Genomic DNA, 115,343 nt, shown 5'->3' with positions numbered 1-115,343 from the left:
AATATATCTATTATGCCTTTCTTCTAAATCAAAAATATTTATATAGCCATCAGAATGTTGAATACGGACAAAACTCTCTTTTTTAGTAAAGATGTTTTTGTCACAATGTTTAAAGAAAATATCTTTTTCATCTGGATTTAGACTTTCATCAGTTGGAAATAATTGATAATAATAAACATTAGTGTATTTTATTTCACTCATATTTTCTATTTTTTGTTTAAACTTGTATATATTTTTGATTCTGCGGTAAAATTCCTCGTAACGTTGTAACGCTACACGAGATTCGGGATTAACGATGTGTGATTTTTATATTATTTACAATTTTACAAGTATAAAATCATTTTTAAATTTAGCAAAATGTCCAAATCTCGTGTAACGGCTGTTAGGCATAGTATTAACTGGTTCCCTTTTCTTTAATTTTATTTACTTCAGCATCAGATAAGTTTCCATTAGAATCATAAACCTTACGCAATTTTTCATCATAATGCTTAGCTTTAACTTCATTGGGATCAACACTAAATTTTTGTAAATTTTCCACCTCAAAATCAGCGTCAGAAAATATTTCCAATAAACGAAGATCTAAAGGTCCTTTATTTTCAGCCATAATAATCCATCTCATTCTATTAAGACAAAAAGCTACGAAATCAGCAAATTGCATGAGTGGATCTTTTTTCGAATCGATAAATTCTATTTCCGAATTTTGAGTTATACCATTAAGAATTGGAATTTTTTTTCTATCTAAATGCTCACCTTTTCCTGTATCAACTTTTATTTGTGTAGGTAATTCAAGTTTATTTTCTTTGACATAATCCTTCAATCTAAACAGTAAAAATAAAAGTGTTAAATCGGATAATTTTGATAAGTCAAAATTAGGTATCTTTATTTGAGATATTTTTTCCATTTTATTTCTGATAATATCGTCTGAAGTGAAAGATTGAATTAAAATTGGAGATTTGTACTGTTGGTAAAGTTTTCCAAAATCTTTAAAAATTTCTAATCGTTTTTCTAAATCAACTTTACGCCATCCATCTTTGCCAGAAAGTATTCGTATAAAATGAAATTCTTCAAAATCATTCAGATTTTTATATTTATTAAAAATTTCAGATATTTTATTGGTTATTTCTTCAATTTTATTTTGATTAATAAAAATAGCTACTTGAGAATGCCAATCTCCAGAATCATAAATGCTTTTAGATTGAAAAGATGGAGTGCCTGTATCGTCAATGTAAATAGTGTATTTCATAATATGATGGTGCTAAATCATGTATATAAGAAAGTTTGTTTCGTTTTCTTACTTCTCAAATATATGTTTTTTTTATTGCCAATTTTTACGGATTTCCGTACTTGATATTTTTTATATATTAATTCAAAATAATTAATGGTAATGCAATAAAAAAGCGAGTGTTTTTTTACTCGCTTTCATCATCTATATTAATTTAGTTGCCCCAAGAACTCCTTCAACTCCTCATAAGTCCCAATCTTCACACTAACTTTCTCCTCATTAATAACACTCTCAATTTGAGCAGGAATCGGAAGTGTAATTCCCAAAGCAGGTTCAACAACATCTAAAAACTTAATAGGATGTGCTGTTTCTAAGAAAATACCAATGGCATTGGAATGTTTTTCAAGTTCTTTTTTCAAACCTAAATAACCAACAGCGCCGTGCGGTTCTGCGATATAACCGTCTGTGTTATAAATATTTTTTAGTGCAACTAATGTTTCTTCATCCGTATAACTATAAGAAGAAAAGTCTTTTTCGAAAGCTTTTAAGTCATTGTTGTACAATTCCTGAATTCTAATAAAATTACTTGGGTTTCCAACGTCCATTGCGTTAGAGATTGTTGCTTTAGAAGGTTTTGGGTCGTATTTTCCGTTTTCTAAGAATCTTGGCACGGTGTCGTTTACGTTTGTAGACGCAACAAAATGCTCAATTGGCAAACCTAATTTCTTTGCCATAATTCCGGCACAGATATTCCCAAAGTTTCCGCTTGGGCAAGAGAAAACTAATGATTTGTTTTGGCTTTTCAATGCTTTGTAAGCAAAGAAAAAATAAAACATTTGTGGCAACCAGCGCGCAATATTAATTGAGTTCGCCGAAGTCAGGTTTTTATGCGCTAAAGTTTCATCTAAAAACGCTTTTTTCACCATATCCTGACAATCGTCAAAAACACCGTCAACTTCAAGCGCTTTAATGTTTTGCCCTAAAGTAGTCAATTGTTTTTCCTGAATATCGCTCACTTTTCCTGACGGATATAAAATGACAACATCAACGCCGTCAACGCCTAAAAATCCGCTTGCAACGGCTCCGCCTGTATCTCCAGAAGTGGCTACTAAAACGGTGTTTTTAGCGTCTTTTTTGTCTTTATTGAAATAACCCAAACAACGCGACATAAAACGTGCTCCAACGTCTTTAAAAGCCATTGTTGGGCCGTGAAATAACTCTAACGAATAGATTCCGTCTTCGACTTTTACAACAGGAAAATCAAAAACTAAAGTATCAGCAATGATTTCTTTTAATTTGTCTGCAGGTATTTCATCGCCAACGAATTGTTTGATTGCTTCAAAAGCGATTTCTTTGTGGCTTAAACTTTCTATTTTATCAAAAAATGCAGGATCTAAAGCAGTGATATTTTCTGGGAAATATAATCCCTTATCACTTGCTAATCCTTGTATAACAGCTTCTTTGAAAGAAACTTTTGGGGCATTATGGTTTAAACTATAGTATTTCATTGGTTGTTTTTTATTTAACCGCAAAGAGCGCAAAGAATTGGTTTCTTTTGAAAACGCAGAGATCGCAAAGCTTTGTGGTTTTTAAAATTCAATAATAATTATTATTCGGTTTTCTTGTCATTCCGAGGAACGAGGAATCACACTCGGAACTCGACAACAGTGCGTCATCACTTGTGTGATTTCTCGTTCCTCGAAATGACAAACTGGACTTGTTATACTTTGCGCGGACTTCGACTTCGCTCAGTCTGACAAACTTGGTTTTAACACCTAATTCTTCTTACTTAATACATCTCACATTTTACAAAATGCGTACGCCATCAGGATTAATCTTCGAAACGTGAATTTCATACGGTAAACTCATTTTTTCGTATACTTCGCTCATGGCTTTTGCGATTTGGTCAGCGGTATTTTTTCCTCTGCTTAAAGCAAAAATCGACGGGCCTGAACCTGAAATTCCAGAACCTAAAGCACCGTTCTCATAAGCCGTTTGTTTGATTTGATCAAATCCTGGAATTAAAACACTTCTTAAGGGCTCTACGATTTCGTCATGAAGCGATCTTCCAATCAAATCGTAATCTTTGGTGTAAAGACCCGCTACAAGTCCGCCTACATTTCCCCATTGCATAATGGCGCTTTTCAGTGAAACGTTTTGTTTTAAAACCGAACGAGCATCAGAAGTTTTCAACTCAATTTGCGGGTGAACCACCGTTGCGTATAATTCTTCTGGACTATCAATTCTAATAATATCAAGCGGAGCATAACTTCTTACCAAAGTAAATCCGCCTAAAAGGGCAGGAGCAACGTTATCTGCATGCGCGTTTCCGCTGGCTAATTTTTCGCCCTGCATCGCAAACTGAACCAAATCTTTACGAGAATATGGTTTTCCTAATAATTCATTGATTCCGAAAACCGCTCCTGCAGAACTTGCAGCACTGCTTCCAATTCCGCTTCCCGCTTTTATGTGTTTGTAAATTTCGATTTCAAACCCAAAATCCAAATCGCCTAAAGTTTCAAGCATTGCCAAAGCCGCAACTCCAGAAACATTTTTCTCGGTTTCCATAGGCAGATCGGCACCTACAATTTTAGTGATTCGAACTCCTTTTTGATCGACTTTTCGAACAATCATTTCATCGCCCGCATTGTCTAAGCAAAGTCCAAGTACATCAAATCCGCATGAGAGGTTTGCGATAGTTGCTGGGCAAAATAGTTTTATTTCCATTTCTAAGGTTCTGAGGTTCTAAGATGCTAAGATTCTAAGGTTTCTGTAGCAACTTTTTATTTTTTAGTTTCTAAGGTTTTGAGATTCTAAGAGGCTAAGATCAGTTTTGAAAAAAACTCAGAACCTTAGCATCTTAGAACCTTAGCACCTCTAAATATTCCCTATTCGAATAACGTCAGCAAAAATTCCTGATGCTGTAACAGCTGCTCCGGCACCCGCTCCTTTTATCAATAAAGGCTGATCTACGTAGCGATCTGTGTAAAACAATACAATATTGTCTTTTCCTTCTAAATTGTAAAAAGGATGATCTTTTGGAATGAATTGCAGACCTACGCTTGCTTTTCCATTTTCGAATTGTGCAACGTATTTCAATCTTGAATCTTTGGCTAAAGCTTCGTTGTAAATACCTTCAAAATGAGCAGCGTGTTTGATTAACGATGCAAAAAAGTCTTCGTTGTTTGTTGTCGATAAACAATCTGCAGGCAGGAACGATTCGTTTGCGATCGCGTCAATATCCATTTCATAACCGCTTTCACGAATTAAAATCAGAATTTTACGAGCAACGTCGATTCCGCTTAAGTCAATTTTTGGATCTGGTTCTGTAAATCCTTGAACTCCGGCTTCTTTAACCACATCATGGAAAGAATTGTTTTTGTCGAAATTATTGAAAATGAAGTTCAAACTTCCAGATAAAACCGCCTGAATTTTATGTACTTTATCGCCAGAAGCAATTAAGTTTTTTACCGTGTCTATAATTGGTAATCCCGCACCAACATTTGTTTCAAATAAAAACGGAGCGTTGTATTGGCGAGATAAGCTTTTTAGTTTTTTATAATTATCATAAGCAGATGAACACGCAATTTTGTTGCAAGTTACAACGGCAATACTTTGTTTTAAGAATTGCTCGTACAATTCAGAAACACTTGCATTTGCTGTAATGTCAACAAAAATACTATTACGTAAATTCATTTCTTTTGCACGGAGAATAAATTCTGCCGCATTAACTGGTTCACCTTTGTCTAATGCCGATTTCCAGTCTTTTAATGAAATTCCGTCTTCATCAAAAAGCATTTTTCTAGAGTTCGACAAAGCAATTACACGAACATTAATTTTTAAATTGTCCTTTAAAAATTTTCTTTGGTTGTGAATTTGTTCGATGAATTTTTCTCCCACATTTCCAACTCCCATTACAAATAAGTTGAGTTGTTTTGTGTTTTCTTCAAAGAAATTTTCGTGTAAAGTATTCAATGCTTTTTTAACGTCTCTTTCGTTAATTACAGTCGAGATATTTCTTTCAGAAGCACCTTGAGCAATGGCACGAATATTTACGTTGTTTTTACCTAAAGTACTGAACATTCTTCCGCTTAAACCTTGATGGTTTTTCATATTTTCGCCCACCAAAGCAATAATGCAAAGGTCTTTTTCAACGATGCATGGATCTATTTTGTTTTGAAGTATTTCAATTTCAAAAGCTCTATTAATCGCAGCTTCGGCATTATCAGCATCCGAATTTAAAATTCCAATACAGATTGAATGCTCAGAAGAAGCCTGAGTAATAAATATAACATTAATTTTTTCTTGTGACAAGACTTCAAACAAACGTTTTGATGAACCCGAAACGCCAATCATTCCCGGACCTTCAAGTGTTACAAGCGAAATATTATCGATATGACTGATTCCTTTTACAACAGTATCTTTTGAGGAAACATGGTTGGAAATTAAAGTTCCTTCGGCTTCTGGTTCAAAAGTATTTTTGATTAAAATGGGAATATTTTTTCTTAAAACGGGCTGAATTGTTGGCGGATATAAAACTTTGGCTCCAAAATGCGATAATTCCATCGCTTCCTGATACGAAATGTCGGCAATAGGTCTTGCTTGCTTTACAATTTTTGGATTTGCAGTAAACATTCCGTTTACATCAGTCCAAATTTCTAATTGTTCTGCTTCAAGAGCGCCTGCAACAATTGCAGCTGTATAATCAGAACCGCCGCGGCCTAAAGTAGTAGTAATTCCGTCAGGAGTTTGTGCTATAAAACCAGGTAAAATATTAATTTGCGCTTGATTTTGTGCAAAATATTCTTGAATCAAATTGTTTGATGCTTCAAAATTTACAACTGCTTTACCAAAATTATTATTTGTTTTGATCAATTCGCGGCTGTCTTTATAAACCGCATTTTTGTCAATTTGCTGATAAGCCTGCGCGATGATAAAAGACGAAAGTAATTCGCCAAAACTTAAAATAGTATCAGCAGTTCTAGGAGATAATTCTCCTAATAAAAAACAGCCGTCTAGTAAAGTTTCCAGATGATTTATGATTCTTTTTACATGGCTCAACAAGCTGCTTTGCTCACTTACAGGTATAAGTTCTTTTAGTGTGTCAAGATGTTTTTTCTCTATTTCGGCAACAATATCTCTAAAGCTTTCATCGCTCGCTGCCGCTTTTGCAGCTGCTGATTGCAATAAATCGGTCACTTTGCTAAGCGCAGAAACTACAACAACTAATTGATCTGTTTTTGATTTTTGATTAACAATTTCGAGAACGAGTTTTATATTTTGAGCATTGGCTACCGAAGTTCCGCCAAATTTTAATACTTTCATTTTGATATTTTTTTTCTTTTATGCAAATATTTTATCTATCCAATAACTCTCTTCTTTCAAGAAAAAAGTATAGGTAACCTAGGATTATATGTAAAAATGTATACCCCTAAGGGGTAGTAGTTGTTGTAGTAGAAGTAATGGTAGCAGCAATTGCAACTCTAGTTTGAGTTGTTATTGTAGAATGATATTTTGCGCTGTTACTTTTCATTTTGATTTTTCAAAAGTACTGTTTTTTAGATGTAATTAAAACTCCTTGAGCCTTTTTACGAATATTTTAATAATTCAAATCTCAAAATTTCAATATTGAGTATTTGTTAAAATTAGATAACCTAAATTGAGGTTTTGATATTATTAAGAACTCATTTTGCAATAAAAACCTATTGCAACGAGTTGATTTTTAATGAAAAAATAGGCAAAAAGCGGTAAAAGACTCGATTTTTAGCATTGAGAAAAAAATAAAAGTGAAGAATGACTTGCATTGAAATTTTAATTATTGTGATAAAATGTTGCATTTTAATATTGATTTGTTGAATTTTGACATCTTAAATTGAAAAACATCATGAGAGAAATCCATTATATAAGTACAGAAACATTAAGTTTAGAAGCTTTACAAGAAATCATCGTTCTAGATAAAAAACTTGAATTGTCTGAAGAGGCAAAAGTAAACGTGCAAAAATGCCGTGATTATCTAGATAAAAAGATGGCTTCACATTCAGAACCAATTTACGGAATCAATACCGGTTTTGGATCGCTTTGTAATGTGAAAATCTCTAATGAAAATTTATCACAGCTTCAAGAGAATCTTGTTAAGTCACATGCTTGCGGAACTGGCGAGGAAGTTCCTGCAGCAGTTGTAAAATTGATGCTTTTACTTAAGATTCAATCTTTAAGTTACGGACATTCTGGTGTACAGCTTGTTACATTAGAGCGTTTGGTTGATTTTTATAATAATGATATTCTGCCGGTTATTTATACGCAAGGTTCATTAGGAGCTTCTGGAGATTTAGCGCCGCTAGCACATTTATCTTTGCCATTATTAGGCGAAGGTGAAGTGTTTTTTGAAGGTAAAAGAATGGCTTCTGCCGAAGTTTTAAAACATTTTAACTGGGAGCCAATTGTGCTTCAGTCAAAAGAAGGTTTAGCTTTGTTAAACGGAACTCAGTTTATGAGCGCTTATGGAGCTCACATTTTATTAAAAGCTTATAAATATTCGTATTTGGCAGATTTAATTGGAACAATTTCATTGGAAGGTTTTGATGGAAGAATTGAGCCGTTTAATGAATTGATACATTATATACGTCCGCATAAAGGGCAGATTGTAACAGCACAACGTATTAATGAATTTTTGGAAGGAAGCGAAATTATTGCTCAAGAGAAAAAACACGTTCAAGATCCGTATTCTTTCCGTTGTATGCCTCAAGTTCACGGCGCATCAAAAGATGCCATTGATTATGTTAGAAAAGTATTCAAAACAGAGATTAACTCGGTTACAGATAATCCAAACATATTTATTGAAGCAGATCAGATTATTTCTGGTGGAAATTTCCACGGACAGCCTTTAGCTTTAGCTTTAGATTTTATGGCAATTGCTTTGGCTGAATTAGGAAGTATTTCTGAAAGAAGAACGTATCAATTGATTTCAGGATTGCGTAATCTTCCAGCTTTTTTAGTTGATAATCCAGGATTGAATTCTGGTTTTATGATTCCGCAATATACAGCAGCAAGTATTGCAAGTCAGAACAAACAACTAGCAACTCCGTCAAGTATAGATAGTATTGTTTCGAGTAATGGACAAGAAGATCACGTGAGTATGGGAGCAAACGGAGCTACTAAAGCTTTGCGTGTTATGGATAATTTAGAGCGAATTTTGGCAATCGAATTGTTAAATGCTTCGCAGGCAATTGCCTACAGAGAACCTTTGAAATCAAGCGATTTTATTGAAATGTTCTTGAATAGCTATAGAGAAGTCGTGCCTTTGGTAAAAGAGGATAGAATCTTACATTATGACATTGAAAAGACCATTTCGTTCCTTGATAGTTTCCAAATTGAAAACGATTTGTTAACAATGGCTTAACATTGTAAAATATTATTGAAGTAATTTTGCACTATCAAAAATATAAAAATGTCAATAAACAGTATTTTCCAATTTTTAGTGCCGAAAGACAAGAAATTCTTTCCACTTTTTGAAGAGGCTTCAAGCAATTTAATTGAATTAGCTTCTAATTTACACGAAGCTGTAAACCTTCCATTGAAAGAAAGAGAAGTTCTTTTTCAAAAAATTGATGAATTAGAGCAAAAAGGTGAAGATATTACGCGTCAAACCAATCTTGAATTGAGTAGAAATTTTATTACTCCATTTGATAGAGAGGATATTCATACCCTGATTACTTCTATTGATAACGTTGCTGATTACCTTCATGGAGCAGCAAGTCGTATGAAATTGTATCAAGTTGATAAGATTACAAAATCGATCAGAAAGATGACAGAAATCAACCTTGAAGCTTGTCAAAACATTGACAGTGCAGTAAAAGAGTTGAGAAACTTAAAGAATTTTAAAGTTATCAAAGATTCTTGTGCTAGAATTAACAAGCTGGAAAACAAGTCTGATAATGTATATAACAAAGCAGTTTTTGAAATTTTTGAAAACGAAACAGATGCTAAAAATATTATTAAATATAAAGAAGTGTTATCTGTTTTAGAATCAGCAACAGACAAGTGTAAGAGTGTTGCTAACATACTAGAATCTATTTCTGTAAAACATTCTTAATTCAATTTTTCATTCTGAAGTTATAATTTTATGACGCTACTTATATTAATTATAGTATTAGCTTTAATATTTGATTACATCAATGGTTTTCATGATGCGGCAAATGCTATAGCGACTGTTGTTGCTACAAAGGTTTTAACGCCTTTTCAGGCCGTTCTTTGGGCAGCATTTTTTAACTTTCTGGCTTATTGGGTTTTCGGATTTGGTGTTGCGGATACTGTTGCTAAAACAGCGCACACAATGGAAATTAACCTAGTGGTAATTCTTGCTGGTGTTATTGCGGCAATCTGTTGGAACTTACTAACTTGGTGGTTAGGAATTCCTTCAAGTTCTTCACATACTTTAATTGGAGGTTTTGCGGGAGCAGCTGTTGCGCATGCAATTGCAGTTCATGGTTTCTCTGGTTATATTGGTGAAGACGGAACAACACATTATTGGTATGAAATTGTAAGCTGGTACAAGGCAGGAAAAGATGGTGCAATGCCTTCGGGAGTTCTTATTATCATTGCATTTATTGTTTTAGCGCCTTTATTAGGAGCTTTGGCTTCGTACTTAATTTCGATCTGGCTTTTAAATGCTTCTCGTAAAAGTATTGGTCCTAAGATTTTTACAGGACTTTTGATGATTGCAACTGTATGGTTTGTATATACTCAAATGATTCCTTATTCTGAAATCGAAAAACCTAGATTTGACTCGCACTTTTGGAGTGTTGCTTTTGAAGGTCATAATATTAAATGGTTTTTAGTTGCCTTTATTATTTTAACGGTAAGTACTTTTTGTTTGATATTCAGTAGTTTGAATCTTCATCAGGCTGATGCTGCTTTGAAAAAAATGCAATTATTATCTTCTGCAGCTTTTAGTTTAGGTCACGGAGGAAATGATTCTCAAAAAGTAATGGGTATTATCGCTGCTGCGGTTGCGGTATATATCAATACAAATCCTGGTGTTCATATGGATGCTTGGTTAGATGTTGTTTTACCAAATGATGATTTAGGTATTAAAGGAGTAATGCCGGGATGGATTCCGTTAGCGTGTTATTCTGCAATTGCTGCGGGAACTTTAAGCGGTGGATGGAAAATTGTGAAAACAATGGGTTCTAAAATCACAAAAGTAAGTTCGTTTGAAGGTGTTGCTGCAGAAACGGCAGGTGCATTAACGCTTTATTTTACAGAGCATTTGAAAATTCCTGTAAGTACAACGCATACTATTACTGGATCTATCATTGGAGTTGGATTAACTAAACGTGTATCTGCAGTAAGATGGGGAGTTACGGTAAGTTTAATTTGGGCTTGGGTATTAACTATTCCAATTTCAGCTTTATTAGCAGGTTTGGTTTATTTTGTACTAAGTATATTTATTTCGTAAAGTGATTATTGTGAAATGTGAGTATAAATTGCATTTCATCTAAATATTTAAAAAGCCGATTTCAATTTGAAATCGGCTTTTTTTTGTTTTAAAACTTTTGAAGATTTTTACGATTGTGTTTTCGTTTATAATGTGTTTGTTTTAATTTCTTTTGGTCTTGCGAAATAATGCTGATTGTGCCGTCTATTTCTAACATAGCGAGCTTTATATCTGTTAAATGTTCTAAACCATGTTCACGTGCCGCTTCTTTTAATTCGTCGTGTGATATGTCTAATTTGCTTAAGGCTTTAAAATCAAGTTTTCCGTTATGAATAAGAATCTCGGGTTTATCTAAAAGTAAATTGTTTAATGTTTTATATCGATGAGTCAGCTTTTTTATCGTGAAGTTAATTACAAATAGAACCAAAGCAGCTACTAAACCGCCAACAAGACTGGTATCTGGACCAACCATTGCATTCTGAACCGAATTACTGATTAGGAGGATTAAAATTATATCGGCTGTATTTAATTGCGAAAGTTCTTTTTTGCCGAATATTCGTAAAGCAATTGTCATGAAAAAATAAACGGCAACGCTTCGTATGATAATATCCAAATAAGGGAAGTGCATCATTTTTTTATTCTTTAGTTTTATTAAAGTTAAATAAAAAAGCTTTGTCAAAGTTTGAAAACTTTGACAAAGCTCTTAAATAATTAATTGTTTTCTTAACCAGCGCATTTTACCCAGATATCTCTAGTGTCAATGATTTTCCAAATATTATCTTTTTTTTCTAAGTACACTGATCTTCCATATGGTAATTCTTTGGAATAGCAATCAATTTCCATGTAGGCTTTTTTGTTATCTTCAGAAAATATAGGAATTGATAATATTATATAATCGTTTGTTTTATCTATTTCTGATTCTGGAATTGTTTTTAGTTTTTTTGATATTTTTTCAGGTAATGTGTATTTTAAAAAGCAATTGTTTTGTTCTACAAAATTTATTGAATCTTTATCCTTGAATATTTTTTGTCCTTCTATATTGGCATTCAATAACATTTCAATATAGATTTCTGTGTTCTCTAGAATTCGTGGTAAACGCGGAGGGAGCTTTACAATTACGGGTTCTTTAGTTGATTTTGCATGTATACCCTCAGTGTTGATTTTAAGTTTTTTAAAACTGCTGCAAACACGGTAAGAATCTTTAGAATTCTCAATATTTTTTTGTTTGATTAAAGCTTCTAGTATTTTTTCGGTTTCAATCTTTCTAATTTTTTCATTATTGGTACAATCATTTTTATTGCAGCCAAATGTAATTAAGATTAGAAAGATTGTGAATTGCTTCATTAATAAATTACTTAAAGATTTCTTAATTATAGTTTGAAATTTTTCTCAATAGCTTTAATCATTTCTCCAGCGACATCTTTATTTGTTGCGCCTTCAATTCCTTCAAGACCTGGTGAAGAGTTTACTTCAAGTAATAACGGGCCTTTAGAGGAACGAATAATATCGACTCCAGCCACTTTTAAATCCATTGCTTTTGCGGCTTTAATGGCGATCTTTTTCTCTTCGGCAGTTACTTTTATTACAGATGCAGTTCCGCCAAGGTGAATATTGGCTCTAAACTCGCCCGGCATAGCTTCACGCTGAATGGCGGCAACTACTTTCCCGTCGATTACAAAGCAGCGAATATCTTTTCCGTTGGCTTCTTTAATGAATTCTTGAACTAGAATATTTGCATTTAAACTTTTAAAAGCATTGATAACACTTTCTGCTGCTTTTTTAGTTTCGGCTAAAACAACTCCTTTTCCTTGTGTTCCTTCCAGTAATTTTACAATTAAAGGCGAACCTCCAACCATTTTAATTAAGTTGTCTGTATCAAGCGGAGAATTAGCAAAACCAGTTGTTGGAATATCAATTCCGCTGTTTAAAAGTAATTGCAACGAATATAATTTATCGCGAGATTGTGTTATGGCTGTTGCTGAGTTTAAACAGAAAACTTTTAAAGCTTCAAACTGACGTGTTAATGCGCAACCATAGAATGTAATACTTGGTCGGATTCTTGGAATAATAGCGTCAAATTGATTTAAAATTTTTCCGCCTCTGTAATGAATTTCAGGAGTTTTGGCATCCAGTTTCATGTAGCATTCTTTAATATTTAAAAAATGCATTTCATGACCGCGCATTTCGCCCGCTTCCATGATTCTTTTATTGCTGTATAATTCAGGATTACTGGCTAATAGTCCAATTCGTAAACCTGAACTGGCTTTTTCTGAATTTTGATATAATTCTTTAAGAGATTCTGGAGTTGGCTGTCCAAGAAGGTATTTTTCTTCTGGATCGACCAATACACGACCGCTCATGGCTTCACGTCCTAAAAGCATTCTAAAGCCCATAGAGTCACGATTGGTCAAAGTCATTTCGATTGGCCATTTTGAATCGCCAATTTTAATGCTGGTTTGAATTACGTAACGATGCTCTCTAAAACCGCTTGAGCTTTTTACAATTCTTTTGTCAACCAATGGTGCTTCACAATGAATGATGGTTTTAATGTTGTTTTGAATTGGATTAATGTCAAATTTCACCCAATTGGCATCATTTTTTATAAAAGGAGCTATGTTTATGGCGTGCATTGCTGATGTTTTGGCACCAGAATCAACCCGAGCCTTGATTGTCGGGATTCCTAGTTCTGGAAATGAGCACCATTCTTCGCTGCCTAAAATGACTTTGTGTTGAAGCATACGTTGTTTTTTATTATAGAATTTAATATCCAAAAATAGCTATTTGCTTTTACTAAAGATAGTAAATTATCCAAAAAAAATACCCGTTATGTTATGAAAACGTAACGGGTATATTATTTTTGTTATAAATTTAAATCATTTTATTGATTTGTAGGTTCTTCAGCTTTGTGAATTTCTACTGAAAGCTCTTGTGAGTCATCTTTTAAATCCATCATTATTTCATCACCTGAATGTATTTTTGAAGTGATGATTTCTTCGGCTAATAAATCCTCAACATATTTTTGGATTGCTCTTTTCAACGGTCTTGCACCAAATTGTCTGTCAAAGCCTTTTTCAGCAATAAATGCTTTTGCTTTGTCAGTTAAGCTTAGTTTGTAACCTAATTCAGCAATACGAGAATATAGTTTTTTAAGTTCAATTTCGATAATTAAATCAATATCAGCTTTTTCTAATGCGTTGAATACGATTACGTCGTCAATTCTGTTTAAGAATTCAGGAGCGAAAGTTTTCTTCAAAGCATTTTCGATAATGCTTTTAGAGTTTTCATCGGCTTGAGCTACTTTTGCAGCAGTTCCGAATCCTACACCTTGTCCAAAATCTTTTAACTGACGTGCTCCAACGTTAGATGTCATGATAATTATAGTGTTTTTGAAGTCAATTTTACGACCTAAACTATCTGTTAAATATCCATCATCTAAAACTTGAAGCATCATATTAAACACGTCTGGATGCGCTTTTTCGATCTCATCTAAAAGAACAACACAATATGGTTTTCTACGAACTTTTTCAGTCAATTGTCCGCCTTCTTCGTAACCTACGTATCCCGGAGGCGCTCCAACTAAACGAGAAATTGCAAATTTTTCCATGTATTCGCTCATGTCGATACGAACTAATGCATCTTCTGAATCAAATAATTCTTTTGCAAGAACTTTTGCTAATTGCGTTTTACCAACACCAGTCTGACCTAAGAAAATAAATGAACCAATTGGTTTGTTAGGATCTTTAAGTCCGGCTCTGTTACGTTGTATAGAACGTGCAATTTTAAGAACCGCTTCGTTTTGACCAATTACTTTATTCTGAATTAATTCAGGTAATTGAGCTAATTTGTTGCTTTCTGTTTGTGCAATTCTGTTTACAGGAATTCCTGTCATCATCGAAACAACATCGGCTACGTTATCTTCTGTAACTTCAATTCTGTTGTTTTTAGAATCTTCTTCCCATTGTTCTTGCGCAGCAGCTAGATCTTTTTCGATGCGTTTTTCATCGTCGCGAAGTTTGGCAGCTTCTTCATATTTTTGTTTTTTAACTACCATGTTTTTCATTTCACGAACTTCTTCTAACTGGCGTTCTAAATCCAAAATTTGTTTAGGAACGTCAATATTAGTGATGTGAACGCGAGATCCTGCTTCGTCAAGAGCATCGATAGCTTTGTCTGGTAAGAAACGCTCAGACATATATCTGTTTGTTAATTTAACGCAGGCTTCAATTGCTTCTTGGGTGTAAGTCACATTGTGGTGATCTTCGTATTTGTCTTTTACGTTATTTAAAATTGCAATTGTTTCTTCAACAGAAGTTGGTTCAACAATTACTTTTTGGAAACGTCTTTCTAAAGCTCCGTCTTTCTCAATATATTGTCTGTACTCGTCTAGAGTAGTAGCACCAATACATTGAATTTCTCCTCTTGCTAAAGCAGGTTTGAACATGTTTGAAGCATCAAGTGAACCTGTGGCTCCGCCGGCACCTACAATAGTGTGAATTTCGTCAATGAAAAGAATAATATCGTCGTTTTTTTCAAGCTCGTTCATCACGGCTTTCATTCTTTCTTCAAACTGTCCTCTGTATTTTGTTCCAGCAACTAAACTTGCTAAATCAAGTGTTACAACGCGTTTGTGGAAAAGAATACGAGATACTTTCTTCTGAATAATACGCAAAGCAAGTCCTTCTGCAATAGCAGATTTACCAACTCCGGGTTCTCCAATAAGAAGCGGATTGTTCTTTTTTCTACGGCTTAGAATTTGTGAAACGCGTTCAATTTCTTTTTCGCGTCCAACAACTGGATCTAGTTTTCCTTCTTCCGCCATTTCTGTTAAATCTCTCCCAAAATTATCCAAAACCGGAGTTTTAGATTTTTTGTTTGACTTATTGGCTGGATTATTGAAACTACTTTCTTTTAGACTGTCATCTTGTCCTGAATCGTCATTATACGATTCGTTTCTTGGCAAGTTTTCTAAGAATTCTTCTTCGTTTGGCGTCATGTTTAAATATTGTTCTTTAGCTATGTCATAATCTATTTTTAGTTTATTCAACAGCTTGGTTGTTGGATCGTTTTCGTTTCGTAAGATGCATAAAAGCAAGTGAGCTGTACTAATTGATGAGCTTTGGAATACTTTCGCTTCAAGAAAAGTGGTCTTCAGGGCTCTTTCGGCCTGTCGGGTAAGATGAAGATTTTTCTTTTCGGCATTTACTTCCACGCTGTGGTTAGCTGGACTCAGTATTTCTACTTTCCTGCGTAAATGATCTAAATCGACTGCTAGGTTATTAAGTATATGAATAGCTTTTCCGTTACCATCTCTTAAAATGCCCAGCATTAGATGTTCAGTACCAATAAAGTCGTGTCCTAAACGAAGGGCTTCTTCTTTACTGTATGTAATAACATCTTTTACTCTTGGTGAAAAATTATCATCCATAATATATAATTGGTATTGTAAATTTAGTGAATTACTGTTTGAAAAACAAAAACCGTACCCATCGAGAACTCCTGTCAGCTAATTGACAAAAAAAATAATAAAAAAACAGTTAAAAAACGCTTAATTTATTAACTAAAAGGCAAAATAAAGTTGTTAATAAATCATTGAAATAAGTGTAAGTAAATAGCTGAAAAAATTCCAAAAAAACGTATCTTGGCACGCTTTGAAACTAATATAATTATTTAAACATAACAACTTATGTCTGAAGGAGAAAAGTTAATTCCTATTAACATTGAAGATGAAATGAAATCAGCTTACATCGATTATTCGATGTCAGTAATTGTATCGAGAGCGCTTCCGGATGTTAGAGATGGCTTGAAACCAGTGCATCGAAGAGTTCTTTACGGAATGTATGATTTAGGTGTAACTTCAAGATCTGCCCATAAAAAATCTGCGAGAATTGTAGGAGAGGTTCTGGGTAAGTATCACCCGCACGGAGATACTTCGGTATATGATGCAATGGTGCGTATGGCTCAAGAATGGAGTATGCGTTATTTATTAGTGGATGGTCAAGGTAACTTTGGATCTGTAGATGGAGACAGCCCGGCAGCGATGCGTTATACAGAGGCCAGAATGCGCAAGATTTCTGAAGAAATTATGGCAGATATCGAAAAAGAAACCGTTGATTTTCAATTAAACTTTGACGATACATTATATGAGCCAAAAGTAATGCCTACAAGAGTTCCTACTTTATTAGTAAACGGAGCAACAGGTATTGCAGTTGGTATGGCGACAAATATGCCGCCGCACAATTTAACTGAAGTTATCAATGGTACACTAGCGTACTTAGATAATAATGATATTGAAGTAGATGAATTAATGACGCATATTAAAGCTCCAGATTTTCCAACTGGTGGTGTAATATATGGTTATGAAGGAGTTCGTGAAGCTTTTAAAACAGGTAGAGGACGTATTGTAATGCGCGCCAAAGTTGGTTTTGAAGAAGTTGATGGAAGAGAGTCTATTATTGTTACTGAGATACCTTATCAAGTTAACAAAGCCGAGATGATCAAACGTACGGCTGATTTAGTAAACGAGAAAAAGATTGAAGGTATTGCAAATATTCGTGACGAGTCTGATAGAAATGGTATGCGTATCGTTTATATTTTGAAACGTGATGCTACACCAAACGTAGTTTTAAATACCTTATATAAATATACTTCATTACAATCTTCTTTCAGTGTAAATAATATTGCATTGGTTAAAGGACGTCCTCAATTGTTGAATCTAAAAGATATGATTCACTACTTTATTGAGCATCGTCATGATGTAGTAGTTAGAAGAACGCAGTTTGAATTACGCAAAGCAGAAGAAAGAGCTCATATTTTAGAAGGTTTAATTATTGCTTCGGATAATATTGATGAAGTAATTGCAATTATTAGAGGTTCTAAAAATACTGAAGAAGCTCGTGAGAAATTAATCGAAAGATTTAGTTTGTCAGATATTCAAGCTCGTGCTATTGTAGAGATGCGTTTACGTCAGTTAACAGGTCTGGAGCAAGATAAATTAAGAGCTGAGTTTGAAGAGTTAATGAAATTAATCGAGCATTTGAAAGCTTTATTAGCAGATGTTAATTTAAGAACGAATTTGATTAAAGAAGAATTGGAGGAAATTCGCGATAAATATGGTGATGATCGTCGTTCTCAAATTGAATATTCAGGTGGAGACGTAAGTATTGAGGATTTAATTGCTGATGAAAATGTAGTCATTACAATTTCTCATGCTGGTTACATTAAACGTACAAATCTTACTGAATACAAAACTCAAAATAGAGGAGGAGTTGGACAAAAAAGCGCAGGAACAAGAGATCAGGATTTCCTTGAGCATATGTTCGTTGCGACAAACCACCAATATATGATGTTCTTTACGCAAAAAGGAAAATGTTTCTGGATGCGTGTTTACGAAATTCCAGAAGGAAGTAAAACAGCTAAAGGAAGAGCAATTCAGAATTTAGTGAATATTGAAAGCGATGATAAAGTAAAAGCTTTCATTTGTACGCAAGACTTAAAAGACAAAGATTATATCAATACTCATAATCTTGTAATGGTTACCAAACAAGGACAGGTTAAGAAAACTTCTTTAGAGAAATATTCTAAACCTCGTGCAAATGGTGTTGCCGCTATTACAATTAAAGAAGGAGATGAGTTACTTGAAGCGAAATTAACTGATGGAGAAAGCCAAATTATTTTAGCTGTTAAATCAGGTAAATTGGTTCGTTTTGAAGAAACAAAAACACGTCCGATGGGAAGAACAGCTTCAGGAGTTCGTGGAATTACTTTAAAAGATGAAACTGATGAAGTAATTGGTATGGTTACTGTTGCTAAAAATGATGTAAACGATTCGCAAATTCTTGTTGTAACTGAAAATGGATACGGAAAACGTACCAAATTAGTTGATGAAGATGGTGAAGATGTTTATAGAATTACAAACCGTGGAGGTAAAGGGGTTAAAACTCTTAATATCACTGAGAAAACAGGAAAACTTATCTCAATTAGTGCTGTAACAGATGCGGATGATTTGATGATTATTAATAAATCTGGATTAACAATTAGAATGGCTATTGAGGATTTACGCGTTATGGGACGTGCTACTCAAGGTGTGAGATTGATTAACCTTAAAGGAAAAGACTCTATCGCTGCTGTTACAAAAGTAATGAAAGATGATGCTGAAGAAGTTGTTGTAGATGAAGATGGCAACGTTATTGAAAATGCAATCGAAAGAGTTAAACCAGACTTGGAAGTTCTTGAAGATGACGGTGTTGTAGAAGATGACGATGATGATGACTCTGAAGAAGAAATTGAAGACGAAGACGATTCAGAGGAAGAAGAATCAGAAGAATAATTATAAACCACTAAAATAAAATTAAATATACAAATTGAACATTATGAAAAGTAAATATGTAATACTTGCATCAGCTCTACTGATTTCAGTAGCTACTTTTGCTCAAAAAGATCAAATTAAAAATGCTGAGAAGGCATTAAAAGGCGGTGATGCTCAAGGAGCGATCACGATATTAAAAGATGCTCAAAACTTGATCGCTAATGCTAAAGATGTTGAGCAGGCTCAGTACTATTTTGTACAAGGAAATGCTTTTTTAGAGTTAGCAAATAAAAAAGTTGAAGAAAGTAAAAACTTATCTGCAGCTGCTGACAGCTATAAAAAATTAATTGAAGTTGAAAAAGCATCAGGAAAACAAAAGTATTCAACTCAAGGAGCGGCATCAATTACTGAAATTAAAGGTAAATTGATTAATTCTGCAATTGCTGATACTCAATCTAACAAAAGTGCTGAAGGAGCTAAAAAATTATATGAAGCTTATTTGTTAGATAAAAACGATACTATCAATTTGTATTATGCAGCTTCGACAGCAGTAAATGCTCAAGATTTTGATAGTGCACTTCCAATGTATGAAGAGTTGAAAAAATTAAACTATTCAGGAAAAGGAACGATGTATACTGCAATAAATAAAGCAAACAGTAGTGAAGATGGTTTTAACAATGCAAAAGAAAGAGATTTAGCTGTAAAGTTAGGAACTCACGAAAAACCTAAAACAGAAACTATTCCTTCAAAAAGAGGTGAAATTTATAAAAACTTAGCGTTGATTTTAGTTCAAAAAGGGCGTACTGAAGATGCTAAGAAAGCGATTTCTGATGCTAGAAAAACAAATCCAGAAGATACTTCTTTGATTTTGACAGAAGCGAATTTATATTTAGAAACTAAAGATTTCGATATGTATAAAAAATTGGTTGGTGAAGCTTTAGAAAAAGAACCAAACAATGCTGATTTAGTTTTTAATTTAGGTGTATTAAGTGCAAATGCAAAGAATACTGCTGATGCTGAGAAATATTACTTAAAAGCTATCGAAATCAATCCTAGTTATACTAATGCATACCTTAACCTTGCTGCGTTAAAATTAGAAGCTGAAAGACCAATTATTGATGAGATGAATAAATTGGGAACTTCTGCAAAAGATATGAAACGTTACGATGTTTTAAAAGCACAAAGAGAGCAAGTTTTCAAAGGAGTAATTCCTTACCTTAAAAAAGCAAACGAGTTAGATCCTAAAAACGAAGATGTTTCTAAAACATTATTAGGAGTTTACAAAGCGTTAGAAATGACTGCTGAAGCAAAAGCTTTAAAAGCGACAATGAACTAATCTTTTACGCGTTATATAAAGAAAAAAACCATCAGCCGCGGCTGATGGTTTTTTTTATGCTTTGTTTTCAGCTTAATTTACTAGTGCTGCTGAAAGAGTAATTGTCGTGTTTAAGAGTTTAGAAATCGGACAGATTTCTTTTGCTTTTGCGGCTGTTTTTTCAAACTCTTCTGCAGAAATTTCAGGAACTTTTCCTTTTAAGTCCAAATGAATTAAAGTAATAGAACCGTCTTCAAAAGTTACTGTCGCTTCTGTAGATAGATCATCGGCAGTAAAACCTGCTTCGTTAAGTAAAAAACTTAATTGCATCGTAAAACAGCCTGAATGAGCTGCAGCGACTAATTCCTCAGGATTTGTACCAACACCATCTGCAAATCTAGTCTTAAAAGAGAGTTGTGCTTTGTCTAAAGTTGTGCTTTGCGTACTTATAGTTCCTTTTCCTTCCATACCTGTTCCTTGCCAATTGGCATTTGCTTTTCTTGTAAATTTCATTTTCTGTCGTTATTAGAATTAATACTAGTGTGGTTACTTTGTTGATTATCAAATATAAACAATATTTTTTAGAACGGTTTTACGAAGTTTGATGATAATGTTAAATTTCGGGTTGAAATGAGATTAAGGTTGGGGCGAATTTTACCGCAAAGCGCGCTAAGATTTTTGTTTTACATTGCGGTTAGAAAAACACAAAGTTTGCATATAAAACTTTGCGTGCTTTGCGGTGAAAAAAAACGTTTTAACATAAAAAAGGTGTAACGAATAAATCATTACACCTTTTTTTATTTTTTAAACTTAAAACCTTATTCTTGACCTAAGTTTCTTAATTGTTTCAATTTATCTTTCCAGACATCAAGACTTTCTTTGTGGATCGCTATATTTTTACGAACTTCAAGAACAATTGAATTCTCTTTTTTTGCATTTTTAGTATTCGCAAAAAACTGAATATTATTTTCTAATTGGAAAATTTCATTTTGAACTTCCTCAATTTTACGCATCAAGAAAATCTTTTCATTGTCTAATTTGCGCGTATCGTTACTGTCGCTCAATGAATCAATTCGATTAGAAAAACGAATCATTTCAGTTTCTTTCTTGCTTAAGCTTAATTTTTCAAAAAGAGCATCAAGGATTTTATTGAATTTTCCTTCAATATGACGTCTTGAAAATGGAACTTTTCCGTAACCTTTCCAGATTTCAATATGCTTTTTAATCGCATCTAAATCAGTTTTATGATCTCCCGTCAACTGATAAGTACGAAGAATATCTAAGTAAGCTTTTTTGTTGTCAAAAGCAGCAACTTCATCACCGTTTTCTTCTGATTTATGTTCTTTTAGTTTATCGAAATAATGGTTACAAGCGTCTTTGAATTCTTTCCAGATTTTGTCTGAATATTTTTTAGGAACGTGACCAATCTGTTTCCATTCTTCTTGAATTTGTTTCATGATTGGAGTAGTTGCATTAAAGTCAACACTTTCCTGTAATTCTTTAGCTTTGGCAACAAGAGCCATTTTCTTATTCAAATTGTCGTTTTGATCTTTTTTAATGTCTTTATAAAACGAATTTTTAAATGCATTAAAGTTTCTTACGGCAGTTTTGAATGCAGCCCAAGTCTCTTCATTTACTTCTGATGGTACTTTTCCTGCTGCGAAAAACTCATTTCGAAGCGTTTCAACTTTTTGAATTTGCACCAGCCATTGCGAATGTGAATTTACTTTCTCTGTTCCTAAAACTTCAATCTTAGCAATGATTTCTTTTTTTGCTTCAAGATTGTTGTGTTCGTTTGCACGCTGACTTTCAAACAAAAGTTCTCTTTTGTCATGAATCTTTTTTGTCAATTCACTAAACTTGTTCCAGATAGTATCACGGTGCTCTTTAGAAACAGGACCAATATCTTCTTTCCAAAGTCTATGTAAATCTTGTAATTCGCGGAAAGCCTTGCTTATGTCGATTTCGTTTACAAGTTCTTCAACTCTTGCAATAATTTTTTGCTTTTGCTCTAAATTGTGTTTAAAGTCTAAGTCTCTTGCTTCACGATCTAAATGCAGATAATCATAAAAATTTTCTACATGAAAATGGTAGTTGTTCCAAACGTGATTGTATTTGTCTTTAGGAATCGCTCCAGCATTTTTCCATCTTTCTCTTAAATCATTAAAATGTTTAAGAGTATCTTTTATGTTTTCCTGCGGATTTATCAGCTCTTTTAGTTCTTCTACAATCGCAAGACGATTGTCTAAGTTTGATTTTAAGTTGCTTTGCAAATGTTTAAAGTGAGCATTTCTTTTCTCTCTAAAAACATTATAATATTCATCAAATTTAGATTTCAAAGGAGAATGATATTCAAACTCTTCGTTTGGATCTTCTTTTGAAGCGTTAAACTCTTCTTTTTTCTCTTCTATAAGATGATTGTATTGTAGTAAAAATGATTTCTTTATTTCTTCAATATGGTCTTTTACAGACATTACTTTGTCTATACTTACAAGTTTCTTTAACTCGTCAACAAGGGCGTCTAATGTAAACGTGTGATAATCCTTCATAGGAATATCATGACGCTCTTTCAGCGTTTCGTCTTCACTTTCTTCAGCATTAGAATTTGTGATGGCATCCAACGCATTTTGATGATCTGTCTCCTCAGTTTCTACATTTTTTTCTTCTTCAATTTCAGTATTCGAAATTGAATTTTCAGATACTGTTTCAGAAACGGGAGTTTCTATAGTATCGTTTTGTGTAGAATCAGTAGTATCGATTTCTAATTTTCCGTCTGCTTCTTGCAGGTTATCATTCTTTTCTTCTAACATTTTAAATGTATAAGGTTTTTACTTTAACAGTGCGAAAGATAGTAAAGGTGTTTCTAAATACAAAATAAATCGTTTGTTTATACGCTATTTTACGATGAAATTCTTATTTAATGAAGATGTTTAGAAATATGATATCTGTTTTTTAGATTTTTTTTTGAAGTAAATTTAAATTGAGAATAGATATCCTTTTAAGAAAAAAGCTTGAAAATTTGCATTTCTATTGAGGAGTATTACTTTTATTATAAGAATGGAGAATAGGAGAGATCGTTAAATAATCTTTTATAGAAATTTTTTAAAACAGAATCAACATCCCGACTTCAATGCCAAAGTTGTAGGTTTTGTAACTACCAAAAGCAATACTTGGATGAACATATGCCATATCATTTTTGGTAATCTTTCTGCCAAACTCTACAAAAGCATTATTAGGAAAACCTTTGTTTATGGCATTGTATCTAAAAGCGGCGTCTGCAGCAATCCAGTTTTTACCAATAATGTACATAAAGTAGTTTTCGAATGCGGTGGTATTAATGTCATTTCTGTTACTGGATCCTGCAAAACTGCTTTGATTTTCTAATGAAGTAATCCATAGAAGTTTATTCGGAATTAGATATTTTCCGAAAAATACTGCAGGAGCAAATATCCATTTTCCAGATCCTAAAGCAGGATCGGCCGCTGAATTTGAAAGCACTCTTGCACGGAAAGCGATGCCTCCATTTTTTTGTTCTAAGTAGGGTATATAGCTTACGCCAACACCAATATCTCCAATTCCGGTTTTATTGATAGAAGAAGTATTTGAAGAAACTAACGGAAGATCGACTCTTAAATTCCATGCTTTGTTTGCAATTGGATGTAAGAATCGAAGTTCAGTTGTATTAAACGAGCCATTGTCTGTATCTAAATATTCATTAAAAAGTAAAATTGTTTTTAGATAGTAATGATAACGGGCTTCTGAATAAAGGTTTGATGAATTTATGTCGATATCACTAGAGTCCTGTGCCTTTGCAGAAAATGTAATCAAAAAGCATATAAAAAAAAATAGTGGCAATTTTTTCATAACTACTTATTAATGAGTAGTCTAATTTATGAAAAAATACTTTACTATTTTTATTTTATGCGCATATTACTTGTTCCATATTTTCCAAGCTTTTTCTGCCTGAAAAATAAGCATATCGTATCCATTTTTTATTACAGCTCCTCTTTCTTTCGCATTTTTTAAGAATTGAGTTTCTGCCGGATTGTAAATTAAGTCATATGCAATGTGCTTGTCTGTAAAAAACTCGTACGGAAGATCCGGACAAGCCTCTATATTTGGACTTGTGCCTACAGGTGTACAATTGATAATTATTTTGAAATTATCAAAAGTAGTGGCGTTGATTAAATTATAGTCAATGATATTTTCTTTTGCTTCTCTTGAAACAAAAATGTACGGAATATCAAGTTCGTCTAGAGCAAAGGCAACGCCTTTTGATGCGCCGCCTGTGCCTAGAATAAGTGCTTTTTTATGATGTGGCTCCAATAAAGGTTTTAATGATTTTTTAAAGCCATAATAATCAGTATTGTATCCTTTTAGTTTACCTTTTTTAGTGAATTTAATCGTGTTTACAGCACCAATTAGAGCTGCTTTTTTTGAAAGTTTATCTAAAAAGGGAATGACTTGTTCTTTGTAAGGAATTGTTACATTTAATCCTTTTAAATCAGGATTATTCTTGATTAATCCTTTGAAATGATCAATTTCAGAAATATCAAAATTTTCATAGGTGTTACCGGCAAAAACTTCATCGTTGAATTTCTCTGTGAAATAACCTTTTGAAAATGAGTAACTAATATTACGACCTAGTAAGCCAAAACGTCTTTTTAAAATACCAATCATTATTGTTTTCTGTGTTTTTCGATATAATTTCTAACTGTTTTTTTTGTCCAAACTACTGGAAATAAATCTTCGATTAAAATATAATTATCGAAGTTTAAGCGTAATCCATTACTTAAATGAAATTTTGCTTTTGTGTTATCCTGAATCATAAAGTACAATCCTGCCAAACGATACTCGATTTCATTTTCTTCTGGAAAATATTCAGAAGCTTGTAATAAAGTTTGTATTGCGCTGTCAAATTCTCCTAAAAACTGAAGAATATCAACCCAAAATAACCATGTATCTAAAGCATGATCTCCAAATTCGACTGCTTTTCTATAACCAAATTCAGCTTCTTCAAAAAAGTTCATTTGTTTATTTATGGTTGCATAACGCTTCCAGTATAAACGATTTTGATTGTCGATTGCTAAAGCTTTATTGACAAAAAACAACGCTTTTTGAAAGTTCTTTTGGCGAACATAAAAATCTGTAATGGCAATCCATCCTTTATCTAAAAGAGGATCTTCGTGTACAGTCTGATTGTAATATTGTAACGCTTTTATCGAATTTCCAAGCTTTTCGTAACATTTTCCAATACGCAATAAGGCATAAGAAGTTGCGTCGTCTAATTCGATTGTACGATTATAACTTTCTATTGCTTCGTTGTATTTTTTTAGACGTTCGTAAGCTTTGGCTTTTTCCATAAATGCCCCTAAAAACTCATCGTCTATTAAAGTCGCATAATCAAAAGCGCGAATTGCATTTTCGTATTCTTTTACTCCGTAATGCAAGCGCCCAAGCTGATGCCAAGCAATTTCGCTGTACGGATTTTTATTAATGTACTCGTTCAGATAGAGAATGGCTTCTTGGTTTTGATCTAAAAATTCAAAACAATAAACCACGTTGTATAAGGCAGATTGATCTTCTAAGTCTTCTTCAAGACATTTGATAAAACTGTCTTTTGCCATTTCAAGGTTATCCATAAAAAGATATTCCATTCCAATCAAGTTATACACGTCAGCGTAGTCATCTGTATATTGCAGTGCTATTTTAAGTAATTCTACCGCTTTTTCGTGTTGATCTCTTTTCGAACAAATATTAGCTTTCTGGATATAAATTTCCTCGTTGTTAGGTTCAATCGCATATAACTCGTTTAAAAGCTTTTCAGCGATTTCAAGTTTGTCGTCATAAACCAGCATTTCTACTTGTACTAATTTTAAGCCTGTAGATTTTGGATGTTGGTCTAATGCAAGTTTTAAGGCCTTTTTTGCTAAATTAGCCTTGCCTATGTCTAAATAATGAAGAATGATTTCTTCAAATTCTTCAGAATCAAAAAAGAGTACTTTGTTAGTTTTTAACATCGACTCAAATTTGGATAGGGATAGGTTATAATCTTCTTCTTCGTTGCTTAATTGCATACTTTGTTTTATTTGAAATTAGCCTGTTATAAAATTAGGCAACCATATTATTGATGTGGGAAAGGAAAATTAATTGTTGTGAACAATTTAATTAACAATATGGACAGAATTCCGTTTCTGTTTTTAGTCATAATCTTCTGATAATAAAAAGATTATTTGATTATTATTTTAGTAACTGAGATGTCAAACAGGTTCTAATTGCTTTTGAAATAAGACTTAATTTTTAGTTTGTTCCTTTTTCAATATTTCATCCATAACACTTAAAATTATGGCACAGCCTTCCTTTATTTCTTCTTCTGAAATCGTTAATGGCGGTGTTATTCTTATAGCGCATCCTTCAAAGAGCAGCCAGAATAAAATTAGTCCTTTGTCTTGACAATTTAAAATGACCTGATTGGTTATTTCGGCCGTTTCAGTCATAGTGGCAAGCATTAATCCCTTTCCTCTTACTTCTTTTATCAAAGGATGTACCAAAAGTGATCTAAAGAGTTTTTCTTTCTCTAAAGTTTGCGGCATTAAATTTGTTTCAGTTAATTCCTGCAAAGTAGCAAGACAGGCTGACGCAATGACAGGATGACCTCCAAAAGTAGTAATATGTCCAAGTTTAGGATTCTCGGTTAAAAGATCCATTTTTTCTGCAGAAGCAGTAAAAGCTCCAACAGGCATTCCGCCTCCCATACCTTTTCCCATTACTACAATATCGGGAATAACATCATAGTTTTGAAAGCCAAAAAGTTTTCCTGTTCTTCCAAATCCAGGCTGAATTTCATCTACAATAAACATTGCACCAACTTCATCACAACGCTTGCGCACCTTTTGCAGAAAATTATTCTCGGGCTGAATAAAACCAGCTCCGCCTTGAATAGTTTCTAATAAAATTGCCGCTGTTCTAGTTGTGATTTTTTCTAAATCAGCTTCGTTATTAAAAGTGATAAAATCTACGTCAGGAAGTAAAGGGCGAAAAGCTTGTTTACGCTCTTCAAATCCCATTACACTCATAGAGCCCATTGTGTTTCCGTGATATGCGTTGTGACAAGAAATAAGCTGGCTGCGTCCAGTTGCTCTTTTAGCTAGTTTTAAGGCACCTTCAATTGCTTCTGTACCTGAATTTACTAAATAGGTTTTATTTAAAGATTCTGGAAGCAGAGAAGCCATTAATTTGCAATATTGAACAGCAGGACTTTGCGAATATTCTCCATAAACCATTACGTGCGAATATTTGTCTAATTGGTCTTTTATGGCTTGATTGACTCTCGGATGTTGATGTCCTAGTGTACAAGCTGAAACCCCCGCAACAAAGTCTAAATATTTTTTATTACTAGTATCGTAAATATAGGAACCAATGGCATGCGAAACTTCCATTCCTAATGGGTATGGAGATGTTTGTGCTTGGTATTTTATAAAATCTGGATTCACTATTGTTTGTTTTAAAAGTTTCAGGTTTCATGTTTCAAGTTGACTGAAAACTGATACTGTGACTGAATTTAACCGCAAAGATCGCAAAGTTTGCTAAGTTTTAAATCAAGTTTGTATTATTAAAATGCAAAGTTCGCAAAGTTTCTAAAATGAAAACTGCGACTTACGCTAGGACTAATTTTATAGTAAAGAAATGAAACAGAAAACCGCAACCGCGACTGAGAACTATTTTTTAGTATTAGTGCTTGCTTTCGTAGTATTTGCTTTTGCAGCAGGTTTCTTTTTGTCGTAATCTCGTGTCTCTTTCCTGACTTTCATTGGGACATTCTCTTTAGCTTCCTCGTCCTTTCCTTGCTTTACAAGTTTGTCATTCATTTCATTATCCTCGGCAGTAAAAATATCATCTTTTGATTTTATCCTTTCGTCGCCGCGCCAGACGAAACCTCTCAATTTACGTGCATTTTCAGGTAAATCTTCTTCAGGATAAATATCGCCGTCGACTCTGTTAAAGAATGTAATAGTTTCTACTGCGTTATTTTCTAGAATCAAATTAATTTTACTGCTTACATTTTTATTAATTCCAATTAATTCATTGGCGTCATTCCGCATAAAATAAACAACTTCGGTGTTTTTAATAACATCTACATCGTGAAGTTTACCTTCCTTGAATTTTCCAAATAAATTGAGTCCTTTGACTTGATTGTAACCCGTTCCTAACGTGTCTTTTGAGATAAGGAAAGTATTATTGAGGACTTTTAAAGAATCTAGTTTTTTAGTGTTATTATCACCAATTAAATGCATAATATCACCAGTAATCTGACTGCCGCCATTCCATAAAATTGGATTTCCAATAAGTTTGGTTAAAGCCGTTTTAGAATTAGAATGTATCGAATCACATTTACCGCTCATGTCTGTTTTGAAAAAACGTACATTTTTAAAAGCCCTTAAAATGCGCTCACCTTCTTTTCCTGTAACCATTAGTTTTTGACCGTGAATATATACAGAGTCATTTTCTACAAAGTTAACTGCAACAGCTCTTTTGGTTACAAACATAGAATCTTTTAGTTTGTAAACTTCGGCATAATGACCTTTTACAATACCTCGATTTATAGAATCAGTTATTTTTACATTTCGAGTGGCCGATGCAAATTCGGTATTTCGATTATAATACAAACTATCACCTTCTATAAGTCGATCATCATATTTTATATACGATTTTCGCAAAAAATGAGCGAGGTTTTTCTTGGTGTCATAAAAACCTTTTTCCGTATAAATATAGTTGGCTTTACTTGTTATAGTTGATGGTCCAAGTAAATAGGTGTGTCCTGAATTACTGTAATAATCTAAGTGATTCGATTTTACAACATATTTTGGATTTGTAAGAGTGACTGCAGTTAAAAACTGAAATTTTTTCTCCGCAACAAAGTACTTTCCCGATTTACTAACTAATGTATTGTCTTTGTTGATGATAGTTCCTTTAGTATTATAAAAAACTTCTTGAACATTTCGATCAAAATTGATAGTGTCTGTTTGCAAAGTAGCATCTGGCGAAGTCATTACAGCATTTCCTGTTGCGAATGCTTTTTTGATATTTCCGCTGTATTCTGCATATTTACTGTTTAGAAACAAAGTGTCACCTTGAACCAACTGTACATTTCCGAAGGCTTTTAGATAATTTTCTTTTTGAAAAAAGTAGGCTTTGTTGCAAGTAAGAACAACACCATCATGATTTACCTTTACATTTCCAGTTAGTAAAATTCCGTCAGGTACCAAAACTTGATCAACATCTAAGAAATCAGAATGCTCTATGTTAATTTTTTTTGGCGTCTGAGCAGTTTTTGAAGCTTGTGCAGAAATGAATTGTATGCTTAATAAAAGCAGACAAGATATAAAAAAGAGTAATTTCTTCAAGTGATTAAATTTTTGTCAAATTTATGAAAAAGGTTACAACCTTATATTGTTATTAGCATTAATTTATAAATGTTTATTTTTAGGTTGAGAGGTTCAAAGTTGCAAAGGTTCAAAGTTTATATTTGAAACATATTTCAAGTTTTTCACCTATTTTAAATCTTTGCTTCTTTGAACCTTTGCAACTTTGAACCTTCTCCTGTAATTTATCAACAAAACATTTAACTCTCACGTTGTAGTGATGCATTTTTGAAGTTAAAAAGTGTAAATCAAAATTTGTGTTCTTTGGGTTGTAGAAAATAAACTAAATTTAGGAATTAGTTTTTGGATTAGAATTTAAGTTTCTGGTTCAAGAAAGTATGTCTTAGATTTAAAAATATGATAAAAAGTAAATTATTTGCTGTTGGAACAGCCGTAACAATTTTGTTTTCGGGCTGTAAAACAAAAGATTTAAAAATGAGTGAAGTAAAAGAAGAAAATTCAAAAGAACATAAAATTGTTGTGTATCAGGTTTTTACTCGATTGTTTGGGAATAAAAATAAAACCAATAAACCTTGGGGAACGATTGAAGAGAATGGAGTAGGGAAGTTTAATGATTTTACTGATCAAGCACTTAACGAAATTAAAGATTTAGGTGTTACCTACATTTGGTATACCGGCGTTCCGCATCATGCTTTGGTGGGTGATTATACAGCATACGGAATTTCAAATGATGATCCAGAGGTAGTAAAAGGTCGTGCAGGATCGCCTTATGCAGTTAAAGATTACTACAATGTAAATCCAGATTTGGCAGTAAATCCGGCAAATAGACTGCAGGAATTTGAAGATTTAATTGCTCGAACGCATAAAGCGGGTCTAAAATTAATTATTGATATTGTTCCCAATCATATCGCGAGAAAATATGAAGGAAAGAATAATCCCGAAGGTGTTAATGATTTTGGTGCCGATGATGATGTAAATGTTGAGTACAAGAGAGATAATAGCTTTTATTATATTCCAAAAACACACTTTGAAATTCCTGATGGAGATATTCCGTTAAACGGAGAAAAAAATCCTATGGTTGATGGTTATTTTGATGAAAATCCTGCAAAATGGACAGGAAATGGTTCTCGTAAAGTAAAACCAGATCAAAATGACTGGTATGAAACTGTAAAAGTGAATTATGGTGTTCGCCCTGACGGTTCGAAAGATTTTCCAGAGCTTCCAGCTGGATTTGATCAGAAATCATATCAAGAACATTTTGCATTTTGGCAAGATAAAGATGTTCCAGATTCTTGGAAAAAATTCAAATCAATCGCTTTGTATTGGACAGCAAAAGGTGTTGACGGTTTCCGTTATGATATGGCCGAAATGGTTCCGTATGAATTTTGGAGTTATATGAACTCGGCGATCAAAATGAAAAATCCAAAAGCTTTTTTATTGGCAGAAGTTTATAATCCAAATGAGTATCGAAATTATATTCGTTTAGGTAAAATGGATTATTTATATGACAAAGTTGAAACGTATGATAAGCTGAAAGATATTATTCGTGGGAAATCTACTCCAGATGGATTGTCGGATATCCAAAAAGGAATGTCAGATATTGAACATCATATGCTTCACTTTTTAGACAATCATGATGAGCAGCGTTTGGCTTCACCTGAGTTTGCGGGAACACCAGAAAGAGGAAAACCTTTAATGGTGGTTTCAACAACGTTAAGCACGTCACCTACCATGATTTATTTTGGACAGGAAGTAGGAGAGGCTGGAAACGAAAATGCGGGTTTTGGCACTCGTTCGAGAACTTCTATTTTTGATTATATTGGAGTTCCAAATCATCAAAAATGGATGAATGATGGTAAGTTTGACGGCGGACAGCTTTCGGAATCAGAGAAAAACTTGCGAGATTTTTACAAGCGCTTATTGAATTTCTCTATAAAGAGCCCGGCTTTAATGGGAAGTTTTCAGGAAATACAATCTGAAAATCGTCAAAATAATGTTGGATATGACGAATTGCTTTATTCGTACGTTCGCTGGTCAGAGAATCAAAAACTTGTTATAATTGCTAATTTTTCTTCAGAAAAAACTAGTGAATTCGAATTGAAAATTCCTGCTGATGTCATTGCAAAATGGAATTTAAAAGACGGAGAGTATAAACTTACTGATCAATTGTATCAGCAAAATGCTGTAGTGCTAAAAGTAGAAAATGGAGTAGGCAAGGCTAAAATTAAAATACTGCCTTCTGAATCATTTATTTTTGAGCTGCAATAATTAAAAAAGTTGTTTGAAGTGATTAACTGATTCTTCAAACAAGCTTTTTAGATGTCTTTTAAAAGCGAAAGGATTTCTGTAATCGAAAATTTCGCACCGCAGACAAACTCATCTGAAGCTCCGTAATAGATCGTCAGTGTTTCTCCATCGAGATCTAAAATATGGCCATTTGTAAATACAACATTTCCAAAAAAGCCGCTTAATTCATAATTTGTTTTGGGAAACATAATTGGGTCTTCTGTTCTAGCCAGAACTTTTGTTGGGTCTTCAAGATCCATTAAAAAAGCACCTAAGCAATATTGATGATTTTCATTAGCTCCATGATAAATTTCTAACCAGCCTTTTGCGGTTTTTATTGGCGCAGCGCCAGCACCAACTCTTTTACTGTCCCAATATTCTTTTCTGGTTTTGATAATGCAATGATGATTTCCCCAGTGAATGCCATCTGGTGATGAAGCTATCCAAATATAATTGCCTCCAATATCTACGCTGCTGGGACGGTGTAAAGCATAGAATAATCCGTTTATTTTTTCTTCAAAAATAGCACAGTCTTTATTGTGAGGAGGTAATATCATGCCGTGCTTTTCAAATTTTTGCCAATCTACAGTAGTTCGTAAGCCAACACCAACACCATTTTCTGATACAGAAGTAAAAGTCAGATAATAAACTTCATCAATCAAGACAACACGGCAATCTTCGATTCCAAACGTTTCCAGTATGCCTTCTCCAACTAGGGGTGGGTAATTTTCTGGTTCATAAAAAGTGCGTCCATCTTCACTGCACAATAAACGAAGATGCGAAAGTGTGGTTAAATAATCGGCACCTTTATAGTTTATTACTCTTGCGTCTGTTGCTATTAATTCGGGATCGTCTTTTTTAATCTCAATGATTTCAATAGTCCCTTTATTGGTCAATATTGGAAAAGAGATGCTGTTTTCGATTTGTTTTGGTTGTTCAGCAACTCTTACAAGGAGCCAAATTTTATTTTGAAATTGAAACACTCCAGGATTTAAGAGGCAAGTAATTTCCAGTCCTTCTTTGCTTGGAGTTAGATCGGAAGGCGAGAGCAGCGGATTTTCTGTAAAGCGAATGGCTATATCTTTCATGCATTGTATTTCTTTAGTAAATAAAAAAAGCTGATACATAATTTGTATCAGCTTTTTTTTTATGTTATACTTTTTTTACTTTTTTCAAAGCTTCAATGTAGTATTCGTTTACTTTTTCCCAGTTTATATGTTCGTAAAAAGCATCGATATAACTTCCTTTTCTATTTTGATAATCCAAATAATAAGCATGTTCCCATAAATCAATTCCCATAATCGGCGTTCCTGGAATTAACGCATTTTTCATTAATGGATTATCTTGATCTTCTGTTGTTGTAATTTGTAATTTTCCATATCTGTCAACAACAAGCCAAACCCATCCAGAGCCAAATTGTTTTTCAGCTTGTCCCTTAAACTGATTGGTTAAGTTGTTAAAAGATCCAAACTCTTTATTAATAGATCCTGCTAGAGTATCTTTTGGAGTTTGTTCTTTTTGAGTTAAAATGTTGAAATAAAGAGTATGATTGTAATATCCCCCAGCATTCTGACGAAGTTTTGCGTTGCTTAAGTCTATTTTTTTTAGAATGTCTGCAATTGGCATATTTTCATACTCAGTCGACACAATTTCTTTGTTAAAATTATTCGTGTACGTTAGATAGTGTTTAGAATAATGTGTTTCTAAAGTCAATGATCTTATTGCAGGAGATAATCCGTCATATCCAAAAGGAAGTTTCGTCATTTCAAATGAGCCTGGATCTGCCTTTACATCATTTGGCGACCCGATCATTATTTTTTCCTCTTTTGTAGGAAGAGGAACCTCGACAACTTCAGTTAGTTTATTATCGTTACAAGAAAATAATAGTAAAAATGAAGGCAAAATGCTGAAAAGGACAATGTTTTTCTTCATAATGTTAATTTATTTTGATGTTAATGAATTGATGATCTCGATATAGCACTCTTTAGCTTCATCAACAGAAATATGGCTAATCTGCATCCAGGCATTGGTTTTGAAAGCATCTCGTAAATCAAAATTCTCAGATTGATTGTACACGGCAGTTCCAAAAGTCGCTTGTTTGTAGTAGGCATAAAGTCTTAACTGCACATCTTGCGGCAGTGAGGCTTGAGTCATTTTTAGAGCAGTTTCAACAGCCTCTGAAAAACGAGTATCTAAATCTTTTTTTGTCATTTAAGCTTTTGTAGCGATAATAGTTTTTCCGCCAATTGCTTTTTGGTCCAGAACCACATTGATTGGCGTACCTAAAGGTAAAAATAAATCTACTCTCGAACCAAATTTTATAAACCCGGCATCAGTACCTTGAATAACCTGCATTCCTTCTTGAGCGTAATTTACAATTCTGCGTGCCAAAGCACCTGCAATTTGTCTGTATAGTACTTGACCAAAAGTATCATTTTCGATTACCACAGTTGTTCTTTCGTTTTCTTCACTAGCTTTTGGGTGCCATGCAACCAAAAATTTACCAGGGTGGTATTTGCTGAATTTAATGATTCCGTCCATTGCGTAACGTGTAACGTGAACGTTTATTGGCGACATAAAGATAGAAACTTGTAAACGTTTATCTTTGAAATATTCTCCTTCATAAACTTCTTCAATAACTACCACTTTTCCGTCAACAGGAGCAAGGATATGATCGCTGTTTCTAACCGCAATTCTTTTTGGGTTTCTGAAAAATTGTAAGATGATAATTAAAATCAATAATGCTGCTATTTGAACAAGCATTCTCAGCCAATTGATATCTATAAATCTATCAGCAATTACAAGTACGGCAACAGTAAAAACTGTTCCTAATAAAATAGATGGGGCTCCTTCTTTATGAAACATAATATAAAATTTGATAAAATAAAAATATAATTGGTGCTACAAATATAACACTATCTAATCGATCTAAGATACCGCCGTGTCCCGGCATGATAGAACCGCTGTCTTTTACGCCGGCAATTCTTTTAAATTTTGATTCAATCAAATCACCAATAGTACCAAAAACACTTACAATTAAAGCGATTATAGTCCATATTAAAATAGATTTTGCGCTAAAAGCTGGATTAGGCTGAATGTATAATTTTGAAATCAAAAAACCTGCAAAAGCGGCAAATACAGCTCCGCCAAGAAATCCTTCAATTGTTTTTTTAGGAGAAACACGCTCAAAAAGTTTGTGTTTTCCCATCGACTTTCCAACTAAATAAGCGAAAGTGTCATTAGTCCAGATTAAGATGAATAAACCAAGAATAATTTTTGGGTTATAATCGTTAGTTCCAAAGGAAATTTTGACAATAAAAACAAAAGGAAGTGTAATGTATCCTAATAAATACAAGTATTTAGATGAGATGCTTACTTTTTGAACGGAGTCGTAAAATAAGAATAGAATACATTTAATTGAAACCACAATTGTAACAGCAAGAAGTATTAGGTCTAACTGCTGTATATTGAGTTCTAAGTTTAAATTTGATTTGAATAAATTGTTTAAGTACGCGGCCGTTTGTTTACTGTAATGGCTCACAAGTACTATAGCGCTGTAAAGCAAGGTTCCAAATAAAATTGAAAAGACTTTATTAAGATTTACTAAGTTAGAAAACTCATAAATCGTAATAACTAGAAAAATGCCAAAAAGGAGGATAAAGCTTTCAGTCGAAAACAAGATTGAAGTTAATAACAGAGCAATATAAACAGCACCAGAAATGGTTCTCTTGAGTGTTTCATTCATCTTAAAGATCTTCTAAGAGCAGTAAATACAAATTCTTGGCAACACTTCCGTATTGCGTAAAATCTTCTTCTTTTGCTTTTTCGAAATATTTTATTGTGGTAATATTAGTTGGAATATCTCTATCGTATTTACGTTTAATGGCTGTTAAACCATCACTTTTCATAGGTAGAATTTGACTTGTAGTGGCAATGATTACAATGTTTGCCGGTAACTCGTTTGGCTTGTTTTGTCTAATTTGTTTTGATGAAAATAAAATTGAACCTTCATCGGCTATAAGATTTTCACAGACCGCTAAAAGAAATTTTGGTTTAGTAGGTGCAGTATAAAATAATTTATTTTCATCTAATAAATTAAATAGAGCTGGTTCGTAGCATAATACTTCACTTTCAAACCAATCATTCTCTTCAAGGATATTTTCAAACTGTTCAGCAAGTTCTTGGTTGTTTTCGCAATACAAGAATTTTCCGCCATTTTTTTTGAAATTGAAAATGAATTGTTCGTCAAGAGACAAATGACTATTTTGGACTGGATTTCCTCCATATTCACTTTCATGTTCCTCGTCAGAAGCGGATTCACTGGACCCAAATATTTTTTTGAAAAAATTCATTTTTATATGAAATGCTTTACATGTTAATTGAAAACGTTCAAAGATAAAAAAATCTTAATTCAAAAGGCTATTTTGAATTAAGATTTTAAAAAATATTACATATTTCCTGATTAATTTACGAAACCACTTCTTCTAAATTTTTATCAAAAGTACGTTTTCCGAAAATTGCTTCTAAGTCGTCTTTAAAGATAACTTCTTTTTCTATTAAGATATCAGCAAGCTGATTTAACTTGTCTTTGTTTTCTTCAAGAATCTCAATTGCTCTTTGGTATTGACCTTCAATTAATTCTGAAATTTCTTTGTCAATAATTTTAGCAGTTTCGTCAGAATATGGTTTTGAGAAATTGTATTCGCTTTGTCCGCTTGAATCGTAATAAGTAACATTTCCGATTTTATCATTCAAACCATAAATCGTTACCATAGCACGAGCTTGACGTGTTACTTTTTCTAAATCGCTTAAAGCACCAGTAGAAATTCTGTCGAAAGTTACTTTTTCAGCAGCTCTTCCTCCCATAGTAGCACACATTTCGTCTAACATTTGATCTGTTCTAACGATTTGTCTTTCTTCTGGTAAGTACCATGCAGCTCCTAAACTTTGCCCGCGAGGTACAATAGTTACCTTAATAAGTGGTGCTGCGTGTTCCAGCATCCAGCTTACAGTAGCGTGACCAGCTTCGTGAATAGCAATTGCTCTCTTTTCGTCTGGAGTAATAATTTTGTTTTTCTTTTCTAAACCGCCAATAATTCTATCTACAGCATCAAGGAAATCTTGTCTGTCAACTGCGGTTTTGTTGTTACGAGCTGCAATTAAAGCGGCTTCGTTACAAACGTTTGCAATATCAGCACCTGAGAATCCTGGAGTTTGTTTTGCTAAGAAATCTAAATCAAGACCTTCAACTTTTTTGATTGGTGCTAAATGCACTGCAAAAATTTCTGCTCTTTCGCGAATGTCTGGTAAGTCTACAAAAATTTGTCTGTCAAAACGACCTGCACGCATTAAAGCTTTGTCAAGAACATCAGCTCTATTGGTTGCTGCAAGAACAATTACGTTAGAGTTTGTACCAAAACCATCCATTTCAGTCAATAGTTGGTTCAAAGTATTTTCTCTTTCGTCATTTCCGCCTGACATATTGCTTTTTCCTCTTGCTCTACCGACGGCATCAATCTCATCAATAAAGATAATAGCAGGAGATTTTTCTTTAGCTTGTTTGAACAAGTCACGTACACGTGATGCACCAACTCCAACAAACATTTCTACGAAATCAGAACCTGATAATGAGAAAAATGGAACTTGCGCTTCGCCTGCAACAGCTTTAGCTAATAATGTTTTACCAGTTCCTGGAGGTCCTACAAGTAAAGCTCCTTTTGGAATTTTACCTCCAAGATTAGTATATTTTTCAGGGTTTTTAAGGAATTCTACAATTTCTTGAATTTCTTCTTTTGCACCTTCTAAACCAGCAACATCTTTAAATGTAGTTTTGATATCTGTTTTCTCATCAAAAAGTTTTGCTTTCGATTTTCCAATGTTAAAAATTTGTCCGCCGCCGCCTCCAGCACCGCCTGACATTTTACGCATAATAAAAATCCATACACCAATAATGATGATGATTGGAAGCAGACTGATTAAAATGTCGCTCCAGTTGTTTTTTTGCAAGAAATTGAAATCTTTCAGTTTGCCTTCGCCAACTGCTTTTTCAAGTTTTGTTTGAAAGATTTGATCGTTACCAATTTCCAAAGTATAGTGTGGACCTTTGTTTGGTCTTTCAAAAATATCTTTAGAAACTTTTTTATTTGCAGCATCTTTAAGAGCTGCTTGAGTTAAGTAAACTTCGGCCTCAGCTTTGTTATAAACGATAACTTTTTCAATTTGACCTTTCTCTAATAAAGTATTGAATTTAGATGAAGTTAATTGAGCAGGTTCGCTCATACTTGATCCACCAGTTGCAAAACTTATAAATAAAAAAACTAGAAGTATTGCGGTGTATATTAACCAAGGACTTATTTTAAATTTACTCGGATTTGGATTATTATCTTTAGCCATTAGAAAAAATTTTCTTTAGTATTTGTTTTCGATTGTAGTTATTTTGGCATCACCCCAAAGACTCTCGATATTGTAGTATTCACGAATGTGCTTCTGGAAAACATGTACCACGATGTGCACATAATCCATCAGAACCCATTCTGCATTATCGGTTCCTTCTACGTGCCAAGGTTTGTCTTTTAAATCTTTAGAAACTGTTTTTTGAATTGAGTTGACAATGGCGTTAACTTGGGTATTTGAGGTTCCGTTGCAAATTACAAAATAGTCGCAAACCGCCGTATCTATATCTCTTAAGTCAAGAATATCGATGTCATTTCCTTTTACTTCTTCAATCCCTTTGATTATGTTCGCCAATAGAACATCATTATTAATAGTCTTTTTCGCCATGAATTATTTTATATGAATTTGTAAAGTTACCAAATTTTGTGATTATTTTTGATGCTTAACAAAATATTAAATTAAGTTATTTAAATTATTTAGATGAAACTAATCAAACTCGATGCCATAGATTCTACAAATGATTTCTTAAAATCATTGTCAAGTCAAGATGAACTGGAGAATTTTATGGTCGTAACTGCTGAAAATCAAACAAAAGGCAAAGGACAAATGGGAGCGAAGTGGGAGTCTGAGTTAGGTAAGAACTTAATTATGAGTGTCTTGGTAAAAGATTTTGTATTTGATTATGAAAGGGTTTTTAATTTAAGCATTGTTGTTTCTTTAAGTGTTTTAGAAGTCTTAAAAGAATTAAATATTCCTGAATTATCTATAAAATGGCCAAACGACATTATGTCATATAATAAAAAAGTAGGTGGCATACTTATCGAAAATACCTTAAAAAGTGATGGCAGAATTGTGTCAGTTGTCGGATTAGGGTTAAATGTCAATCAAACTAATTATGATGAATTGCCAAATGCTTCTTCGCTTGCCGTTATTTCTGGCAATACTTTCGATAAAGAATCTTTAGTAGTTTTGATCGTTGAAAAAATGAAGCAGAAAATAGATTTATGGCAGTCATCAGCTTCATTTTTCTGGGACGATTATTTTAATTTCTTATTTCGAAAAGGAGTTCCAATGCCTTTTAAAAACCTTAATCCAAAAACATCGGGACATAATTTCATGGGAATTATTCAAGGAGTATCTTCAGTTGGTAAATTGCAAGTTTTGTTAGAAGATGATTCAGTTTCCGAATTTGATATTAAGGAAATACAGATGCTTTATTAGTGAAAAGGTTCTCAGGCTCTAAGATACTAAGTTTCTGAGTTTTTTTTAACGTAGAGACGCACTGTAGTGCGTCTGATTTATGTTGATTTTTTTTGCCACTTCTGATAGTTATTGGGATACACGGATTTAAAGGATTCATTAAAATTTAAAAGAAAAGTATAAATGGGCTTAATCTGCAAATTCTTTATGGAGTGAAATCTTAAAGCCTCAATGCTTTTGCTGGTTTTGGAGCTATTTTTCTGTTCCAATACATAATGTAGATTGTTCCTAAAATAGAGGGAGCCATCCATGTAATGATATTTCCTAATCCAATTCCAGCCACTATAAAAGCTGTTATAGAGGCAATCAATGCACCAATCATTTTGCCAATATGTTTAGACAGCCATTTTTTCTTTATTTCCGAGACGTTTTTGAAGAAAATAAAATCCTTTAGAGTCATATAAAATCCAAAAGCGCCAAAGAAAGTAAATAAAATACCATTTTCAACAGAATTCAATTGGCAATACAATCCAATAGAAATCATTAGCACAGAAAAGAATAACATACTTCCTGAAATTAGTTTGTCTGTAAAATCAGCTTTTTGTTTGTGTTTAAAAGTTAAAGCTCTATTTCCAGAAATAACCAGGTAAATAGTAAATAAACCAATTAAGAACAAAAAGATATTTTGATGCTTTGGCATCCAGCAAATCGGAATAGAGATAAGTGAACTAGTAATCATTCCGATAGAGAAAAGTTTCCCCATTCTTTTGTGTAATACACCGCCTTCTTTAACGATGATGCTTCCAATTCCAGTAATTAGCCCAATTCCGCCAAAAAAAGCGTGAATGTAAATTAAGATCTTAATAGTTGATTCCATTTTGTGGTTTGTTAGTTTTGATGGATCAAACTTCGGGCAATAATTTATTTTGTAATAATTTATAGTACTGAACTGTATTTTTTTGAGGATGAAATGTTTTTTTGGAAGGTTCTGAGGCTCTGAGTAACTAAGGTTTTAAGGTTTTAAATTGACATGACAAAAAAAAAGTCCAATCATTCGATTGGACTTTTTTTTTTATAATTCACAATTAATAATTCACAATTAATAATTCACCATTATTAAAGTTTCGTCATATTAGTTGCTAGAGTTTCAATAAACTTACTGATAGGTCCTTTGATCATCATTCCCATCATAGCGTTAAATTCACCATCAAATACTAATTGAACAGCACTTTCTGAATCAGAAACACTGTCAATATTTGAAACTAAAGTAAATGGAAGTTTATCGCTTGCAGCACCCAAAACAATTTTGTTTGGAGCTGTTTTTTCTTTCATTTTAAGTTTTATTTCCGGCATACCTTTCAATCCAAAAATAAAAGCGTCTTCGCCAATTACTTCAAATTTAGCAATATTATCCGGCATTAATTTTTCGAAATTCTTAACATCAGTCAATAAATCAAATAGATCCTGAGCTGATTTCTGAACTGTAACTTTTGGACTTTCTAAGTTCATATTTTTTTGTTTTGTTATTTGTTTTTTACTGCAAATGTTTTTTTACCGCAAAGAATACAAGGTTTTTTATATTACTTTGACTTTATTTAAGTTCGCAAAGCTGGAATTAAAAAAGAGCGAAGCGATTTTTAGAAAATCTAAAATCTAAAATCTAAAATCTAAAATCTAAAATCTAAAATCTAAAATCTAAAATCTAAAATCTAAAATCTAAAATCTAAAATCTAAAATCTAAAATCTAAAATCTAAAATCTAAAATCTAAAATCTACTCTGGTTGTCCCCAAGTCGATGGACTTTCGTTCCATTCAAGCAAAGTCGATTGTTGATCTTCGGTAATGTATTGTTTTTGAACGGCTAAATCAAGCAGATTTTCGTAGTTGCTTAATGTATACAAATCGATATTAGCGTTTTTGAAGTTTTCTTCGGCAACATTAAAGCCATAAGTAAAAATTGCTGCCATACCTTTAATGTTCGCACCTTCATTGCGTAAAGCTTCAACAGCCATCAAACTGCTGTTTCCAGTACTAATTAAATCTTCAACAACAACAACATTTTGTCCTTTTTGTAAAAAACCTTCAACTTGATTTTGTCTTCCGTGCTTTTTTGCTTCTGGACGCACGTATACAAACGGCAGTCCAAGACTTTCAGCTACCAGAATACCAACTCCAATCGCTCCAGTAGCAACACCGGCAATTACGTCAGGTTTTCCAAATTGTTTTTCAATGTTTTTCGCAAACTCATCACGAACGTAATTTCGGATGCTTGGAAATGAAAGAATTAACCTATTATCGCAGTAAATAGGAGATTTCCAACCAGAAGCCCATGTAAAAGGATTTTCGGGATTCAATTTAATTGCATTTATTTGCAAAAGCAATTCGGCTGTTTTTTCGGCAGTATCTTTATTAAAAATCATAGTACAAATGTATAAAGTTTTTGTGAACGACAAACCACTTTTTTTGACAAATGAAATCTCAAGAGAGACTGATTTTCAATTATTCTTGTTAGAGAGTATTGATATTGAGCAGCTTATTGTCAAAATGTTTCAAAATAAAATTCAAAAGGCTTATTTGTATCATCCTGACGAAAAGGAGATTATGAAGACTCTTAAAGCCAAAATTCCTGTAAATAAAGCTGGAGGCGGTTTTGTCTACAATAAAAAAGGAGAGGTTTTATTTATCTTTAGAAATGGAAAATGGGATTTGCCAAAAGGCGGTATCGAGAAAGGCGAAGAAATCGAAGCAACTGCAATGCGCGAAGTTGAAGAAGAAACGAGCGTAAACCAACTTCGAATAACAAATAAACTGCAAAAGACGTATCATATCTTTAAACGCAACGGAAAATATAAACTCAAAATCACGCATTGGTTCGAAATGCATTCTGATTTTGAAGGAACTCCACAAGGTCAGCTTGAAGAAGGAATCGAAAAAGTGGCGTGGCTGAATCCTGAACAAATCAAAGAAGCTTTAAAAAATTCTTACGAGAATATTAAATTATTATTTGAAGAAGAAAAAAAGGTTAAAACAGATTAAAGTTTATTTTCTAGATATAGATTTTTTTTGTAGTAATAAGCTGAATATTAGAGTGTAGAAATTAAATTTAATTTGTATTTTCGTTTACATGTAAATTAACTCATTAAATGTAAATTCTATGTCATTTCAAGCGTATTTAAAGACAATTAAAGAAAAAACGGGCAATGGTCCAGCTGAATTTAGAGTTTTGGTAGAACAAAAAAGCTTTACATTAGACGGGAAACTTAAACCCGAAGTAAAAGCCGGCGAAATTGTAAACTGGCTTAAAGAAGATTTTGATTTAGGGCAAGGACATTCAATGGCAATTTACGCTTTGCTAAAAGGTATTAAAAACGAAAACAGCAAATAACGATTATTAAAATCGAGACGTGCCACCAAGTAAAAAAGACCCAATGAACATTGTGTTCATTGGGTCTTTTTTTAATTGGAAGTTAACTTTGATTATGATTTAGATTAGACTAAAGAGTGGACGCTCTTGCTATTACAACTTTTTGATTAAAAAAAGCTCTACAAAACACGATAAACAGGATATTGCAAATGCGCCTTTTCATAATAAACAGAATGTTTGTAAATCCAGTTTAATTGCGCGTCAGGATTTTTTGCAAATTCTTTATCAGTTTGTTTTTTAGCTTCTAATTCTGCTTTTAGAGTTGGACTCTCTTTTAGAAGTTTTGCAGCCGTATCTTCAAAAATATATTCTGAATAATGTTCTTTTTGCTGTAAAATAGGATCAAAAAAATTCCAGTTAAAGAACGAATCAACGCCTTCTGGTTCAAAAGCTTCTACAAGATATTTTACACCTTTTTGGTTTGTTGGAACCAAGTAATCTCCTTTGGCGAAAGCCATTTTTATAACTTTAGAAGTTACTGCGGTATTGTAGTGTAAATAATGTCCTTCGTACGCGTTTGGAACCGTTTTAAAATCAGCAATTTTGTAGCTTTCAATTTCTATAATCGTATCGTTTTTAAGCTGAGAATAGGAGATATTGTTATTCTTTAAAAGATCAATAATATTCCAATATCCACGCGGAATAATATAAGCAGTTGGAATCACAACTTCTTTCACAGACTTGAATTCTTTGATATAGGGAACGTCTTTTTTATACGGTTTGTTTCGGTCATAATACAAACGGTCTCCTGTTGTGGCTTCACTTTTTTTGTAACCTGCTTCATATCCTAAAAATGAAAAAGTAGTGGCTTTTGTGCTATCCAATTCCCATTTTAATGTATAGGATTTTTTAGGTTGATATTGCTCTAAATTTTTTACTCTTAAATCTTTTATTTTTTGATAATTCGCATCGGTAAAATCCAAAGTCGATTTTGTGTATTCGTAGGTCATTTTTACACGTTCGGCATATTTTTTCAGCATATGTGTTTCAACGACAAAACCAATTGTATTAAATAGCGATGTATAGCCTGTTGTATATCTTGGGTTATCTACAAATTGTCCAAAACCTTTGTCTGGTGTATCTTTAAAAGAATCTACATACGGCGTTGTTTCAATTTTCTTTTTCTGTAAATCTTTCACCAAAGCGGGCATCATTTCGACATTCATAAAATCACCCAAAACGGTTCCTAACTTATTATGCTGTGTCATAATATAGGTTAATTTGTATTGATAATCAGATCCGTTGCTTACGTGATTATCGATAAAAACATCAGGATTTATTTTTTGGAAAATTTCGACAAAGCTTTTTGTATTTCGAGTGTCGGATTTCATCAAATCGCGATTTAAATCATAGTTTCTGGCGTTTCCTCTAAAACCATAAATTTCAGGACCATCTTGATTGGCTCTTGTAGTCGAGTTTCGGTTTAAAGCGCCGCCAATATTGTAAACAGGAATGGTAACTAAAACGATGTTTTTTGGTGCTTTTATTTTTCCAATTGCCAAATCTCTGTAAAATTGCATTGTGGCGTCGATTCCGTCAGGTTCACCGGCATGAATACCATTATTGATAAAAAGAACGGCTTTGTTTTTCTGAATTTTATCAAAATCAAATTCTTTGTCAGGATTGTAAACAATCATGTGCAAAGGTTCTCCAGAATCTGTCAAACCCATTTCTTTCATTTGAATCGTTGGAAAGTCAGTCGCTAATAGTTTGTAATAGGCAATAGTTTCTGGGTAAGAAGCCGCTTGATTTCCGTTTCCTTTTTCGAAAAATGTATCATATTTTTTATTGTTTTGAGCGCAAATGGTTATTGTAAAAAGTGAAAAGAGAATGGTAAAAAATTTCATGGTTAGGTTTTTAATAGGAATCAAATATATGATTTAGTTTTATTTGTTTCAAGTTTCAAGTCCTAGGTTTGATCTACTTTGTATGTAGTTTTACCGCAAAGAGCGCAAAGTTTTATATAGTTTAGTTTTTATAAAAAAGCGCAAAGAGTTCGCAAAGCTTTATGTTTAAACTTTGCGAACCTTGCGTATAATCATTGCGTGCTTTGCGGTTAAACAACTTGAAACAATGGAAACATGAAACCTGAAACAAAACTTTTTTCCCTACTTTTGCAAAATGAATAAAAAACACCATTCCAACAATATACTTTCGAATTTAGGTATTGAAAGTTTAAACGAAATGCAGGAAATGGCGCAAGATGCCATTTTGAACGAAAACAATGTTTTATTACTTTCTCCAACAGGATCAGGAAAAACGTTGGCTTTTTTGCTTCCTATTTTAGAATTATTACAGCCTGAGATACTTTCAGTTCAATGTTTAATTTTAGTGCCTTCGCGCGAATTAGGGCTGCAGATTGAACAGGTTTGGAAAAAAATGGGAACACAGTACAAAGTAAATATTTGTTACGGAGGTCACTCAATTGATACTGAAATTAAAAATTTGAGTAATCCGCCGGCCGTTTTAATTGGAACTCCAGGAAGAATTGCAGATCATATTGACAGAGACACTTTTAGAACAGATAAGGTTCAGACTTTAATTTTGGACGAGTTTGACAAATCGCTTCAATTAGGGTTTCATGAGCAGATGTCTTATATAATTGGCAGATTGCCAAAAGTGAATAAAAGAGTTTTGGTTTCGGCAACGTCTGATATTGAGATTCCAAAATATACGAGAGTGGTTAATCCAACTGTTTTGGATTTTATTCCTGAAGAAGAGGAAAAGACTAATCTTTCTATGAAAATGATTTTGTCTCCTTCAAAAGACAAGTTAGAAAGTTTGTTTAATCTGATTTGTTCTTTAAAATCGCAATCGGCTATTATATTTTGTAATCACCGTGATGCTGCAGAACGTATCAGCGACACTTTGAACGAAAAAGGAATTTATGCTACGTATTATCATGGCGGAATGGATCAGGATGAACGTGAACGTGCTTTGATTCAGTTTAGAAACGGAAGTGTGAGTTATCTTGTTACAACAGATCTTGCTGCACGCGGATTGGATATTCCCGAAATGAAACATGTTATTCATTATCATTTGCCTTTAAAAGAAGACGAATTTACACATCGTAACGGACGTACTGCACGTATGCAGGCAACGGGAACGGCGTATGTTATCGTTCATGAAAGTGAAAAACAATTGGATTATATCGATTATGATATGGAAATCCTTGATGTGAAGAATACGACAAGTCTGCCAAAACCACCCGAATTTCAGACTATTTATATCAGCGGTGGTAAAAAAACAAAACTGAATAAGTTTGATATTGTTGGTTTCTTTTCTCAAAAAGGAAAATTGGAAAAAGGCGATTTGGGACTTATCGAGGTAAAAGATTTCGTTTCGTTTGCGGCAGTAAAATTTGGAAAAGTAAAAGAGCTGCTTAAGAACATTAAAGATGAAAAAATGAAAGGGAAAAAGTTTAAAATCGAGGTGGCTCGTAATGTGGTAAAGAAAGAGGAGGAGAAGAACAATAAATATTAAATGGTATAAATTGAGGGTAATTTACCAGTTTTAATTTTATGTGATTGTATATCAGGTTTTTAGTTAGTTTATGCTTGAGGTTTGTGATTTTATGTTAAAAAAATAATGATTTGATAGGTGTTTTTTCATTATTTCTGTGTTTTTTTGTTGCAGTAAAAATTATAAATCCCAAATTTATTATGAAAAGAACTATTACCATTGCCGTTTTGTTCTTTAGTCTTGTGTCGTTTGCGCAGATTAAGGTTCTTGAAACAGTTCCTGTTGAAAAATTAGGAAAAGTAAATAACAATTACATTCAGAAAATTGGCGATGAATACACAGTGTACTACACTAGTATTCAAAACGATGACGAAGACGCATCAAGTTTAAGAAAATTTACCTTCAAAAATGTTGACAACGATTATGTAAATCTTTACAATATTATTGTAAATGGTTTTACAGCAACTCCGTTGTATGATATAAAATTAGAATTACCAAACAATTATATTTGGTTACACTATACAGGAAACGTTGTTCCAGATAAAGCAACAGTTCAGTTTATGGTTTCAAGCAAAGATAAAGATGCTGCGACAAACAATGTTTCTGAGCCGTTGATCAAAGAGCAAATCAATAAATTATTTCAAAGATAACTTTTAGTTTCAGGTTTCAGGTTTAATTTGTTTCAAGTTACTTCCAGAACCATAAAATAAAAAAGGCTGTTCAAAATTTTGAACAGCCTTTTTTTGTTTCAAGTTTCAGGTTTTAAAAGTCAAACAAAAGCCTTTGCAACTTTGCCCCTTTGTAACTATGAACCTAAAAAAAAACTATATTTTCTTCACATATTGTGTAATAATAACAATCTGCTGACCATCTACTTTTCCTTCAATATATTCGGCATTTTCATGGTCAAGACGAATGTTTCTTACTGCGGTTCCTTGTTTGGCAACCATACTTGATCCTTTTACTTTAAGATCTTTGATTAAAACAACTGAATCTCCGTGTTGTAAAACTACGCCATTGCTGTCACGGTGAACCAATTTGTTTTCGTCGTCTTCGCCTTCGCCTGTAGCTTGTGCCCACGCCAGTGTATCTTCGTCTAAATACATCATGTCAAGTAATTCCTGCGGCCATCCTGCAGCGCGCATACGGCTTAGCATTCTCCAAGCTACTACTTGTACAGCGACATTTTCGTTCCACATACTGTCGTTCAGACATCTCCAGTGATTTAAATCGACGTTGTCAGGATTTTCAATTTGGTCAATACAGGTAGTACAAGCTAAAATACTTTCGTCAAGACCGCCTTTTTGAGTTGGTAATACTTGATATACTTTTAGGTTTTCTTCAGCGCCGCAAAGTTCGCATTTAGATCCGCTTCGTTTGTTTAATTCTCTTTCGATACTCATTACTTATTATTTATTTTAAAAATGCGAAATTACTTATAATATAGTTTCATTGCAAGTTTATATTTTGGACAGTTTTTTTTGGGGTAGACTAATTACAATTTTCAATACATAATAAGTCGCAATTGTATGTTTTGGTTTTAAAATCTTTTTGGGTTACTTCTGTTTTTTCAGAATACCCAACAATGTTTGGATATTCGAATGGCATTAATACTTTATTTCCTAATGATAAGATGCCATATTTATTATTTAATTGCGCAATCACTTTGTTACAAGATATGTATAATTGCTCATAAAGAATGGGAATTATTACCTTATTATTTTTGTCAACAAGCCCATATTTAGAATTTAGTTTGACAACAAATAGATTCTCGTTTTGAGAAACGTCTTCATACATAAATGGAAATAATAGATTGGAAAAATCGTCATTCAAAACTAATGTCTCTTTATCACCTTTTTTTATTCGTGTGAATTGTCTGCTGTACATATCAAATTTTTCAAAACCGAAATTGGTATTTAATTTTTTAGTTCTGAAATTATAAAAATGCTTTAAATTATTGATTGTTAAAACTGCAAAATCTGCAGTTATTATCTCGATATTTTGATATTTAATTGGAATTACTTCTTTTTCACTTAAATCAATCATACCGTAAAGATCTCCTTCTTTAACTATTAAAAAATTTTCTTTTTTAGGGTTTTCAATCAAGCGCTTGTATTCGATATTGTCATATTTTGCTTGAATAAGAACATTGTTTTCACTGTCTATTATGCCTTGTTTTTTGTTTTTATAGAAAACATAGAAAGTTTTTTTATCTGAAATATAGTCCCCGTAGATTTCAAAACTTTTATCTAAAACTAAAGAATCTGAAATGATTTTATTATTTAAAAAATAATTTGTTTTGTTGTTTTTAGAAAGAACGAGAACGCCATTTTTCTTTTTTATCTCATCATAATCAATTGGAATTATTTCCTTTCCTAAATAATTGAATACACCTTTTTTACTGTCTTTTTTTACAATAAATTCTTGGTTATAGGACTGAGAGAATTCGATATTGTCAAATTCAACAGGAAGTATTTCTCCTTTGGGTATACTAAATACTCCTTTTTTTTGATTTTTGGTGACTGCCCAGAATTCATTGTAAATTCTTTCTGTTTTATTAAAATTAATAGGAATCAATATCTTACCATAATTAGAAACAACACCCCATAGTCCTTTTTTTTTAATAAAAATAAAATCTGATTTTTTCTTCTGATAAAGACTGTCTATATCTGAAATTACTATTTTCCCATCTTGATCTGTTAATTGAAATGTTTCTCTTTTTTTACTTATTAAAACTTGACTTTGTGATGCGGTTAATGAGATTTCTGAATTAACTTGAGAGTAAGAACTATTTATAAATAAAATTGTAAATAAAACCGAAATGTATAATTTCATTGTTTAAGTTTAATTTGATGATGACTTAGATATCTGGAGCTAAAATTATTTTTTAACTCTAACCGCTTCTGGAACGAGCATTTCATATTCGCCGCCATTACGCAGTACATCACGAACAATGCTTGAACTTATATACGATGTACTTGCAGCAGTTAATAAAAAGACAGTTTCAATTTTAGAAAGTTTTCTATTGGTGTGCGCAATGGCTTTTTCAAATTCGAAATCGGCAGGGTTACGCAAACCTCTTAATATGAAATCGGCTTTTTGTTTTTTAGCTAAATCTATGGTTAAACCTTCATAAGTGATAACTGAGACTTTTGGTTCGTCTTTGAAAGTTTCTTCGATAAAACGTTTTCTTTCTTCTAATGAAAACATGTATTTTTTTTCGGCGTTTACACCAATTGCAATTACGATTTCATCAAATAAAGAAATTCCTCTTTTGATAATATCTTCGTGACCTAAGGTAATTGGGTCAAATGATCCTGGGAATAGGGCTTTTCGCATTTTTTTTCTTTTAAGGTTTAAAGCTGCAAAGGCACAAAGGCGCAAAGGCTTTTATTTTGTTACAGGAATTTTATATTCTGATTCTTGTGGTTCAGTAGGATATTTATTCCGTTTTATTTTAATAATTTCATCATTATTATAAAGTCGTTTTAAATCTCGTTTTGAATATGATACTTTTCGATTAGAATAATTCTCAGCTTTATCTAGATCGTCAAGTTCATAAGGTAAATAGACATAAAAATCATTATGTGTTGTATAAATGCTGTCAACAGTTATTTTGTTTATTTTCAGAGTTGAATAATGACCGTTTGAATATTTTAAATTATAAACATCTCCGATAATCGGTTTTTTTATAAGTAATTTAGTTTCGTCATTATCTGATAAAAATGTACTTATTGTAAAAAAGAGAAATAAAATTATGATAAATGAACCTGAAAAAAGCCATAGAGAATTGCTTAATTTTTCATTTGCTAATTTTTGCTGGCAGTTTTCATTTAGATCTTCATAATCAAAATTTCCATCACAATGATTACAGTTAATGAAAACAGATTTTCCAACTGGAAATAAAGGAATTAAAGTGAGATGGACATATTTTTTGTAAATGCTGAAATGTAAAGAGTTTTCTGTTTTACATTTTGGACATTTTTCATTAGATATAATTCCGTTTTTTACATTCGAATCTCTAGTTCCAACTAAAATTATCATTTTTATTAAGGTTCTTTATTATTGATTTTTTTTCTTTTACTAGTTAAAAAGTTATAAGTATTAAATTATAAAAAAGAAAGTGCTAAGATCTTAGAACCTTAGCACCTTAGTATCTTAGCGTCTTTAAGAAAGAGCTAGTTCAATTGCATTTGTAAACAAATCTTCGAGAGAAATTCCGGCGGCTCTTGCTTGCTGCGGAATCAAACTTTCTGTTGTTAAACCCGGAATTGTATTCATTTCTAGCATATACGGTTCGTTGTCTACAATGATAAATTCACTTCTTGAGAATCCTTTCATTTTTAGCACTTCGTAAGCACGTTTGGCAACATCGCTTACTTTTTGTGTTAATTCATCAGAGATTCTGGCTGGTGTGATTTCTTGTGATTTTCCTTCGTATTTCGCTTCATAATCGAAGAAATCATTATCAGATACGATTTCGGTAATTGGTAATACTTTAATTTCGCCTTTGTAATTGATTACGCCGACAGAAACTTCGGTTCCGTCAAGGAAACTTTCAATAATGATTTCGTTATCTTCTTTATAAGCAACTTCAATAGCAATTGGAAGTTCAGCTTCTGTTTTTACTTTTGAAATTCCAAAACTAGATCCAGCTTTGTTTGGTTTAACGAAACATGGCAAGCCTACTTTTTTAACGATTTCCTCGGTATTGATAACATCACCTTTGTTTAAGTAATATGAAATTGCTGTTTTGATTCCGTACGGTTTTAAAACAGATAACAAATCTCTTTTATTGAATGTTAAAGCTGATTGATAGTAATCGCAAGAGGATTGCGGAATTCCCAATAGTTCAAAATAAGCCTGCATTAAACCATCTTCTCCTGGAGTTCCGTGTATAGCATTGAAAACACAGTCGAAAGTAATTTTCTGATCGTTTATAGTTACAGAAAAATCATTTTTGTCGATTGCGTATTCCGCTTCTTTTTCGTCTACATATACCCATTTTTCTTTAAAAATATGAATACGGAATCCGTTGTATTTTGTTTTGTCAAGATATTGATATACAACGTTTCCGCTGATAAGCGAGATTTTATATTCGCTTGAATATCCGCCCATGATGATGGCAATGTTTTTCATTCTATGATGTTTATTTGTTTAATCGTTTGTTTGTTTAACTGTTAATTCGTTTAACTGTTTGTTTGTCACGAAATTTCTCAAATTTTTACGAATTGTTTTTTATTCGTTTTATTTGTCAGGCTGAGCGGAGTCGAAGCACCGTTTGCTGAATCACTTTGCGGAGGCTTCGACTATGCTCAGCTTGACAATATTGTGGTTGCGTTATTAAAATAAAGAACAAAAATTTTCTTTTGAAAACTAGTGCCATAGCCCTGATGGAAGCGGCATCCTTTTGTGGCGGAGTTCGCCATAAAAGATACAGCGGACAGCAGGAAACAGCTCCTTATCATAAAGCATATTAAAAGCTTTCTTGTTTAAAACAAAATTATCATTTTTTTTGAAACGAAATAGCTTTATCTTTGCCTCTAATAAAAATAAATTTATGAGTTTACGTAAGTATTTAACAAGCCGAGTATTTTTTATTCAAGTATTAAGTGCGGCTGCTATTATTGCCGTTTTAGGTTATTTGTTTATGCATTGGCTGACTTTTACCACGGATCATGGTCATGAAATCGCGGTTCCAAATTTAGCAAAACTGACAGAGGAGCAGGTAGAGCAAAAACTGGATGAATTGGATTTAGATTATGTGCTTTTGGATAGTGTTGATTATCGTAGTGAATTTCCAAAATATAGTGTTGTTGAGCAAGATCCATTGCCGGGAACAAAAGTAAAAGTAGGAAGAAAAATATATATTAAAATTAATTCATCAGGATTCTCGTCTGTTAGAATTCCTGATTTAATTGAAAAAACGTATCGTGAAGCGGTTCCAACTTTAAAAGCTTTAGGGCTTGAACCGGGAACAATTACTTATATTCCTAATCTTGGAAAAGATATGGTTTTGGAGATGCGTTATAAAGGAAGAAATTTAAAAGTAGGAGATCGTGTGTTGAAGGCTTCAAAAATCGACTTGGTTTTAGGAGACGGAAAAGCAACTTATGAAGATGAAGGTCAGGCTGCAGACAGTACGGCTGCACCAACTACTGAAACCCCACAAGATGAACAATAATATTGAAAATTTAGATCTAGAAGACGAATTATTTGAACATTTTAGATTTGAAGTCCCTAAAGGTCAAGCGCTTTTGCGTATTGATAAATATTTAATGAATTTGATTCAGAATGCAACGCGAAATAAAATTCAGAACGCCGCAACTGAAGGGAATATCTTTGTAAATGATATTCCAGTAAAATCAAATTATAAGGTTAAACCTTTTGATGTTGTAACTGTTATGTTATCACATCCGCCGTTTGAAAACCATATTCTGCCAGAAGATATTCCGTTGAATATTGTGTATGAAGACGACGCTCTTTTATTGATTAATAAAGAGCCGGGTATGGTTGTGCATCCTGGTCACGGTAATTATACGGGAACGTTGGTTAATGCTTTAGCACATCATTTTGATAATCTGCCAATGAACAGCAGTGAACGTCCAGGGCTGGTGCATAGAATTGATAAGGATACATCAGGACTTTTGGTTGTGGCAAAAACGGAGGCAGCAATGACTCACTTGGCAAAACAATTTGAAGCTAAAACTTCTGAACGTGAATATATTGCTCTTGTTTGGGGAAATGTTACAGAAGAAGAGGGAACAATTGAAGGAAACTTAGCGAGACATTTAAAAGATCGTATGCAAATGGCGGTTTTTGCTGATCCAGAAATTGGAAAACCTGCAATTACGCATTATAAAGTTTTGGAACGTTTTGGATATGTTACTTTGATTTCTTGTAAATTAGAAACAGGAAGAACACATCAAATTCGTGCGCATATGAAACACATTGGACATCCGTTGTTTAATGATGAACGTTATGGCGGACATTTGATTTTGAAGGGAACTACTTTTACAAAGTACAAGCAGTTTATTGAAAATTGTTTTAAAGCATTGCCGCGTCAGGCTTTGCACGCAAAAACGCTTGGTTTTGTGCATCCAAATACGGGTGAAATGATGCGTTTTGATACAGAATTACCACAAGATTTTAAGGATTGTATTGAAAAATGGCGTAATTATGTCAAATCGCATAATACAGAAGACGAAGAGAATTAAATTAGATAATTTGTTATATTGAAAAAGCTCCTGATGGAGCTTTTTTTGTTGTATTATATTGAACTATAGCCCAAGGTTTCGTTGGCAATGTTTTAATTTTTTATTGAAGCGTTTTAATCGTTAAATCGGTTATTTTGACTTCTCCGTTGGTTATGAAACCTAGTTTTCCTTTTTGACTTAGATTGCTTTTTTCTAAGGAAAATTCTAAAGAGGTTTGATTGTTTACTGAAAAGAGTAATTGATTATTTTGAACTTTTATTTTTACTGTGTACCATTTGTTGTTCTCTAATTTCATTGGTTTAGTTAATAGACTTTTTCCGCCTCGTTTACCATATTCATCACTGTTTTTGTCGTAAACACCTCTTCCAATTACAATATTTTGATCAATTTGATACAGATAAGTTCTAATGTAGTTTTCTTTATCAAAGTTCAACATAATTTCAAATAAAGATTCTTTGGTCGTGTTTGCTTTAAAATTAATTTCGTAGTTTTTTGGAAGTTGTTTTTTGGATAGTATTACTCCCCAATGCATCGGGCCTCCAGTTCCTATCAAAGTATCTTTTTTTAGAAGCCATTCTTTTGAATCACTGTTCCAATCTGATTTTAGTTTTGAAACTTCAGCGAGCTTATATTCTTTTCTAACTGTAGAAATTGAATTGGAGCAGGAGGTAAGCAGAAGTATTGTAAGTAGAGCTGCATAATAGTTAAATCTCATTTTTTTGTTTAGTTTAATTCTGAATGGTATTTTATTTTACCAATAGAACCTGTTGGTGCTGGCAAAAGCTCGAAAACAGAAGTAGGAGCAAGTCCAGATTCAATTCGATGCGAAACGTATAATACAGTCACGTTAGTTTCCTGTTTTATTGTGTTGATAAGCTGAATTACCAAATCTACATTTTCGTCGTCTAAGCCTTCTACAGGTTCATCTAAAATTAATAACGGCGGATGTTTTAAAACGGCGCGAACAATTAATGCCACTCGCTGTTGTCCGATAGAAAGATCTATAAAACGTTTTTTTCTTAAATGCGTCATTTCGATAACTTCAAGCCATTGCGAAACAATTTGTTTTTGATGTGTTGTTGGCTCAATATAAAGTCCTATAGAATCAAAAAATCCAGAAAGAATCATTTCTTCAAGTGTATGACTTTTTTGAAATAAATCAGTCATTGAAGTTGCAAAGATTCCAATTTGCTTTTTGATGTCCCAAACGCTTTCGCCGCTTCCTTTTTTTCTTCCAAATAAAAAAAGATCCTGACCAAATCCTTTTGGGTTGTCGCCTGTGATTAAAGATAGAATAGTGCTTTTTCCTGATCCATTTGGGCCTATTAACTGCCAAAATTCACCTTGCTTTATTGTCCAAGAAATAGTATCGAGAATTTTTCTTTCGTCGTAGCTTACAGAAACATTTTCGAGTTTAATTAATACACTTTCGTGAAAAGTATGCGATTCAATCGCTTTAGGAATTGCGGCTGTATTTAGAGTTTTAAAATGATTTTCGGTTTTTGAAATGGGATGAAGTTCAAAGGTATTGTCGTTAATCTGCGCTTTATTCGGAACAAAATCAAGAACATCAACGGTACGATTCAGGAGTTGAATAATTGCAATTTCGTTTGTTAGGCTTTTTAAGGATTCTGCCAAAACTACACGAGAAGCCTGATCTAAATGATCAAAAGGATTATCGAAAATGATAAAATCAGGTTTTTGATTGATACAGTATTTTAAAAATTCTTTTTTGCGTTCGCCCGATGAAAATGTACGAAGCTGTCTGTGTGATTCTGGGGATGCTTCGACACTATCGTATTGATATTCTTTTTCAATGAATTTTTCAATTGCAATGTCTGAGAACAAAATCCCTTTTTGATTGTTAAAAACGGCTAATTCTCCTTTTGCTTCACTTGAAAGCAAGCCGTCTATAAAAGCTTTTTTATTTACTTGATTTGATAAAAGTATATCCCAATGCTGCATTTCTGTATTTTAAAAAATTGTTGATTGTGTTGTATTCTATTTATTCTGTTTTTTTTACTGCCATTTCACGATCATTTCTAGACCATTCGCTCCATGATCCGACATAAAGCTTCGGTATTTCTATTCCAGCATAATCCATTGCTAATAAGGTGTGACAAGCTGTAACACCTGATCCGCAATGTACAATTATATTTTCGGATGGTTTGTCTTTTAAAATTGCTGTATATTTTTCCGCTAAAGCATCTGAAGATTTAAAAAGCCCATTTTCATCTAGGTTTTCGCTAAACGGAACATTTATGGCACCTGGAATATGTCCCGCAATTAAATCCAACGGCTCAGTAAGTCCGTCAAAACGATTTTTATCTCTTACATCAATTACAATGCTTTCGCTGTTGTTTCGGGCTTTTTCTACTTCTTCAATATCGGCTGTTTTTAGTTTCCATTCAGAAATGGAATAATTATCTATTGCTTCAAAAGATCCAATTTCAGAACTCACAGGAAAACCTGCTTTTATGGCTCCTTGAAAACCGCCGTTTAAAACCTGAACGTGTTCATGACCAATTGCTTTTAACATCCACCAAAATCTAGAAGCGGCGTTTGAACCGTTTTTATCATCATAAATGACAATATGCGATGTTGGTGAAATTCCTAATTTAAAAAGTACTTCAGAAAATTTAGAGAGAGAAGGCAACGGATGCCTGCCGCCGTTTGCAGGATTCTCGACTGTTGCTAAATCTTTGTTTAAATCAACATAACGAGCACCTTGTAAATGTTCTATTTTAAAGTTTTCTTCGGCATTAATTCCTGCTCTGGCATCAATCAATATGATTTCAGATAAATTGCTCAGGTTTAATAATTCTTCAGCATTTACAATTGGAGAAAGTTTAGCAGCCATTTTGGATACATTTATTTTTTAGAGCTTCCTAACCAGAGTAAGCTGTTTGTAATTAATTTAGTTTGGGTTTCATTTTCAAAAGTATACGAAAGCGTTTTGTTAGTTCCGTTTTCATAATCTATATCATTATGTCCCATATTGATATAAATCATTTTGTAGTTTTTATTTGTCCAGACAACAGGATAATAACCGCTATGCCAAATTTCGCTTGCTTTTGGTCCTGTTCCTAACGGAAAACTGTTTTCATCAATTGCGACAAGAATTTTTATGTCTTTATTTTTTCTTAAATCGTTACTCCATCTGTACCATTCATTTGGTGCTGATTTGAATGTTTTAGGAATGTCTTTAGTTATGGGATGCTGATTCTCAATTTTTAAAACCGCCGATGTTGGTTTCCATGTATTACTTACATATTCGCCGGAACCTAAAAAAGTATTGTGATACCAATTCCAGTTTTGTGGATAATCTGAACCATTTAAAGCAAAAGCAGAAAAGTGAAAACCTATAAAACCGCCGCCATCTTTCATATATTTTTCAAAGGCTTTTCGCTGCTCTAAGGTTTCAGGTCTTGTATCTAAAAATAAAACGACTTGATAATTGGCTAAAAATTTCTCGTTCAAGTTGTTCCAATTGTCAGTCGAATCATAAACAAAATGATTTTCTTCTGCGATTTTAGGAAATCGTTTATTGGCTTCATGAACAAAACTAATATGAGCTTGATCATTTTTTGCCGTATAAAAAGCAATAACCTTAAATTTAGGTTTTTCTTTTTTTTGCTGTGAAAATCCTGTAAAGCAAACTAAAAAAAGCATCATAAGGATACTTTTTTTAGTTGTAAAATATTTTGTGTTATTGAAAATAAGCATTTCTAAGGCGGCTTAACTTGGAATTTTCTCAATTAGAATTTCGTTTTCTGCACTATCAAAATAGGTGCACGTCATTTCTATAATATCAACTCTCCATTTTGCTATTCCGCATTGACCAGAATGGTTGCAAAAAGTAATATAATCTGTTTCGCCGTGCTGATGTTTTACCAAGAATTCTATAAAAAGCTCTTTATTAACCGTTGGAGCAATTGCAATCGGGCTGTATTTTTCATCAGAAGTAACAGTATAATTGTTTACACCGTAATATTCGACATGACCATCGTGTACAAATGTGTCATAGCCTTTTACGCCCAGAATAATCAGATCTTGTATATAATTTGGAAAGTCGGCACCGCTTTGTACTTTGGCGTGAGCCTCTTTGATTTGCTCTATAGTAAACATATGTTTTGTTTTTAATTAATTACTTTTTCAAAAATACGATTATTGATTTTATTAATGAATCAAATTAAGGAATGTATCCTTAATAAGGTTGAAAAATTGTAAAGTATAAAATTACTGTTAAGCATTTTGAAATACAAAAAACAGTGTCATAAAGTTATCAGAAAACTGGTTTTCTAAGTTGTTTTGTGGTTTTTGAAGCTATTTATCGATTATTTATTGTGTTTTTATCGATTAAATGATCTTGATTATGAAAATAATGTATTTAAACGAGTAATGTGGTACTTGGAGGGACTTCTTTTATTAACAGGAAAATTGTCTTTAAATTAGTATAAGAATGTTGTCAGCTAAAATTAGTATTATGAAAAAAACAATACTTATACTCTTGCTTTCCGTCTCTGCATTTGCTCAGGAAATCAATACATTTGATTTTGCTGTTATAAACTCTACTTTAATATCTGCCAATATTGATCTTGATAAAGGAAGGAGCGTTGTTGCGGCTAATAAAGATCAATATTCGGCCTATTTTCAGTATGCTCTTGCGATGTGTCAGGAAGATATTATTTTTGGTGCCGGGATTGATAAATCTGAGATTGACAGGACTTACATTGGTTATATTGGTAAAATATGCGATAAATTTAGAGCTACAATCGGCATAGGTTATGTTGATTCTCGAAGCGGTTATCAAGGAACATTTACAGGATTTAGTATTTCGTATCATTTTGGAGAAAATACTTATGTGGGTGGAAACTTAGAAAATGTACATTCTGTAAGTATGGATTATGAAACGGATGAAAGTTTTGATTATTATCAAAAAATGGTTCCGAAGGTTTTTGCCAGTTATGAGTTTATGCCAAATTTTATTGTTTTTGGGCAATTAAGCAGCAGGGTTAATGATATTGCTGTAAAATATCAAGTTAACCGATTCTCTGCAGGTGGATTTTACTCAGGACATGGTGTTGAAGGAATTTTTGGAACTGTAAATATTGGCCGATTTGCTATTTCTTGCAGTACTACTTTTGACAGGGTAAATTTTGGATTGAAGTTTGAATAGCTTTGATTTGAAAGGAAATAAAAAATCCGAAAAGTGATCACTTTTCGGATTTTAATGTTTTATAGGCAGTTGGATTTAATTTTATAATCCAACAAAATCATCGCTTTTAGGAAAAATACTCAATGCTTGAATTGCAATTTCCGGTGTTGGAGAAGCTAACTTTCTTAGTTTAGTGTCCATCCATGCACCATCAACGGTAATAACGGCACAAAGTGTATCGTCTTCGCGTCTAAATTCATGAATGATAGACCAGCGCGAAGCATCGGCTTTCATTTTTGATGTCTTGGTATGAATAAATATTTTGTCTGAGAGTTTTAATTCTTTTCTAAAAACACATTCTTCTCTAAACAAAACAGGACCAAAACCTTGTGTCTGCATTACTCTTAAAGTTAGACCTAATTCTTCAAGAATTTCGATACGATGCTGCGCGCCAAAATCGTAATAAGCACTATGACGAACGTGAAAGTTTGGGTCTAGATCTGACCAGCGAAAAGATATTTCTTTTGTAAATGATGCCATTTTGTAATTGTAATTTTAATGAGAAATCGAAATTACGAATAAAAAAGGAAAAGTGTTATGAATATACAGATTATTATGCATGCATATTAAGTTGGTAAATTCTAAATTTTTATCATTACAGTTCCACTGATAATATCATGAACGGCTCTTTTTTTATTACTTGAAAAGATGGTGATAAAAGAAAGCCAGCCTAAGAGAAGTTTAAAAAAATAACGAATGATGGCTTGAAAAAGATTGATAGATTGAGTTTCATCTGAATTTTTACGAACACGAATTCTCTTAATATTGTTACCAATAGTTCCTCCAAAAGTGGTCATAATTGGTTCGTACAAAAAAATTAGGATCAATAAAACGGCTCTTAACCAATCAGGAACATTTTTGAAATTGGATAAAATATCAGAAATAAGAATCATGCAGGCAATAATTAAAACAGAGTCAATAAGAATCGATTGAATTCTTTCGAGCATAAAAGGGTATTTTTCTTCCATATTTTTTTATCGAATATAAAATTAATTTTCTTTCCCTGTTCTTGTTTTTTATTTAAACTAGCGATCCGTTTTCCTTTAGATACTTAAAGATGATTTTATCAACCTCAGATATTATATTTAAGTCAGTATAGTTTAGCCATTTGATTTCGGCTATTTCGTTGCTCTCTTTTGGTGTTCCAATATAATCCGCTTTGTAGCATGTCATCTTTACAATGATTCCTTTCGCATCTCCATCTGATTGTGCTTTGAAAGTTCCTATGTATTCAATAGATTCAGGGATTATGTCAACACTTAATTCTTCTTGAACTTCTCTAATTAGAGTTTGTTCGTCAGTTTCATTATTTTCTCTTTTTCCGCCTGGAATATAATATTTGTTTTTTCCTTTTGATTTTGTGCTTAAAATTTGACCGTTTTCAATTTTTATTAATGCAATTTTATCAATTTCAATCACCATTTTCTTTAAATTATAATTTTTCCGGTTTTATTTTTTGCTCTTTAAAAGAGTCTATTGTTTTTCAAATGTAGGGTGTTTTTTGTATTAATAATCTATTGTATTAATCATTTTTAATAAGTTTTAATTGTGCATGTAATAAATTGATTTTAGTACAGTTGAGTTTTGAAATTTTTTATGTAAATAGATTTGAGACAGGGTTTTATTTAAGAAACTTGGAATTAAAGTAATAATAAGTATGCTAAAATAATGACACGAATTATTGAAGTATGCCATGCATGTCAGGCTTAAAAAATGTCATGTTGTCAGCCGATTATTGTTGTGCCAATAATAAAACTGACAATTTTATTTAGTTTTTTATATTGGCACAAAGATTGACTTATGCCACCTGAGTTATAAAATTAAATCAAAAATTAAATATATAAAAAATGGGTAAAATAATCGGAATTGACTTAGGTACGACGAACTCTTGTGTTTCTGTAATGGAAGGTAACGAAGCAGTTGTTATTCCTAACGCAGAAGGAAAAAGAACAACTCCATCTATCATCGCTTTTGTTGAAGGTGGCGAAATTAAAGTAGGTGATCCTGCAAAAAGACAAGCAGTAACGAATCCTACAAAAACGATTGCTTCTATTAAACGTTTTATGGGACACACTTTTGCTGAAACTACAGAAGAGGCAAAAAGAGTTCCTTACAGTGTTGTAAAAGGTGACAACAATACTCCACGTGTGGATATTGACGGTCGTTTATACACTGCTCAAGAATTGTCAGCAATGACACTTCAAAAAATGAAAAAAACTGCTGAAGACTATTTAGGTCAAACTGTAACTGAAGCGGTTATTACTGTTCCTGCTTACTTTAACGATGCACAACGTCAAGCTACAAAAGAAGCTGGTGAAATTGCTGGTCTTAAAGTTATGCGTATCATCAATGAGCCAACTGCAGCTGCACTTGCTTACGGATTAGATAAAAAAGGAACTGATCAAAAAATTGCTGTTTACGATTTAGGTGGAGGTACTTTTGATATCTCTGTTCTTGAATTAGGAGACGGTGTATTTGAAGTATTATCTACAAATGGTGATACTCACTTAGGTGGTGATGATTTTGACCAAGTTATTATTGACTGGTTAGCTGACGAATTCAAAACTGAAGAAGGTATTGATTTACGTTTAGATCCAATGTCATTACAGCGTTTGAAAGAAGCTGCTGAGAAAGCTAAGATTGAATTATCATCTTCTGCTGAAACAGAAATCAACTTACCTTACGTAACTGCTACTGCTTCTGGACCAAAACACTTAGTGAAAAAATTATCTAGAGCTAAATTTGAGCAATTATCTGATACTTTAGTAAAACGTTCTATGGAGCCAGTTGCTAAAGCATTAAAAGATGCAGGTTTATCTACATCTGATATCGACGAAGTTATCCTTGTAGGAGGTTCTACTCGTATGCCAAGAATCGCTGACGAAGTTGAAAAATTCTTCGGTAAAAAAGCATCTAAAGGTGTTAACCCTGATGAGGTTGTTGCTATTGGAGCTGCTATTCAAGGTGGAGTTTTATCTGGAGATGTAAAAGATGTATTGTTACTTGACGTAACACCTCTTTCTTTAGGTATCGAAACTATGGGTGGTGTATTGACTAAATTAATTGAGTCTAACACAACTATCCCAACTAAAAAATCTCAAGTATTCTCTACTGCTGCTGATTCTCAACCATCTGTTGAAATCCACGTATTGCAAGGAGAAAGAGCTATGGCTGCTGATAACAAAACTATCGGTCGTTTCCACTTAGATGGTATTCCACCAGCACCAAGAGGAGTTCCTCAAATCGAAGTAACTTTCGATATCGATGCTAATGGTATCATCAAAGTTTCTGCAACTGACAAAGGAACTGGAAAATCTCACGATATCCGTATCGAAGCTTCTTCTGGATTAACAGCTGAAGAAATCGAAAAAATGAAAAAAGATGCTGAAGCTAATGCTGATGCTGACAGAATTGCAAAAGAAAGAGCTGAGAAATTGAACGAAGCTGATAGTACTATTTTCCAAACTGAAAGTCAATTGAAAGAATTGGGAGATAAAATTACAGATGAGCACAAAACAGCTATCGAATATGCTTTAACTGAATTGAGAATGGCTCACCAATCTCAAGATCTTGATGCAATCCAAAAAGGATTAGACAATGTTAATGCAGCTTGGAAAACAGCTACAGAGGCAATGTACGCTCAAGGTGATGCAGGACAACAAGCTGCTCCACAACAAGAGCAATCTCAAGGAGATAACGTTGAAGACGTTGAATTCGAAGAGGTAAAATAATTTACTCCGTAGAGACGCATTATGTGTGTCTTTACAATTGAATATGAAAACCGAGTCAGAAATGGCTCGGTTTTTTTTATGGATATAATTCATGTTTAAGTAATGGAAACAATAAAAAGAACACTTTTTAAAAGCAATATGATTTGTTAAATCTTTCTGAGCAAAATGATAATTGTCATTTCTCATTCGGATTCTTTTTCGTAATATTACTATTGTAAATTTTTTTGAATGAGAAAGATCAAATACAAGAAAGGGAGAAAGCTGCAACATATTACTTTAGAGTATACAGGCTCGCATAAAGAGCATGAAACCGAGATGCAGCTTTTTGTATATAACGACACAGATGTTGTTGAATATGATAAATTTACCGTTCTGGCTCTAAATTCTTGTTTTGATTACACTAAAAATAACTGGCTTAATATTCACGGTTTAAATGACATTGGTTTGCTTAAAACTATTGGAGCACATTTTAAATTGGATGATTATTTATTGGCAGATATTTTAAACACCACAAAAAGAACCAAATTAGAAGAACAGCCTAATATTTTATTTTTCAATATAAAATCACTTTTGCCTTCTGAATATTCAGATAATATAAGTGTTGAACAGCTGAGTTTTATATTGAAAGATGGAATTTTGATTTCTTTTCAAGAAAAACGAAGCGATTTTTTTACCCATATTCGAGAGCGTCTTCGAACACATTCGGGAATAGTAAGAACTAAAAAAGTAGATTATCTGCTTTATTTATTATTAGATGCTGTAATCGAAAATTTTTATATTACGATTGAAGATGAAGAAGATAAAATTGAAGAATTGATCAATTTGACTAAAAAAGGCGCGGACCGTATTATTTTAGAAAAGATTGAAAATCACCGTGATAATTTTAATTTTTTAAAGCGTTCAATAGTTCCTCTTCGAGATTCGCTTTATTATTTAAAAACCATTAAAGATGATGATGACAATGGTTTGATTCAAAAAGAAACTTTTAATTTTTTTATCAGACTGCATCAAAAAAGTTTAGAGCTTTTAGAGCAAATTGAATCAGATATGAGCTCACTCGAAAGTGCTTCTAATTTTTATTTTTCGGAACAAAGCCGAAAAATGAACGAGATTATGAAAACCCTTACTATAATTTCAGCCATATTTATACCCCTTACTTTTATTGTTGGAGTTTACGGTATGAACTTTGAAAACATGCCAGAACTTAAATATCGTTATGGTTATCATAGTGTAATGGTGGCAATGGTTTTACTAGTAATAGCTTTGATTGTTTATTTCAAGAAAAGGCGTTGGTTTTAACCTTTTAATATAAAATAGAATTCAAATAGATACGTTAAGTTTCAAAATATAAATTATGAGTAAAGCAATATATATAGCAACAAGCGATCACAATAGCGGAAAATCGATTATAACACTCGGTTTGATGAGTATTTTGATCGGGAAAACAGCCAAAGTAGGGTATTTTAGACCTATTGTAGAAGATTTTGTCGATGGCGAATTAGATAATCACATCGAAACCGTTTTATCGCATTTTAACCTCGATATTAAGTTTGAAGATGCCTATGCCATTACAAAGAGTAAATTGATTAAGAAAAAGAATAAAGGAAAAATAGGAGAGGTTTTAGATTTAATTATCGAAAAATATAAAAAACTTGAAGAACGTTTTGATTTTGTTTTGGTTGAAGGAACAAGCTTTACCGGCGAAGGAACTTCAATCGAATTAGATTTGAATGTTTTAATTGCTAAAAACTTAGGAATTCCAACAATAATTATTGGTTCAGGAGTAGGGAAAACATTGGAGGAATTGGTTGACAGCTTATATTTAGTTTACGATTCTTTCAAAGTAAAAGAGGTTGAGGTTTTATCTGTTTTTGCCAATAAAGTGCAACCCGAAAATATTGAATTAGTAACTAAAAGTCTTCAAAAAAGCTTACCAGAGAATGTTTTAGTCAATACAATTCCACTAATTTCAAGTTTGAACAATCCGACAATGCAGGAAATTGTTAATGAACTTGATGCTAAAGTTTTATTTGGAGGAAATTATTTAAATAATGAAATTGGTCACTTTAGCGTTGGAGCTATGCAATTACATAATTATTTGGTTCATTTACATGATAATGCGCTTGTAATTACACCAGGAGATCGCTCTGATATTATTTTAGGAGCTTTGCAAGCTAATGAATCAGCAAATTATCCAACAATATCGGGGATTATATTAACTGGAAATATCGTTCCAGAAGAAAGTATTTTAAAGCTTATTGAAGGACTTTCGGCTATTGTTCCAATTATTGCGGTTGACGGCGGAACATATCATATTACAAACAGAATTGGCGCTATTAAGTCTGAAATCTATGCCAATAACACGCATAAAATTGAAACGTCGATAACTACTTTTGAAAAATACGTTGATAACGAAGCTTTATCCGAAAGATTAATCACTTTTGAAGCAGAAGGTATGACGCCAAAAATGTTTCAATACAACATGGTTAAAAGAGCTAGACAGCATCGTAAACATATCGTTCTGCCTGAAGGAAATGACGAAAGAATTATTATTGCAGCTTCGAGACTTTTGGCGATGGATGTTGTTGATATTTCGATTATTGGAGAAAGAAAACAAATTGAAAATAAAATTGCTGAACTTGGAATAGCATTTGATTTTTCTAAAGTAAATATCATCAATCCAAAAGAATCAGAATTGTATGAAGATTATGCTAATACCTATTATGAGCTTAGAAAAGCAAAGAATGTAAGTATTACAATGGCTAGAGATTTAATGGAAGATGTTTCGTATTTTGGAACTATGATGGTGTATAAAGGCCACGCAGACGGAATGGTTTCTGGTGCGGCACATACTACACAGCATACTATTCTGCCAGCTTTACAATTCATAAAAACCAAACCTAATTCGTCTGTAGTTTCATCCGTATTTTTTATGTGTTTAGAAGATCGAGTTTCTGTTTTTGGAGATTGTGCTATTAATCCAAATCCAACTGCAGAACAATTGGCAGAAATCGCAATTTCATCGGCAGAATCAAGTTCAGCTTTTGGAATTGAACCAAAAATTGCCATGCTTTCTTATTCTTCTGGATCATCAGGAAAAGGGGATGAAGTCGATAAAGTAAGAGCAGCAACCGAAATTGTAAAACAAAAACGCCCTGATTTAAAAATTGAAGGTCCAATTCAGTATGATGCTGCAGTTGACCGCGCTGTTGGTAAAAGTAAAATGCCAGATTCTGAAGTAGCAGGACAGGCGAGCGTACTAATTTTTCCAGATTTGAACACAGGAAATAATACCTATAAAGCAGTACAAAGAGAAACAGGAGCTTTGGCAATTGGTCCAATGCTGCAAGGATTAAATAAACCTGTAAACGATTTAAGCCGTGGTTGTACAGTTGATGATATTATTAATACGGTCGTAATTACAGCGATTCAGGCGCAGGGAATGTAAATTCAATTAAAAATTAAAAAATAAACTAAGAGCCTTAGAGTCTTAGCTTCTTAGAATCTTAGCAACTTAAAAAGAATGAAAATACTAATAATAAACTCAGGAAGTTCATCAATAAAATATCAATTAATGGTTATGCCAACAAACGAAGTGATTTGCAGTGGTATGATTGATAGAATTGGTCTAGAAACATCAAACATTACTTTTAAAACAGCTTCAAATTCGCGTGAAGAAATATTGCCGATTCCAACTCATAAAGTAGGATTACAGAAAGTGGCAGATATGCTTTTGGATGCAGACAAAGGAGTAATTAAAACAACTTCAGAAATTGCAGCTGTAGGGCATAGAGTTGTACACGGAGGAAGTTATTTTTCTGATACAACTATTATTACAGAAGAAGTAAAAGAAAAAATTAAAGAACTTTCAGAATTAGCGCCTCTTCATAATCCAGCGCATTTGGTAGGAATAAATGTTGCAGAAGAAATATTTGCCGAAGCAAAACAAGTTGCTGTTTTTGATACTGCGTTTCATCAAACAATTCCAGTTCAAGCTTATAAATATGCAATACCAAATTATCTTTTAACTGAGAATAAAGTGCGCGTATATGGATTTCATGGAACAAGTCATAAATACGTATCTGAAAAGGCAATAGACTACTTAGAAAATAAATCTAAAATTATCACAATCCATTTAGGAAACGGATGCAGTATGACAGCTGTAAAAGACGGGAAAAGTATTGACACAACAATGGGATTTTCGCCTGCAAATGGTCTAATAATGGGCACAAGAGCAGGAGATATTGATCAATCTGTTATATTTTATATGGTCAAAAATTTGGGTTATACGGCAGATGAAGTAAACTCTATTTTGTTGAAACAAAGCGGAATGTTAGGGCTTACAGGTTACAGTGATTTGCGTGATATTGAATCGGAAGCTGAAAAAGGAAATAAAGACTGTCAGCTGGCTTTGTTAATGAATGCTTATAGAATTAGAAAAACCATTGGGTCGTACGCTGCTTCTTTAAACGGGTTGGACGCTATAATTTTTACAGCTGGAATTGGTGAAAATTCATCGTATATGCGAAAGTTAGTTTGTACCGATATGGAATATTTTGGAATTGAAATAGATGATGATAAAAATCAAATTCGTTCGAAAGAAATTAGAGAAATCAATAAGCCAAGTTCAAGAGCAAAAATACTTGTAGTACCAACTGACGAAGAATATGAAATTGCAAATCAGGTTTATCAATTGCTGAATAACTAAAGATTTTGAATTGAAGATTATAAGAAAGCTCCTTGATTAGGAGCTTTTTTTATGACTTCATATTAAATATTTGTGAGTATCTTTGAGGTATAAATCCGAATATTTTGAAATCGAAACTTTTTAAATTACTATTCTTCTTTTTCATTGCTTTTCAAATCCAAGCACAAGAATTACTTCCTTTCGTCGAAAATTACAATAAATCAGATTATCAGGGTGATAATCAAATCTGGAACGTTGCTCAAGGTAAAGATAAGGCAATGTATTTTGCAAATAATCATTATCTGCTGCGTTACGATGGTGTCATTTGGGAAAAGTATTCTTTGCCAAATAAAACGATAATTCGCTCGATTTTGATTGAAGGTGATCGAATTTACTCAGGATCGTATAAAGAATTTGGATATTGGTATAGAAAAAATGGTAAAATGCATTATGTTTCTATTACTAAAAATCTTCACTTATTTGATGAGAAAGACAATGAAGAAATCTGGAAAATATTCAGATTTAATGGGTCATTGTATTTTCAATCTTTCAACGATGTTTTTATTTATGATGGAAAGCATATTCAAAGAGTTAAATTCCCTTTTTTAGTTTCCTATTGCTTTGTAGTCGACAATAATCTTTATGTTGCTTCTGTAGAGAAAGGTCTTTTTAGAATGAATGGAACAAAAATCGCAATTCCAAAAGGCTGGGAAATTCTGAAAAATACCGTTGTGCATGCGATTGAAAAATATAATGGGAAAACTTATATTTTTACGCAAAAGCGAGGGATTTTTGTTGCTGAAAAAGAAGGACTCAGACCTTGGAATAATCCATTGAATGAAACATTAAAGTCTAACGGAATTAATGTTGCGAAGTTTATTAAAAATAATAAACTCATTGTCGGCACAGGCAATAAAGGGGTGTTTATCTACGATTTTAATACCAATACATTTAAAAATATTGACAGAAACAATGTTTTGATGAATAATTCAGTACTAAGCATTGGTTTTGACAAAGAGGAAGACTTATGGCTGGGTTTGGATAACGGAATTGCTCATGTTGAGGTAAATTCTCCAATTTCTTTTTTTTACGACAATTCTGGAATATTGGGCTCTGTTTACTCCGTTGCCACTATTGATAAAGGATATTTAATTGCTTCAAATCATGGTATTTTTGAGTTTGATTCTGGAAACTTCAAAATAATGCCTAATACACAGGGGCAGGGATGGAATATTACCAAAATTGGAAGTAAATATGTGATAGGTCATAATGATGGTACATTTTGTTACGAAAATGGTGCTTTAACAAAGATTAATAATGTAAATGGAGGTTGGAACTTATCAAAAAGTATTATTAATGATACTTATTTTCAATCGACTTACAGCGGAATTTTAGTGTATAATAATGCTTTCGATCTTAGCGAAAGCAAAAAAATTGATGGACTTTCTAAACCTATAAAGTATGTTGCACAGAATAAGAAAAATGAAATTTGGGCGGCAGATAATTATAGAGGATTATATAGAGTTTTTGTAGATGATAATTTCAAGACCAAGAAAGTTGAAAACATCACTCAGTTAAGTAAAATTAAAAATGATTTTGGAGTTAAGATTTTTGAATTTAGAGGAGAGATACTTTTTCTAATTAATAACATTTGGTATACATTTAATTCTATTACAAATAAATTAGAAGAGAATGAATTATTCAATACCAATTTTAAAAATATCTCTGATGTAGTTGCCATAGATAAGAATCATTTTATTGTTCTTCAAGAAGGTGTTCTTTATCATATTTATGCAAATGAAAATAAATTTGTTTGGAATATTATTCAAGAGAAATACTATAAAGGAAAGTTGATTAATGAAAATCTAAGAATTTTTAGAAGTAATAATCATTATTTACTAAATCTTGATGATGGATTTATTTCGCTTCAATTAGAATATGAAAATAAGCAGAACAAAGGTGTTAGAATTGAAGCTTATAATAATGGTGAACTTCTTCCGGACGAAAGTAAAATAAAACACAATACGGAACTTAGAATAAATGTGATTTCTGGAATTTATGGAGCCAGTAAGCCAAATTTATTTTATCAGATAAATAATGACAAGAAATACATACCAATTTCAAATGGTGCAGTTGTTTTAAATAACTTAAGCAGCGGATCACATTCTGTGGTGATTTTTAAACATGATGGAGCTAATTATGATAAAGTTTCAAGCTTTGAGTTTAAAGTTTCGCAGCCTTGGTATTTTTCATTTTGGATGGTGCTGCTTTATTTGCTGGTAATAGCCGCAGTCTTATTTTTCTATTATAAATGGAATAAACTTCGTTATACACAAAAATTAAAATTGCAGGCAGAAGAATTAAAACATCAGCGCGAAATTCTTGAAATGGAACTTAAGAAAGAGAATGAGCTGAATATTCAAGAATTTGAGAAACATATTCTAGAGCTTGAATTACAGACAAAATCATCTGAAGTTGCTGGTAAGTCTTTGTCGATTGCTAAACAAAGTGAAATGATCGAAAATATTCAGAGTATTCTTGATTCTGAAAAAGATTTCAATAAACTAAAAAGCGAAATCAAAAAAGCAATAAAAATAAATGAGGTTAATAAACACGAATGGGAGACTTTTGAGACAAATTTGAATCAAATTCACAATGAGTTTATTATCAACCTTTCTAAAAAGTATCCGCATCTAACTCCAAAAGATATAAAACTCTGTGTTTATCTTAAAATGAATCTCTCTTCAAAAGAAATTGCACCTCTGATGAACATTTCTTTTAGAGGCGTAGAATTACATAGATATCGTCTAAGAAAGAAGCTGAGTCTTACTCAAGATGAAAACCTGTCAAAGTTTTTATTAAGTCTGTAAGATTTGGTTTTAAAATTTATAGATCTTATATTTTTCCATCTCATTTTTTATATAATTCTAATACATCAATACTACATCATAACGTTATGTTAATGAATTTTATTTAACATTTATGTATTTGATAATCATTTGTATAACTTAAAATTTTAACACAATGATGTAGTTATGTTGTAGTGGTGTTTGATGTACTACAACGTTGTAATTGTTTAATTTGGCTCTACTAACTTAAACGATTACATACTGTATGAAAAATTTTATTTTTAGCTTTTTAGCGCTCTTATTGTTACCATCTTATATGATGGGACAAGCGCAAGCAATTAAAGGAAAAGTAGTAGACAGCAGCGGAATGGGAATTCCTGGAGCAATAATCGCTTCATCTGATGCTCGTGCTACTGCTGATGCAGATTTCGACGGAAACTTTACTATTAATGCAAAACCAGGAGATATATTAAAAGTCTCTATGTTGGGTTTTAATTCAGTTTCTGTACCGGCAACTGCCGCACCAATGACAATTACCTTAAAAGAAGCAGAGGATACTGCATTAAAAGAAGTAGTTGTAATAGGATACGGTACAAGAAAAAAGATTGATAATACATCTGCTGTAAGTTCAATCAAATCTGAGGAAATTACCAAAATGAAGGTAATAAATGCGTCTCAGGCTATTCAGGGTAAAGCAGCTGGTGTACAAGTATCTACTTCAGATGCGCCAGGAAGTACTCCTTCAGTATTGATCAGAGGGGCTGGTACCGCATTAGGAGGAAGAAATCCTCTGTATGTAGTAGATGGTATGCCTACTGAAAACATCAACAACATTAATACTAATGATATTACATCTTATGAGATCTTGAAAGATGCTTCTTCATTAGCTATTTATGGAACTAGAGGTGCAAATGGTGTAATTATGATTACAACCAAAGCAGGTAAAGGAAAAATGACTGTAGACGTAGAAAGCTTTGCAGGAGTTAGAACGCCGCTTAAAACGGTAAAAATGGCAAATGCTGACGAGTACGTTCGTTATAGTAATGCTGCTTATAGCAACGATTTTCCTCAAGGCAGATTTTCTGCAAATCAACCTTATAACACAGATTGGCTTGATGCGATTACAAGAACTGGGTCTTACACTCAAAATAATATCGCAATCTCAGGATCTTCAGAAAATGTGAAATACTTTTTTAGTGTTGGAAATTATGAAGAAAAAGGAATTTTAAACGGCTCTGATTACGGACGTACAACTATTAGAAATAATAATGAGTTTAAACTTTCTGATAAAGTTAAATTAACTCAAAACTTTAGTGTAAGTACTATTAAGAATACACCAATGCCTTTGAGCGCATTTACAAATGCTTACAGACAATCTCCACTTGTTCCTGTGCGTTACGCTGATGGGAAATATGGTGTACCATTTATTTCTAATGGAGTTGTAGCTGAAACAGGTGCTTCTTTCAATAATGTTGGAAATCCAGTAGCTCAATTAGATTATACAAACGAGCAGCAGCAAACTGTTATGCTGCAAGGTGGATTAAAATTAGATTATGACATTATTAAATCGTTAAAATTTACTTCACAATTCAACGGGGAATTTTATACATACAAACAGTATAATTATGTAGACAATCAAGCTCTTTGGTTATCTGCAGATCCTACTCGTGTAGCATCAAAGTATCCTGGTGATTTGAATGTGAACACTTTGACAAGAAATAGAGATCAGTATTTTAATTGGAACTTATCTAACTATTTAACGTATAATAAAGTTTTTGCAGAAATTCATGACGTTGAAGTTACAGCTGGTATTGAGGCGAATGTACAAGGTACTAGAGAAAAGTTAACTATTGACAGAAAGAATGTAAATGCAAACTCGAACTATTGGTCTTTAAAAGATGTTAATGTAGCAGGGACTGTTACAGGTTTGAAAGATGAAGCTTTAAATCAAAGAAGATTAGCCTCTTATTTTGCTCGTTTCCAATATAAATTGTTAGACAGATATTTACTTACAGGTACTGTAAGACGTGATGGATCTTCACAATTTGCTGAAGACAAACGTTGGGGAACATTCCCATCTGTTGGTTTAGGATGGATAGTTTCAAAAGAAAGCTTTTTAAGTAATGTAGAGCAAATTAATTTATTAAAAATTAGAGGTTCTTGGGGTAGATTAGGAAATCAAAATGTACCGCTTAATACACAATTATTAACTTCTGGATTAGATAATTCAGGTTTAGGTTCAGGTACAACAATTAATTCGCAAGTAGATCCAAATTTATCTTGGGAAATTGTTGAAGAACTTTCAGGAGGTTTTGATTTTGAAGTATTAAACAACAGATTAAAAGGATCATTTGACGTGTATGATAAAAACACAACAAATACAATTTTGAATGTTAAACCATATTCAACTTCTGGAATTACAGTTGCTACACCAGCGCATGTTGGGGAAGTATCTAACAAAGGTTATGAAATTTCTTTACGTTGGGATGATAGAATAAACGATAATTTAAGTTACTGGGTAGGAGGAAATTTTTCTCATAATAAAAATGAACTTACAAGTCTTAAAAATGTTCAGTTAAATCCAATTATTGGAGGAAGTTTAGGAAATGGCCAAAATACCAAAATTCTTGATAATACTTCGGTAGGACAACCATTAGGTAGTTTCTTTATGTATGAGTATGCAGGAGTTGATCAAGCAAATGGTCAAATGCTGTACTACAAAGCAGATGGTTCTAAAGTTGCGCAATCAGGCTTAGATGAGCTTAAAGACAAAAAATATGTAGGTTCTCTTTTACCAACTTCTAATTATGGAGTTACATTAGGTTTAAACTACAAAAACTTTGATTTTTCTGTTGATGGTTACGGAACAGGAGGAGCAAAAGTATATAACGGAAAGAAAGCACAAAGGTTTGGAGGAGAAAATGTAGAAGCTTCTATGGCTAATGGTTTTTGGACACCTACAAATACAACATCTTCAATTCCGGCACCTTCTAATTTAACTCCTTTTGCTTCAACTTATTATTTAGAGTCAGCAGATTTCTTTAGAATTAATAACATTACTTTCGGGTACAAACTTCCTCTTAAAGAAGATAAATTTATTAACTATTGCCGAATTTATGTAAATGCGATTAACCCATTTATTACACAAAAATTCTCTGGATTTTCACCAGATGTTGTGTCTGATGGTAAGTTAGTTGAAGGTACTCAAGGGGTTGAGCTAGATGCTTACCCATCATTGAGATCATTTGTTATGGGAGTTAATTTAAAATTTTAATATTATGAAAAGATTATATATATCAATGTTTGTTCTTTCTGGATTACTATTATCCGGATGTTCAAATGACTTTTTGGATGTAGATCCAACAGAAGCTATTCCTGCAGATCCTGCTTTGGTTAATAGTGATGAAGGAGCTAAAGGTTTTGTAACTGCAATTTATAATCAATTTTTAGGATGGGAAATGTCATCTTTTGGATGGAATGCAGTTTCAAGTATCATCACTGATGACGCAGATAAAGGTTCTGATCCAGGAGATGCAGGTGGAGACAAAGATATTGTTGACGCTTTAACTTATAACGCTTCAACGCCATCATTTCAATCTACTTGGAATGCTAACTATGCGGGAATTAACAGATGTAATCAAGCATTAGCCATGTTTCCTAAATTGGATAAAGCATCTCCTGATTTAAAAGCAAGATTAGTAGGGGAAACAAAATTCATGAGAGCATTTATGTATTTTACTTTAGTAAAAGGATATGGTGGAGTTCCAATTATTGATCATTTAGCTACAGTGCCAATATCTGAAGAAGATAGAAAAATGCAATTGACACGTAAGTCAGTAGCAGAAGTTTATGCTTTTATTGAGCAAGATTTAAATGACGCTATCGAAGCGTTGCCTTTAAAATCAGCTTACACAGGAGCTGATGTTGTTAGAGCTTCTAAAGGAGCTGCATACGCTTTACTGGCAAAAGTAAATCTGTATCAAAAGAAGTGGCAAAAAGTAATTGACAATTGTGATAAAGTAACAGGTTATTCTTTAGTTTCTGATTATGCTCTACAATATAAAAAAGAAGGAGAATTTGGTCAAGAATCTATTTTCGAAATCAATGGAGTAGGTTCTACTTCAAGCCCTGGATTTGGAATTGGAAATTATACTGTTTCTCAAGCGCCTCGTGGAGCTGGAGGCTGGGGTTGGGGATTCAATACGCCAACTAAAGGTTTAGCAGATGCTTATGAGCCGGGAGACGTTAGACGAGCTGCTACAATTATTTTCAAAGGATCAGTTTTGTATGACGGTAGAGAAGTGGCATCAACTGTTGCAAATGAAAGATATAATTATAAAGCATATTCATCATCTTTTTACAATCAAGAATTTACAGATACAAATCTTAGATATTTAAGATATGCTGAAGTTATATTAATGAAAGCCGAAGCATTAAACGAATTAGGACAAACTTCTGAAGCTATTCCTTTAGTGAATCAAATTCGTAAAAGAGCAGGTTTAGGAAACACTCCTTTTACTTCTCAATCAGATATCAGAAAAGCAATCTATAAAGAAAGAAGATTTGAATTTGCATTTGAGCACGACAGATGGTTTGATATTGTTAGAACAGGGCAAGCTGAAGCAGCTATGGCAGCAGATGGTAAGACTTTTATTGTTGGAAAACATGAGTTATGGCCTATACCAACTTCATTCTTAAGAGAAGCAAATGGACTTTCTCAACAAAATCCAGGTGGTTATTAATTAACATCTTAAAATCACTTCCTCTAAAAGTTTAGAGGAAGTGATTATTTATTCAATATTTTAAATTTTTATAATGATTAGAATTTCAGTTTTATTTTTAGCTTTTACTTTTTTTGGATGTGGATCCTCTGCTGTTAAATCTAAAGGGAATACAGAAGAAAAAACTTCTAGTGTTACACTGACAGATGAACAGCTTATAGAAATGGTTCAAAAACAAACCTTTAAGTATTTCTGGGATTATGCAGAACCAAATTCTGGATTAGCAAGAGAACGTTATCATCCTGACGGAAATTATCCAGAGAATGATTCAAATATTGTTACAACAGGCGGTTCTGGTTTTGGTTTAATGGCACTTGTATCAGGAATGTCTCAAGGCTATATTACAAAAGCACAAGGAGTAGAAAGACTGAACAAAATTGCTGATTTTTTAGGCAAAGCTGATCGTTTTCACGGAGCGTGGTCACACTGGATTGACGGAAATACAGGAAAAGTAAAACCTTTTGGAACCAAGGATAATGGCGGCGACTTAGTCGAAACTTCATTTTTGGTTGCAGGAATGATTACAGTTCGTGAATATCTTAAAACAGGTTCAGAAAAAGAGAAAGCTGTTGCAGCAAAATATGACGCACTTTGGAAAGGTGTTGACTGGCAATGGTATACAAACAACAAAAATGTGCTGTACTGGCACTGGTCGCCTAATTACGACTGGCAGATGAATTTTCCGCTTGAGGGATATAACGAATGTTTAATTACGTACGTTTTGGCAGCAGCATCGCCAACACATACTATCGATGCAAAAGCTTATCATGAAGGCTGGGCCAGAAGCGGCGGAATTGTTACTTCAAAAACAAAATACAATATTCCTTTAATTCTAAAACATAATGGAGCTGAAGAGTTTGGAGGGCCATTATTTTGGGCGCATTATTCTTATGTAGGTTTAGATCCGAATCAATTAACAGATAAATATGCAAACTACTGGGATTTAAATGTAAATCAGGTTAAAATAGATTATGAATATTGTGTTGAGAATCCTAAAAAATATGGCAGTTATGGTGCTGATTATTGGGGATTAACAGCTTCTTATTCTAGAAATCCTGACGGATCAATAGGATATAATGCACATTTTCCAACGAATGATGTTGGAGTTATATCACCAACAGCAGCAATAAGTTCAATTGTATATACACCAAAAGAATCTATTGCTTTAATGAGAAACCTTTATCAAAATCATAAAAAAGAAACTTGGGGAGAAGCTGGTTTTTATGATGCACTAAGTTTAGAAAACAATTGGGTGGCAAAACGATATCTAGCCATAGATCAAGGTCCAGAAGTAGTAATGCTTGAAAATTATCGTACAGGATTATTATGGAAGTTATTTATGAATGCTCCAGAAGTAAAACAAGGTTTAACAAAACTTGGATTTAAATCCGGAAAATACGGAATCTAATTTTTTATGAAATATAAAGCAGGCTTACTCTTAATGCTTTTTTCTCTAGTTGGTTTTGCACAAAGTGAGACAACAGGAAAAATAAAAACGGTTGTTATAACCAACTATGAATTGGGATATGTTTTGCATAAACCGATAAATACAAAAGAGAAAAAGCCATTAATAGTTTTTATTTCAGGAGATGGAGAAAAAGGTACAGACCTTGAAAAAGTCAAAATAAACGGGCCTTTAAAGTATTTAAAAACCCATCAGCTGGATGCTTATGTTTTGGCGCCGCAATGTAAAGAAGACGAAAATTGGGATATAGAATCAATTTATCAGCTGATTTTAAAAATTCAGAAAGAAAACAAAATTGATTCAGAAAGAATATATGTTACTGGTTTAAGCTCAGGAGGCTGGGCTTCATGGAATTTGGCTTTTGCACATGCTGATCTATTTGCCGCAAATGTACCTGTCGCTGGTTTTGTAGATTTAATTCAGTTAGAAAAAGCCTGTGAAATAGCCAATATTCCAACCAGAATTTACCACGGTTTATTAGATAATGTGGTCAATGTAAATTATGCGATTACGATTTACAAAGAGTTAAAAAAATGTAATGCGAAAGATGTTCAATTGACCATTTTTGATGATGCAGGTCACGACAGCTGGACAAGAGTTTACGACAATCCTGAAATTTATGACTGGATGTTTAAACAGAAAAGAACGAATACGAACAAATAAATATAATAGAATGAAAAACAAATTAGTCTTACTATTTTTAGGATGTGCTGTTTTGGGTTATGCCCAAAAAAAGAATACTAAAAATACAGTAAAAATTAAACCAAAGTCAGAGTTTGTAGCTGAGCTTTTGTCAAAAATGACATTAGACGAAAAATTAGGTCAGCTTAATTTACCAACTTCTGGAGATATTACAACAGGACAAGCAAATAGTTCTGATGTGGCTAAAAAAATTGCTGAAGGTAAAGTTGGAGGTTTATTCAATATTAAATCTGTTCAAAAAATTAAAGAAGTACAAAGAATTGCAGTTGAAGAAAGCCGATTAAAAATTCCGTTGATTTTTGGTATGGATGTTATTCACGGTTACGAAACAACATTTCCAATTCCGTTAGGATTATCTTGTACTTGGGATATGGGCTTAATCGAAAGAAGTGCACAAATTGCAGCGCAAGAAGCTAGTGCAGACGGTATCAACTGGACATTCTCGCCAATGGTTGATGTTTCTCGCGATCCGCGTTGGGGAAGAGTTTCAGAAGGTTCAGGTGAAGATCCATATTTAGGAAGTGAAATTGCAAAAGCAATGGTTAATGGATACCAACAACATGATCTTTCTAAAAACAATTCAATTATGGCATGCGTAAAGCACTTCGCTTTATATGGTGCGCCAGAAGGTGGTCGTGATTACAATACTGTAGATATGAGTCATATCAGAATGTTCAACGATTATTTCCCTCCTTACAAAGCTGCTATTGACGCAGGTGTAGGTTCAGTTATGGCTTCTTTCAACGAAGTTGACGGAATTCCTGCAACTGGAAATAAATGGTTAATGACAGATGTTTTAAGAAAACAATGGGGCTTTAAAGGTTTCGTAGTAACAGATTTTACAGGAATTCCTGAAATGATCGAGCATGGAATGGGAGATTTACAAGCAGTTTCTGCTCAGTCTCTAAATGCTGGTGTTGAAATGGATATGGTTGGAGAAGGTTTTTTAACAACTTTGAAAAAATCTTTAGACGAGAAAAAAGTTACAATGGCAACAATCGACAATGCTGTTAAACTTATTCTTGAAGCAAAATACGATTTAGGATTATTTAGTGATCCTTATAAATATTGTGATGAAAAAAGAGCAAAAACAGAGATCTTTACTTCAAGCAGCAGAAAAGAAGCAAGATCAATCTCTGCGCAATCTTTGGTTTTATTAAAAAATCAAAACCAAGTATTGCCACTTAAAAAATCGGGAACAATTGCTTTAATCGGGCCATTGGCTGATGCTAAAGAAAACATGCCGGGAACTTGGAGCGTAGCGACAAAAATGGAGAATGCTATCTCATTATTAGCAGGAATCAAAGAAGTAGCAGGGAAATCAACTAAAGTATTATACGCAAAAGGAAGCAACTTAGATTACGATGAAACTTTTGAAACTAATGCAACAATGTTTGGAAAAACATTGCACCGTGATTCTCGTTCAAAAGAAGAATTATTGGCAGAAGCTTTAAAAGTAGCAAATCAGTCAGATGTAATTGTTGCTGCTCTTGGAGAATCTGCAGAAATGAGTGGAGAATCTAGCAGTCGTACGAATTTAGAAATTCCACAAGCGCAGAAAGATTTGTTAAATGCATTATTAAAAACAGGAAAACCAGTTGTTTTAGTATTATTCGACGGTCGTCCGTTAGTTATTAAAGAAGAAAACGAAACGGTACCAGCTATTTTAAATGTTTGGTTCGCTGGTTCAGAAGCAGGTTATGCAATTGCTGACGTTTTATTTGGAGATGTAAATCCTTCAGGAAAATTGACTTCAACTTTCCCAAGAAGCGTTGGACAATTACCAATTTACTATGCACACAAAAATACAGGAAGACCACTTTCTAACACAGAAGGAAAATTTGAAAAATTCAGATCTAACTATATCGACGAAAGAAACGAACCATTATTCCCATTTGGTTTTGGTTTAAGCTATACCACTTTTGATTATTCAAACTTGAAAATTTCATCAGATAAAATGAATGCTTCTGGAAAATTAAAAGTAACCGTTGATGTAACTAATACTGGAAATTATGACGGAAAAGAAACAGTTCAATTATACATTAGAGATTTAGTTGGTTCGGTAACAAGACCGGTTAGAGAATTGAAAGGTTTCCAAAAAATTACACTTAAAAAAGGTGAAAAACAAACCGTGACTTTTGATATCACAGTTGAAGATTTAAAATTTTATAATTCTGATTTACAATTTGTAGCAGAACCTGGACAGTTTGATATTTTCGTTGGAGGAAATTCAACTGCCGATAAGAAAGTTAGTTTTGAGTTAACTAAATAGTTGGTTTATTGGTTAGTTAAAAGCCCTTCGTTTGGTTGACGGAGGGCTTTTTTTCTAAAAAGACATTTTTATTCAATTATAATTTCAAAAAAAATGAATACTAGTAAAATATTTCGAGCCCTTCTTTTTTTCGCAGTAATAATAGCTTTCCATTCTTGCAGTGTACAAAATAATGGAATTGTAGCACATCGCGGCGCATGGAAAAAGAATAATCTTCCAGAGAATTCTATAGCAGCTTTAAGACATGCTATCGATTTGAAAAATGCAGGTTCTGAATTTGATGTTTGGAGAACTGCCGATGATTCTCTTGTAATCAATCACGATGCACATTATAACAAATTACTTATTGAAGAAACAAATTACGCAGATCTGATAAAGTTCAAACTTTCAAACGGAGAAAAACTGCCAACATTACACGAGTATATTTCAGAAGGAATTAAAAATAACAAACACACTCTTTTAGTCTGTGAAATAAAACCATCAGAGATAAGTAAAGAACGAGGAAAAAAGACTGCTTTGAAAGTAGTTGAAACCATCAAAGAGCTGAAAGCTGATAAAATCACCTGCTACATTAGTTTTGATTATGAAATATTAAAACAAATTAGAGCAGTTGATCATAAAACCGTTTTACAATATTTAGAAGGAAATAAATCACCAAAAGAAGTAAAAGTGGATAATATTAATGGCATTGATTATCATTATTCAGTCTTCAAAAAACATCCAGAATGGATTATAGAAGCAAAAGAAAATAATATTATTCTAAATGCCTGGACCGTTAACGAAGCTTCTGATATGGATTGGATTATCGAGAGCAAGTTTAATTATATAACGACAAATGAGCCAGAGCTTTTGGCACAAAGAATAAAAGTGAAAAAGTAGTTTTCAAGAAAAGCTTAATTCAAAACAAAGCAAATCCTCTTGTTTTTAAACTTTAAAAATCAAAAAATGAAAAATAGATATACACTACACTTAAAAGTGCTTTCGTTGCTTTTAATAGTTAGTTCAATCGGTTGGGCACAAAACACTAATATTCCTGGTAAAACAGAATGGTTTGATCCAAATAAACCCGCAACAACCTATTGCAATCCTATAAACATTGGATACAATTATACAACCGAAAATCATAATGGTATTCCAGTATCACGACGTTCAAGTGCAGATCCTGTCATTATTACCTTTAAAGGAGAATACTATTTGTTTGCCACAAATCAGGCAGGTTTTTTCTGGAGCAAAGACATGTCTGATTGGAAATTTGTCTACGGAAGTTTTCAAAGAAAACCAGCAGATGACGATCAATGTGCACCAGCAGCTTGGGTTGTAAACGATACCTTATTTTATGTAGGTTCTACTTGGAAAAAAGATCACCCAATCTGGAAAACCGATGATCCAAAATCAGGTCAGTGGCTGCGACATGTTGATAAAGCAATGCTGCCAACATGGGATCCTGCCATTTTTCAAGATGATGATAAAAAAGTATATATGTACTATGGTTCAAGCGGAAAATTGCCGCTTGTTGGTGTAGAGGTAGATTACGATACATGGCTTCCAAAAGGGAATCAAGCTGATTATGCAGAATTGTATAAAGCTACTGAAGTTGAAGATATTCAAAAAGTGTATGGTCAAGTAAAAGAAGTTGCAATTTTAGATCCTGCAAATCATGGATGGGAACGTTTTGGACCGAACAATGATATGGAACCAGCGCCTTGGGGAAATTTTATTGAAGGCGCTTGGATGACAAAACACAACGGAAAATACTATATGCAATATGGTGCACCAGCAACAGAATTTAAAGGTTATGCAAACGGAGTTCATGTTGGCGATAATCCGTTAGGACCTTTTACTTACCAAAAACACAATCCGATGTCATACAAACCAGGCGGATTTGTAATTGGTGCAGGTCACGGAAATACATTTGCAGATAATTATGGAAATTATTGGAACACAGGAACATGTAAAATATCTATTAAAGATCGTTTTGAGCGTCGTATTGATATGTTTCCTGCAGGATTTGATAAAGATGATGTAATGTATTCGATAACTTCTTATGGAGATTTTCCAATTGTGCTTCCAACAAGTCAGCGCGATCAAACAAAAGGAGCCTCATCAGGATGGATGCTGCTTTCGTACAAAAAGCCGGTAACCGTTTCTTCATCTGAAGAATGTATGGAAGTGGAAACACACAGAATGGATAACGGAGGTAAAAAAGTATACGAAAAGTTCTGTTACGGCCCTGAGAATCTAACCGATGAAAATATTCAAACCTATTGGTCAGCCAAAACAAGTGATTCTGGCGAATGGCTTCAAATGGATTTGGGAAGACCAATGGAGATAAAGGCATTGCAGATCAATTATGCAGATCATAAAGCAACACAATACAATAAGGCAATGGATATTTATTATCAATATAAAATCTTTATGTCTGATGATGCTCAAAATTGGACATTAGTTGTAGATAAATCTAAAAATGCAAAAGATGTTCCGCATGATTATGTTGAGCTTACAAAGTCAATAAAAGCCAGATACATCAAGATGGTTAATATTCATAATGCATCAGGTTTATTTGCAGTTTCAGATTTCAGGGTATTTGGAAATGGATTACAAGTAAAACCAAAAGTTGTTTCCTCTTTTAAAGTAGATAGAAAAGCAGCGGATTCACGTAATGCAATGATTTCATGGAAAAAACAAACGGATGCAGTTGGATATAATATTTACTACGGAATTGCTCCTGATAAATTGTACAACAGCATTATGGTTTACGGTGAAAATACATATGACTTTAGAGGTTTAGATAAAGGCACAAAGTACTATTTTACTATTGAAGCTTTTAATGAAAATGGAATAGGAGATAAAGCTAAACTTATCGAAGTAAAGTAATCCTAATCTAATAAAATAAGGGAACTCCGATTGCAAACAAAATAGGTTTGCAATTGGAGTTTTTTTTTCAGAAAGGTTTAGAGAAAAACTCGAACAGTTTTAAAAGAATTTTGTTCCTTTGTGATCTAAGCTAAAAAAAAACTCAAACAAAAGACCAAAACGCTATAAAAACTATGAAAAAAACGATTCTTTTAACTGCTTTAGTTTTAAACGGATTGACATTATTTGCTCAGTCAAATGATGAGAAAAATATCAAATTATTCTATAAAAAAGCTTTAACCGAAGCAAAATGTTATTCTTGGTTAGAATATCTGTCTAATGATATTGGAGCACGATTATCTGGTTCTGCAACTGCAGAAGAAGCAGTTCAATATACCAAAAGACAATTAGAAAGTCTTGGACTTGATAAAGTATACTTACAGGAAGTTATGGTGCCTCACTGGGTACGCGGCGAAAAAGAAACTGCTTTTATCCTTGACGGAAAAGTAAAAACTGCTGTTCCAATTTGTGCTTTAGGAGGATCTGTGGCAACAGCAAAAACAGGACTTACTGCAGAAATTATAGAAGTGCAGGGTATTAAAGAATTAAGTGAATTAGGAGCTGATAAAGTAAAAGGGAAAATTGTGTTTTACAACAGACCAATGAATCCTGAAAATATAGAAACATTTACTTCGTACGGAGCTTGTGTAGATCAAAGATATGCTGGCGCAAAAGAAGCTGCTAAATTAGGAGCTGTAGGAACCATTGTTCGTTCAATGAATTTGCGTTTAGACGATTTTCCACATACAGGAGCGCAAAGTTATGGAGATTTGAAAAAAGAAGAATATATTCCAACAGCAGCAATTAGTACAAATGGTGCCGAATTGTTGAGTAAATCTTTAAAAAGGAACCCAGCTTTAAAATTCTATTTTAAACAATCATGCGAAACTTTGCCAGATGCATTGTCTTATAATGTTATTGGAGAATTAACAGGAACAGTAACTCCAGAAAACATTATGGTTGTGGGCGGACATTTAGATTCTTGGGATTTAGCAGACGGTTCTCACGATGACGGAGCAGGAGTAGTGCAAAGTATGGAAGTGCTTCGTATACTTAAAAACTTAAATTACAAGCCAAAAAATACAATTCGTGTTGTATTGTTCATGAATGAAGAAAATGGCGGAAGAGGCGGAGCGAAATATGAAGAAGTTTCAAAACAGAAAAAAGAAAACCACATTTTTGCATTGGAAAGTGATTCAGGAGGATTTTCTCCAAGAGGATTTTCTATAGAAGCGGATGATGTTAATTTGAAAAAAATTCAAGGATACAAAGATCTTTTTGAACCTTATTTAGTACACAGTTTTACAATTGGTCACGCAGGTTCAGATATTGGACACTTAACGTCTAAAGCCATCGTTAAAGCAGGTTTAAAACCAGATTCACAACGTTATTTTGATTATCATCATGCTGCAAATGATAAATTTGACGCTATCAATAAAAGAGAATTAGAACTTGGAGCGGCAACAATGACTTCTTTGATGTATCTATTAGATCAAAACGGAATTGAATTACCGAAAGCGAATTAAGATTTAAAATCTATAATATATAAAATAGACTGTCATTTTTGACAGTCTATTTTTTTTGATATAAATATTGTGCTTTTCTGAAGCTGAGATAATTTTGCTTTTATAATCAAAAAAAAATCAAAATTTCATCACAATCAAATAATACAAAAAGGTTATTGGAATATTAGAAAGCAGTATTAAAATCTTAAGTGCAATATCTTTTCGATATTCTGGTAAATGAATAAATCGATCTGTTAGATTTACTAACATTATAATATTTACTATTATCGCAGAAGACGCAAACGGCCATGCAATAACTAATACATTCGGGCTCTCATTCGAAATAATATAAAGTACAAACAAGATCGTACTAATCATAAAAGTGCCAACAGCTAATTCAGTTGATTGCTTTTCTTCAAAAGGTTTGTGATGAGTTGTTTTCATAAATTAAATTTTAAATGATTGCTGAATAGTATAAATTGGTTTTAAAAGCATTTTTGAAAAATCAAGATAATGGAATGGCAGTGCTCGTTTTCCTCTTTTGTACTGATTTATAAAGTACTGTAGTTTGTTTGGGTAAAACACTGTTCCAGAAAGTATAACCATGAACAAATACAAACTTCGTTTCCCGTTTCCTAAAAGATAATACTGCATTCCAATTTCTTCATATACAGAAATACCTGTATTTGTTAAGACATGAATAATGTCATGATCTTCCAGTTTTTCTTGCATGTCGAAATGGTTCTTGTAAAGAAAATTTCCCAATCCACGGCCTAGACTTCCTTCAGGATAATCCATTAACTGCGTTTTATCAATTTCCCAAGGTTCATTCTTTTTAAAATATTTTTGATAGGGCTTTTTACTGCATTCATAAAGTTTTTCAATTAGATAGTCTCTCATAAATATATTTTTAAAAGTTCTTTGAAATTCAAAGTAAAATAATAAATATAAAAGCCAATTGATTTTCGAATTAGCTTTTTGCTATTTTTAATAATTATCAACTATAGTTTTTAGTAAACTCGAATCTGAAAGGTCAGAAGGAGCAACTACTTTTTCTTGAAGCGGAATTTCATTACCATATCGTTCTTTTAATATTTTTTGAACTCTGACATCAGTTAAATTAAAATCTTTTAGTTCTCTTAATTTCGAAAGCTCAATGCCAGCGGCATTTTTATAAATTTTCCAAACCAGTTCTGAACAATAAATTCTATTATCCGTCCATTCAAAATAAGAATCATATTCTTTGCCGTCAAATTGCTGACTGTAGTCTTTCATTTTTTGAAGAACAACAGGAGTTAAAACAGCATTGTCTTTTAATCTTTTTACCACATATTTATTGTCTTTTCCGTGCTTAATCCAATCCTCAAACGGAGTCAATTTTACAGGTTGAACTGCTTCAAAGACAAACCATTTTCCGTTTATATCGTAGATAATACCGCAATGCGAGAATTTTGAGTTTGTGGCAATTCGCACCGCTTCGCATTGAGGCGATTGTGATGTTTGAAAAATAATATCACCATCCTGAATTTTACTCACAGCCTTATTTTCTGTTTTCGCTTTAGAAGAAAAGGGATTATTCGGAAAAACAGACATTGCTACAAATAAAGCAAGACCAAAGCTTAGTAGAAATGTAATGCCGAGAAATATATATTTTTGTTTTTTCATTGGTTTTATAATTGAAAGCTAAAAGTACTTTTTTAGATGTTGTATCTAATTTGTTTTGATAAAAAATTAACACAACTAAAAAGAACTTTGAATTACAAAGTAAATGATAAAAAAAATAGTTACCAAATAAATGATAACTATTTTTAATTCTTTTTCTTACGAAATATTAGATTCTGAAAATACCGCCAACAGCAATAATTCTTTGAAAAAAGAAAAAGTCTTGCGAAGCCTTATCTTCATTACTTACAGTAGTTCTAATATCCTGCATATTGATGTAACCGCCTTTTAATTCTCCTTGAATATAGAAGTGTTTGAAAAAAGTAACATTGATACCCGCTTTTGCCGAAACACCGTAACCAGAAATATGAAAATCATCGTGACGATCTTTTCCTAATAAAGTTGTATTTGTTTTAGGGTATAAAAGTCCAATACCTAAACCTTCAGTCAAGTTAATTTGTACCTTATCTATATTTGGCAGACCAAACCATTTAGAAACATCATCAAATCTTGAAACCTCAGTATTAATGTAGTTTAAACCGTCAGTATGCTCATAAATTAAGAAAGGAGTATCAGTGCTTCCAGGAGGCATTCCACCTTCTTGTGCACCGCCTATAGACATATCTACAGGTCTGTTATTGTAAACTCCATTGTAAATTGAGCCAGCTTGATCAGTAGGTAGATCGATGTATCCGTTAACGTTTGCAATTTGATTCTGAGACATTACATATTTCATATGATCAACACCAATTGTTACACTGTAATGATCACTAAAAAAGTAACCCAATCTCAAGTTTGTCTGAGGAATAGTCATGTTTACAGGATTAACATAATCAACATGCCAGCCTTTCGGTTTATCATGAGCCTTCATATTTTCAACAGTAAAGTTGTAGTCTTTACCTCTGAAATTTACATCAGAGTTAGAGTAACTTTCTCTGTTTCCGCCCCACATAACAAAGAATTTCCCTTTGTTATGAGCTGCGTATTTTTGTACCGGAATTTCCTCTTGGGCAAAAGTGCTTAAAGAAACACAAATCAAGAAGAAAAATAGAAATTTTGTTTTCAAAGAACTTAGTATTATAAATTTAGAATGAGTTAACTGTTTTTCTGATAGCAACTAATTTTGTCATTAAACCTTCAAAATAGTCTAAATGAAGCATATTAGCACCATCACTTTTTGCATTTGCAGGATCAAAATGAGTTTCGATAAAAATACCATCAACACCTACGGCAATACCAGCTTTAGCAACCGTTTCGATCATATCAGGTCTTCCGCCCGTAATTCCTGCTGTTTGATTTGGCTGTTGCAGTGAATGCGTAACATCCAGAACAGTAGTTGCATATTGCTGCATAGTAGGGATTCCTCTATAATCAACAATCATGTCTTGGTAGCCAAACATAGTACCGCGATCAGTAACCATAACATTTTCATTATTACAGTCTAATACCTTTTGTACTGCATGTTTCATACTTTCGGGACTCATAAATTGTCCTTTTTTCAAGTTTACTGTTCTTCCAGTATTTGCAGCTGCCACAACTAAATCAGTTTGGCGAACTAAGAATGCTGGAATTTGTAAAACATCAACGTATTGCGCTGCCATGTCAGCATCTTCATTAGTATGAATGTCTGTAACTGTTGGAACGTGAAAAGTTTCAGAAACTTTTCTTAAAATTTTTAAAGCTTTTTCGTCTCCAATTCCAGAAAAGCTGTCAATTCTAGAACGATTTGCTTTTTTAAAAGATCCTTTAAATACATAAGGAATTTGAAGATTGTCGGTAATACCAACTAATTTTTCAGCAATTCTAAGAGCCATTTCCTCTCCTTCAATAGCGCAAGGGCCCGCCAATAAAAAGAAATTTCCGCTGTCAGTATGCTTAATTTGTGGAATATGTTGTAAGTTCATAAAATTATTTTTTTGCAATGCAAAGGTAGTCATGATTTATGAATAGCAGATGAAGATTTAAGATTATTTTAAGAACGCGAATAACTGGCTAAGAGCTTAGTAGAATTAAACGAATTTCAAAAAATACTTTTGAATAATTATATGCTTTTTTCATGACAATATTAAAGCATGAAAAGAAACTAATAAATGACATTTATCATGTTCTAAAGTTTTGCAGTTTGCATATGTTTTCCAAGATTATGAATAAAAATATTCCTGCTATTTTTACTAAGGAATACTATGTTATATCATGTTCCTTTTTGCTCTCCATCTTTTAACTACAAATTGAATTACAATAACTAAAATTAGAGTAAAAAGTAGAAAGAAACAGCCTGCAGCTATTCCAACGAGCGGCATACCGCATCTCACAGGATTTGGTTCATATTGTTTTCTAAGGTTATAATCTGCAATATTAAAAAGCTGTAAAAGAGAATATAATTTGCAATATATAATTTATCCAAGAAACAATTTTGAATTTTAAAGAAACAGGTTTATAAATAGAAAGTGTTCCAAGTATTAATTGAGAAAGCACTGGAAAAATAATGAGAAGTAAAGGTAATATATTGAGCATTTTTATTTTTACTCCTTTTTTAAAGTCAATCCCAGCGGAACCATCAAAATACCTTTTTCGTAAATGTTCAAATATAGCGTTATTGGTTTTTTTTGCCCTTCCCAAGTCAATTCGTAAACATTTAAAAATCCGGCACCCATATCACTTCTTTTGGTAGGAAACGGACAGCATGTTTCTAAACGTTTATAAGTAATTTTTTCACCATTTGGCCCCGCTAAAGCATTCAAAAAACGAATTTCGTTTGTGGCTTCATCTTTTGTGTTTCTAAAAAAAATATTTACAGGATAATCAGGATTATAACCATACTTTTTGTCTTTACTGAATAGCGAAATGATAAAAGTATTGTTTTTGCCAAGTACCAAATCAGGCGCATTATCATCTACATTTTTTAATGTTGATTTTGTACTGATACAAGATGATACAGTAATTAGTAAAATAATGAAAAGAGCTGTTTTTTTCATGGTTTGATCTATTTTGGTCGTACAAATGTAAAAGGTTTTTTTGCTGTATAACTGTATTTAAAGAAGAAATGAGTATTTGTATCAAAATACTATTCTACGTTCTTCGGATTCAGTTTTAGTATACCAATTACAATCAGATATTGTGCCACAAGATAAGTGAGCATGATAAAAAAGGAACTTTTCTCAATTGGGTTGTAAAATTTGTTAATTGCCAAAATGCTGTCAGAAATAACAAAAACAAGCGCACCAGAAAAAACTAGTTTGTTGCCTGGTTCATTCCAATTTAAAAGTCCGTTGTAAGCAAACAAAAGCATAATCGAAATTACACTGGCATAAACTATTACAGGTATTTTTAAATCGCCCAAAGAAGGCAATAATACAGATAACATTCCAATTAAATAACAAGCAATTAATATGGTGCCAATTCCTATTGCAATGCTGTTCTTTTTTAAATTTCGTTTAGTTTGACGATTAAAAAGTATACAATAAACGATGTGAGAAATTAAGAAAGAAACTAATCCGAGAATAAAATAAATTTCGGATATATCTGAAAAAAGCAATATTACATCACCAATCCACGAGAATATTAAGGCAGTTAAAAGAATATTTTTAGTTGGAAAATTTTTATAAAAATAAACCCCAAAAATTAAAATCGGTATCAATATCGGCTTTAAAAAAAAGTTTAGATTTTCATGTCCTAAAAATAGAATAAGCAGATAAACAATGCTAAATGCAATATAGATTTTAAATAAAGTAGAATTTTTCATTTTGTGGTTAATGTATTTATGGGTTGGTTTTGGATCGTTTTAAAATCAATTGTTATAAAGTATATCGATACTAAAAAGGATAAACTTAGGTAACCTAGAATGATATAATTACTTAGATAAAAAACTTGATTTAAACCAAACCAATCACCATAATAAGTAATAATTGCTGCTGCGACGGCAAAGCGCAAACCTTCCCAAAAAACAGCGTACTTGCTTTTGTCCATTAATTCACTATAACTGTAAATAGTTATTAAAATGAAAAAACCGTAGATAAAAATGTTTGGAAGTCCAATTTTAGCAATATTATCAAACAAATAACTCACAAACAAAAGTGTTACTAAAAGTTGTGCAACTGACCAGTAAATTAGTTTTTGAGAGTTTTGTGTACCGTATTTCTCAAAATCAAAAACATTTTCGATTTTATTTACAGGATATTTTTCCTCAAAATTTTCTGGGCGCCATCCTGTTGGTTTGAACCAAATGGTAAGTTTGTCTTTCCAATTCTCGGCGCGCCATGCATCCTTAATTAGTAACGTTAGATGCTGAAAATTTATTTTTATTGGATTCCACGTATTAGCAGGTCTTGTGATTCCAAAAACTGGCGGAACATCATCTAATTCAGCCTGAAAAGTACCAAAAAGTTTATCCCAAAAAATAAATATCTGTGAATGGTTTTTATCTAAATATTCTGGATTTATGGCATGATGTACTCTATGATGCGATGGTGTAACGAGAATATGTTCAATAATTCCCATTTTTTTGATGTGTTTAGTATGGTACCAAAACTGCAGGAATAAATGAAGCGGAAGTGTAATGGCAATTACTGAAGCGGGAACTCCTAACAATGCGGCAGGAATTAATAAAAATGTAAATAAGTTAGCTAAACTTGCGATAGGCTGACGCAATGCACAGGCAAGATTAAACTCTTCACTGCTGTGGTGAATAGCATGTTTATTCCAGAAAAGATTAATTTGATGTGCCCAGCGATGGCTCCAATAACCATAAAAATCGATAACAAAAAAGGCTATGATATAAGAGAAAACAGTAGCTTCTTGATGAAAAAGAGCAATTTTAGAAACCATCCATTCATAAGAAATAAAAGTCAGGCTTAGTCCTAAAACATCTTTTACAGAATTTGTTATACCAGAACTAATACTAGACACGCTGTCTATCAAAGGTGCAGTATCGTTCTTTTTGTAAATGCCGTATATTTTTTCAATTACTATTAAAGCTAAAAAAACAGGCATCGCAATAATCAATATTTTTCCGTATTCTTCCATAAAAAAACATTCTATTTTATTTCAAATATAAAATAAAATAGAATGTTTTTTAAATTATTTGCAATTAAACAATTTCAGCGCTCAATCCAGCTTCTAAAAGTTGTGTGCATTGCGGTTTTAATTTGTCAATTGGCCCTGTTTTTACGGTGCATTTTCCGTTATAATGTACAATTAAAGAACATTGTTCGGCCTGCTCTGCCGTGTGACTGCAAACTCGCATTAAAGTATCAATTACATGATCAAAAGTGTTTACATCGTCATTGTAGACAATAATTTCGTTATTGAAATTTACTGCTTCCTTTTCACGGACTCTTTCTCTTACTTTTTCTTTAGTACTCATTGTTTTTAGGTTTTTGTACTGTTGCAATTACTAATTTACGTATTTTAATGAAACCCAGTTGTTTCTTTGAAATTTTTTAACATATGTCAGCCCTTTTTCAGTGCATGAAGCGTCGATAAACGGAACATCTTCTTCATAAAAGCCGCTAAACAAAATAATGCCTTTAGGATTTAAACTATCTACATAAGCCTGCATGTCGTTTAAAAGAATATTTCTGTTGATGTTAGCAATAATCAAATCATATTTTTTGCCTGCTAATAAAGCCGCATCGCCTTCATAAACGCTAATATGTTTACAATTGTTGCGTTCAGCATTTTCAATTGAATTTAAATAACACCAATTGTCAATGTCAATAGCGTCAATAGGTTCAGCACCTTTCATTTCAGCAAGAATAGCTAAAATTGCAGTTCCGCAGCCCATATCAAGAGTTTTTAAGCCTTTTACATCCATTTCAAGTAAATGCTGAATCATCATGTGCGTCGTTTCATGATGACCTGTTCCAAAACTCATTTTTGGTTCAATCACAATATCAAATTCGGCATCCGTTTTTTCGTGAAAAGGAGCGCGAACATGACATTTTCCATCAACATCTATCGCTTCAAAATTCTTTTCCCATTCTTCATTCCAATTTACCTGATCGATTTCTTCAATTGTATATTCAATTTTAAACTCTTCAGATTGCAAAATATAAATATCATCTAGAATATTCTCATCCCATAAATCTTTCTTCACAAAAGCCGAAATTCCGTTGTCCGTTTCTGTAAAACTTTCAAATGCTTTTTCACCTAATTCAGCTACTAAAATTTCTGATCCAAGCTCTTTTGGTTCAATCGTAAAATGATACCCTAAATATATATTTGACATAAATAAATTTTTTGCAAAGGTAAGAATACAAAGCAGAATTTGTTCATAAATAAATCATATTCTTTGAATTATTAATGTTAATTTTGAGTTTTATTCTGTAAGTTTTTTAGTACCATGAAAAATATTGTTTTTATCTTACTTTTTGTTGTTTTATGCTCTGGCAGCTGCAAAAAAGAGCACGAAGTAATCCGCTCATTTTGTTATTGGAAAACAGATCTGTTTTTTTGGGAAGAGGATGATTCTCTAATTAAAAAATTAGATGTAAAACATATGTACGTTCGTTTTTTTGATGTTGATTATAATCCATATTCAAAAGAGCCTCTGCCAGTGGCAACAATTGGTGATATCGTACTTCAAAAAAGCAATCCCGAAATTACACCCAGTATTTTTATTACGAATGAAGTTGTTTTAAAATCAGATAAAAAGCAGCTGGATAGTTTAGCAGTTAGAATTGCAAAAAGAGTAGAACAGATTGGTAAAAGAATGAATGACAGAAAAGCAGAAAATATTGCTTCAAGCATTGTTTATCCAAAAGATTATTACAAACAAGAAAATTTCAAACGGTTAAATTATGATTCGGTAAAATCTATTGAAGCGGCGAAACTAAAAGTTGATTTTAAAGAAATTTTGATTGATTGTGATTGGACTGAAAAATCACAGAAAAACTATTTCTATTTGTTAAAGCAGATTAAAAATCAGTTTCCGTCAGCAAAAATAGCTTCAACGATAAGGCTTTGGCAGTATAAATATGCATCAAAAGCAGGAATTCCGCCAGTAGACAAAGGTTTATTGATGTGTTATAATATGACAAAACCAGATGATCAGCAAACTAAAAATTCTATTGGAACAAGCGAAGAATTAGCCCAATATATTACGCACAGTGAATATAAACTCAAATTAGATATTGCGCTTCCATTATACAGCTGGGCTGTGGCTTTTAGAGGAAATCAGTTTAAGGGAATTTTATCAGATTACGATCAATTAATAAAAGATACAATCAAATTAAAGAAAGTATCAGATACTAAATATCTTTTGCAAGATGATGTGTTAGCGGGGCAGACTTATTTGCGAAATGGCGATGAAATAAGAATCGAAAAAATTTCAGACAGCGAACTTGAAAAAATGATTTCAATAGTAAAAAGTAAAATTCAAATCGATAGTCAAACCAAAGTGACTTTTTTCTCATTTGATAAAAAATACATAAACGATTATGGAATCCAAAATATATCTAAATATTATGAGAGTTTTTAGCAGTTTACTTTTGGTTTTAAGCTTTCAGGTTTCTTTTGCCTGCGGTTGGAGCGTATCGCCGGAAACTAGTCGTTTGGCTTTGTTTAAAGCACAGCGCGAAGGCTTTTTTAAACTGACACCGTTTTATTATTCAGCAGATAATTATTATTCTGTGAATACAATTTCTGATGCTGATAAGCAATTAAATTGTTTCGAGTGGAAGAAAAAGTTAGGAAATCAAATTACTACTGATGATGTGTATTCTATTTTATATGAAACAGATTCAGAACAGTTTGAAACTGCCTATGAAAATAAAACACTCGATAAAGTATTTGCAAAAAACACTTTTATAAAAACTTTATTGTTACCAAAAAACAAAGCTTTTTTGAGTTATATACTATTTGCTAAAAAACTGGAATATAATAGTAATACTGATGTAAAATGGGAATCTTGGGGAAAGATTGGTTATGATAATCAGAATCATCAGCTTGCAGATTTAGATAATTTTGAAAAGAGAATTAAAACAGCAAAAGATGTTTTTTTAAAACAACGTTATGCCTTTTTAATTTTAAGATATAGTTTTTACAGTCAAGATAAAAATGAAGTAATCAAATTATATGATACTTATTTTGCAGCTAATAAGAATACGATTTTAGAGCCTTGGGCTTTGTATTATAAGGCTTTATGTATTGATGATCTGGTTTTGCAGAATTATTTATTGAGTAAAGTTTTTACTAGCTGCGAGGAAAAATCATTTGCAGTTTTACAGCATTATAACAGGAAACTTACTGCCGAAACTTTGGCTTTGGCACAAAATAATGAAGAACGAAGTGCTATTCTAGCAATTGAAAGTCTTAGAAATCCTGCTCCTGACTTAAAATCGATTAAAGAAATGTATGAGCTAAGTCCGAACAGCTTGTTTTTGAGTTTTTTAATTGGAAGAGAAGTTAGCAAACTCGAAGATTGGATTTTTACGCCGCAATATACTAACAATGGCACTCCGTCTGTAACTTTTAGCAATACTAATTGGTATGAAGATTATGCTAAAGCAAAAGCAGAGAATTTTAATAAAGATATTTTATACTTGCGAGAATTAGAATATTTCTTGATTTCTATTCGTGAACAAACTTCAGGAGAACAAAAAGATTATATTACTGCTGCAATTGCGCAGCTTTGTTTTATTGACGATCAAATCGACGAAGGGAAAAACTACACTAATATGATTTCTGGCAAAGCCAATGCTTCGATACAAATGCAGAAAAATATTCAGCTGGCTTTGGTTTCTTTAAAGCAAGATGATTTGAATAATGTAAAGGTTCAAAATCAGCTTTATAATTATTTCAATTCAGTCGAAAATCTAGTAGAAATCGATCACGCATTGTTTAAAAATTTGTACAGTTTGTATAGAATTGCCAGCGATGAATTTCATAAAAAAGGAGATACGGCTGCGGCAGGTTTATTATCTATGAAAGCCGATATTAAAAACGAAGGCGAATACACATCTTATAACAACCCATATTTTTATAGTTATATTGGATATTTTGACCGAAAAGCAACTATTGAAGATGTTGATCGTTTGATTGCTTTACAGCAAAAGACAGATAAAACACCTTTTGAAAAATATATTTGCTCAGGAACAATAGCTCCAAATATTAATTATTATAAAGATTTAAAAGGAACAATCGCTTTTAGAAATAATAATTTGGAGTTAGCTTATGAAACGTTTTCAAGTATGCCCAAGGATTTTTGGGAAAAGAACTATGAGTATAAAAACTATTTAAACGAAAATCCATTCTTGCCCAAAATTCTTCAAAGTGATAAAGAACGCAAATTTGATTATCATTTCAATAAAACAGACTTTGTTGCCAAATTAATTCAGCTGAAAAAACAAAACACAGCAAGCAGTAATCTGCAATTAGCACACGCTTATTTTAACGTATCGTATTTAGGGAATTCCTGGATGATGACGGCTTATGATTGGACTTCTGGAGAATCGTACGTAGATTATGTTTATGGCGATAATACCGAGAACGAAAAGAAATACCAAAACGGTAATTATTACAATCTAAAAATGGCTAAAATCTACTATGAAAAAGCTTTAAAAATGTCTAAAAACAGTAACGAAAAAGCAATGGCAAGCTTAATGATTTTTGAATGTAATTATTATAATCATTATGCCGATTTGGTTTCTACAGAAGAAGAGGAAAAAAATCCATTTAAGGCAGGGAAGGAGCTGGTTAATTTTTATTCAATTTATAAAACTACGCCAGCATTTAAAAAATACAATTGCCCGCTTTTGAAATCGTTTATAAATTAAATTTAGTCAAAAAGTCAAAAGTCAAAAGTCAAAAGTCAAAAGTTGAAAGTTGAAAGTTGAAAGTTGAAAGAAAATAAAAAAGCGTTCGCTGTGCGAACGCTTTTTTTATATAGCAGATTTCAAAATCTAAAATTAGATAGCTGTTACAATAGCTAAGAAATCATCTGCTTTTAAAGCAGCACCTCCAATTAAACCACCGTCTACGTCTGGTTTAGAGAAGATTTCTTTTGCGTTGTCTGGTTTTACAGAACCACCGTATAAAATAGAAACTTCGTCAGCGATTTCAGCTCCAAAAGCTTTACGGATAGTTTCTCTGATAAATTCGTGCATTTCTTGAGCTTGTTTTGGCGAAGCAGTTTCTCCAGTTCCGATAGCCCAAACCGGCTCATAAGCTAAAACAACTTTTGACCAAGATTCTTTTGCAATATGGAATAATCCGTCACGCAATTGATTTTCAACAATGTTAAAATGATTTCCAGTTTGACGATCTTTTAATTCTTCTCCAAAACAGAAAATTACTGTCATGTCGTGTTTTAGTGCTGTGTCAACTTTATTTGCAATTAAAGCGTCAGTTTCGTGAAAAATTGCTCTACGCTCAGAGTGACCTAAAATCACAGTGTTAACTCCAACGCTTGTTAGCATATCTGCAGAAATTTCTCCTGTAAAAGCACCGCCTTCAGCTTGATGAACATTTTGAGCAGAAATGCCGATAGTTGTGTTTTTTAATTTTGCAGCAGCAGCTTGTAAGTTTACAAATGTTGGTGCAACAATTACTTGTGCAGTTGTTTGTGCTGGTATTTTTGCAATTAATTCATTCAATAATTCTTCAGTTTGCTCTGCATTTTTATGCATTTTCCAGTTTCCTGCAACAATTTTTTTTCTCATTGTGGTAGTTTTTATTTTTTTGTTTTATTGAAGTAAAGTCAAAAAATGAAATTGATTTTTGACATTGATGTTTTTATTGAAAATTATTTTAAACCTTTTAAAGTTTCATTGATTTTATCAAAATCAGTTTCGATAGCACGATATAATACAATTTTTCCTGTTTTGTCAACGATAATATATCTCGGAATCCAATCTAGATCGATTGCTTTTCCAAAAACACCTTTCATACCGTCATTCATCATGTAATGATCTCCTTTTATTTCGTGTTTTTCGATTCCAGCTTTCCATTTTTCGGCAGTTTTATCTGCAGAAAGGAATAAATAAGAAACATCTGGATTATTAGCCTGCAGCTCTTTTACTTTTGGCATTGCTTTTACACAATCACCGCACCATGAAGCCCAAACTTCGATAACTAAAGTTTTTCCTTTATATTTTTTTAAAATGCTTTTAAAAGCAGCTTGACCTCCATCCGTAGTTAATAATTTTTCAGACAAAGCTTCTTTAGAAAAACTTGTTTTTTGTGCTTGCGAGCAAGAGAACGTAATAAATGCAATAACGACAAGAGCTAATTGTTTCATATAAGATTTATATTTTTTAATGTAATTGACATATCGTTCTTCAAACTTTGAATTCCGATAATTTCATAAATTAATGTTTCCGAACAAAGTTAAACAAACAATTTGAAAGCCAAATGCAGATTAACAAAATTTGAATACTCGCTTATTTTGTAACAAAACGATGATTTTAGGTTAAAAAAATGCGAGTGAAATCGTAATAGTTGGCTCCAAAATTCACTATTTTTTTGAAAAGCCTTTTCAAAAGATCACTGAATTGTTAAAACTTTATTTTATAGAATAATTTTTGAAGCAAAAAAACGTCAGATTTCAATGAAAAAGCCTTCAATAAAAATGTATTATTGAAGGCTTTGAGACTATTTTTTTGAGCGGTTAATTATAATCTCCGTTTGCCCATTTTTTACTTGGAGCAATCCAGTGATCTGAAGCTTTGTATAAAAAACCATGCTTTAAATTGGTATTTAGTTCAATTTCCTTAAAATGGTTTATTTTGAGTTTCGAAGTTTCTTTTCGTTTAATTGCTGAAACTCCATAAGCATCTGATTTTTCATAAATCGTTAAAATGTTTCCACAGAAATTAATATCTGGAATTTCTTCTATATCTGAATCTCTAAAACATCCAATAAAAACAAAATTTACATCAGGATTTGCCAAAAAAGTCGAAACGTATTGTGCAATATATCCGCCTTTTGAAGTTCCAATAACTGTTGTTTTATTTGGAGGAATTCCTTTTTTTAGTAAGCCTTTGATTTGTTTTACAACTTTTTTTGCATATTCGGCAGCATTGGTGTTTTTACTTCTAATTTCACTATACACTATAAAGTTGTCTTTTCTAAATGATGCTAAAATTTCATTGTATTCTGCTTTTCCATATTCGGGATGGGCGACACTTAAATCATTTTGTTCAACAAAAGCATTATGCAAAAAGAAAATATAACGTTGTTCTTTTTTTGATGTTTCAGTTTGGCTGAAACTTGTAAAGCTAAAAAGAAGAGTTGATAAAAAAGTAAACAATAATTTAGGTAATGGTTTCATAGATTTGGTTTGTTTTTTTTGAAAAGTTTTAAAACAAATATAAAAAACAAAATAGCTTATTTATTACTTTTCTTACGTACTGGTTTAATAAAAAAAAACGCCAATTGACTTAATAGAAAATTGGCGTTTTAAAATTTTATTTTAATTGAAAGTATTACAATTTCAAATCGTCAACATCATTATAATGTACTTTTTGAATAATTGTTCCGTTTTGTAAAACCACAATACTAGGATTTGCTCTTTCAACCGTTTTTAAAGTTGTAGCATCACAGAAGTAGAAATCAACATCTAAGTTGTATTGTTTTTTAGTTTTTGCAATTTCATCAGCTCCAGAGGCTGTCATGGCAATTACTTTGTAGCCTTTTGCTTTAGCATCTGCAGTAACTTTAGCTAATTTTTTCATTCCTGATGGTTCAGATAAAGTCAAATCATAAGTTACAAAAATTACTAATTTCGGTTCTTTTAAGAATTCATCTTTATAATCAGAATCGTCTTTTGTCATTGTAAAATCGTGAATTGGCGGTACATAACCTTCAGAAATTACTTTGTCTTTACGGTCAATAAATGTTGCTCCTTCTGGGATATTCATTAAATCTTTCTCAGTAAATTCTTTATCAACTCCGTTTACTTTGTAGATAAAAATCATCTCAACTACAGACTTTGGAGCTCCTTCTGGAATTTCCATTCCCTTTTCGATGTTAGTTCCCACTTTGTACGGACGGAAATCTTTTATAGGATTGTGGTTCAAAACCCAAACGGCCATTAATGAACATAAAAGCACACTTGCATAAACGGCAAAATTGGTTTTTGGTGTTGCGAATAATGGTTTTATTAATTTTTGATTGATGAATAAAATCAAAATAAAGAACAATAAAACTACATCTTTTGTAAAGGATTGCCAAGGCGTTAAATGCAAAGCATCACCAAAGCAGCCGCAATCTTTTACTACATCAAAATAGGCAGAGTAGAAGGTAAGGAATGTAAAGAACACAATTAGAAGCAGTAATGCCCAAATCGTCAATGCTGCTCTATAACCAACTAATAACATTACACCTAAAACTACTTCTAAAATCACTAGAAAAATAGCTAAACCTAAGGCAAAAGGCTCTAAGAATGGCATGTTGAAAACAGGTTCGCTAAAATATTCTGCCAGTTTATAAGAGAAACCAACCGGGTCATTTAGTTTTATTAATCCTGAAATGATAAATAATACACCTACAAATATGCGGGAGAACTGAGTAATAATGTTTTTCATGGCAAATATTTAAAATTTAAATTTCAATAAGAAAATCCCAAATTCCAATTCTTTATTTGGATTTTGGTTCCGATAGCTATCGGGATAAAAATTGGAAATTTATTTGTTTATTGGGTTTAAGATTAAAGCAAAAACAGCGTAATTAATCATATCCTGATAATTAGCGTCAATGCCTTCAGAAACTAAAGTTGCACCTTTGTTATCTTCAATTTGTTTTACGCGAAGCAGTTTTTGAAGAATTAAATCAGTTAAAGAGCTCACACGCATATCACGCCATGCTTCTCCGTAATCATGATTTTTGGCTTCCATTAGATCTTTAGTAAGTTTTACTTTAGCATCATATAATTCAGTTGCTTTTTCAACATCAAGATCAGGCTGGTCAACAACTCCTAATTCTAACTGAATTAAAGCCATAATAGAATAATTGATGATCCCGATAAATTCTCCTTTTTCATCTTCATCAACTTTGCGAACATCGTTTTCTTGTAAGCTTCTGATTCTTTGTGCTTTTATGAAAATTTGATCCGTCAACGATGGAAGTCTTAAAATTCTCCACGCACTGCCGTAATCTTTCATTTTATTGATAAATAAGGTTCGGCAAACCGTGATTACATTATCAAATTCTTGAGAAGTATTCTTCATTTATTGCTGTATATTTGCTAAAATTTTTCCAAAAATAAGGATTAAATTAAAGAGTTTCAAGTTTAGTGTTTTCTTTGTTTCAAGTTTTTTCTAAACAAAGTGTTAACGGTGATAACTTGAAACCTGAAACTTGAAACAAAACAAACGATGACGATTAACTGCAAAGGCGAACTTATAGATTTATCGATTCCTAAAGTTATGGGGATTTTGAATGTTACGCCGAATTCTTTCTTTGATGGAGGAAAATATAAAAATGAAGACGATATTATTTCGCAGGTTGGTAAAATGCTTTCTGAAGGCGCAACTTTTATAGATATTGGCGCTTATTCAAGTAAACCAAGTGCTGAATTTGTTTCTGAGCAAGAAGAAATCGATCGAATTGTTCCAGCTATCGAATTAATTTTAAAGCATTTTCCGCAATCATTATTATCAATTGATACTTTTAGAGCCGAAGTTGCAAAAGCAAGTATAGAAAGCGGCGCAGCGATTATAAACGATATTGCAGCGGGAGAATTAGACAATAAAATGTTTGATGTCATAGCGAAATATAACGTTCCGTACATTATGATGCATATGCGCGGCAATCCGCAAACGATGCAGAGTTTGACCCAGTACCATGATATTGTAAAAGAAATGCTTTTTTATTTTTCTGAAAAAGTGCAAAAAGCGAGAAGTTTAGGAATTAATGATTTGATTCTCGATCCAGGTTTTGGTTTTGCCAAAACAACCGATCAGAATTATGAGGTTATGCAGAAAATGGAACTTTTTAACCTTTTAGAATTACCAGTTTTAGCTGGGATTTCTAGAAAATCAATGATTTATAAAACACTTGATATTACACCGCAAGAAGCTTTAAACGGAACAACATTCTTAAATACAATTGCTTTGACAAAAGGTGCTAAAATTCTTCGTGTGCATGATGTGAAAGAAGCGGTTGAATGCATTACTTTGTTTAATAAATTAGATTTATAATTGAAATAATCGCCTGGTTTGTCATTTCGACGAAGGAGAAATCTTCGTTGCAGAATCGACAAAGATTGGCGAATTTCTCTCAGGAAATACTAGTGTGATTTCTCCTTCGTCGAAATGACATATACTTTGAGTTTAAAAACAAACAAATATGAAATACTTTACTATAATTATAGCTTTTCTACTTTTCTCCTGCGGAAAAAAAGAAGACGTTTTACTTCCAAAATCAGATGTTTCAATTGTAAAAGACGTACAAGATCATTCGCCGATTTATATCTTTTTTAAAATGGAAGGAAAAGATACTATCGCTGATTTAAACCGAAAAAGTGCTATTATTTCGACCAATTGGATTTTCAATATCGATAAGCGTTTGCCTTTGAAAATGGTAATTCCGCAGGTTATCAAAATGCAGGAAAAGAAAAGAGCGGACAGTGCCCACAAAAACGAAAATGCTGAAAATTATTATTCATACGCAGATTCAATCGGGAAGAATTTAGCTTTTCTTCCTTTCACGAAAGTGTATTATAAAATGGAAATTGCCAATAATAGAAGTCAGTTGTATTTTAAGAAGAACGGAATGATACAATACAGCGGAAGAAAAACGTATGATTTTCCTAAAAGGAATTTAAAGCCATTTTTGGATAGTTTGGTTATAAATCCAAAAGCTCAAATTACATTTTCATATGATAAAAACATGAGTTATGGAGATTATATTCAATCTAAAATTCTTGTAAAAACAATTATTGATAAAAAGATTCCGTTTGTTTTTATAAACGAAGATGAAGAGTTTGTTTTCTAAAAATTGCGATTAAACGATTAAACGAATCAACGATTAACCTTTACTGATGATGATAAGGTTCATTTCGTAAAATCGTAAATCCGCGGTACAATTGCTCGATAAAAAACAACCGAACCATTTGGTGCGAAAACGTCATTAGTGAAAGTGAAACCTTTCCTTGTGCTTTTTTATAAACCGTTTCCGAAAATCCGTAAGGACCTCCAATTACGAAAACTAGTGTTTTTACGCCAGAATTCATTTTCTTTTGCAATTCTTCAGAAAAACCAACACTCGAGAAGTTTTTTCCGTTTTCATCCAATAAAATCAATTGATCCGTTGGCGAAAGTTTCGACAGAATCAATTCACCTTCTTTTTCTTTTTGCTGACTTTCAGATAAGTTTTTTACGTTTTTGATATCGGGAATAATTTCCAAATCAAATTTGATGTAAAACGACAAACGTTTGGTATAATCGTCAATCAAAGTTTGAAGCGATTTATTGTCTGTTTTGCCTATTGCGATGAGTTTGATGTTCATTAGTTCTGTTTTTTGCCACGAATTACAGTAATTGTCGCGAATTTATTTTTTAGCCACAGATTTCACAGATTAAAAGGGTTTTTTATTAAATTTTAATCTGCTTGATCTGCTAAATCTGCGAGAAAAAAAATATCCTCTCGCAGATTTAGCAGATTTGGCTGATTTTATTTTTAATATTTTGGTTTGAAAAAATCTGCGTTTATCAGCTTAAATCTGCAAAATCTGTGTGAAATTTTCGCACAGATTAGTTTTTAGAAAACTTAGCTTCAAAAGTTTTAAAACGAGTATCTAAATCTTTGATTAATTGTTTTTTTACTGATGTATCTTGAATGAAACTGTAATTGATGCTGTTGTAAACGTATTTTTTAATCGTTTCGTAATTCACGTCAGGATATCTTTTGGCTAATAAAACATATTGTTCTGTCATATTAGTTCTTAAAATTCCTGCATCGTCTGTGCTGATTACGATAGGTACATTAAATTCTTTGTAAAGGGTAAATGGATGTCTGTTTTCTTTTACTTTTAATATAAACTCATTGCTGGCTAAATTGATCTCAATTGGAATATTGTTTTTAGACATATATTTCAATAAATCATATGAATTTGCTTCGTAAGCAATATCAACTCCGTGACCAATTCTGTTTGCACCAGCGATATAAATCGCATCATTTATATGCCAAGTTAAATCTTCTGGCTGAACCAAACCTAAAGTCAATTCGCCTGCGTGAAGCGTGTATTTTACGTCAGGAAATTTTGAATGACAATATTTAAACATCACCATGTGAAGCCAGTAATCTTTCATAGAATTTTGTCCGTGTTCCGGAGAAACTATGTTTACACCCGCAGTCAGCTTGCTTTCGTTAGAAGAAATAAAAGCAATAACTAAGTTTTTAAACAAGTCTACAGGATCCATAAAACGCAGCACAAAGTTTTGATAACGCATTGTGAATTTTTCGTCATCCATTTTTAAGTCTTTATGCAGTTTTGCTATAAAATTGTTGTTGAAATCTAAAGCATATTTTTTGGCATCTTTTTGTTGAAGCGATTTATACAATTCATCTAAAAGTTTTAAAACTGCTTTTTCATCTTTTTGTGTTGCAGCCTGACGTAATTTTGTATTGAAATCTGCTAAATCAGAAACGTTCATGTCAGACGGAATCGTTGATAATTGAGTTTCAATATAACTTACATTTTCTGAAATAGCACGCTTTTTTAATTCAAGCATTCCTTCTGCAAAATGATCCGCGATAGTTGGTTCGAATTTCATAAAAGAATCAAAAAACTGATCATCAGACGGTACAGAACCATTATAATCCTTGATAGACCAAGTCTGCATAATTTGCTGTTCGTAATAGTCTAGTTTTCCTTTTTCTTTAAGAGAAGAGAAGCTATCCCAGTTTCCATTAGCAGGTTTTGTTTTAGAAACTGCCATAGTTTCTACATTCAAATAAAAGTTTTCTGCAATCGCTCTTTCTAAAAGAGGTTCTGCATAAATTGATCCTGAAAAATGGTGGTGTAAATCGCCTCCTTTTGGCATTTGTTGAAAGAAAGCTGTTAAGAGAGCTTCATTATTTCTGATTTTTTCTAAATAACTTTCAGCTGTTTGAGAAAAGCCGATTTGTGCTATAAAAATACAGAAAAGCGTAATTATCCTTGTCATACTCTAAGTTTAAATTACGCGCAAATATACGAGTTTTCGCGGAAATTTGAAAATTTTGTTTTTAAGGGGCAAAGGCTCAAAGGTTCAAAGGGACAAAGTTTTTAAAGAAATGATCAAATAAAAAAAGACGCACTGTTGTGCGTCTCTATACTAAAACCTCTGAACCTTTGTCACTTTGAACCTTTGTAACTCAAGAAAAAAGTACATCACGAATTTCCTCAACCTTATCAAAAACACTTTTTGCAAAAGGACAAAGCGGAATAATTTTAAAATTATTAGTTCTGGCATATTCTACAGCAGCCATAACTAGTTTTTTACCAACACCTTTTCCGTTAAAATCTGGGTTTACTTCGGTGTGATCAATAATAAATTTTGTGTCTCCTGCCCAAGTATAAGTCATTTTTCCAGCTTCTTTTCCGTCTTCTACAGCTTCAAAGTAACCTCTTCTTGTATCGTTTATTTGTTGAATTTCCATGATGATTATATTAAGGTGGTTTTAATTTCGATTGAGTTTGTTAATGTTTTGTGTATCGGACAGCTGTTTGCAATTGTCTCTAATCGTTGTCGTTGTTTTTCATCGACTTCGCCTGTAACTTCGATTTTTCTTGTAAATAGAGAAATGTTTTGATGGCTGTCTCTTTCAAAATCTACTTTTACATTGATTTCAGAAACGTCCCATTGTTTGCGATTAATGTACATTCGCAATGTAATCAAAGTACAAGACGCTAATGCAGATGCTAAAAGCTCTGACGGACTAAAACCGAGATTTTTTCCTCCAACTTCTTGAGGTTCATCAGCGATTACAATATTTCCGCTGGATGATGTTATTTCGGTGCGATACAAACGAGTATCTATTTGTGCTGATATTGTTTTCATAATTTATTTGATTCTTGGTTCAGGTAACGGAACGAATTCGGTTTCGCCTGGAACTTTTGGAAAAGTCTGTGCTGTCCAGTCTAGTTTGGCTTTTTCGATGAGGTTTTTATCTGATGAAACGAAGTTCCAAAAGATAAAATGTTCTTCAGGAAACGGTTGTCCGCCAAAGATATAAACAGTTGAATTTTCGGCAATTTCAAACTCACAAAGTGTACTGTCTTTTGTAATTAAAATTTGTTTTGGGTCGTAAATATGTTCTCCGCTTTTGATGCTTCCTTCAAGAATGTACAAGCCACTTTCGCCAAATAGATGACTTCCAATATTGATTTTTTTAGCTTCTTTACTTTTGATCTCAATAAAATAAAGCGGACTATAAACAGGAACTGGAGATTTTTTCCCAAAGGCTTCACCAGCAATTAATTTGTATGAAACTCCGTCTTCTTCCCAAGCAGGAATATCATCTGCTTCAACATGTGTGAAATTCGGATCCATTTGCTCCAATTCTTTTGGAAGCGCCACCCAAATCTGTAATCCGTGGAGCATTTTGTCTGAATGTCTTAAATATTCTGGCGTTCTTTCAGAGTGAACGATTCCTTTTCCAGCTGTCATCCAGTTTACGGCACCGGGTTTTATTTCCAATTCGGTTCCTAAACTATCACGGTGCATAATGCTTCCTTCAAACAAGAATGTCAAAGTCGAAAGTCCGATATGCGGATGCGGAGGAACATCCATATTTTCATGATCACTTAAATGTGCAGGTCCCATATGATCGATAAATACAAATGGACCAACAGCTCTTTTTTCACGGAAAGGGAGTAAACGACCTACCATGAAGTTGCCAATATTGGCAGCACGTTCTTCGATAATTAAACTGATATTTGACATGTGGTATTTTTTATTTGATTTGAAAACAAAATTAAAGCAACGGCGCTTGTCTGTAACTTAATTTAGATTAAGAAAGGTTGTTTTTTGTATTATTTATAAAAGTAGTGAAAATGTATGTTTTTTCAAATTTATCTATTTGTCACGTTTTTTTGTCATTTCGATGAAGGAGAAATCTTCGCAAGAAACTCTACAAAGATTGGGTTTTCGTTGCGGAGCTACTCTTGGAGATTTCTCCTTCGTCGAAATGACAAAATAGCCCATTAAACTGGGGTAATTTGTGTTTAATCAATCAATTCAAATTCTAAAACTTCACTTTCCGTTCCATTAATAATAATCGACAATTGATGCGTTCCTGTATGAAAAACTCTTGTTGTAATTAATTTGAAAGATTGGTTTCTTTCAATTTTGGTTAATTGATTCGGATGGTAAACTTTCTCGCTTATTTTGAAAACTTTTTTAGCCAAATGTCCTTTTGCTTTTTTGTAATGAACGGCATATTCTAAACGAATGGTTTTGGGTTCTTCATTTTTGTTATTTAAATGAAAGTGAAACTGCAGATAATCGCCGATTTTTACAACAGGTGTTTTAACTGCAAATGACGAAAGTTCAATATTTGTGCTTTCTAAACCATAATGACTTAAAATTTCAGGATGTCCTTGTTTTAATAAAGTTCGGCAGCCATGTTTGATGATTCCGTCGGTTTCTTTGTTTTGACCTTTCCATCTAGAAGCGATTTCTAATACAATTTGCGGATTATCTTTTGCAATATCATTTAAGTTATTAGCAACACTTCTTCGGACATATTCGGAAGGATCGTTTTTTAGGTTTTCTAAAATAGGCAGGATAGAAGAAGGATCATTTTTCAAGAACGGAATTGCCATTGCCCACGGTAATCTTGGGCGCGAGCCTTCGCTGGCTAAGCGACGTACGTGGTGATTTTCGTGCTGTGACCATTTTACCATTTCGTCGATCATTTGCTCTTTGTATTTTAGAATAATAGGACGAACAGCAAATTCACAGCTTATAAATTGTGTTATAGAAACAAAGGCTTTCGTCGAAGTTTTAAAATCGTCTAAACCGTAAATTTCGATATAATCGGCAAAGAAGATAAAAGCCAGATTGCTGTCTGTGAAATTATTTTTCTTTAAATTCTCAATGATTTTGTCAATTAGAGAAACAGCTTCTGGGAAATTTTGCGGCATAAATTGATGAAATACAACTGTGGTATGTTTCATTCTTTCTTTCCATTCTTTTTGAGCAAAATCACCTTCATAAATTGCTTCAATAAATTTTTGTTTGTTGAATGTTGGATGCACTTCGGCTACAGCCTGACTAAATTTTTCGTAGAAAGAAACCGAGTAAATATCTTTAATTAATCCCATAAATTTTGTTTGCTTGAACCTCAAAGATATTTAATGTTTTTAATTGTGGATGCGGATTTTAGTTGAAAAAATATAAACTTTAAATATTCCGCTAAAGATTTATGTGATAGATTAAAAAGATTAGCACAGATTTTTTGAAATCATTTTAATTTTAATAATCTGCGGCTGATAAAAAAAAGTTAATAAGAAACTTTTCATACAATGGAAACTTTTAATTCCATAAAATAAGTCATAATTTAGCCTATTATAAAAAATAGAAAAATGATAAGTGAAGCTCAATTTCAATCAGAATTAGAACTTTTGATTCGTAATGCGATTAGAGAAGATGTAGGATCAGGCGATTATAGTTCTCTTGCTTGTATTCCTGACACTGCTCATGGTCAAGCAAGATTATTGGTAAAAGATCAGGGAATTATTGCTGGTGTTGCACTTGCGAAAATGATATTTGATTATGTTGATCCGAAATTAAAGGTAAAAACATTTATTGAAGATGGAACGCATGTAGAATATGGTGAAATTGTTTTTGAAGTTTCTGGAAGTTCTCAATCTATTTTGAAGGCCGAAAGAGTAGTTTTAAATACTATGCAGAGAATGTCTGCAATTGCAACCAAAACAAATCATTGTGTACAGCTTTTAGAAGGAACGGGAGCTAAAATATTAGATACTCGCAAAACGACTCCAAATTTTAGAGCGGCAGAAAAATGGGCGGTGAAAATTGGTGGCGGAGAAAACCATCGTTATGCTTTATATGATATGGTAATGTTGAAGGATAATCATATTGATTTTGCTGGTGGTATTACGCTTGCTATAAAAAAAACGAAAGAGTATTTGAAAGAGAATAATCTAGATTTAAAAATCATTGTTGAGGCTAGAAATCTTGATGAAATTCGTGAAATTTTGTTGAGTGACGGTGTTCACAGAATTTTAATTGATAATTTTAATTATGAAGATACTAAAACTGCTGTAGCTTTGATTGGTTCAAAATGTCAGACAGAATCTTCTGGAAATATCAGCGAAAAAACCATTCGTGAATATGGACTTTGCGGTGTAAATTATATTTCGTCTGGAGCGTTAACTCATTCCGTTTACAATATGGATTTGAGTTTAAAAGCTTTTTAATTGAGTAAAGTGTTTTAAATTGTAACTTTTGTAATCTAAAATCCAACTCAACAATCTAAAATCTAAAACAGTATGTCTCAAGAAATAGAAGATCGGATTGAAAAAGTACCTGTAATACGTTCTATAGCCCGATTTTTTAAGAAAATAAAATTGCCTTGGCTGGAAGGTTTTTCGCTGTATGATTTGCTTGAAATGTATACTTTAGGAATTATTGAAGGAGCATTTTCTTATCATGCCAGCGCTGTTTCTTTCAGCTTTTTTATGGCTTTATTTCCTTTTGCGTTATTTATTTTAAACTTAATTCCTTTTATTCCGATAGAAGGTTTTCAGGCCGATTTTTTACAGTTTGTGCAGCAGGGAGTTCCTCCAAATACTTACGATGCTATTAGTAAAATCATTAGTGATATTTTAAATAATAGTCATTCTGGATTGTTATCGTCGGGATTTTTACTTTCGATTTTTTTAATGGCAAATGGTATTAACGGAATTTTAAGCGGCTTCGAGTCCTCTAAGCATGTTTTTGATAAGCGTGGTTTTTTAAAGCAATATTTGGTTGCATTGGCCATTTCGCTTGTCATGACTATTATATTGTTTGTAACTGTGGCTACGATTGTTGTTTTTGAGGTTTTTATTCAAAAAACAATTATTCAGGATGTTTTGAGTGATCGCATTCCGTTGATCATTTTAAGTAGATATTTATTTATTATGCTGATGATTTTGATAACATCTTCAATATTATTGCGTTATGGTACAAAGCAGTATAATAAAGTGCCTTTTATTAGTATAGGATCGGTTTTTACAACAATCTTAATTGTTATATCTTCGTTCTTTTTTGGGATTTGGGTTATAAAATTCTCAAAATATAACGAACTTTATGGTTCAATAGGAACATTATTAATTCTAATGTTTTACATTTGGATAAACTGTATGATTCTGCTTTTGGGTTTTGAATTGAATGCCTCAATCAGAAAATTAAAACAAAAAAAAAAATAAATAGGTATGAAAAATTGGATTTTAACAATTGGTGTTTTTTTCTTCGCATTAAGTACAATGCAATCTCAAAGCGTTATCGGAAAATGGAAAACTATTGATGACGAAACTGGTGAGGCAAAATCTGTAGTAGAGGTTTATGAAAAATCTGGAAAAATTTATGGTAAAATAGTTGAGATTCTTCGTGCTGATCATAAAAAGGATGTTTGTACTAAATGTGACGGTGCTGAGAAAAATAAACCTATTTTAGGAATGGTTATTATGAATGGTCTTAAAAAAGATGGTTCTGAATATAATGGAGGAACTATTTTAGATCCTACAAATGGTAAAAAATACAAATGTTATATTTCATTAGAATCTGCAGATAAATTGAAACTTCGTGGTTATGTTGGAATTTCTTTAATGGGAAGAACACAATACTGGACACGAGTGAAAAATTAATTATTAAAATATGCGAAAATTAGCTTCGATAATTTTATTCTTAGTCTTAGCTTCAAATAGTTTTGGACAATCTAAGAACTCGCCATTACAAATAAGTCATCTTACGGGTGACTTTTATGTTTATAAAACATTTCATGATTATAAAGGAACAAAGATTTCTGCCAATGCTTTGTATTTAGTAACAAGTAAAGGTGTGGTCTTGTTTGATGCGCCTTGGGATAAAACGCAGTTTCAGCCTTTATTGGATACGATAAAAGCAAGACACAATAAAAAGGTTATAATGCATTTTGCAACACATTCTCACGAAGATCGTGCTGGAGGATTGGATTTTTATAGAAAAAAAGGAATCAAAACCTATACAATCAAATTAACTGATGATATTCTTAAAAAGAACAACGAAGGCAGGGCAGAATTTATAATTCCGAATGACACGACATTTACAGTCGGTGAGCATACTTTTGAGGTTTATTATCCAGGAAAAGGTCATGCTTCTGATAATGTTGTGGTATGGTTTAATAAAGAGAAAGTGCTTTACGGAGGATGTTTCGTAAAGAGTATATCCGCTGTTGATCTTGGTTATTTAGGAGATGCTGACGTAAAAGAATGGCAGAAATCTATGAATAAAGTGCAGACAAAATTCAAGAAGCCAGTATATGTTATTCCGGGTCATGACGATGGAACTAACGCAGAATCTTTAAATCATACTTTGAAATTGGTTAATGATTATTTAGCTAAACCTTCAGGAAAATAATAAGTTTCCGAACCCTATAAAATTAGTACATGTTTTTTATCGAAGTTGTTTTACCGCTTTCTTTAGCTAAAACTTTTACATATCGTGTTTCTGAATCTGAATATCATTTTATAAAAAAGGGTATGCGGGTGGCAGTGCCATTTGGTAAAAGTAAAATTTATACGGCGCTGGTGATCGATATACACGAAAACGCACCAACATTATATGAGGCTAAAGAAATTCATCAGATTTTAGATGAAAAACCAATTGCGACCGAAACGCAGATTAAACATTGGCTTTGGGTTGCCAATTATTATATGTGCGGCATTGGCGATGTTTATCGCGGTGCTTTTCCAACTGGATTATTATTAGAAAGTGAAACTATTGTTTCGCACAAACCAGAAGTTGTTGTAAATGATTCAGAACTTTCAGATGATGAGTTTTTAGTTTATGAAGCATTGCAGCATCAAAGTTCACTTAAAGTTCAAGAGATTGTTTCGATTTTAAATAAGAAAAATATTCTGCCAATTCTTCAAAAATTAATTGCAAAGGATATTATTGTTTTAGAAGAAGAAATAAAAGAAAGTTACAAGCCAAAGTTGATTCGTTATGTAAAATTACATTCGCAATATGAATCTGATAATGGTTTAGGAGAACTGCTAGAGGTTTTAAAAAGTGCTAATAAGCAAAAAGAAATTGTATTGGCTTATTTTCAGATAAGCGCTTCAGAAAAGAAACCGATTACGGTGAAGAAATTGATTGAAGTTTCAAATTCTACTTCGGCTGTTGTAAAAGCTTTAATCGAGAAAGAAATTTTTGAAGAGTATTATTTACAGCACGATCGTGTTTCATTTAATGGAGAAAAATCAGAGAAAGAACTTCAGTTAAGCGAAGCTCAGGAAAATGCTTTTACTGCAATTAAAAATAGTTTTTTAGAAAAAGAAGTTTGTCTTCTGCATGGCGTTACATCAAGTGGAAAGACAGAGATTTATATTAAGCTGATTGAAGAATATTTAGAAACGGGGAAACAGATTTTGTACTTGCTGCCAGAAATTGCACTTACAACACAATTAGTTTCTCGATTGAGGCTTCATTTTGGAGATAAAGTTGCCGTTTTTCATTCAAAATACAGTAATAACGAGCGAGTTGAGGTTTGGAAACAAACACTAGAGAACTCTGAAAAAGCACAAATTGTAATAGGAGCGAGGTCTGCCTTGTTTCTGCCTTTTAATAGTTTGGGTTTGTTGATTGTTGATGAAGAGCATGAGCAGACTTTTAAGCAAACTGATCCTGCACCAAGATATCATGCACGCGACTCTGCAATTGTTTTGGCAAATTTTCATAATGCCAAAGTACTATTAGGATCTGCGACCCCGAGTATCGAAACTTATTTTAATACTCAAACAGATAAATATGGCTTGGTAACTTTAACCGAGCGCTACAAAAATGTTCGAATGCCTGAAGTGGTTTTGGTTGATTTAAAAGACAAACATTTCAGAAAAAGAATGACGGGGCATTTTAGTGATCTTTTAATTGAAGAAATTGCCGAAGCTTTGTCTTTAGGTGAACAGGTAATTTTGTTTCAAAACAGAAGAGGTTATTCACCTATAATAGAATGTATGACTTGTGGTCATGTACCGCATTGTCAGCAATGTGATGTTAGTTTGACATTTCATAAGTTTAAAAATCAATTGCGTTGTCATTATTGTGGTTATTCAATTGCGAAGCCAACACATTGTCATAGCTGTTCGAGTATAGATTTGACGACTAAAGGTTTTGGTACGGAGCAAATTGAACAGGAATTGATTTCTCTTTACCCAAAAGCTAAAACAGCAAGAATGGATCAGGATACAACGAGAGGTAAATTTGGTTTCGAAAAAATTATCGATACTTTCAAAAATAGGGAAGTGGATATTTTGGTTGGAACACAAATGCTGGCTAAAGGTCTTGATTTTGATAATGTGAGTTTGGTTGGAATTATGAATGCTGATAATATGCTTCATCATCCAGATTTTAGAGCTTTTGAACGAAGTTTTCAAATGATGACACAGGTTGCGGGAAGAGCAGGGAGATCTGAAAAACAGGGAAAAGTGGTGATTCAAACGTACAATCCAAATCATAACACAATTCAACAAGTTACAAACCATAATTATATGGGTATGTATAAGGAGCAATTGTATGATAGGATGATTTATAAATACCCGCCTTATTTCAGGATTATTAAACTTACTTTAAAACATCGTGAGTTTGAAAAGCTAAAAGAGGGTTCTATGTGGTTGTATCAGGTTTTAAGTCAGAACTTAAAAATGCCGGTTCTGGGTCCTGAAGAGCCTGCAATAAATAGAATCCGAAACGAGTATATTCGAACTATTTTGATTAAAATTCCACAGGAAATTCCATTAGGGAGTACAAAAAAAACTATCCAAAAAATATTGAATAGTTTTGAGGCTGTTGCTCAGTACAGAGCTGTAAAGGTTGTTGTTAATGTCGATTTTTATTAAAAATTACGACGTTGACAATGCTTTTACTAAGTCTTCTTTTTTGTTGCGGCTAAGCGGAATTTTAGTAATCCCTATTTCGGCAAACTTGCTGTTAAAACGTTCTACTTTATCTATATTAATGATGTACGATTTGTGTACACGAATAAATTTATCTTTTGATAAGTCATTTTCAAAAGACTTCATAGTTGAAAGTACCAAATTACTGTCGTCTTCAGTAACCACTCTTACATAGTCTCCAAAAGCTTCGATCCATTTGATTTTTGCGGTGAAGATTTTAAGTTTTTTAAGGTTACTTTTGATAAAAATATGTTCGCCTTCTTCTTCTTTAACTTCTTTTTTAAGCAAATGCATATCTATAGCTCTTTTTACAGAAGCATTAAAACGGTCAACGGCAATAGGTTTTTGCAAATAATCGGTCGCATCATAATCAAAAGCTTTTAAAGCGTATTCGGCTTTAGAAGTAATGAATATAATCTGCGGTTTAGACTTTAGTCCATCAAGGAAGTCAAAACCGTTTATAACAGGCATTTCTATATCAAGAAATATTAGGTCGATATTATTTAAAGAGATACAACTCTTCGCTTCAATTGCATTAGAAAAATCACCGATTAAATGCAAACCTGGGTGATTATTGACTAATTTTGCAATAATTGTCCTTTGTATAGAACTATCATCTACAACAACACAGTTTAGTTTCATAACAATAAATTTAGAATAAATTCAGGATAGCAATAGTAAATGTATTATTTTTTTGTAAAAAAAACTAAAGTTAAGCTCTGTTTTTTACATTACAACGAATAAAAGTAAAAAAGTGTTGTATATTTAAAAATTATGATTACTTTTGCACCCAATTTTAACAAATAAATATTGTATTTATGAATCATTATGAAACTGTTTTCATTTTAAATCCCGTTTTATCTGAGGTTCAGGTGAAGGAAACAGTAACGAAATTTGAAGAATTTCTTACTAGTAGAGGAGCTGAAATGGTATCGAAAGAGGATTGGGGTCTTAAAAAAATGGCTTACGAAATCCAAAACAAAAAAAGTGGTTTTTACCATTTATTCGAATTCAAAGTAGCTGGAGAAGTTCTAATTGCTTTTGAAACTGAATTCAGACGTGATGAAAGAGTTATGCGTTTCTTAACTGTAAGTTTAGACAAACATGCTATTTCATGGGCGGAAAGAAGAAGAGCAAAATTAAAATCTACTAAAGCGTAATTATTATGTCTACAATCGAGCAATCTGCAAAAGGAAAAAAAGACGGAGATATCAGATATTTAACGCCTTTAAACATTGAAACTAACAAAACTAAAAAGTATTGTCGTTTCAAAAAATCAGGAATCAAATACATCGATTATAAAGATGCTGATTTCTTATTGAAATTCGTAAATGAGCAAGGAAAAATTCTTCCTCGTCGTTTAACTGGAACTTCATTAAAATACCAAAGAAAAGTTTCTGTAGCTGTAAAAAGAGCTCGTCACTTAGCTTTAATGCCATACGTGGCCGATTTATTAAAATAGTATAAAAAAAATCTAGTCGCTGGTTTCTGTTTTATCAGAACCTAACTTCTAAAATATAAGGACAACAACATGGAAATTATTTTAAAACAAGACGTACAAAACCTAGGGTTTAAAGATGATGTAGTATCTGTAAAACCTGGTTACGGTCGTAACTTTTTAATTCCTCAAGGTTTTGCTACTTTAGCAACTCCTTCTGCTAAAAAAGTTTTAGCTGAAAACCTAAAACAAAGAGCACATAAAGAAGCTAAAGTTGTTGCTGATGCTAAAGCATTAGCTGAAACTTTAAAAGCTCTTGAAATTAAACTTACAGCAAAAGCTGGTGGAGAGAAACTTTTTGGTTCTATCACGAATATTGATATCGCTGAAGCTTTAGAGAAATCTGGAAATGCTATCGATAGAAAATTCATCACTAGCGGTATCGTTAAACGTACTGGAAAATACAATGCTTCAGTTCGTTTACACAGAGATGTAATCGTTGAGTTAGCTTACGAAATTGTTGCTGAAAAGTAATAGTTTTAAAGATTATATGAAAATCCCGATGTAAATCGGGATTTTTTTGTTTAATGGAATAAATTAATATTAATTAGACTTAATGTTGGTGGCTAGAGTATTTAGCTTACAGCGTAAAGCATAAAGCCTAAAATAAAATGAAATACGCAAGATTAACAAAAGAGCAATTTGATGAGCTGCATGCAGAATTTGCTAGTTTTTTAGCTACACAAGCCATTGATAAAGCAGAGTGGGATGCTCTAAAAGTAAACAAACCTGAAGTTGCTGAGCAGGAATTAGATGTTTTCTCAGATTTAATTTGGGAAGGGGTATTGTCAAGAGCTGAATATTTAGAACATTTCTCTAGAAATCATATTTTCTTGTTTCAGTGTTTTGAAACTCATGTACAATCAATAGTTTTGAAATCATTAGTTGAAGAAACTGATTTTTTAACTACGGAAGGTTTGCAATGGTTGTCTGATAATATGTTTACTGAAAACATTGAAATGAAGGTTGGAAAGAAGGTATTTACTGAAGATAGAAATGCATCTATATTTGAGTTGATTCAGCAAGGTGCTTTTTTAAGTGATGGACAATTATTTTCTCAGATTAATTCGATAATTGAATCTTAGTTTTTAAATTAATAACGAAGTAAAAGGTAAATAGTTGCTTATTGTAATTGTTTGCCTTTTTTTAATTTTTTAACTTTTGTTTAAGCTTTGTTGTTTTTTTTACCCCGTATTTCTACGCTTTTTTTCTTAATTCTGTAATAAATTGAAATTTTTAGATATAAATGTAAGATTTATTCCTTTGTTGACTAGTTTTGGTGTTTTTTTGATTGATTTGTTCTTTTTTATTGTAGTACATGTACTACAA

Annotated in this window: 103 protein-coding genes (1 of these 103 running past the window's edge); 40 read left to right on the top strand and 63 right to left on the bottom strand. The window is 32.7% G+C overall.

Translation table 11 applies throughout. The annotated features are described in order from the left end of the window. The 5 genes from B0A75_RS00520 to thrA all read right to left on the bottom strand — a co-directional run. Positions 1–201 carry the start of a DUF6731 family protein gene (locus B0A75_RS00520; RefSeq protein ID WP_089052339.1) on the bottom strand. The gene continues 711 nt to the left of window position 1, outside the view, so only the first 201 of its 912 coding nucleotides appear in the window; its start codon is at positions 199–201; its stop codon lies beyond the left edge, outside the window. A 193-nt stretch (positions 202–394) separates the two neighbouring features. After that, a complete protein-coding gene (locus B0A75_RS00515; protein ID WP_089052338.1) occupies positions 395–1,243 on the bottom strand; it encodes a DUF3800 domain-containing protein in 849 nt (282 codons plus the stop codon). Between the two features lie 188 nt (positions 1,244–1,431). Continuing rightward, positions 1,432–2,730, bottom strand: coding sequence for a threonine synthase (thrC, locus tag B0A75_RS00510; protein ID WP_089052337.1), 1,299 nt, complete (start codon positions 2,728–2,730; stop codon positions 1,432–1,434). Positions 2,731–3,028: 298 nt separating this feature from the next. Next, positions 3,029–3,949: a homoserine kinase gene (locus B0A75_RS00505; protein WP_089052336.1), complete on the bottom strand. Its 921-nt coding sequence runs from the start codon at positions 3,947–3,949 to the stop codon at positions 3,029–3,031. A 150-nt stretch (positions 3,950–4,099) separates the two neighbouring features. Then, the gene (gene thrA / locus B0A75_RS00500; RefSeq protein WP_089052335.1) at positions 4,100–6,547 is read right to left on the bottom strand and encodes a bifunctional aspartate kinase/homoserine dehydrogenase I; all 2,448 of its coding nucleotides are present in this window, start codon (positions 6,545–6,547) and stop codon (positions 4,100–4,102) included. Between the two features lie 559 nt (positions 6,548–7,106). On the opposite strand from thrA, the gene hutH reads away from it, so the two are divergent. From hutH to B0A75_RS00485, 3 genes are read left to right on the top strand one after another with little or no spacing between them, the layout of a single operon-like run. Continuing rightward, entirely contained in the window at positions 7,107–8,621 is a 1,515-nt protein-coding gene (gene hutH, locus B0A75_RS00495; RefSeq protein ID WP_089052334.1) for a histidine ammonia-lyase, read from the top strand. Between the two features lie 48 nt (positions 8,622–8,669). Continuing rightward, positions 8,670–9,314 carry a DUF47 domain-containing protein gene (locus B0A75_RS00490; RefSeq protein WP_089052333.1) on the top strand — a complete coding sequence of 215 codons (645 nt, stop codon included), beginning with the start codon at positions 8,670–8,672 and terminating at the stop codon, positions 9,312–9,314. Between the two features lie 30 nt (positions 9,315–9,344). Then, complete coding sequence (locus tag B0A75_RS00485) at positions 9,345–10,679, top strand: inorganic phosphate transporter (RefSeq protein ID WP_089052332.1); 1,335 nt, start codon at positions 9,345–9,347, stop codon at positions 10,677–10,679. An 88-nt stretch (positions 10,680–10,767) separates the two neighbouring features. Here the strand turns inward: B0A75_RS00485 and B0A75_RS00480 are convergent, their stop codons facing one another. The 4 genes from B0A75_RS00480 to B0A75_RS00465 form a co-directional block, all read right to left on the bottom strand. Then, the gene (locus B0A75_RS00480) at positions 10,768–11,286 is read right to left on the bottom strand and encodes a DUF421 domain-containing protein (protein ID WP_089052447.1); all 519 of its coding nucleotides are present in this window, start codon (positions 11,284–11,286) and stop codon (positions 10,768–10,770) included. Between the two features lie 95 nt (positions 11,287–11,381). Beyond that, positions 11,382–12,002, bottom strand: a complete 621-nt coding sequence (locus B0A75_RS00475; protein ID WP_089052331.1) for a hypothetical protein — start codon at positions 12,000–12,002, stop codon at positions 11,382–11,384. Positions 12,003–12,028: 26 nt separating this feature from the next. Next, on the bottom strand, positions 12,029–13,396 hold the full coding sequence (rimK, locus tag B0A75_RS00470) for a 30S ribosomal protein S6--L-glutamate ligase (RefSeq protein WP_089052330.1): 1,368 nt from the start codon (positions 13,394–13,396) through the stop codon (positions 12,029–12,031). Positions 13,397–13,536: 140 nt separating this feature from the next. Beyond that, positions 13,537–16,083: an ATP-dependent Clp protease ATP-binding subunit gene (locus B0A75_RS00465; RefSeq protein ID WP_089052329.1), complete on the bottom strand. Its 2,547-nt coding sequence runs from the start codon at positions 16,081–16,083 to the stop codon at positions 13,537–13,539. Between the two features lie 258 nt (positions 16,084–16,341). Here B0A75_RS00465 and gyrA point away from each other — a divergent pair, with 258 nt between their 5' ends. Beyond that, complete coding sequence (gene gyrA, locus B0A75_RS00460; protein ID WP_089052328.1) at positions 16,342–18,984, top strand: DNA gyrase subunit A; 2,643 nt, start codon at positions 16,342–16,344, stop codon at positions 18,982–18,984. Between the two features lie 43 nt (positions 18,985–19,027). Further along, positions 19,028–20,299: a tetratricopeptide repeat protein gene (locus tag B0A75_RS00455; RefSeq protein ID WP_089052327.1), complete on the top strand. Its 1,272-nt coding sequence runs from the start codon at positions 19,028–19,030 to the stop codon at positions 20,297–20,299. Positions 20,300–20,371: 72 nt separating this feature from the next. Here B0A75_RS00455 and B0A75_RS00450 read toward each other — a convergent pair whose 3' ends face one another. The 7 genes from B0A75_RS00450 to B0A75_RS00420 all read right to left on the bottom strand — a co-directional run bounded on the left by B0A75_RS00450 (position 20,372) and on the right by B0A75_RS00420 (position 29,682). Continuing rightward, entirely contained in the window at positions 20,372–20,791 is a 420-nt protein-coding gene (locus B0A75_RS00450) for an OsmC family protein (protein WP_089052326.1), read from the bottom strand. A gap of 305 nt (positions 20,792–21,096) precedes the next feature. Continuing rightward, positions 21,097–23,088 carry a DUF349 domain-containing protein gene (locus tag B0A75_RS00445; protein ID WP_089052325.1) on the bottom strand — a complete coding sequence of 664 codons (1,992 nt, stop codon included), beginning with the start codon at positions 23,086–23,088 and terminating at the stop codon, positions 21,097–21,099. Positions 23,089–23,380: 292 nt separating this feature from the next. Beyond that, a complete protein-coding gene (locus B0A75_RS00440) occupies positions 23,381–24,142 on the bottom strand; it encodes a lipid A phosphoethanolamine transferase (protein ID WP_089052324.1) in 762 nt (253 codons plus the stop codon). A 66-nt stretch (positions 24,143–24,208) separates the two neighbouring features. Then, positions 24,209–24,958, bottom strand: a complete 750-nt coding sequence (locus B0A75_RS00435; RefSeq protein WP_089052323.1) for a shikimate dehydrogenase family protein — start codon at positions 24,956–24,958, stop codon at positions 24,209–24,211. Beyond that, entirely contained in the window at positions 24,958–26,355 is a 1,398-nt protein-coding gene (locus B0A75_RS00430) for a tetratricopeptide repeat protein (RefSeq protein ID WP_089052322.1), read from the bottom strand. The genes B0A75_RS00435 and B0A75_RS00430 overlap by 1 nt, the downstream gene beginning before the upstream one ends. A gap of 216 nt (positions 26,356–26,571) precedes the next feature. Next, positions 26,572–27,771 carry an aspartate aminotransferase family protein gene (locus B0A75_RS00425; RefSeq protein ID WP_089052321.1) on the bottom strand — a complete coding sequence of 400 codons (1,200 nt, stop codon included), beginning with the start codon at positions 27,769–27,771 and terminating at the stop codon, positions 26,572–26,574. A gap of 225 nt (positions 27,772–27,996) precedes the next feature. Then, on the bottom strand, positions 27,997–29,682 hold the full coding sequence (locus B0A75_RS00420; RefSeq protein WP_089052320.1) for an OstA-like protein: 1,686 nt from the start codon (positions 29,680–29,682) through the stop codon (positions 27,997–27,999). A 375-nt stretch (positions 29,683–30,057) separates the two neighbouring features. On the opposite strand from B0A75_RS00420, the gene B0A75_RS00415 reads away from it, so the two are divergent. Then, positions 30,058–31,929 (top strand): alpha-amylase family glycosyl hydrolase, encoded by a 1,872-nt coding sequence (locus B0A75_RS00415; protein WP_089052319.1) that lies wholly within the window; start codon positions 30,058–30,060, stop codon positions 31,927–31,929. Positions 31,930–31,976: 47 nt separating this feature from the next. Here B0A75_RS00415 and B0A75_RS00410 read toward each other — a convergent pair whose 3' ends face one another. From B0A75_RS00410 to rsfS, 8 genes are all read right to left on the bottom strand, one after another. Next, a complete protein-coding gene (locus B0A75_RS00410; protein ID WP_089052318.1) occupies positions 31,977–33,035 on the bottom strand; it encodes a glycoside hydrolase family 130 protein in 1,059 nt (352 codons plus the stop codon). 64 nt (positions 33,036–33,099) lie between these two features. Further along, positions 33,100–33,879: a superoxide dismutase gene (locus tag B0A75_RS00405; protein ID WP_089052317.1), complete on the bottom strand. Its 780-nt coding sequence runs from the start codon at positions 33,877–33,879 to the stop codon at positions 33,100–33,102. Between the two features lie 9 nt (positions 33,880–33,888). Beyond that, positions 33,889–34,158 (bottom strand): acyl-CoA-binding protein, encoded by a 270-nt coding sequence (locus B0A75_RS00400; RefSeq protein WP_089052316.1) that lies wholly within the window; start codon positions 34,156–34,158, stop codon positions 33,889–33,891. Continuing rightward, the gene (locus B0A75_RS00395) at positions 34,159–34,812 is read right to left on the bottom strand and encodes a phosphatidylserine decarboxylase family protein (RefSeq protein WP_089052315.1); all 654 of its coding nucleotides are present in this window, start codon (positions 34,810–34,812) and stop codon (positions 34,159–34,161) included. It lies immediately after the preceding gene. Next, entirely contained in the window at positions 34,802–35,692 is an 891-nt protein-coding gene (locus tag B0A75_RS00390) for a phosphatidate cytidylyltransferase (RefSeq protein ID WP_089052314.1), read from the bottom strand. The genes B0A75_RS00395 and B0A75_RS00390 overlap by 11 nt, the downstream gene beginning before the upstream one ends. 1 nt (position 35,693) lies before the next feature. After that, positions 35,694–36,299 (bottom strand): lactate utilization protein B/C, encoded by a 606-nt coding sequence (locus tag B0A75_RS00385; protein WP_089052313.1) that lies wholly within the window; start codon positions 36,297–36,299, stop codon positions 35,694–35,696. 115 nt (positions 36,300–36,414) lie between these two features. Beyond that, positions 36,415–38,340, bottom strand: a complete 1,926-nt coding sequence (ftsH, locus tag B0A75_RS00380) for an ATP-dependent zinc metalloprotease FtsH (protein WP_089052312.1) — start codon at positions 38,338–38,340, stop codon at positions 36,415–36,417. Positions 38,341–38,355: 15 nt separating this feature from the next. After that, positions 38,356–38,727 (bottom strand): ribosome silencing factor, encoded by a 372-nt coding sequence (gene rsfS / locus B0A75_RS00375; RefSeq protein ID WP_026729351.1) that lies wholly within the window; start codon positions 38,725–38,727, stop codon positions 38,356–38,358. Positions 38,728–38,820: 93 nt separating this feature from the next. On the opposite strand from rsfS, the gene B0A75_RS00370 reads away from it, so the two are divergent. Next, the gene (locus tag B0A75_RS00370) at positions 38,821–39,561 is read left to right on the top strand and encodes a biotin--[acetyl-CoA-carboxylase] ligase (protein ID WP_089052311.1); all 741 of its coding nucleotides are present in this window, start codon (positions 38,821–38,823) and stop codon (positions 39,559–39,561) included. Between the two features lie 199 nt (positions 39,562–39,760). Here the strand turns inward: B0A75_RS00370 and B0A75_RS00365 are convergent, their stop codons facing one another. From B0A75_RS00365 to pyrE, 3 genes are all read right to left on the bottom strand, one after another. After that, complete coding sequence (locus B0A75_RS00365) at positions 39,761–40,417, bottom strand: hypothetical protein (protein ID WP_089052310.1); 657 nt, start codon at positions 40,415–40,417, stop codon at positions 39,761–39,763. A gap of 239 nt (positions 40,418–40,656) precedes the next feature. Further along, positions 40,657–41,049 (bottom strand): orotate phosphoribosyltransferase, encoded by a 393-nt coding sequence (locus B0A75_RS00360; protein WP_089052309.1) that lies wholly within the window; start codon positions 41,047–41,049, stop codon positions 40,657–40,659. A gap of 263 nt (positions 41,050–41,312) precedes the next feature. Beyond that, entirely contained in the window at positions 41,313–41,960 is a 648-nt protein-coding gene (gene pyrE / locus B0A75_RS00355) for an orotate phosphoribosyltransferase (RefSeq protein WP_089052308.1), read from the bottom strand. A gap of 7 nt (positions 41,961–41,967) precedes the next feature. Between pyrE and B0A75_RS00350 the strand changes: the two genes are divergently transcribed. Continuing rightward, positions 41,968–42,576, top strand: coding sequence for an NUDIX hydrolase (locus B0A75_RS00350; RefSeq protein WP_089052307.1), 609 nt, complete (start codon positions 41,968–41,970; stop codon positions 42,574–42,576). A gap of 118 nt (positions 42,577–42,694) precedes the next feature. Beyond that, entirely contained in the window at positions 42,695–42,925 is a 231-nt protein-coding gene (locus tag B0A75_RS00345) for a DUF4287 domain-containing protein (RefSeq protein ID WP_089052306.1), read from the top strand. Positions 42,926–43,083: 158 nt separating this feature from the next. Here the strand turns inward: B0A75_RS00345 and B0A75_RS00340 are convergent, their stop codons facing one another. After that, positions 43,084–44,811, bottom strand: a complete 1,728-nt coding sequence (locus B0A75_RS00340; RefSeq protein WP_089052305.1) for a M14 family metallopeptidase — start codon at positions 44,809–44,811, stop codon at positions 43,084–43,086. Positions 44,812–45,085: 274 nt separating this feature from the next. On the opposite strand from B0A75_RS00340, the gene B0A75_RS00335 reads away from it, so the two are divergent. Together B0A75_RS00335 and B0A75_RS00330 are read left to right on the top strand one after the other, a co-directional pair. Then, on the top strand, positions 45,086–46,447 hold the full coding sequence (locus B0A75_RS00335; RefSeq protein ID WP_089052304.1) for a DEAD/DEAH box helicase: 1,362 nt from the start codon (positions 45,086–45,088) through the stop codon (positions 46,445–46,447). A 179-nt stretch (positions 46,448–46,626) separates the two neighbouring features. Further along, on the top strand, positions 46,627–47,076 hold the full coding sequence (locus B0A75_RS00330; RefSeq protein ID WP_089052446.1) for a hypothetical protein: 450 nt from the start codon (positions 46,627–46,629) through the stop codon (positions 47,074–47,076). Positions 47,077–47,250: 174 nt separating this feature from the next. Here the strand turns inward: B0A75_RS00330 and B0A75_RS00325 are convergent, their stop codons facing one another. The 5 genes from B0A75_RS00325 to B0A75_RS00305 all read right to left on the bottom strand — a co-directional run bounded on the left by B0A75_RS00325 (position 47,251) and on the right by B0A75_RS00305 (position 51,565). Beyond that, positions 47,251–47,829: a PhnA domain-containing protein gene (locus tag B0A75_RS00325; RefSeq protein ID WP_089052303.1), complete on the bottom strand. Its 579-nt coding sequence runs from the start codon at positions 47,827–47,829 to the stop codon at positions 47,251–47,253. A gap of 88 nt (positions 47,830–47,917) precedes the next feature. Beyond that, positions 47,918–49,261, bottom strand: a complete 1,344-nt coding sequence (locus B0A75_RS00320; protein ID WP_089052302.1) for a WG repeat-containing protein — start codon at positions 49,259–49,261, stop codon at positions 47,918–47,920. A 45-nt stretch (positions 49,262–49,306) separates the two neighbouring features. Beyond that, positions 49,307–49,765 (bottom strand): pantetheine-phosphate adenylyltransferase, encoded by a 459-nt coding sequence (coaD, locus tag B0A75_RS00315; RefSeq protein WP_089052301.1) that lies wholly within the window; start codon positions 49,763–49,765, stop codon positions 49,307–49,309. A gap of 51 nt (positions 49,766–49,816) precedes the next feature. Then, a complete protein-coding gene (locus B0A75_RS00310; RefSeq protein ID WP_089052300.1) occupies positions 49,817–50,470 on the bottom strand; it encodes a zinc-ribbon domain-containing protein in 654 nt (217 codons plus the stop codon). 123 nt (positions 50,471–50,593) lie between these two features. Then, positions 50,594–51,565, bottom strand: a complete 972-nt coding sequence (locus tag B0A75_RS00305) for a D-alanine--D-alanine ligase (RefSeq protein WP_089052299.1) — start codon at positions 51,563–51,565, stop codon at positions 50,594–50,596. Between the two features lie 421 nt (positions 51,566–51,986). On the opposite strand from B0A75_RS00305, the gene B0A75_RS00300 reads away from it, so the two are divergent. Together B0A75_RS00300 and B0A75_RS00295 are read left to right on the top strand one after the other, a co-directional pair. Then, a complete protein-coding gene (locus B0A75_RS00300; protein WP_089052298.1) occupies positions 51,987–52,610 on the top strand; it encodes a PASTA domain-containing protein in 624 nt (207 codons plus the stop codon). Continuing rightward, the gene (locus B0A75_RS00295; RefSeq protein WP_089052297.1) at positions 52,600–53,643 is read left to right on the top strand and encodes an RluA family pseudouridine synthase; all 1,044 of its coding nucleotides are present in this window, start codon (positions 52,600–52,602) and stop codon (positions 53,641–53,643) included. Before B0A75_RS00300 ends, B0A75_RS00295 begins: the two co-directional genes overlap by 11 nt. 100 nt (positions 53,644–53,743) lie before the next feature. Here the strand turns inward: B0A75_RS00295 and B0A75_RS00290 are convergent, their stop codons facing one another. The 5 genes from B0A75_RS00290 to B0A75_RS00270 all read right to left on the bottom strand — a co-directional run bounded on the left by B0A75_RS00290 (position 53,744) and on the right by B0A75_RS00270 (position 57,771). Next, positions 53,744–54,358 carry a family 16 glycoside hydrolase gene (locus B0A75_RS00290; RefSeq protein ID WP_089052296.1) on the bottom strand — a complete coding sequence of 205 codons (615 nt, stop codon included), beginning with the start codon at positions 54,356–54,358 and terminating at the stop codon, positions 53,744–53,746. A gap of 8 nt (positions 54,359–54,366) precedes the next feature. Beyond that, positions 54,367–55,608: an ATP-binding cassette domain-containing protein gene (locus B0A75_RS00285; protein ID WP_089052295.1), complete on the bottom strand. Its 1,242-nt coding sequence runs from the start codon at positions 55,606–55,608 to the stop codon at positions 54,367–54,369. A gap of 40 nt (positions 55,609–55,648) precedes the next feature. After that, entirely contained in the window at positions 55,649–56,503 is an 855-nt protein-coding gene (locus tag B0A75_RS00280; RefSeq protein WP_089052294.1) for a sulfurtransferase, read from the bottom strand. Positions 56,504–56,514: 11 nt separating this feature from the next. Continuing rightward, on the bottom strand, positions 56,515–57,318 hold the full coding sequence (locus B0A75_RS00275; RefSeq protein WP_244284318.1) for a ThuA domain-containing protein: 804 nt from the start codon (positions 57,316–57,318) through the stop codon (positions 56,515–56,517). A 63-nt stretch (positions 57,319–57,381) separates the two neighbouring features. After that, on the bottom strand, positions 57,382–57,771 hold the full coding sequence (locus B0A75_RS00270) for a DUF1398 domain-containing protein (RefSeq protein ID WP_089052292.1): 390 nt from the start codon (positions 57,769–57,771) through the stop codon (positions 57,382–57,384). 358 nt (positions 57,772–58,129) lie between these two features. Here B0A75_RS00270 and B0A75_RS00265 point away from each other — a divergent pair, with 358 nt between their 5' ends. Beyond that, positions 58,130–58,822 (top strand): hypothetical protein, encoded by a 693-nt coding sequence (locus B0A75_RS00265; RefSeq protein WP_089052445.1) that lies wholly within the window; start codon positions 58,130–58,132, stop codon positions 58,820–58,822. 81 nt (positions 58,823–58,903) lie between these two features. On the opposite strand, the gene B0A75_RS00260 is transcribed toward B0A75_RS00265, so the two are convergent. From B0A75_RS00260 to B0A75_RS00250, 3 genes are all read right to left on the bottom strand, one after another. Next, complete coding sequence (locus tag B0A75_RS00260; protein ID WP_089052291.1) at positions 58,904–59,341, bottom strand: acyl-CoA thioesterase; 438 nt, start codon at positions 59,339–59,341, stop codon at positions 58,904–58,906. A gap of 101 nt (positions 59,342–59,442) precedes the next feature. After that, on the bottom strand, positions 59,443–59,829 hold the full coding sequence (locus tag B0A75_RS00255) for an RDD family protein (RefSeq protein WP_089052290.1): 387 nt from the start codon (positions 59,827–59,829) through the stop codon (positions 59,443–59,445). Positions 59,830–59,881: 52 nt separating this feature from the next. Next, positions 59,882–60,283, bottom strand: coding sequence for an NUDIX hydrolase (locus B0A75_RS00250; protein WP_089052289.1), 402 nt, complete (start codon positions 60,281–60,283; stop codon positions 59,882–59,884). A gap of 425 nt (positions 60,284–60,708) precedes the next feature. Here B0A75_RS00250 and dnaK point away from each other — a divergent pair, with 425 nt between their 5' ends. From dnaK to B0A75_RS00185, 13 genes are all read left to right on the top strand, one after another. Then, positions 60,709–62,592 (top strand): molecular chaperone DnaK, encoded by a 1,884-nt coding sequence (gene dnaK, locus B0A75_RS00245; protein ID WP_089052288.1) that lies wholly within the window; start codon positions 60,709–60,711, stop codon positions 62,590–62,592. 228 nt (positions 62,593–62,820) lie between these two features. Then, positions 62,821–63,891: a magnesium/cobalt transporter CorA gene (gene corA, locus B0A75_RS00240; protein WP_089052287.1), complete on the top strand. Its 1,071-nt coding sequence runs from the start codon at positions 62,821–62,823 to the stop codon at positions 63,889–63,891. A 55-nt stretch (positions 63,892–63,946) separates the two neighbouring features. After that, on the top strand, positions 63,947–66,040 hold the full coding sequence (gene pta / locus B0A75_RS00235) for a phosphate acetyltransferase (RefSeq protein ID WP_089052286.1): 2,094 nt from the start codon (positions 63,947–63,949) through the stop codon (positions 66,038–66,040). A gap of 75 nt (positions 66,041–66,115) precedes the next feature. Then, positions 66,116–67,300: an acetate/propionate family kinase gene (locus B0A75_RS00230; RefSeq protein ID WP_089052285.1), complete on the top strand. Its 1,185-nt coding sequence runs from the start codon at positions 66,116–66,118 to the stop codon at positions 67,298–67,300. A gap of 104 nt (positions 67,301–67,404) precedes the next feature. Continuing rightward, the gene (locus B0A75_RS00225) at positions 67,405–70,149 is read left to right on the top strand and encodes a helix-turn-helix and ligand-binding sensor domain-containing protein (protein ID WP_089052284.1); all 2,745 of its coding nucleotides are present in this window, start codon (positions 67,405–67,407) and stop codon (positions 70,147–70,149) included. Between the two features lie 244 nt (positions 70,150–70,393). Continuing rightward, on the top strand, positions 70,394–73,402 hold the full coding sequence (locus B0A75_RS00220) for a SusC/RagA family TonB-linked outer membrane protein (protein WP_089052283.1): 3,009 nt from the start codon (positions 70,394–70,396) through the stop codon (positions 73,400–73,402). Positions 73,403–73,406: 4 nt separating this feature from the next. Then, the gene (locus tag B0A75_RS00215; protein ID WP_089052282.1) at positions 73,407–74,870 is read left to right on the top strand and encodes a RagB/SusD family nutrient uptake outer membrane protein; all 1,464 of its coding nucleotides are present in this window, start codon (positions 73,407–73,409) and stop codon (positions 74,868–74,870) included. 73 nt (positions 74,871–74,943) lie between these two features. After that, a complete protein-coding gene (locus tag B0A75_RS00210) occupies positions 74,944–76,317 on the top strand; it encodes a glucoamylase family protein (RefSeq protein ID WP_089052281.1) in 1,374 nt (457 codons plus the stop codon). A 6-nt stretch (positions 76,318–76,323) separates the two neighbouring features. Beyond that, entirely contained in the window at positions 76,324–77,037 is a 714-nt protein-coding gene (locus tag B0A75_RS00205; protein ID WP_089052280.1) for a carboxylesterase family protein, read from the top strand. 10 nt (positions 77,038–77,047) lie between these two features. Further along, on the top strand, positions 77,048–79,348 hold the full coding sequence (gene bglX, locus B0A75_RS00200) for a beta-glucosidase BglX (RefSeq protein ID WP_089052444.1): 2,301 nt from the start codon (positions 77,048–77,050) through the stop codon (positions 79,346–79,348). Positions 79,349–79,441: 93 nt separating this feature from the next. Continuing rightward, positions 79,442–80,227, top strand: a complete 786-nt coding sequence (locus tag B0A75_RS00195; protein ID WP_089052279.1) for a glycerophosphodiester phosphodiesterase family protein — start codon at positions 79,442–79,444, stop codon at positions 80,225–80,227. 66 nt (positions 80,228–80,293) lie between these two features. Then, positions 80,294–82,222, top strand: a complete 1,929-nt coding sequence (locus B0A75_RS00190; RefSeq protein ID WP_089052443.1) for a discoidin domain-containing protein — start codon at positions 80,294–80,296, stop codon at positions 82,220–82,222. Between the two features lie 173 nt (positions 82,223–82,395). After that, the gene (locus B0A75_RS00185; RefSeq protein WP_089052278.1) at positions 82,396–83,787 is read left to right on the top strand and encodes a M20/M25/M40 family metallo-hydrolase; all 1,392 of its coding nucleotides are present in this window, start codon (positions 82,396–82,398) and stop codon (positions 83,785–83,787) included. A gap of 117 nt (positions 83,788–83,904) precedes the next feature. On the opposite strand, the gene B0A75_RS00180 is transcribed toward B0A75_RS00185, so the two are convergent. From B0A75_RS00180 to prmA, 10 genes are all read right to left on the bottom strand, one after another. After that, positions 83,905–84,210, bottom strand: a complete 306-nt coding sequence (locus tag B0A75_RS00180) for a hypothetical protein (RefSeq protein WP_089052277.1) — start codon at positions 84,208–84,210, stop codon at positions 83,905–83,907. Between the two features lie 3 nt (positions 84,211–84,213). Continuing rightward, a complete protein-coding gene (locus tag B0A75_RS00175) occupies positions 84,214–84,666 on the bottom strand; it encodes a hypothetical protein (RefSeq protein WP_089052276.1) in 453 nt (150 codons plus the stop codon). 87 nt (positions 84,667–84,753) lie between these two features. Next, the gene (locus B0A75_RS00170) at positions 84,754–85,431 is read right to left on the bottom strand and encodes a YiiX family permuted papain-like enzyme (protein WP_089052275.1); all 678 of its coding nucleotides are present in this window, start codon (positions 85,429–85,431) and stop codon (positions 84,754–84,756) included. 166 nt (positions 85,432–85,597) lie between these two features. Next, positions 85,598–86,494, bottom strand: a complete 897-nt coding sequence (locus B0A75_RS00165; RefSeq protein ID WP_089052442.1) for a hypothetical protein — start codon at positions 86,492–86,494, stop codon at positions 85,598–85,600. A 19-nt stretch (positions 86,495–86,513) separates the two neighbouring features. Further along, positions 86,514–87,332, bottom strand: coding sequence for a 3-deoxy-8-phosphooctulonate synthase (gene kdsA / locus B0A75_RS00160; RefSeq protein ID WP_089052274.1), 819 nt, complete (start codon positions 87,330–87,332; stop codon positions 86,514–86,516). A 618-nt stretch (positions 87,333–87,950) separates the two neighbouring features. Then, complete coding sequence (locus tag B0A75_RS00150; RefSeq protein WP_089052273.1) at positions 87,951–88,403, bottom strand: 2-dehydro-3-deoxyphosphooctonate aldolase; 453 nt, start codon at positions 88,401–88,403, stop codon at positions 87,951–87,953. Between the two features lie 89 nt (positions 88,404–88,492). Continuing rightward, on the bottom strand, positions 88,493–89,170 hold the full coding sequence (locus B0A75_RS00145; RefSeq protein WP_089052272.1) for a lysoplasmalogenase: 678 nt from the start codon (positions 89,168–89,170) through the stop codon (positions 88,493–88,495). Next, entirely contained in the window at positions 89,167–90,450 is a 1,284-nt protein-coding gene (locus tag B0A75_RS00140) for a sterol desaturase family protein (RefSeq protein WP_089052271.1), read from the bottom strand. Before B0A75_RS00140 ends, B0A75_RS00145 begins: the two co-directional genes overlap by 4 nt. A 64-nt stretch (positions 90,451–90,514) precedes the next feature. After that, positions 90,515–90,790 carry an ATP-dependent Clp protease adaptor ClpS gene (locus tag B0A75_RS00135; protein WP_089052270.1) on the bottom strand — a complete coding sequence of 92 codons (276 nt, stop codon included), beginning with the start codon at positions 90,788–90,790 and terminating at the stop codon, positions 90,515–90,517. A gap of 30 nt (positions 90,791–90,820) precedes the next feature. After that, complete coding sequence (gene prmA, locus B0A75_RS00130; protein WP_089052269.1) at positions 90,821–91,654, bottom strand: 50S ribosomal protein L11 methyltransferase; 834 nt, start codon at positions 91,652–91,654, stop codon at positions 90,821–90,823. A gap of 114 nt (positions 91,655–91,768) precedes the next feature. Between prmA and B0A75_RS00125 the strand changes: the two genes are divergently transcribed. Both B0A75_RS00125 and B0A75_RS00120 read left to right on the top strand, forming a co-directional pair. Continuing rightward, positions 91,769–92,905 (top strand): hypothetical protein, encoded by a 1,137-nt coding sequence (locus B0A75_RS00125; protein WP_089052268.1) that lies wholly within the window; start codon positions 91,769–91,771, stop codon positions 92,903–92,905. Then, the gene (locus B0A75_RS00120) at positions 92,865–95,201 is read left to right on the top strand and encodes a hypothetical protein (RefSeq protein WP_089052267.1); all 2,337 of its coding nucleotides are present in this window, start codon (positions 92,865–92,867) and stop codon (positions 95,199–95,201) included. Before B0A75_RS00125 ends, B0A75_RS00120 begins: the two co-directional genes overlap by 41 nt. Before the next feature lie 132 nt (positions 95,202–95,333). On the opposite strand, the gene tpiA is transcribed toward B0A75_RS00120, so the two are convergent. The 5 genes from tpiA to B0A75_RS00095 form a co-directional block, all read right to left on the bottom strand. Next, a complete protein-coding gene (gene tpiA / locus B0A75_RS00115) occupies positions 95,334–96,086 on the bottom strand; it encodes a triose-phosphate isomerase (protein ID WP_089052266.1) in 753 nt (250 codons plus the stop codon). Positions 96,087–96,169: 83 nt separating this feature from the next. Continuing rightward, entirely contained in the window at positions 96,170–96,664 is a 495-nt protein-coding gene (locus B0A75_RS00110) for a TlpA family protein disulfide reductase (RefSeq protein WP_089052265.1), read from the bottom strand. 369 nt (positions 96,665–97,033) lie between these two features. After that, positions 97,034–97,696: a DUF2974 domain-containing protein gene (locus B0A75_RS00105; protein ID WP_089052264.1), complete on the bottom strand. Its 663-nt coding sequence runs from the start codon at positions 97,694–97,696 to the stop codon at positions 97,034–97,036. Positions 97,697–97,850: 154 nt separating this feature from the next. Then, positions 97,851–98,951, bottom strand: a complete 1,101-nt coding sequence (locus B0A75_RS00100) for a BT_3928 family protein (protein WP_089052263.1) — start codon at positions 98,949–98,951, stop codon at positions 97,851–97,853. Positions 98,952–99,050: 99 nt separating this feature from the next. After that, positions 99,051–99,593 carry a DUF1599 domain-containing protein gene (locus tag B0A75_RS00095; RefSeq protein ID WP_089052262.1) on the bottom strand — a complete coding sequence of 181 codons (543 nt, stop codon included), beginning with the start codon at positions 99,591–99,593 and terminating at the stop codon, positions 99,051–99,053. 147 nt (positions 99,594–99,740) lie between these two features. On the opposite strand from B0A75_RS00095, the gene folP reads away from it, so the two are divergent. Both folP and B0A75_RS00085 read left to right on the top strand, forming a co-directional pair. Beyond that, positions 99,741–100,565 (top strand): dihydropteroate synthase, encoded by an 825-nt coding sequence (gene folP / locus B0A75_RS00090; protein ID WP_089052261.1) that lies wholly within the window; start codon positions 99,741–99,743, stop codon positions 100,563–100,565. 148 nt (positions 100,566–100,713) lie between these two features. Continuing rightward, on the top strand, positions 100,714–101,361 hold the full coding sequence (locus B0A75_RS00085; RefSeq protein ID WP_089052260.1) for a hypothetical protein: 648 nt from the start codon (positions 100,714–100,716) through the stop codon (positions 101,359–101,361). Positions 101,362–101,401: 40 nt separating this feature from the next. Here B0A75_RS00085 and rlmH read toward each other — a convergent pair whose 3' ends face one another. From rlmH to B0A75_RS00055, 6 genes are all read right to left on the bottom strand, one after another. After that, positions 101,402–101,875: a 23S rRNA (pseudouridine(1915)-N(3))-methyltransferase RlmH gene (gene rlmH / locus B0A75_RS00080; protein WP_071637326.1), complete on the bottom strand. Its 474-nt coding sequence runs from the start codon at positions 101,873–101,875 to the stop codon at positions 101,402–101,404. A gap of 244 nt (positions 101,876–102,119) precedes the next feature. Further along, on the bottom strand, positions 102,120–103,535 hold the full coding sequence (locus tag B0A75_RS00075) for an amidohydrolase family protein (protein ID WP_089052259.1): 1,416 nt from the start codon (positions 103,533–103,535) through the stop codon (positions 102,120–102,122). Positions 103,536–103,725: 190 nt separating this feature from the next. After that, positions 103,726–104,010, bottom strand: coding sequence for a GNAT family N-acetyltransferase (locus B0A75_RS00070; RefSeq protein WP_089052258.1), 285 nt, complete (start codon positions 104,008–104,010; stop codon positions 103,726–103,728). 5 nt (positions 104,011–104,015) lie between these two features. Then, positions 104,016–104,411, bottom strand: coding sequence for an OsmC family protein (locus B0A75_RS00065; RefSeq protein WP_089052257.1), 396 nt, complete (start codon positions 104,409–104,411; stop codon positions 104,016–104,018). Between the two features lie 3 nt (positions 104,412–104,414). Further along, positions 104,415–105,296, bottom strand: a complete 882-nt coding sequence (locus B0A75_RS00060; RefSeq protein ID WP_089052256.1) for a pirin family protein — start codon at positions 105,294–105,296, stop codon at positions 104,415–104,417. 281 nt (positions 105,297–105,577) lie between these two features. Further along, positions 105,578–106,678 (bottom strand): DNA alkylation repair protein, encoded by a 1,101-nt coding sequence (locus B0A75_RS00055; protein WP_089052255.1) that lies wholly within the window; start codon positions 106,676–106,678, stop codon positions 105,578–105,580. Positions 106,679–106,939: 261 nt separating this feature from the next. On the opposite strand from B0A75_RS00055, the gene nadC reads away from it, so the two are divergent. The 5 genes from nadC to priA all read left to right on the top strand — a co-directional run bounded on the left by nadC (position 106,940) and on the right by priA (position 112,459). Further along, positions 106,940–107,797: a carboxylating nicotinate-nucleotide diphosphorylase gene (nadC, locus tag B0A75_RS00050; protein ID WP_089052254.1), complete on the top strand. Its 858-nt coding sequence runs from the start codon at positions 106,940–106,942 to the stop codon at positions 107,795–107,797. A 72-nt stretch (positions 107,798–107,869) separates the two neighbouring features. Next, positions 107,870–108,790, top strand: a complete 921-nt coding sequence (locus B0A75_RS00045) for a YihY/virulence factor BrkB family protein (protein WP_089052253.1) — start codon at positions 107,870–107,872, stop codon at positions 108,788–108,790. Positions 108,791–108,796: 6 nt separating this feature from the next. Further along, the gene (locus B0A75_RS00040; RefSeq protein WP_089052252.1) at positions 108,797–109,228 is read left to right on the top strand and encodes a DUF2147 domain-containing protein; all 432 of its coding nucleotides are present in this window, start codon (positions 108,797–108,799) and stop codon (positions 109,226–109,228) included. A gap of 10 nt (positions 109,229–109,238) precedes the next feature. After that, complete coding sequence (bla-B1-FLAV, locus tag B0A75_RS00035; protein WP_089052251.1) at positions 109,239–109,979, top strand: subclass B1 metallo-beta-lactamase; 741 nt, start codon at positions 109,239–109,241, stop codon at positions 109,977–109,979. Positions 109,980–110,008: 29 nt separating this feature from the next. Further along, positions 110,009–112,459: a replication restart helicase PriA gene (gene priA / locus B0A75_RS00030; protein WP_089052250.1), complete on the top strand. Its 2,451-nt coding sequence runs from the start codon at positions 110,009–110,011 to the stop codon at positions 112,457–112,459. Between the two features lie 3 nt (positions 112,460–112,462). Here the strand turns inward: priA and B0A75_RS00025 are convergent, their stop codons facing one another. Beyond that, positions 112,463–113,158 (bottom strand): LytR/AlgR family response regulator transcription factor, encoded by a 696-nt coding sequence (locus B0A75_RS00025; protein ID WP_071637338.1) that lies wholly within the window; start codon positions 113,156–113,158, stop codon positions 112,463–112,465. A 176-nt stretch (positions 113,159–113,334) separates the two neighbouring features. On the opposite strand from B0A75_RS00025, the gene rpsF reads away from it, so the two are divergent. The 4 genes from rpsF to B0A75_RS00005 all read left to right on the top strand — a co-directional run bounded on the left by rpsF (position 113,335) and on the right by B0A75_RS00005 (position 115,099). Then, positions 113,335–113,676 (top strand): 30S ribosomal protein S6, encoded by a 342-nt coding sequence (rpsF, locus tag B0A75_RS00020; RefSeq protein WP_007810575.1) that lies wholly within the window; start codon positions 113,335–113,337, stop codon positions 113,674–113,676. A gap of 5 nt (positions 113,677–113,681) precedes the next feature. Then, the gene (gene rpsR, locus B0A75_RS00015; RefSeq protein WP_002987043.1) at positions 113,682–113,978 is read left to right on the top strand and encodes a 30S ribosomal protein S18; all 297 of its coding nucleotides are present in this window, start codon (positions 113,682–113,684) and stop codon (positions 113,976–113,978) included. Between the two features lie 69 nt (positions 113,979–114,047). Next, positions 114,048–114,488, top strand: a complete 441-nt coding sequence (gene rplI / locus B0A75_RS00010) for a 50S ribosomal protein L9 (RefSeq protein ID WP_089052249.1) — start codon at positions 114,048–114,050, stop codon at positions 114,486–114,488. A gap of 137 nt (positions 114,489–114,625) precedes the next feature. Then, on the top strand, positions 114,626–115,099 hold the full coding sequence (locus B0A75_RS00005) for a DUF6495 family protein (RefSeq protein WP_089052248.1): 474 nt from the start codon (positions 114,626–114,628) through the stop codon (positions 115,097–115,099). Positions 115,100–115,343 lie beyond the last annotated feature (244 nt).

This window comes from Flavobacterium oncorhynchi (genome assembly GCF_002217355.1).
Classification (GTDB): Bacteria; Bacteroidota; Bacteroidia; order Flavobacteriales; family Flavobacteriaceae; genus Flavobacterium; species Flavobacterium oncorhynchi.
Note: the sequence above shows the minus strand (reverse complement) of the source record. Positions and strands in the feature narration are given on the sequence as shown.

What these genes read in the sequence shown, in the direction of transcription:
- dnaK (WP_089052288.1), top strand. Translation starts at nt 60,709, where the DNA reads ATGGGTAAAATAATCGGAATTGACTTAGGTACGACGAACTCTTGTGTT.
- B0A75_RS00265 (WP_089052445.1), top strand. Translation starts at nt 58,130, where the DNA reads ATGAAAAAAACAATACTTATACTCTTGCTTTCCGTCTCTGCATTTGCT.
- B0A75_RS00060 (WP_089052256.1), bottom strand. Translation starts at nt 105,296, where the DNA reads ATGTCAAATATCAGTTTAATTATCGAAGAACGTGCTGCCAATATTGGC.
- B0A75_RS00005 (WP_089052248.1), top strand. Translation starts at nt 114,626, where the DNA reads ATGAAATACGCAAGATTAACAAAAGAGCAATTTGATGAGCTGCATGCA.
- B0A75_RS00505 (WP_089052336.1), bottom strand. Translation starts at nt 3,949, where the DNA reads ATGGAAATAAAACTATTTTGCCCAGCAACTATCGCAAACCTCTCATGC.
- kdsA (WP_089052274.1), bottom strand. Translation starts at nt 87,332, where the DNA reads ATGAACTTACAACATATTCCACAAATTAAGCATACTGACAGCGGAAAT.
- B0A75_RS00180 (WP_089052277.1), bottom strand. Translation starts at nt 84,210, where the DNA reads ATGAAAACAACTCATCACAAACCTTTTGAAGAAAAGCAATCAACTGAA.
- B0A75_RS00385 (WP_089052313.1), bottom strand. Translation starts at nt 36,299, where the DNA reads ATGAATTTTTTCAAAAAAATATTTGGGTCCAGTGAATCCGCTTCTGAC.
- tpiA (WP_089052266.1), bottom strand. Translation starts at nt 96,086, where the DNA reads ATGAGAAAAAAAATTGTTGCAGGAAACTGGAAAATGCATAAAAATGCA.
- B0A75_RS00120 (WP_089052267.1), top strand. Translation starts at nt 92,865, where the DNA reads ATGGAATCCAAAATATATCTAAATATTATGAGAGTTTTTAGCAGTTTA.
- B0A75_RS00110 (WP_089052265.1), bottom strand. Translation starts at nt 96,664, where the DNA reads ATGAAACAATTAGCTCTTGTCGTTATTGCATTTATTACGTTCTCTTGC.
- B0A75_RS00410 (WP_089052318.1), bottom strand. Translation starts at nt 33,035, where the DNA reads ATGAAAGATATAGCCATTCGCTTTACAGAAAATCCGCTGCTCTCGCCT.
- B0A75_RS00280 (WP_089052294.1), bottom strand. Translation starts at nt 56,503, where the DNA reads ATGGCTGCTAAACTTTCTCCAATTGTAAATGCTGAAGAATTATTAAAC.
- B0A75_RS00515 (WP_089052338.1), bottom strand. Translation starts at nt 1,243, where the DNA reads ATGAAATACACTATTTACATTGACGATACAGGCACTCCATCTTTTCAA.
- B0A75_RS00345 (WP_089052306.1), top strand. Translation starts at nt 42,695, where the DNA reads ATGTCATTTCAAGCGTATTTAAAGACAATTAAAGAAAAAACGGGCAAT.
- B0A75_RS00140 (WP_089052271.1), bottom strand. Translation starts at nt 90,450, where the DNA reads ATGGAAGAATACGGAAAAATATTGATTATTGCGATGCCTGTTTTTTTA.
- B0A75_RS00210 (WP_089052281.1), top strand. Translation starts at nt 74,944, where the DNA reads ATGATTAGAATTTCAGTTTTATTTTTAGCTTTTACTTTTTTTGGATGT.
- B0A75_RS00310 (WP_089052300.1), bottom strand. Translation starts at nt 50,470, where the DNA reads ATGATAATTTTAGTTGGAACTAGAGATTCGAATGTAAAAAACGGAATT.
- B0A75_RS00475 (WP_089052331.1), bottom strand. Translation starts at nt 12,002, where the DNA reads ATGAAGCAATTCACAATCTTTCTAATCTTAATTACATTTGGCTGCAAT.
- B0A75_RS00480 (WP_089052447.1), bottom strand. Translation starts at nt 11,286, where the DNA reads ATGCACTTCCCTTATTTGGATATTATCATACGAAGCGTTGCCGTTTAT.
- pta (WP_089052286.1), top strand. Translation starts at nt 63,947, where the DNA reads ATGAGTAAAGCAATATATATAGCAACAAGCGATCACAATAGCGGAAAA.
- B0A75_RS00255 (WP_089052290.1), bottom strand. Translation starts at nt 59,829, where the DNA reads ATGGAAGAAAAATACCCTTTTATGCTCGAAAGAATTCAATCGATTCTT.
- B0A75_RS00340 (WP_089052305.1), bottom strand. Translation starts at nt 44,811, where the DNA reads ATGAAATTTTTTACCATTCTCTTTTCACTTTTTACAATAACCATTTGC.
- B0A75_RS00295 (WP_089052297.1), top strand. Translation starts at nt 52,600, where the DNA reads ATGAACAATAATATTGAAAATTTAGATCTAGAAGACGAATTATTTGAA.
- B0A75_RS00220 (WP_089052283.1), top strand. Translation starts at nt 70,394, where the DNA reads ATGAAAAATTTTATTTTTAGCTTTTTAGCGCTCTTATTGTTACCATCT.
- rpsR (WP_002987043.1), top strand. Translation starts at nt 113,682, where the DNA reads ATGTCTACAATCGAGCAATCTGCAAAAGGAAAAAAAGACGGAGATATC.
- folP (WP_089052261.1), top strand. Translation starts at nt 99,741, where the DNA reads ATGACGATTAACTGCAAAGGCGAACTTATAGATTTATCGATTCCTAAA.
- B0A75_RS00450 (WP_089052326.1), bottom strand. Translation starts at nt 20,791, where the DNA reads ATGAAATTTACAAGAAAAGCAAATGCCAATTGGCAAGGAACAGGTATG.
- B0A75_RS00270 (WP_089052292.1), bottom strand. Translation starts at nt 57,771, where the DNA reads ATGTTTACTATAGAGCAAATCAAAGAGGCTCACGCCAAAGTACAAAGC.
- hutH (WP_089052334.1), top strand. Translation starts at nt 7,107, where the DNA reads ATGAGAGAAATCCATTATATAAGTACAGAAACATTAAGTTTAGAAGCT.
- B0A75_RS00490 (WP_089052333.1), top strand. Translation starts at nt 8,670, where the DNA reads ATGTCAATAAACAGTATTTTCCAATTTTTAGTGCCGAAAGACAAGAAA.
- B0A75_RS00370 (WP_089052311.1), top strand. Translation starts at nt 38,821, where the DNA reads ATGAAACTAATCAAACTCGATGCCATAGATTCTACAAATGATTTCTTA.
- ftsH (WP_089052312.1), bottom strand. Translation starts at nt 38,340, where the DNA reads ATGGCTAAAGATAATAATCCAAATCCGAGTAAATTTAAAATAAGTCCT.
- B0A75_RS00485 (WP_089052332.1), top strand. Translation starts at nt 9,345, where the DNA reads ATGACGCTACTTATATTAATTATAGTATTAGCTTTAATATTTGATTAC.
- B0A75_RS00275 (WP_244284318.1), bottom strand. Translation starts at nt 57,318, where the DNA reads ATGATGCTTTTTTTAGTTTGCTTTACAGGATTTTCACAGCAAAAAAAA.
- B0A75_RS00305 (WP_089052299.1), bottom strand. Translation starts at nt 51,565, where the DNA reads ATGAAAAACATTGCCATCATCATGGGCGGATATTCAAGCGAATATAAA.
- B0A75_RS00440 (WP_089052324.1), bottom strand. Translation starts at nt 24,142, where the DNA reads ATGAAAAAATTGCCACTATTTTTTTTTATATGCTTTTTGATTACATTT.
- prmA (WP_089052269.1), bottom strand. Translation starts at nt 91,654, where the DNA reads ATGTCAAATATATATTTAGGGTATCATTTTACGATTGAACCAAAAGAG.
- B0A75_RS00075 (WP_089052259.1), bottom strand. Translation starts at nt 103,535, where the DNA reads ATGACAAGGATAATTACGCTTTTCTGTATTTTTATAGCACAAATCGGC.
- B0A75_RS00320 (WP_089052302.1), bottom strand. Translation starts at nt 49,261, where the DNA reads ATGAAATTATACATTTCGGTTTTATTTACAATTTTATTTATAAATAGT.
- B0A75_RS00045 (WP_089052253.1), top strand. Translation starts at nt 107,870, where the DNA reads ATGTCTCAAGAAATAGAAGATCGGATTGAAAAAGTACCTGTAATACGT.
- B0A75_RS00145 (WP_089052272.1), bottom strand. Translation starts at nt 89,170, where the DNA reads ATGAAAAATTCTACTTTATTTAAAATCTATATTGCATTTAGCATTGTT.
- B0A75_RS00095 (WP_089052262.1), bottom strand. Translation starts at nt 99,593, where the DNA reads ATGAAGAATACTTCTCAAGAATTTGATAATGTAATCACGGTTTGCCGA.
- B0A75_RS00325 (WP_089052303.1), bottom strand. Translation starts at nt 47,829, where the DNA reads ATGAGTATCGAAAGAGAATTAAACAAACGAAGCGGATCTAAATGCGAA.
- B0A75_RS00445 (WP_089052325.1), bottom strand. Translation starts at nt 23,088, where the DNA reads ATGTTAGAAGAAAAGAATGATAACCTGCAAGAAGCAGACGGAAAATTA.
- gyrA (WP_089052328.1), top strand. Translation starts at nt 16,342, where the DNA reads ATGTCTGAAGGAGAAAAGTTAATTCCTATTAACATTGAAGATGAAATG.
- rsfS (WP_026729351.1), bottom strand. Translation starts at nt 38,727, where the DNA reads ATGGCGAAAAAGACTATTAATAATGATGTTCTATTGGCGAACATAATC.
- B0A75_RS00365 (WP_089052310.1), bottom strand. Translation starts at nt 40,417, where the DNA reads ATGGAATCAACTATTAAGATCTTAATTTACATTCACGCTTTTTTTGGC.
- priA (WP_089052250.1), top strand. Translation starts at nt 110,009, where the DNA reads ATGTTTTTTATCGAAGTTGTTTTACCGCTTTCTTTAGCTAAAACTTTT.
- B0A75_RS00175 (WP_089052276.1), bottom strand. Translation starts at nt 84,666, where the DNA reads ATGAGAGACTATCTAATTGAAAAACTTTATGAATGCAGTAAAAAGCCC.
- B0A75_RS00135 (WP_089052270.1), bottom strand. Translation starts at nt 90,790, where the DNA reads ATGAGTACTAAAGAAAAAGTAAGAGAAAGAGTCCGTGAAAAGGAAGCA.
- B0A75_RS00150 (WP_089052273.1), bottom strand. Translation starts at nt 88,403, where the DNA reads ATGAAAAAAACAGCTCTTTTCATTATTTTACTAATTACTGTATCATCT.
- B0A75_RS00290 (WP_089052296.1), bottom strand. Translation starts at nt 54,358, where the DNA reads ATGAGATTTAACTATTATGCAGCTCTACTTACAATACTTCTGCTTACC.
- B0A75_RS00040 (WP_089052252.1), top strand. Translation starts at nt 108,797, where the DNA reads ATGAAAAATTGGATTTTAACAATTGGTGTTTTTTTCTTCGCATTAAGT.
- bglX (WP_089052444.1), top strand. Translation starts at nt 77,048, where the DNA reads ATGAAAAACAAATTAGTCTTACTATTTTTAGGATGTGCTGTTTTGGGT.
- pyrE (WP_089052308.1), bottom strand. Translation starts at nt 41,960, where the DNA reads ATGATTTTTAATAAAGATACTGCCGAAAAAACAGCCGAATTGCTTTTG.
- thrC (WP_089052337.1), bottom strand. Translation starts at nt 2,730, where the DNA reads ATGAAATACTATAGTTTAAACCATAATGCCCCAAAAGTTTCTTTCAAA.
- rimK (WP_089052330.1), bottom strand. Translation starts at nt 13,396, where the DNA reads ATGCTTCAACACAAAGTCATTTTAGGCAGCGAAGAATGGTGCTCATTT.
- B0A75_RS00350 (WP_089052307.1), top strand. Translation starts at nt 41,968, where the DNA reads ATGTATAAAGTTTTTGTGAACGACAAACCACTTTTTTTGACAAATGAA.
- B0A75_RS00390 (WP_089052314.1), bottom strand. Translation starts at nt 35,692, where the DNA reads ATGAATGAAACACTCAAGAGAACCATTTCTGGTGCTGTTTATATTGCT.
- B0A75_RS00395 (WP_089052315.1), bottom strand. Translation starts at nt 34,812, where the DNA reads ATGTTTCATAAAGAAGGAGCCCCATCTATTTTATTAGGAACAGTTTTT.
- rpsF (WP_007810575.1), top strand. Translation starts at nt 113,335, where the DNA reads ATGAATCATTATGAAACTGTTTTCATTTTAAATCCCGTTTTATCTGAG.
- B0A75_RS00330 (WP_089052446.1), top strand. Translation starts at nt 46,627, where the DNA reads ATGAAAAGAACTATTACCATTGCCGTTTTGTTCTTTAGTCTTGTGTCG.
- B0A75_RS00415 (WP_089052319.1), top strand. Translation starts at nt 30,058, where the DNA reads ATGATAAAAAGTAAATTATTTGCTGTTGGAACAGCCGTAACAATTTTG.
- B0A75_RS00055 (WP_089052255.1), bottom strand. Translation starts at nt 106,678, where the DNA reads ATGGGATTAATTAAAGATATTTACTCGGTTTCTTTCTACGAAAAATTT.
- B0A75_RS00335 (WP_089052304.1), top strand. Translation starts at nt 45,086, where the DNA reads ATGAATAAAAAACACCATTCCAACAATATACTTTCGAATTTAGGTATT.
- B0A75_RS00435 (WP_089052323.1), bottom strand. Translation starts at nt 24,958, where the DNA reads ATGATTGGTATTTTAAAAAGACGTTTTGGCTTACTAGGTCGTAATATT.
- B0A75_RS00100 (WP_089052263.1), bottom strand. Translation starts at nt 98,951, where the DNA reads ATGAAAAACATTATTACTCAGTTCTCCCGCATATTTGTAGGTGTATTA.
- coaD (WP_089052301.1), bottom strand. Translation starts at nt 49,765, where the DNA reads ATGCGAAAAGCCCTATTCCCAGGATCATTTGACCCAATTACCTTAGGT.
- B0A75_RS00400 (WP_089052316.1), bottom strand. Translation starts at nt 34,158, where the DNA reads ATGACAAAAAAAGATTTAGATACTCGTTTTTCAGAGGCTGTTGAAACT.
- rplI (WP_089052249.1), top strand. Translation starts at nt 114,048, where the DNA reads ATGGAAATTATTTTAAAACAAGACGTACAAAACCTAGGGTTTAAAGAT.
- B0A75_RS00285 (WP_089052295.1), bottom strand. Translation starts at nt 55,608, where the DNA reads ATGCAGCATTGGGATATACTTTTATCAAATCAAGTAAATAAAAAAGCT.
- B0A75_RS00070 (WP_089052258.1), bottom strand. Translation starts at nt 104,010, where the DNA reads ATGGAAATTCAACAAATAAACGATACAAGAAGAGGTTACTTTGAAGCT.
- B0A75_RS00260 (WP_089052291.1), bottom strand. Translation starts at nt 59,341, where the DNA reads ATGGCATCATTTACAAAAGAAATATCTTTTCGCTGGTCAGATCTAGAC.
- B0A75_RS00430 (WP_089052322.1), bottom strand. Translation starts at nt 26,355, where the DNA reads ATGCAATTAAGCAACGAAGAAGAAGATTATAACCTATCCCTATCCAAA.
- B0A75_RS00085 (WP_089052260.1), top strand. Translation starts at nt 100,714, where the DNA reads ATGAAATACTTTACTATAATTATAGCTTTTCTACTTTTCTCCTGCGGA.
- bla-B1-FLAV (WP_089052251.1), top strand. Translation starts at nt 109,239, where the DNA reads ATGCGAAAATTAGCTTCGATAATTTTATTCTTAGTCTTAGCTTCAAAT.
- B0A75_RS00300 (WP_089052298.1), top strand. Translation starts at nt 51,987, where the DNA reads ATGAGTTTACGTAAGTATTTAACAAGCCGAGTATTTTTTATTCAAGTA.
- B0A75_RS00025 (WP_071637338.1), bottom strand. Translation starts at nt 113,158, where the DNA reads ATGAAACTAAACTGTGTTGTTGTAGATGATAGTTCTATACAAAGGACA.
- corA (WP_089052287.1), top strand. Translation starts at nt 62,821, where the DNA reads ATGAGAAAGATCAAATACAAGAAAGGGAGAAAGCTGCAACATATTACT.
- B0A75_RS00250 (WP_089052289.1), bottom strand. Translation starts at nt 60,283, where the DNA reads ATGGTGATTGAAATTGATAAAATTGCATTAATAAAAATTGAAAACGGT.
- B0A75_RS00205 (WP_089052280.1), top strand. Translation starts at nt 76,324, where the DNA reads ATGAAATATAAAGCAGGCTTACTCTTAATGCTTTTTTCTCTAGTTGGT.
- B0A75_RS00360 (WP_089052309.1), bottom strand. Translation starts at nt 41,049, where the DNA reads ATGAACTTAGAAAGTCCAAAAGTTACAGTTCAGAAATCAGCTCAGGAT.
- B0A75_RS00455 (WP_089052327.1), top strand. Translation starts at nt 19,028, where the DNA reads ATGAAAAGTAAATATGTAATACTTGCATCAGCTCTACTGATTTCAGTA.
- rlmH (WP_071637326.1), bottom strand. Translation starts at nt 101,875, where the DNA reads ATGAACATCAAACTCATCGCAATAGGCAAAACAGACAATAAATCGCTT.
- nadC (WP_089052254.1), top strand. Translation starts at nt 106,940, where the DNA reads ATGATAAGTGAAGCTCAATTTCAATCAGAATTAGAACTTTTGATTCGT.
- B0A75_RS00230 (WP_089052285.1), top strand. Translation starts at nt 66,116, where the DNA reads ATGAAAATACTAATAATAAACTCAGGAAGTTCATCAATAAAATATCAA.
- B0A75_RS00105 (WP_089052264.1), bottom strand. Translation starts at nt 97,696, where the DNA reads ATGAAACCATTACCTAAATTATTGTTTACTTTTTTATCAACTCTTCTT.
- B0A75_RS00195 (WP_089052279.1), top strand. Translation starts at nt 79,442, where the DNA reads ATGAATACTAGTAAAATATTTCGAGCCCTTCTTTTTTTCGCAGTAATA.
- B0A75_RS00190 (WP_089052443.1), top strand. Translation starts at nt 80,294, where the DNA reads ATGAAAAATAGATATACACTACACTTAAAAGTGCTTTCGTTGCTTTTA.
- thrA (WP_089052335.1), bottom strand. Translation starts at nt 6,547, where the DNA reads ATGAAAGTATTAAAATTTGGCGGAACTTCGGTAGCCAATGCTCAAAAT.
- B0A75_RS00125 (WP_089052268.1), top strand. Translation starts at nt 91,769, where the DNA reads ATGAAAAATATTGTTTTTATCTTACTTTTTGTTGTTTTATGCTCTGGC.
- B0A75_RS00215 (WP_089052282.1), top strand. Translation starts at nt 73,407, where the DNA reads ATGAAAAGATTATATATATCAATGTTTGTTCTTTCTGGATTACTATTA.
- B0A75_RS00170 (WP_089052275.1), bottom strand. Translation starts at nt 85,431, where the DNA reads ATGAAAAAACAAAAATATATATTTCTCGGCATTACATTTCTACTAAGC.
- B0A75_RS00185 (WP_089052278.1), top strand. Translation starts at nt 82,396, where the DNA reads ATGAAAAAAACGATTCTTTTAACTGCTTTAGTTTTAAACGGATTGACA.
- B0A75_RS00405 (WP_089052317.1), bottom strand. Translation starts at nt 33,879, where the DNA reads ATGAAGAAAAACATTGTCCTTTTCAGCATTTTGCCTTCATTTTTACTA.
- B0A75_RS00465 (WP_089052329.1), bottom strand. Translation starts at nt 16,083, where the DNA reads ATGGATGATAATTTTTCACCAAGAGTAAAAGATGTTATTACATACAGT.
- B0A75_RS00065 (WP_089052257.1), bottom strand. Translation starts at nt 104,411, where the DNA reads ATGAAAACAATATCAGCACAAATAGATACTCGTTTGTATCGCACCGAA.